Origin of the sequence: Pseudomonas tensinigenes, from assembly GCF_014268445.2 — a bacterium.
Taxonomy (GTDB): Bacteria; Pseudomonadota; Gammaproteobacteria; order Pseudomonadales; family Pseudomonadaceae; genus Aquipseudomonas; species Aquipseudomonas tensinigenes.
On record NZ_CP077089.1, the window covers coordinates 3,338,698 to 3,454,040 of the forward strand.

Genomic DNA, 115,343 nt, shown 5'->3' on the forward strand with positions numbered 1-115,343 from the left:
CACACTGGAGCCCGTCAGCGTGGCGCAACAAACCCCCGATCTTCCTCCCGAACTTCGCCCCTTGGCCGAGATGCCATGGTTCAAACGCCTGGCTGCACGCTTCTTTGGTCACGGTTTGACTCGGCTGCGGGCTCAACACCGAGCATCGTGGTTGCACGGTCAGGCCGACGGCTTCCGTAGCGGCCATACCGCTGGTGTCGAATATGGCTTTAACGAGGGCAAACTTGAGGGGCTGGAAGAGGGCCGTCAGGTGCTGCTGATCCGTGACAGTCGCAACACCGAGCATCGCCCGCCCAGTGTCGATAATCACCTGTTTGACGATTGGCGCCTGCCGCTGACGGGCGAGCTGAAAAAGCGCATGAAGGCCGATGTCGCCCGTTTGTTGCCTGAGCACGCTCAGCCAAGCGCCGCGCAGTGGAAGATGATTTTCAGCGAAACCCCGTCAACCTCAGTGGTTGCTGGCGCAGGCGCGGGCAAATCCACCACGCTGGTACTGCGCATTCTATTGCTCCACCACTATCTGGGCTTTGAACTGGATTCGATGACCGTGGTGACGTTTACCCGCGAGTCGCGCAAGGATTTCATAAACAAGCTGATCGAACTGTTCGCACTCTGGGGCCAGACGCTGAATCTGCGCCAGGCGCGCGAACTGGTGCGTACCTTCCACTCGCGCATTCTGCCGATGGTGCGCAGCTTGCCGGGTTTCGAACGCTTGCAGGCTTTTGAAAACCTCAGCCATCGAGCACAAGGTGCTGAGGAGGAGGTCGACAGTAACCCGTTCGACCTGCGCATCAACGACGTGCAACGTCAGCAACTCAACGCCTGTTATCACCGCTTGTTCAATGACGACGAGCGTTTCCGTCAATTGATTCAGCCACTGTCGCGCGCCGGTTTACAGCTCAAGGAGCTGGAGCGTGATCACCCGGACGTGCAAAAGCGCGTCGCGGTAACGGAGCTGGCTTCGCGGCGCGACGAAGAACTGTGCGATGCCATCGAAGACTTGTGGTTCCGTGCTGGCGCCTGGCCAATCAAGGGCATTGAGCCGAACCGGCAGAGTTTCGATATCAACGGCGCAAAATTTCATTGCCATGGCTATATTCCGAGCCTTAATGCCTGGGTGGTGCTCGGCTTCGATCCGCGGGAAAATCCGCAGTTGAGCCGGCCAAACGCCAAGCTCAGCGTGCGCGCTGAGTGGGCTGTGAAGCGCACCCTGTTTCAAGCTTTCTGTCGTAAGCCTTTGATTTGGCTGGACAGTTACGAGTCATCGAAGCGCGTTCTGGCAACATTAGCGGGTGATGCCAGCGCAGGGCCGGGCTTTGATTACAAGGTCAAAGGTGAACTGGCTTCCGCGCCGTTGCTCGACTGTTTCGTGGCGGCAGCGGGCTTCATCGAGAACCTTGGCCTGGACGTGCCTGATGCGGTCGGTCGCATGAGTTTTGCCAAAGACGATCCTGACCGTTTCTTCTTTGAGGCCCTGAGTCTGTTCTGGCGGGCATTTGAAGATCATCTGCTCGATCAGAAACCGCCAATCATGACCTACAACCGAATGTTCGCGCTGTTCAGCGAACACTCGCCGGAGAACCTCAAGCTGTTGAGCGATGAGTTAATCAGGCCGTTGTCGCACTTGATGATTGACGAGTTTCAGGACGTATCGCCGCAGATCGTTTCGTGGATTCGCGCCAGCCTCACGGAAATCCGCAGCCGTGGCCCAGCCATGCATGTCGGGCGGGGCGCGCAGCGTTCATCGTTGCTGTGTGTCGGCGATGACTGGCAGTCGATTTACGGTTGGCGTGGCAGTTCGCCGAGTTACTTCATGGCGTTCGACAAGGAGTTCCCGTCGCCGAGCACCACGCGGGTGATGCTCAGTGACAATTACCGCAGTCATCAACACATCATTGATGCCGCTGAGCACATCGTCCGCGCGGCGCCGGCGATCCCCGGCAAAAAAGCCAAGGCCAGCGGCGCGCCCAAGCCGCTGCAGCCAGTCAATGTGCTGGAGCGCGACGATCAGGCCTTGGGGCAACGCCTCGCCGAGCACTACCGCCAAGGCCATTCAATCTTGATGCTTTATCGAAAAAGCAGCGATAAGTCATTGATTGAACAGCATATTCAGTCTGTAGTTAATGTGGATTCGAGCTTGCCATACGAAGCGCGGCGCCTGAAACAACTGACCTACCACAGCGCCAAAGGCTTGCAGGCGGATGCGGTGTTTCTGCTCGGTGACTGTCAGCACCTGACCAGTTCGCCCTACAAGAACCAGGTCTACCGCATGGCAGGATTGGGTAAGTCGGGCGACAGTGAGCCGTACGACAGTGCGCAAAAGGACGAAATCCTGCGCCTGGCCTATGTCGGTATCACGCGGGCTGTCAGCCATTGCTACTGGTATGTCGAACCGCAGGAAGCGCAAGCGGTGAACATGCCCCGGGCGTCTGATCGGGTGGCCAAGGGCAAGCCATTCTTCGTTGATCACCGCACCGCCAAGCAAACCGCGTGAGCACAAAAAAGCCCGCATCGATGCGGGCTTTTCGTTTTAAATCATAAGTTTATGCGTAACTCTTGAGAGACTCTGGGGGAATGAACGCTTCCAGCTCATCCTCCACAGCCTCGATGATTCGCTCGACATCCGCTGCATTCATCACCGTCGCGCACGGGATCCCGGCGATGGCGATCATGGTTTCGCCGCTGGCACGATCGAACAGCCGGGCGATCATACTGCCCGGCGCGTCCATCGTTGCTTCAAACCCCATCGGATGAAAATGCCAGCGCATCAGCTGGCATGCATTGGGGAACGTGACTTTGCTTGACCCTTTATTCATATGTTGCCCGCCTTCTTCATCGAGCGCTTCCGTTTGCTCATGTTAGGTGGGAAGAGCCTTCATTGGCTCAACCGGTAACTGACATTAAAAGTAGCATCTGCATGTGAAATTCCTGTGAGATTTTTCAGTTCATTTTGCGATTGCTTCGCATTTTTTGATGTAAGTCACGGCCTACGCAATCATCGCCAAAGGGCCACTACGGATTAGCCATTGAAGCCCGCGCCGAACTTCGGCAAGCTCGGTTCTTTTGCGCCGAGCCCTTTATGCACGCCGACGAAGACGGCCCAGAACAGACCCAAGCCACGGCGGCCACGGTCATGCGTTATCACCTGAGCTGGAAGCACCGCGACCTCGACAGCGTCATGGCGCTGTACCACCCGGACATCCAGTACAACGATTTCTTCCAGAACCGCGTGCTCGGTCTCGATGAGTTGCGTGAATACGTGCGCGTGAGCATGCCGCGCGAATCCGACGAAGCGCTCGAGCATTGCGACCGCATTCGCGTCGATGGCAACACCGCGTTCATCCAATATGAAGTGACGCTGCGCGGTGGTGAAGGGTTGGTGTCGTTTCGTTCCAGCGAAGCGATCACGGTCAGGGACGGCCTGATCTGGCGCGTCAATGAGTACGCTTCATTGGTACGCGCGCAGTCCGCCAGCACAAAGGTACTCAGTCAGCGTCCAGCGGCCAGTCGCCTGGGCCTGTCGCCGCGCCAGTTGAGCTTCATGGCCGAAGACCTGCAGCAGTATTTCGAAAAACAGCAGCCGTACCTCGATCCAGAACTCGACTTGCAGCGGGTGGCGAAGGAGTGCGGGTACAGCCGCAATCAGATTTCCTATCTGCTCAATCAGGTGCTCGGGCAAAGCTTCTATCGCTATGTCAATCAGGCGCGCCTGCAACATCTGCTGCGCTCGCTGGATAACGCCACGCCACCGCTGCGCATTGATGAGCTGGCCTTCGCTGCCGGTTTCAATTCGTTGTCGGCGTTCTACAGCTGTTTTCGCCAGCACACCGGCCAGTCGCCCAAGGCCTACGCGAAACAAATTTCTTTGCGGGCACGCGCGCAAGACTTCGACTGAACACAGCCACTAGGATCGACGCCATCGAAGGTTTTCAGTGGCGGAGTCTTGCATGCCGGCGTGGCGCACTATCAGTTTGTGGATGGATCAACTCGATGAGCCGCTGACCGCGCGGCCCGAGCTTGAGCGAGATCTGGACGTCGACGTGGCGATCATCGGCGCCGGTTACACCGGATTGTGGACGGCGTACTACCTGAAGAAACTCGCGCCGGGTCTCGACATTGCGATTGTCGAAGCGCAGACCGCCGGATTTGGCGCCTCTGGGCGTAATGGCGGCTGGCTGATGGGCAACCTGCTCGGCGAGGATCGTCTGCTGGCCGGGTTGTCGCCAGAGCAACGCCGCGCCTCATTCGATCTGCTGCACAGCATTCCTGATGAAGTCGAAATCGTCCTCGAACGCGAAGGTATCAACTGCGATTATCGCAAGGGCGGTGTGCTGTATTGCGCGGCGCGTTACCCGGAGCAGGAAGCCTCGCTGCGTGAATATCTGGACAAACTGCACGCCCAGGGCCTCACCGACGACGACTACCGCTGGCTCAGCCCTGAACAACTGGCGCAGCAGATCCGTGTGGCCAAGCCATATGGCGGGATTTACGCGCCACACGTGGCGACCATCCATCCGGCGAAACTGGTGCGCGGTCTGGCGCGCACCGTGCAGAACATGGGCGTGAAAATCTACGAAAACAGCCCGGTCACGCAATGGCAGTCGGGCAGCTTGCGCACCGCCAAGGCCAGCGTGCGCAGTCGCTGGATCGTGCCGGCCGTCGAGGGTTATTCGGTGACTTTGCCGCCGCTGGGCCGCTATCAATTGCCGGTGCAGAGCCTGATTGTCGCCACCGAACCCTTGTCTGCCGCGACCTGGGACGAAATCGGCCTCAGCCGGGGTCAGGCATTCAGCGAGTTCAGTCGTCAGGTCACCTACGGCCAGCGCAGCGCCGACAACCGCCTGATCTTCGGCGCTCGGGGCGGGTATCAGTTCGCCGGCAAGCTACGCCACAACTTTGATCTGACCCGCGATGAAGTCGAGCTGCGCCGCTATCTGTTCAGCGAATTGTTCCCGCAGCTGAAAAACGTGCAGATCACTCACGCCTGGGGCGGCAATCTCGGCATGTCCCGGCACTTCAAACCGCACATGCTCTGTGATCGCGCCAATGGCATCGCGCTGTCCGGCGGTTATGGCGGGGAGGGCGTCGGCGCGAGCAATCTCGGCGGCCGCACCTTGGCGGATCTGATTCTCGAGCGCGATACGGAACTGGTTCGCCAGCCATGGGTGCTGCCGGACGGTGGCATTCATGCGCTGCGTGCGTGGGAACCGGAGCCGTGCCGTTGGCTCGGCTACAACGCGATCATCAAAAGCTTCGTCCACGAAGACCAGACCTTGGCCAATCCGGCGACTGCGCCATGGCGGCGCAAGCTCGCCAGCCAGGTTGCGGGGTTCATGGAAGGTTTCATGCACTAAAAGCCGTTAATTTAAAAGACAGGTCAGACCATGAGCATTACCCAGTTCAAAAACACCGCAACCCTGCTACTCGATGAATCCAGTCCGGTAGCCGTACCCCTCGGCGAGCCGGTGGCGATCGCTTCAACCACCAGCGTCGAGCGCGACGACGGCGTCGAAACCGGCGTCTGGGAATGCACTCCGGGCCGCTGGCGCCGGCAGATCAACGCGCAGGAGTTCTGTCACTTCATTTCCGGGCGCTGCACGTTCACCCCCGACGGTGGCGGCGAAACCCTGCACATACAAGGTGGCGACGCACTGATGTTGCCGGCCAACACGCTCGGTATCTGGGATATCCAGGAAACCGTGCGCAAGAGCTACGTGCTGATTTTCTGATTGTTTTGATCCTTTGATTGCCTGCCAACAAAAAAGAAAACCCACACAGGAATCGATCCATGATCCGCAAGACCCTCGCTCTGGCACCGCTGATGCTCGCTGTTTCCCTTGCTCAGGCAGCGGAAACGGTCAAGGTTTACAACTGGTCCGACTACATCGCGCCGGACACCACCAAGAACTTCGAGAAAGAGACGGGCGTCGGTGTCACCTATGACGTCTACGACAGCAACGAAACCCTCGACGGCAAGTTGATGACCGGTAAATCCGGGTACGACGTGGTGTTCCCGTCCAACCACTTCATGGCCCGGCAGATTCAGGGCGGGGCACTGAAGAAACTCGACAAGAGCCAGTTACCGAACTGGAAAAACCTCAATCCGGTGCTGCTCAAAGCCCTGCAGACCAACGACCCGAACAACGAGCACGGCTTCCCGTACCTGTGGGGCAGCACCGGCATCGGCTACAACATCGCCAAAGTCAAAGCCGTGCTTGGCGACAATGCGCCGGTGGACTCCTGGGACCTGATCTTCAAGCCCGAGTACATGGAAAAGCTGCAGAAGTGCGGCGTGGCGATCCTCGACAACGGTCCGGAATTGCTCCCGGCGGCGCTCAATTACTTGGGCTTGCCGCACCACAGCAAAAATCCCGAGGACTATAAAAAAGCCGAAGCGCTGTTGCTGAAGGTGCGGCCGTACGTCAGCTACTTCCACTCGTCGAAATACACCAGTGACCTGGCCAACGGCGACATCTGCGTGGCGGTCGGCTTCTCTGGCGACATCCTGCAGGCCGAGAACCGTGCCAAAGAGGCGAAGAATGGCGTCGACATCGGCTACGCGATTCCCAAGGAAGGCGCGGCGATCTGGTTCGACATGGTCGCCATGCCGGCCGATGCGCCGGACGAGAAGGCCGGTTACGCGTTCATGAACTACCTGCTGCGCCCGGACGTGATGGCCGGCATCAGCAACTACGTGCACTACGCCAATGGTAACGAGCAGGCCGACAGCCTGATCGACCCGGCGATCAAGAACGACACCAAGGTTTATCCGAGCCCGGAGATGATGGGCAAGCTGTTTGCGCTGGAGGCGATGCCGTTGAACATTGACCGGATCCGCACGCGGGTGTGGAACAAGATTCGGACTGGTAGTTAATCACCCAGGCATACATAAATCCCTGTGGGAGCGAGCTTGCTCGCGAAAGCGGTCGGTCATTCAACATCAATGTTGTCTGGCCCGACGCCTTCGCGAGCAGGCTCGCTCCCACAATGTCTTTCAGCGTTTAACTGGTTGATATCAATGCACTGGCATCGCACTAATAATGTGCGGAAAAGTGAGACGCGCCTAACAAAAAACAACTTACTCATATTTAATATTTAAATAGAAAATCGTCAGACAATTAGGCGAAAGCCGCGCAACTAAAACATTCTTTCATCCCCGCGCGCTTTGTTTACGGCAGTTTTGCGAAACAGCCCGATTTGATTTCAAAAAAATCCTTTACGGCAGATTTCAAATTGTGTCAGGTTTCTTACGCCTTCATTGGGCGAGTGATAGGACGATCTCGCCAGAGAGAGTCCTATCGGACAAAAACTGTTCCATTGCTAAACAAGGAAGTGTGTTTATGTCGAAAGTAAAAGCGAATGCTATTGATACCGCCGAACAGGCTTTTCAGCTGTCTGCCTTCAGCTCGGCGTATAACCAGATCAATAGCTTCAGCCATCAGTACGATCGTGGCGGCAACCTCACGGTCAATGGCAAACCCTCCTACTCCGTCGACCAGGCCGCAACCCAGTTGCTGCGCGACGGTGCTGCCTACCAGGACAAGGATGGCAGCGGCAAGATCGAACTCACCTATACGTTCCTGACTTCGGCATCGTCCAGCACGATGTACAAGCACGGGATCACTGGGTTCAGTCAGTTCAGTGCGCAGCAACAAGCCCAGGCCAAGCTCGCCATGCAATCCTGGGCTGACGTGGCCAACGTGACCTTCACCGAGAAAGTCTCGGGCGGTGACGGCCACATGACCTTCGGTAACTACAGCGGTGGCCAGGATGGCGCTGCAGCGTTTGCTTATCTGCCAGGCACCGGCGCCGGTTATGACGGCACCTCGTGGTACCTGATCAACAGTGGCTACACGCAGAACAAGAATCCGGATCTGAACAACTACGGTCGTCAGACCCTGACGCACGAAATCGGCCACAGCCTGGGCCTGGCTCACCCTGGCGACTACAACGCCGGTAATGGCAACCCGACCTACAACGACGCTTCCTACGGGCAAGACACCCGCGGCTACAGCGTCATGAGCTACTGGAGCGAAAGCAACACCAATCAGAACTTCAGCAAGGGCGGTGTCGAAGCGTATTCGTCCGGCCCGTTGATGGACGATATCGCTGCTATCCAGAAGCTCTACGGTGCCAACACCACCACCCGTACCGGTGACACCACCTACGGCTTCAACTCCAACACCGGTCGCGATTTCCTCAGCGCTTCGTCGTCGAGTGACAAAGTGGTGTTCTCGGTATGGGACGCGGGCGGCAAGGACACCCTGGACTTCTCGGGCTTCACTCAGAACCAGAAGATCAACCTCAATGACGCCTCGTTCTCCGACGTTGGCGGCCTGGTGGGCAACGTGTCCATCGCCAAGGGCGCGATCATCGAGAACGCCATTGGCGGTTCCGGCAGCGATCTGCTGATCGGCAACAGCGTCGCCAACGAACTCAAGGGCGGTGCCGGCAACGACATCCTCTGGGGTGGCGGTGGTGCTGACAAGCTGTGGGGCGGTGCCGGTTCGGACACGTTTGTGTTCGCTGCCAGCTCCGACTCCAAGCCAGGTGCGATCGATCAGATCCTCGATTTCGTCAGCGGTCTGGACAAAATCGATCTGACCGGCATCACCAACGGCGCCGGCCTGCACTTTGTCAGCAGCTTCACCGGTTCCGCCGGTGACGCGATTCTGACGTCGTCGGGCGGCAACAGCCTGCTGTCGGTGGACTTCTCCGGGCACGGCGTGGCTGATTTCCAGGTCAGCACCGTTGGCCAGGCAGCCACCAGCGACATCGTGGCGTGATGTAGCAGTGGAAAGCGGCGTGTGATGCGCCGCTTTCTTTGCTTGCATCGGGTTGGATGGTAAGCAACGCTACACGCCGGAGCGAATATTCCCATGATCAGTAAAGCTTTTACCTACAAGGCAATGGCGTGGCTTTCGGCGGCGCTCATGATGATTTCAGGAGAAACCAGTATGGCAAGCAGCCTCAGACTCGAAGAGCCCTCGGTATTTGCGGGGCAATGGCAAGCGACATTATCTACCCGGGATGATGATCGAGAAGCGCAAAAGCAGCAGGACAAGCCTTCGAATACTTGCCTGATCGACCTTGAATCCAATCAGACCTTGGGCAAAGGGGCCGACTGTCTCGGTGCCTGGCTTGAGCAAGCCCCGATCGGTTGGTTTCCCGATCCGGACGGCCTGTCGATTACCGGCAAGGAAGGCTCAAGAATCCAGTTCTTCAGCCGACAACGTGATGGGCTTTATCTGACCACTTTGAAGTCAGGTCTGGTGATTACGCTTGAGCGCGCAGCGCAATAGCCTTGACTATCCAGACGGCGACAAAGTTTTAATATAAAGCGCCACGCTATGGTTATAAGTAACGCTGAGTGGCAACTGCGCCGCATTTAATTGCTTGAGTTGTTGTGAAAGTGTAAGCGGTAGACAAAAAATCAAGTTCCGACGTTGTGCGGTTAATTAATTCGAGTCTCGCCAACGAATGGCGGGAGATATTTTCCAGGAATAATCAATGAAGATGGCGAAGGCCCCAGCCACCGCGCCCTTATTCAAGGCATTGGGTGACTATAAAAGTATCCTGATCAGCGTCGGTTGCTTTACTGCGCTGATTAACGTGCTGATGCTGGTGCCCTCCATCTATATGCTTCAGGTATATGACCGGGTGCTGTCCTCGCAGAACGAGACCACCCTGGCAATGCTGTCGCTGATGGTCGTCGGTTTCTTCGCCTTTATCGGCCTGCTGGAAGTGGTGCGCAGCTTTATCGTGATCCGCATCGGCAGCCAGTTGGAGCGCCGCTTCAACCTGCGCGTTTACCAAGCCGCGTTTGAGCGCAACCTGTTCCAGGGCGAGGGCAACGCCGGGCAGTCGCTGGGCGATCTGACGCACATTCGCCAATTTGTCACCGGTCCTGCGCTGTTCGCGTTTTTCGATGCGCCGTGGTTCCCGGTCTATCTGTTCGTGATTTACCTGTTCAACGTCTGGCTCGGCGTGCTCGCCACGGCGGGGGCGTTGTTGCTGATCGGCCTGGCCTGCCTCAACGAATACATGACCAAAAAGCCGCTGGGCGAAGCTGCCGGTTATTCGCAAAAGTCCAGCCAGTTGGCCACCAGCCATTTGCATAACGCCGAAACCATTCAGGCGATGGGCATGCTCGGTTCCCTGCGCAAGCGCTGGTTCCAGGTGCACTCGCGGTTCCTCGGTCTGCAGAATCAGGCCAGCGACACCGGTGCGGTGATCAGTTCGCTGAGCAAAACCCTGCGCCTGTGCCTGCAATCGTTGGTGCTGGGCCTGGGCGCTTTGCTGGTGATCAAGGGCGACATGACCGCCGGGATGATGATCGCCGGTTCCATTCTGATGGGCCGCGTGCTCAGCCCGATCGACCAGTTGATCGCCGTGTGGAAGCAGTGGAGCGGGGCGAAGCTGGCCTACCGCCGTCTCGATGCGCTGCTGCAAGCGTTCCCGCCGAGTGACGACGCCATGGCGCTGCCGGCGCCGAAAGGCCAGATTACTTTCGAACAGGTCAGCGCCGGCCCACCGGGGCAACGCACGGCGACCCTGCAAATGGTCAATTTCAATCTGAATGCCGGTGAAGTACTGGGCGTGCTCGGTGCATCCGGTTCCGGCAAATCGACGCTGGCCCGTGTACTGGTCGGTGTCTGGCCAACCCTGGGCGGCACCGTGCGCCTCGATGGCGCGGATATTCATCGTTGGAACCGCGATGACCTTGGCCCGTACATCGGCTATCTGCCGCAAGACATCGAACTGTTCAGCGGCAGCATCGCTGAGAACATCGCCCGTTTCAGCGAGGCCGATCCGCAGAAAGTCGTCGCCGCCGCGCAACAGGCCGGCGTGCACGAAATGATCCTGCGTCTACCGCAAGGCTACGACACCCAACTGGGCGAGGACGGCAGTGGTTTGTCCGGCGGCCAGAAGCAGCGCGTGGCCCTGGCGCGTTCCATGTATGGCACGCCGAGTCTGGTGGTGCTGGATGAACCGAACTCCAACCTCGACACCGTCGGTGAAGCGGCACTGGCCAGCGCCATCGCTGCGCTGAAAGCCCAGGGCACCACGGTGGTGCTGGTGACGCACCGTTCTTCGGTGTTGGCCCAGGCTGACAAACTGCTGGTGCTCAATGACGGTCGTTTGCAGGCATTTGGCCCAAGTCAGGATGTGCTCAAGGCACTCTCAGGCCAGCAAGAACAACAACGGGAAAAAGCTGCGCAGGCACCGGGCGGGCTCAGCATGAGCCGACAGTATCAGCCCTCGACAAGGAATACGGGTGTATGAGCAGCGCCAGCATGAACACTGAAAACGAAGCGAGCATGGAACACGCCTACATCACCGAACGCCCGGAGCGCGATGCGAAGTTCTTCGCACGTATGGGCTGGATTCTGGCGATCGTTGGCGCCGGCAGTTTCTTCACTTGGGCGGCGTTGGCGCCGCTCGATCAAGGCATTCCGGTGCAGGGCACGGTTGTCGTGTCGGGCAAACGCAAAGCCGTGCAGTCGATGAGCAGTGGCGTGGTCAGCCGGATCCTGGTGCGCGAAGGCGAAATCGTGAAGCAGGGCCAGCCGCTGTTCCGCCTCGATCAGACGCAAGTCGCCGCTGACGTGCAGTCGCTGCAAGCGCAATACCGCATGGCCTGGGCCAGCCTCGCGCGTTGGCAGGCCGAGCGCGACAATCTCAAGCAAGTGACCTTTCCGGCTGAGCTGAGCAATGACCCGGATCCGCGTCTGGCACTGGTGCTGGAAGGCCAGCGCCAACTGTTCAGCAGCCGCCGCGAGGCGTACTACCGCGAGCAGGCCGGACTGCGTGCGAGTATTGAAGGCGCCACCGCGCAACTGGCCGGCATGCGCCGCGCCCGCACCGATCTCAATGCTCAGGCCGACTCGCTGCAACAGCAGTTGAGCAATCTGCAGCCGCTCGCCGACAACGGCTACATCCCGCGCAACCGCTTGATGGAGTACCAGCGGCAACTGTCGCAAGTGCAGCAGCAACTGGCGGAAAACACCGGTGAAAGCGGTCGCGTGGAGCAGGGCATCCTCGAGTCGCGCCTGAAGCTGCAACAGCATGCCGAGGAATACCAGAAGGAAGTCCGCACGCAACTGGCCGAAGCGCAACTGAAAAGCGTGACCCTGTCGGAGCAACTGACTTCGGCCGGTTTCGACCTGCAACACAGCGAAATCATCGCCACCGCCGACGGCGTCGCGGTCAACCTCGGCGTGCACACCGAGGGTGCCGTGGTGCGTCAGGGTGAAACGTTGCTGGAGATCGTTCCGCAAGGCACCACGCTGGAAGTGGAAGGGCACTTGCCGATCAACCTGATCGACAAGGTTGGCGCGCACTTGCCGGTGGACATCCTGTTTACCGCGTTCAATCAGAGCAAAACTCCGCGTGTACCGGGTGAGGTCAGCCTGATTTCCGCCGACCAGATGGTCGATGAGAAAACCGGCGTGCCTTATTACGTGTTGCGCAGCAGCGTCAGTGACCAGGCCATGGAAAAACTCAACGGCCTGGTGATCAAGCCGGGCATGCCGGCAGAAATGTTCGTGCGTACGGGCGAGCGTTCACTGCTCAACTATCTGTTCAAACCGCTGCTTGACCGGGCCGGCTCTGCGCTGACCGAAGAATAAGGATGTTCGGCTGTATGAATAAGCTTTCCACGCTCGCAGCAGCATTCTTGCTGCTCGCGAGTCACTCGGCAGTGGCGGCCATGGGGCCGTTCGAGATCTACGAACAGGCGTTGCGCAATGACCCGGTGTTCCTCGGGGCGATCAAGGAGCGTGATGCCGGCCTGGAAAACCGCGCCATTGGCCGTGCCGGCCTGCTGCCGCGCATCGGTTACACCTACAACAAGGGGCGTAACTCGTCGAAAGCCACCTCCCTCGACGAGCGCGCGCGCAACCGTACTGACGACCGCAATTACAGCAGTTACGGCTCGGCGCTGACGTTGCAGCAACCGCTGCTCGACTACGAGGCCTATGCCGCCTATCGCAAAGGCGTCGCGCAGTCTCTGTTTGCCGATGAGAACTTTCGCGGCAAGAGTCAGGAGTTGTTGGTTCGCGTGCTGGATAACTACACCAAGGCACTGTTCGCGCAGGATCAGATCGACATCGCTCAGGCGAAGAAGAAGGCGTACGAGCAGCAGTTCCAGCAGAACGAACACATGTTCAAGCAGGGCGAGGGCACGCGTACCGACATTCTCGAGGCTGAGTCGCGCTATGAACTGGCGACCGCCGAGGAGATCGAGGCGCGCAATGAACAAGACGCGGCGCTGCGGGAACTGGGTGCGCTGGTGGGCACGCCAGCGGTGGACATTGGTGATCTGGCGCCGCTGGATCAGAACTTCCAGACCTTCGCGCTGATGCCGGCCAATTACGACACCTGGCACGAAATGGCGGTGAGCAATAACCCCAATCTGGCCTCGCAGCGTCAGGCCGTGGAAGTTGCGCGTTATGAGGTGGAGCGCAATCGTGCCGGGCATCTGCCGAAAATCAATGCCTACGCCTCGATGCGCCAGAACGAATCGGAAAGCGGCAACACTTACAACCAGCGCTACGAGACCAACACCATCGGTTTTGAAGTCAGCGTGCCGTTGTATGCCGGTGGCGGGGTGTCGGCCTCGACGCGTCAGGCCAGTCGCACCATGGAACAGGCCGAGTATGAACTTGACGGTAAAACGCGCGAGACGCTGATTGAGCTGCGTCGGCAGTTCAGTGCTTGCCTGTCTGGGGTGAGCAAACTGCGCGCTTATCAGAAAGCGCTGAGCTCGGCGGAAGCGCTGGTGGTTTCGACCAAGCAGAGCATTCTCGGTGGTGAGCGGACCAATCTCGACGCGTTGAACGCCGAGCAGCAACTGTTTACCACCCGCCGCGATCTGGCGCAGGCGCGGTACGACTATCTGATGGCCTGGACCAAGTTGCATTACTACGCCGGGACCTTGAACGAGCAGGATCTGGCACGGGTGGATGAGGCTTTTGTGGTCGCTCAACAGCCCTCACCCTAACCCTCTCCCAGAGGGAGAGGGGACTGATCGGAGGACATTTTAGAAGTACACCGACCTGATCGAGCGGCACCGAATCCATAATCGACCAGGTTTTTCAGGTCGATGCATGACGCAAGACACCTCGGTCAGCTTCCTGTTCTTTGGGAAGGATCTGCTTCACCGAATCCATAATCGACCCGTTTTTTCAGGTCGATGAATGACGCAAGACCCCGCGGTCAGCTCCCTCTCCTCGGGGAGAGGGCTGGGGTGAGGGGGAACAGGCAACACCGCAAAACAACCTGCATAAAACAATAAAAGTGAGTGGTGAACATGGACGTACGCATCAAGCCGATTTCGGTCGGCACCCTGCTGCTTGTGATTTCTGCGACCCAGGCTCAGGCCCAGTACCTCGAAACCGGCAAACCCGGCGATCCCACCAGTTGGCGCAGCGCCGAATTCCTCCGCGACTGGGGCCTGAGCCGCATGCAAGCCGAGCAAGCCTACGCCGCCGGGATCACCGGCCAAGGCGTGAAAATCGGCGCCCTCGATTCCGGTTTCGATGCCGCCCACCCGGAATTCGCTTCAGCCCGCTATCACCCGGTACTGGCCAGCGGCAGCTACATCGACGGCTCACTGTTCAACGTCGATGGCACCCTCAATCCCAACAACGACTCCCACGGTACTCACGTCGTCGGCACCATGGGCGCCTCACGCGATGGCAGCGGCATGCACGGCGTGGCGTACAACGCGCAGATCTACGTCGGTAACACCAACAAGAACGACAGCTTCCTGTTTGGCCCCAATCCCGATCCGCGCTATTTCAAAGCGGTATACGACGCCTTGGCCGATGCCGGCGTGCGCGCGATCAACAACAGCTGGGGCAGCCAGCCGCCGGATGTCAGCTATCGCACCCTGGCCGATCTGCACGCCGCTTACGCCCAGCACTGGAACAAGGGCACATGGCTCGACGCGGCAGCGGATGTCTCCCGGCGCGGTGTGATCAACGTGTTCAGCGCCGGCAACAGCGGCTATCCGAATGCCAGTGTGCGTTCAGCGCTGCCGTATTTTCAGCCGGATCTGGAAGGCCACTGGCTGGCCGTATCGGGCCTCGATCAGAGCAATCAGCAGAAGTACAACCAGTGTGGCCTCGCCAAATATTGGTGCATCACCACGCCGGGGGCGAAGATCGACAGCACCATTCCCGGTGGCGGTTACGCGATCAAATCCGGCACCTCAATGTCGGCGCCGCATGCGACCGGCGCGCTGGCGCTGGTGATGGAACGCTACCCGTACATGAACAATCAGCAGGCCCTCGAAGTGCTGCTGACCACCGCGACGCAACTGGATGGCTCGGTCACCGATGCGCCGACTGAGCGAGTCGGTTGGGGCGTGGCCAATCTGAACCGGGCGATGCGCGGGCCCGGGCAATTGCTCGGTGCGTTTGATGCCAGCCTGGGGGCAGGGCAGCGCGATGTCTGGAGCAATGACATCTCCGACAAGGCGCTGATTCAACGCCAAAGCGAAGATCTCGCTGAGCACACAACCTGGCAGCAAACCCTGCAGGACAAGGGCTGGCAGAACGGCGTTCCCGCAGGCGCCAGCCAACAGGATCAGACCGATTACGCCGTTGGCACTGCCCGTGATGCAGCGGCGGCGAGTCGGGTGTATCAAGGCAGCCTGATCAAGTCCGGCGGCGGGCAGCTGATTCTCACCGGCGCCAACACCTATCGCGGTGCAACTACGGTCAATGGCGGCTTGCTCACGGTCAACGGTTCGCTGACTTCCGCTGTGACGGTGAATGACAGCGGCACCCTCGGCGGTTCCGGGCGAATCGGCGCGCTGCTTGCCAACAGCGGCGCTCGCGTGGCACCGGGCAACTCCATCGGTACGCTGAATGTGGACGGTGACGTGACCTTCGCGCCGGGCTCGACATACGCCGTTGAACTGTCGCCGACCAGCAGCGACCGCATCGTTGCCGGCGGCACCGCCAACATCAGCGGCGCCACCGTCGGCCTGTCGCTGGAAAACAGCCCGACGCTGCTCAGCACCACCGAAGCGCAGAGCCTGCTCGGTCGCCAGTACGACATCCTGCAAGCGGCCGGCGGCATTCAGGGCCGGTTCGGCGCGGTGCTGCCGAATTATGTGTTTATTGGCGGTAGCCTCGACTACGCCGCCACCGGCATTCAGCTCGATATCGTACGTAATGCGACTACCTTCAGCAGCGTCGGGCAAACGCCAAACCAGCGTTCGGTGGCCGTTGCCGTCGAAGGCCTGGGCGCCGGCAATTCGGTCTACGAAAGCCTGTTGCGTTCATCCGACGCCTTTTCGGCGCAACAAGCGTTCCAGCAGTTGAGCGGCGAGATCTACCCGGCGTTGAGTTCGATGCTGATCAACGACAGCCGCCAGTTGCGCGACGCGGTGGGCGAGCGTCTGCACGATACCAACGCAGCGCAAAGCAACGGCTGGATCAAAGCCCTCGGGGCGTGGGGCTCGACCGATTCGAGCCATGACACGGCGGGCTACAACACTTCGATTGGCGGATTGCTGGCCGGTGTCGATGGCGCGCTGGACGAGCAGACGCGCATCGGTCTGGTCACCGGTTACAGCGATAGCTCATTGAGCATGGGCTCGGGCACGCATTCCTCGGCCAAGGTCGACAGCTATCATCTGGGCGCGTACGCCGGCCGTGAAGTTGGCGCCTGGCGCTTGAGCACCGGCGCGGCTTACAGCTGGCATCGCGCCGATGTGAAACGCGATCTGCAATACGCCGACGTCAGTGGCAAACAGAAGGCCAAGGTCGATGCGGCAACCACGCAAGTGTTCGGCGAAGCGGCTTATCGCTTGCACCTGCAACCATTGGTGCTGGAGCCGTTCGCCAACCTCGCCTACGTGCATCTGGACACGGAAGGTCTGACCGAGAAGGGCGACGCAGCCGCGCTGAAAAGTTCGGGCGATCAACGTGACGCCGTGCTGAGCACCCTCGGCGTGCGGGCGATCAAGACCTTCAATCTTTCGCCCCGGCAATCGCTGGACGTGAGCGGCCACCTCGGCTGGCAGCACAGCCTCAGCGACATCGATTCCGAACAGCATCTGCGCTTCGCCAGTGGCGGCACGCCGTACGCGGTGGAAAGCTCGGCGTTGGTGCGTGACGCGGCGCTGGTCGGCGTACAGGCCAGCCTCGCGCTGAGCCACGATGTACGGGTCAACCTGGATTACAACGGACAACTGGCCAATCGCGAAAAGCTGCATGGCGTTGGCTTGAGCCTGAACTGGCAGTTCTAACCCCACGCTCTGCGTCCGATCGTTCCCACGCTCTGCGTGGGAATGCCTCTAGGGACGCTCTGCGTCCAGTGACGCGGAGCGTCACGGGCTGCATTCCCACGCGGAGCGTGGGAACGATCAGTTGCTCTGTGTGGGAACGATCAGGATTTTTCGCAACATCACTAAGGAAGGTCGCTGGATGAATAACAACAATACCCCCGCGCAAACGGGTGGCCGCTTTGCCCTGAAAACCCTCACGCTCGCCGTGCTTTGTGCCATTGGCACAGCCCATGCCGCACCCTACGTGGAGAGCGGTCGCACGGGCGATCCGTCGAGTTGGCGCAGTGCCGAGTTTCAGGCCGATTGGGGCCTGGGCGCGATCGGTGCCGATCACGCCTACGCCGCCGGCTATACCGGCAAAGGCGTGAAACTGGGGATCTTCGACCAGCCGGTGTACGCCGCGCACCCGGAGTTTTCCGGCAGCAATAAAGTCGTCACCCTGGTCACCAGCGGGATCCGCGAATACACCGACCCGTATATCCCGGTCAAAGCCGGCGATGCATTCCGCTATGACGGTTCGCCCTCTGTCGGCTCCGATGGCAAACTCGGCGCCCACGGCACCCACGTCGGCGGTATCGCCGCCGGCAGTCGCGATGGCGGACCGATGCACGGTGTGGCGTTCGGTGCGCAGATCATCAGCGCCGACAACGGTGACCCGGGCCCGGAAGACGGCATCGTTCGCGGTAACGACGGCGCGGTGTACAAGGCCGGTTGGGACGCACTGATTGCCAGTGGCGCGCGGATCATCAACAACAGTTGGGGCATCGGCATCACCGACCGTTTCGACCTCGGTGGCCGCGATCCGGCGTACCCGCATTTCACCGTCAATGACGCGCAGTTGCAGTTCAACGAAATCCGCACACTGCTCGGCACCAAACCGGGCGGCGCCTATGACGGCGCAATTGCCGCCGCGCGCAGCGGCATCGTCACGATCTTCGCCGCCGGTAACGACTACAACCTCAACAACCCGGACGCCATCGCCGGCCTCGGCTATTTCGTTCCGGACATCGCGCCGAACTGGATCACCGTTGCCGCGTTGCAGAAGAACCCGGACCTGGCCAGCGCCAACCCGTACATCATGAGTACGTTCTCTTCGCGCTGCGGCTACACCGCGAGTTTCTGCGTCTCGGCGCCGGGCACGAAAATCTTCAGCTCGATCATCGAAGGTACCAACGCCGACAACCTGACCACCGGCTACAAAAACTACAACGGCACCTCGATGGCCGCACCACACGTGGCCGGCTCCATGGCGGTGCTGATGGAACGCTTCCCGTACATGACCGGCGATCAAGTCGCCACGGTCTTGCGCACCACCGCCACCGACCTCGGCGCGCCGGGCATCGACGCCTTGTACGGCTGGGGCATGATCAACCTGCGCAAGGGCATCGACGGCCCGTCGATGTTCGTCACCGAACAGGACATTCCGGCGGAATTCCGCATCGACGGCGCTTACGGTTCAGGCCAGTTTGTCGCGGATCTGCCGGGTATCGGCGCGATCATCGATCAGGGCAAACCGACCGAACGCGTGTGCACCGACATCACCTGCGGCCTCGACACCTGGCGCAACGACATCTCCGGCCACGGCGGTTTGACCAAGCAAGGTATCGGCACGCTGGTGCTGACCGGCAACAACACTTACAGCGGCCCGACCCTGGTCAATCAGGGCCGCTTGGCCATTAACGGTTCGCTGCAATCGGCGGTGACGGTGAATGACGGCGGTATCCTCGGCGGCAATGGCCACATCGGCGCGCTGTCGGTGAACAGCGGCGGTACGGTCGCACCGGGTAACTCCATCGGCACCCTGAACGTGGCCGGTGACGTGACCTTTGCACCGGGTTCGACCTACGCTGTAGAGCTGTCGCCGACCAGCAGCGATCAGATTATCGCTACCGGCAAAGCCGTGATTGAAGGCGCCACGGTGAGCATGTCGCTGGAAAACAGCCCGAGCCTGTTGACCACCAACGAAGTGCAAAGCCTGCTCGGCACTCAGTACAACATCCTGCAAGCGGCGGGCGGCATCGAAGGACGCTTCGGTCAGGTGTTGCCGGATTACGCCTTCCTCGGCGGCACGCTGGCGTACTCGGCCACTGGCATTCAGTTGGCAGTCGGGCGTAACGATGCCTCGTTTGCCAGTGTCGGCCTGACGCCGAACCAGCGTGCGGTCGGTGCGGCAGCTGAACGGCTGGGCGCTGGCAATGCGCTGTTCGAAACCCTGTTGCTGTCGCCGAATGCGGCGTCGGCGCAGCAAGCCTTCCAGCAACTGTCCGGGGAGATCCATCCGGCAATCGGCACCATGCTGATCAACGACAGCCGTTACCTGCGTGAAGCGGTGGGCGAGCGTCTGCGTGAGCGTGATCTGTTCAACGCCGGTGCACCGACTGACGATCGCAGCAACGCCTGGGTCAAGGTCTTGGGTTCGTGGGGCAAGAGCGATGGTGGGCATGACAATGCCGACTCCAACAGCTCTATCGGTGGCCTGCTCGCCGGTGTCGACGGCTTGATCGCTGAAGATACCCGTCTCGGTTTCGTTACCGGTTATAGCGACAGCTCGTTGAGCATGGGCAGCGGCACGCATTCGTCGGCGTCGGTCGACAGCTACCACTTGGGTGCGTACCTGGGGCATCAGATCGATGCGCTGCGTCTGACCGTCGGCGGCGCCTATAGCTGGCACCGTGTCGACGTCAAACGTGACCTGCAGTTCGGGGACGTCAGCAGTAAACAAAAGACCAAGCACGATGCCGCAACCACGCAAGTGTTCACCGAGGCCGCTTATGATCTGGGCCTGCAACCGATGAACCTGGAGCCGTTCGCCAATCTGGCTTACGTGCACCTCAATACCGAAAGCTTCACCGAAAAGGGTGACGCGGCAGCGTTGAAGGGTGGTGAGGACAACCGCGATGTGGTGCTGTCGACCCTCGGCGTGCGCGCCAAGCGTTCGTTTGCCTTGTCGGACCAGCATCAGCTGGAACTGGGCGCGAGCCTGGGCTGGCAGCACAATCTGAACAACGTCGATGCTGACAGCCATCTGGCCTTTGCCAACGGCAACAGCGCGTTCACCGTGCAGGGCGTGTCGATGGATCGCGATGCGGCGGTGGTCGGCGTGCGCGCAGGTCTGGCGCTCAACCGCGATGTGCGGGTGAACCTCGATTACAACGGGCTGATCGGCTCGAACGAGAAGGACCACGGCGTGGGTCTGACCCTCGACTGGCAGTTCTAAGGCGTGCTGGCAGCTCTGCAAAGAGCTGCCAGACATTTGATGGAAGAGAGAGCACAACATGGGACTGTTCGATTATAAAAATGCCGATGGCAAAGCCTTGTACAGCGATGCCATCGCACTGACGCTGTATGCCTACACGCCGACTGGCAAACCGTTGCCGGCCACTGCTTGGGCGCCGGTCACAGCGACGGCGCTGGGCTATCAGGGCAAGGTCGGGCCGCAAGGCACGTTCTTCGGCGAGAAGGATGGCTTTACCAGCGCCGAAGCCGAAGTGCTCGGCAAATACGACGCTGCCGGGAAACTGATCGGCATCGGCGTGGCCTTTCGTGGCACCGGTGGGCTGGGTTACAGCGACACCTTCGGCGACTTGAAAAACAATCTGCTGGCGGCTATTGGTCCATCGGACTATGCGAGCAACTACGCGAAAAACGCCTTCGACAATTTGCTCAAGGCTGTCGCCGCGTTCGCGATTGCCAATGGCATCGGTGCCAAGGACGTGCTGCTCAGCGGCCACAGCCTCGGCGGGCTCGGGGTCAACAGCGTGGCCGAGTTGAGCGCGAGCAACTGGGGCGGCTTCTTCAAGGACGCCAACTACATCACCTTCGCCTCGCCAACCCAGAGCAGCACCGGCAATAACGTGCTGAACATCGGGTTCGAGAACGACCCGGTGTTTCGCGTACTCGATGGCACCACGTTCAGCACTGCTTCGATGGGCAAGCACGACAAGCCCCACGATTCGACCACCGACAACATCGTCAACTTCAATGACAACTACGCGTCCACCGCGCAGAACCTCGTGCCGTTCAGCATCGTCAATCCGCTGAACTGGTCGGCCCACAGCTCGTTGGGCTATGCCGATGGCTTGAATCGGGTGATCGATTCGACGTTCTACAACCTGACGCATAAAGACTCGACGATCATCGTCTCCAACCTGGAAGAAGCGTCCCGGGGCAAGACCTGGGTTGAAGATCTCGGCCGCAGCGGCGAGCCGCACACCGGCAGCACCTTCATCATCGGCACCCAGAGCAACGACTGGCTCAAGGGCGGCGCGGGCAATGACTTTCTCGAAGGCCTCGGCGGCGATGACCGTTTCCGTGATGACGGCGGCTACAACATCCTGCTCGGTGGCCAGGGCCACAACACCTTCGAACTGCAGAAACCGTTGCAGAATTTCAGCTTCGCCAACGACGGTGACGGCACGCTGTACGTGCGCGACGCCTACGGCGGGATCAGCATGACCCGCGACATTGGCGCGCTGGTGAGCAAGGAGTCGGGTTCGTGGTGGGGCAGCAAGGAAATCACCTGGGGCGTCACGGCCAAAGGTTTGACCAATGGCAACGAGCTGACCCAGTACAACCACTCGCTCAGCGGCGACGGCTACGGCAATGCGCTGCACGCCACGGCCGACGGTGACTGGCTGTTCGGCCTCGGTGGCGATGACAAGTTGATCAGCGACAAGGGCCATGTGACCTTCGTCGGTGGCGCCGGTAACGACGTGATGAGCGCCGTGGGTGGCAACAACACCTTCCTGTTCAGCGGTGCGTTCGGTTTTGATGCCATCAACGGTTATCAGGGCAGCGACAAACTGGTGTTCATGGGCGTCGAAGGCGCGGGGCAGGGCTACGACTACAAGCAACACACGTCGCAGGCCGGCAACGATACCGTGCTGAAGATTGGCGACTTTGCCGTGACCCTGATCGGGGTCGGAGTGGCTAACCTGTCGGACTCCAGTTTCATGTTCGCGTAGATCCAATGTGGGAGCGAGCCTGCTCGCGAATGCGTAGTGTCAGTTGAAGTACTCGTACCTGACGCACCGCTTTCGCGAGCAGGCTCGCTCCCACAGTAAAAACAGCAGTAAGTAGTACTGAAATGCTCCGGGGCGTCCCCGTGGGGCGCCCCGGCTGTGAGCTATCTCTAACAATTCCAACAAGAGAGAGGCAATAGCAATGGGTGTGTATGACTACAAGAACTTCGGCACAGCCGATTCCAAGGCGTTGTTCAGCGATGCCATGGCGATCACGCTGTATTCCTATCACAACCTCGATAACGGCTTTGCCACCGGTTATCAGCACAACGGTTTCGGCCTCGGCCTGCCCGCCACGCTGGTCACGGCGCTGCTCGGCGGCACCGATTCGCAAGGGGTGATTCCCGGCATTCCGTGGAACCCCGACTCGGAAAAACTCGCCCTCGAAGCGGTGAAAAAGGCTGGCTGGACGCCGATCACGGCCTCGCAACTGGGCTACGACGGCAAGACCGATGCGCGGGGAACCTTCTTCGGCGAGAAGGCCGGTTACACCACTGCCCAAGTGGAAATCCTCGGCAAGTACGACGCCCAGGGCCATCTCACCGAACTCGGCATTGCCTTTCGCGGCACCAGCGGCCCGCGGGAAAACCTGATCCTCGACTCCATTGGCGACGTGATCAACGACCTGCTCGCCGCCTTCGGCCCCAAGGACTACGCCAAAAACTACGTCGGCGAAGCCTTCGGCAATCTGCTCAATGATGTGGTGGCATTCGCCAAGGCCAACGGCCTCAGCGGCAAGGACGTGCTGGTCAGCGGCCACAGCCTCGGTGGCCTGGCGGTCAACAGCATGGCCGATTTGAGCGGCGGCAAGTGGGGCGGTTTCTTTGCGGACTCCAACTACATCGCCTACGCCTCGCCAACCCAGAGCAGCACCGACAAAGTGCTCAACGTCGGCTACGAAAACGACCCGGTGTTCCGCGCCCTCGACGGCTCGACTTTCACCGCCGCGTCGGTCGGCGTGCACGATGCGCCGAAAGAGTCGGCCACCGACAACATCGTCAGTTTCAACGATCACTACGCCTCGACCGCGTGGAATCTGCTGCCGTACTCGATCCTCAATATTCCCACCTGGATCTCGCACTTGCCGACCGCGTATGGCGACGGCATGAACCGCGTGATCGACTCAAAATTCTACGACCTGACCAGCCGCGACTCGACGATCATCGTCGCCAACCTCTCGGACCCGGCGCGGGCCAACACCTGGGTGCAGGACCTCAACCGCAACGCTGAAACCCACAAGGGCAGCACGTTCATCATCGGCAGCGACGCCAACGATCTGATCCAGGGCGGCAGCGGCAACGATTATCTGGAAGGTCGCGCCGGCAACGACACCTTCCGCGACGGCGGCGGCTACAACGTCATCCTTGGCGGGCAGGGCAACAACACCCTCGATCTGCAAAGCGCGGTTAAGAACTTTGACTTCGCCAATGACGGCGCCGGCAATCTCTACGTGCGCGATGCCAACGGCGGGATCAGCATCACCCGCGATATCGGCAGCATTGTCACCAAGGAACCGGGCTTTCTCTGGGGCCTGTTCAAGGACGATGTGACCCACAGCGTCACGGCCAGCGGCTTGAAGGTCGGCAACAATGTCACTGCGTACGAATCCAGCGTCAAAGGCACCGCTGGCGCCGACACGCTGAAGGCGCATTCGGGTGGCGATTGGTTGTTCGGGCTGGACGGTAACGATCACCTGATCGGTGGCACAGGCGATGACGTGTTTGTTGGCGGTGCTGGTAATGACCTGATGGAGTCGGGGGGCGGGGCGGATACGTTCTTGTTCAACGGTGCGTTTGGGCAGGATCGAGTAGTCGGTTACACGTCCAACGACAAACTGGTGTTTCTCGGCGTGCAGGGTGTTTTGCCGGCGGAGGACTTCCGTGCTCATGCCTCTTCAGTAGGACAGGATACGGTGCTGACGTTTGGCAACGATTCGGTGACGCTGGTCGGGGTGTCGCTCAATAGCCTGAGTGCTGACGGTGTTGTGATCGCCTGAGGTTGATGGGGCGCCGGTAAGGGCCTCTTCGCCAGCAGGCTGGCTCCCACACTGGATCTGTGTCGTTTATAAATCCCCTGTGGGAGCGAGCCTGCTCGCGAAGAACGATAACTCGGTTTCAAAAGTGACTCGATGGCCACGACCTGACTCAAAGCCCTGCGAAAACAGGAAATGCGGCCTAAAGCCAGCACGTGCACACACGTTCTATAGCTAGCCGCCATTGAGTACAGGAGATTCAAACGTGAAAGGTTTCAAGGGGTATGTCGGGTTCGTTGCACTGGCGCTGTGTTCGGCCAATGTCTGGGCCGACCTGCCTCAAAGTTCGATTCTGAGCCGTTACGGCATCACCACCGACCAACTGCCGAGTCCGCCGAAAACCGAGGCGGTCGAGCCGGTTGAAGAGAAGAGCCGCTTTCAGATTCAGCCCGAACAACCGTTCGTGACCCTGCGCCTGGGTGACGGCAAGCAGCCGCAGACCACCGGCAATCTGAGCATCGATCGCATGGCGCAGCAGGATCTGGAACGCTGCCGGCGCTTGCAGGGCGAAGTGGTCAAGCGCGGTGGCACGTACATGCCTTGTGACGGCAGCATTCCGGGCATGCCGACCTTCGAATAACACGTAATGATCGTTCCCACGCTCTGCGTGGGAATGCCTCAACGGACGCTCCGCGTTCGGCTTTGAAGGGACGCGGAGCGTCCCGGGCTGCATTCCCACGCAGAGCGTGGGAACGAGCGAAACCTAGTCTTCTTCGCGCACCGTGGCTACTTCATCGGCGCGAACCTTCACCTTGGACCCGGAAATATCTTCGAACTCATAGAAGCCATCCTTGGTTTTGGTTTTCGGCATGTCCTTGGTCAGATACTGGGTGCCGTTCTGCAGAGTGACCACCGTCGGGGTCGAGCAACCGGCCAGTGCCAGCGCGGCAACGACGGCGAAAGGGATGCCCAGTGACTTGATTTTCATACCCACCTCTAAATCCTCATTCGATGTGATGCCGAGCATTGTCGGCCTTCTAACGCGGTTGGTGCTATCTCCGTGAGAAAAGTTCGATAGCCCGGCGAAAAAATGCCATTGATCATTTTCCGTTTGCACCGGGCAGGGCACAGCTGTTATCTGTACGCATAACCAGTACTCGCTCGCCATGGCCCCAGAATTCCCGTGACTGCCAATCCCCTCGACGACCCGTTCTATTACCTTAACAACTTCCGGCAAGTGCTTGATTGGCTTGAGCTTCGCTATGCCGATGTGATGGGTGAAACGGAGCACGCGTTCATCCGCGACTTCAAGGCCTTGCCACGCGCGACTCAGGGTTTGCTGGTGCGGATGGTCATGCGCAAGGGCGTGCATTTTCGCGCCGGCAAACTCAATTACGCTGAAATCGGTGACATCGCTGCGGCCGCGCAACCCTTGCTGGAGCGTGGCTGGATCGATGAACACGCGCCGCTGGCCCTCGCCGAGTTGTTCGACGTGTTGCTCAAAGCCGAGCTTGTGCAGGCCTTCGGCGCCGCCATCGAACAGCCCAAGGGGCGCAAGGATGACTGGCTGCCGCTGCTGGCCGAGCAGTTCAGCGAATTGCGCTGCCTGCGCGACTGGGCGCCACTGCTCGATGACCGGCTGTTCAGCCTGACCATCATGGACCTGTGCGACCGCTTGCGGCTGATGTTCTTCGGCAACCTGTATCAGGACTGGTCGGAATTCGTCCTCGCCGACCTGGGCATCTTCACCTATGAAAAAGTCGAGTTCTGCGCCGACTCGCGGGGCCTGCGCAGCCGCGAAGACGTCGACGCCTGTCTGTTCCTGCACCACTGCCAAATGCGTTTCGAGGCCGGCGAGCCGCTTGAAACCATCGTCGAGCAAGTCAGTGCCTTGCACTTCGACAACCCGTGGCTGCAACGCCGGCGTGGCAAGGTGTTGTTCCAGATCGGCCAGTATTGCGAGCGCATCAGCGAGTTTGCCCTGGCCCTGAGCATTTACCGCGACTGCGCCTATCCCGGCGCGCGTTTGCGCATGATCCGTGTGCTGGAGCGCAGCGGCGAATACCCGTTGGCGCTGGAACTCGCGACGCTGGCAGAACAGGCGCCGGAAAGCGCCGCCGAGCAGCAAGGCCTGCAACGGATATTGCCAAGGGTGCGGCGCAAACTCGGCGGCCCGCCGCTCAAACGTGCAGCCGCCAGACCGGTCGAGCGACTGGACCTGCAGTTGCCGCGCAGCGATCCTGCGTTGTCCGTGGAGTTTTACGTGCAGGCGCATCTGCACGATGACGAGGGCCCGGTGCATTACGTAGAGAACAGCCTGATCAACTCGCTGTTCGGCCTGTTGTGCTGGCCGGCGATTTTCGCGCCGTTGCCCGGGGCGTTCTTTCACCCGTTCCAGCGGGGCCCGGTGGACCTGCTCAACGAAGATTTCCAGCAACGCCGCGCCGAGCTGTTTCAGGCGTGCCTGCGCGAACTCGATGACGGTCGCTATACGGCGACCATTCGCCAGCGCTTCATCGACAAGTGGGGCATTCAGTCGCCATTCGTGTTCTGGGGCGCATTGAATGAAACGTTGCTAGAGCAAGCACTGGCCTGTCTGCCCGCCGAACACCTCAAACACTGGTTCAACCGTTTGCTGCTCGACATCAAGGCCAACCGCGCCGGCATGCCCGACCTGATCCAGTTCTGGCCGCAACACAAAACCTACCGAATGATTGAAGTGAAAGGCCCCGGCGATCGCCTGCAGGACAATCAACTGCGCTGGCTGGAGTTCTGCCACCAGCACCAGATGCCAGTGGCCGTGTGTTACGTGCAATGGGCGGAGCAGAGCGCTTGAGCTACAGCATTGCCGTGCGCGCACTGTGCGAGTTCACCGCCAAGACCGGCGACCTGGACCTGCGCTTCACCCCGTCACCCACGGCGCTGGAAGGCATCGCCGGGCACCGCACCGTGGCCTCGCGGCGCAGCGAAAAGTATCAAAGCGAAGTGGCGCTCGAAGGCGAGTTTCTGCAATTGAAGGTCAAGGGCAGGGCGGACGGCTACGACCCGGCGCAAAACTGCCTGGAAGAAGTCAAAACCTACCGTGGCGACCTGAGCAAGCAACCGGCCAATCACCGCCAGTTGCACTGGGCACAGGCAAAGATCTACGGCTGGTTGATGTGCCGAAAGCTCGAACTTGAGCAGATCAATCTGGCGCTGGTGTATTTCGATATCGTCAGCGAGAAAGAGACCTGTCTGGTCGAGGCGTTCAGCGCTGATGCGTTGAAAACCTTTTTCGAGCAGCAATGCACGCTGTTCCTGCAATGGGCGGAACAGGAAATGGCCCATCGCGAAGCGCGCAATCTGGCCGCGCAACAACTGGCGTTTCCCCATGCCGATTTTCGTCCCGGTCAGCGGCATCTGGCCGAGTCAGTGTTCAAAGCCGTCAGCACTGGCCGTTGTCTGATGGCCCAGGCGCCGACCGGTATCGGCAAAACCCTTGGTACGCTGTTCCCGATGCTCAAGGCGCTGGCACCGCAGCAACTGGACAAGGTGTTCTTCCTTACCGCCAAGACGCCGGGACGCAAACTGGCGCTGGATGCCAGTCAGGTGTTGTTCGATCAGTCGCCAACCTTGCCCCTGCGGGTGCTGGAAATGGTTGCCCGCGACAAGGCCTGCGAACACCCGGACAAAGCCTGTCACGGCGAGTCCTGCCCGTTGGCTCAGGGTTTTTATGATCGCCTGCCAGCCGCGCGGGAAGCGGCCAGTCGAATCCGCCTGCTCGATCAAGCGGCCATGCGCGAGGTCGCCGCACAACACGCGGTGTGCCCGTATTATCTGAGTCAGGAGATGGCCCGTTGGGTGGACGTGGTGATCGCCGACTACAACTATTATTTCGACTTCAGCGCCCTGTTGTTTGGGCTTGCCCAGCTCAACCAATGGAAAGTCGCGGTGCTGGCGGACGAGGCGCACAACCTCGTCGAGCGGGGCCGGCAGATGTACAGCGCCACTCTTGATCAGTTCACGCTGGGCAGCGTGCGCAAAACCGCACCCGCCGCGCTGAAAAACTCCCTGCAACGCATCAACCGTGAATGGAACGCCCTGCATGCGCCGCAACTGGCGGCGTATCAGGCGTACGACAAAGCCCCGGAAAAACTCCTGCAAGCGATTTCGCTGTGTTGCGCCGCGATTGGCGATTACCTCAATGACCATCCGCAGGGTCTCGACAGTGCCTTGCAGAATTTCTACTTCGACCTGCTGCAATTCGCCCGGGCCGCGGAGCTGTACGACGAGCATTACCTGTTCGACATCAGCAAGCGCGACCTCGAGCGTAAAAAGCCGCTGTCGCAGTTGTGCCTGCGCAATGTGGTGCCCGCCGCTTTCATCGGCCCACGCCTGAAAGCGGCGCGCAGTAGCGTGCTGTTTTCCGCGACCCTCAGCCCGCGTCACTATTACGCCGATTTGCTCGGTACGCCCGCCGACACCGTGTGGATCGACGTCGAATCGCCATTTTGCGCCGAGCAGTTGCAGGTGCAGATCGTCAGCCGCATCTCGACGCGCTTCAATCATCGGCAGGCCTCGTTGGAACCGATTGTCGAGCTGATCGCGCGGCAGTTCAGCGAGCGCCCCGGCAACTATCTGGCGTTTTTCAGCAGCTTCGATTACCTGCAACAAGTGGCGTCGTTACTCGCCGAGCGTCATCCGCACATCACCCTCTGGCAGCAATCGCGGGGGATGCTCGAAGGCGCACGGCAGGCTTTCCTCGATCAGTTCACCGCCCACAGCCAAGGCATCGGCTTTGCCGTGTTGGGCGGTGCGTTCGGCGAAGGCATCGATTTGCCCGGTGCGCGCTTGATCGGCGCGTTCATTGCGACGCTGGGGCTGGCGCAGTTCAATCCAGTCAACGAACAACTGAAATACCGCATGGCGGCTATCTTCGGTGCCGGTTACGACTACACCTATCTGTACCCCGGCGTGCAGAAAGTGGTGCAAGCCGCCGGGCGGGTCATCCGTACCCGCGAGGATCGCGGCGTGGTGCTGCTGATTGACGACCGCTTTGCCGAGAGCCGGATCAAACAGCTGCTGCCGCGCTGGTGGGCAATCAATCATGAGTCGGCCGCTTCCCAATTCGCTGGATTGCCGCATACTTCCGATCATGACAATGGCTGGTGAGTGTGATGAGCGAGAAAAACAAGACCGTGGCGATCGAAGAGATGCGTTTTCGTCTGCTGATCGATGCGGTGGTCGACTATGCGATCTACATGATCGATCCCGACGGCATCATCACCAGTTGGAACTCCGGCGCCAAACGCTTCAAGGGCTACGAAGAGGCGGAAATCCTCGGCGAACATTTCTCCCGCTTTTATACCGCTGAGGATCGCGCCGCCGGTCTGCCGCAACGGGCGCTCGATACGGCGATCCGTGAAGGGCGCTTCGAAGGCGAGGGCTGGCGGGTGCGCAAGGACGGCACCAATTTCTGGTCGCACGTGGTGATCGATCCGATCATTGATCCCAGCGGCAAGTTGCTCGGTTTCGCCAAGATCACCCGCGACCTGACCGACCGCAAAATGGCCGAAGAAACCCTCAAGCAAAGCGAGCAGCAGTTCCGCTTGCTGGTGCAAGGCGTCACTGACTACGCCATCTACATGCTCAGCCCCGAAGGCCGGGTCAGCAACTGGAACCAGGGCGCCCAGCGCATCAAGGGTTATCTGCCGGAAGAAATCATCGGTCAGCATTTTTCGATCTTCTATACCCCCGAAGACCGCGAACTCGGCGAACCGCAACGGGCGCTGGAAATCGCCACCCGCGAGGGTCGCTTCGAGAACAAGAGCTGGCGCATGCGCAAGGACGGCACGCGGTTTCTCGCCCATGTGGTGGTTGATGCGATTCGTGGCGATACCGGCACTTTGCTCGGTTTTGCCAAGATCACCCGCGATATCACCGAAGCCCACCAGGCGCAGCAAGCGCTGGAGAAAACCCGGGAAGCGTTGTTCCAGGCGCAGAAGATGCAGGCCATCGGTCAGCTCAGCGGCGGCATCGCTCATGACTTCAATAACCTTTTGACGGTGATTCTCGGCAATCTGGAGATCGTGCAAAAACGCATGGGCGACGATGCGAAAATCAGCCGCCTGCTGGAAAACGCCACCCAAGGCGCATTGCGTGGTGTGTCACTGACCCAGCGTATGCTGGCATTTGCCCGCCGTCAGGAATTGAAAACCGAGTCGGTGGATATTGCGCAACTGGTTCAGGGCATCACCGGGTTGCTGCGCAGTTCGCTGGGGCCGGGCATTCGCATCGATACGCTGTTTCCTGCAGATCTGGAGCCGGTGCTGGCGGACACCAATCAGCTGGAACTGGCCTTGCTCAACCTGGCAACCAACGCCCGCGACGCCATGCCCGACGGTGGCGCAGTGAGCATCAGCGCTGAACCGCAAGTGGTGCTCGAGCTGGGGCATTCTGATCTGCCGGCGGGGCGTTACGTCTGCCTCAGTGTGATCGATACCGGGGAGGGCATGGATGAGCACACGCTGGCGTCGGCCAGAGATCCGTTTTTCACCACCAAAGGTTTGGGCAAGGGCACAGGGCTGGGCTTGTCGATGGTCCACGGCTTCATGGAGCAGCTCGGCGGTCGTTTTGTCCTCAAGAGCGAAAAGGCCCAGGGCACAACGGCTGAACTGTGGATTCCGGTGGCCGTCGAGGGCACGACCAGCAAGCCGCTGCATCCGCCCGCCGAGCCAGTGACGGTGCCACGACTCAGCGTGCTGGTGGTGGATGACGACTCGCTGGTGTTGACCAGCACCAGTCTGTTGCTCGAAGACCTTGGCCACCGGGTGGTCAGTGCGACGTCCGGTGCGCAGGCGCTGGCGTTGTTTGATCAGGGCGAGGTCATCGACCTGATGATTACCGACATGGCCATGCCGCAGATGAGTGGCGCGCAACTGGCCCATGCGGTGCGTGTGCTTAAACCGGATCTGCCGATCATCCTGGCCACCGGTTACGCCGAGCGTCTGGAAGGTTTTGCCGCGCAACTGCCACGGCTGCCCAAGCCGTTCACGCAGATGAATCTGGTGGCAATCATTGCTCAATCGATGAAATGAGGCGCCGGTCAATCCGGCTGAACTTGCGCGCCAACGGGGACTTCTAAACGTTTCCCCCACTCCTGGAGCGTGCATCTTTTGTCTCGCATACTGACTGAGCCCACCGCTGAAGAAACTCTGACCGAACATGACGCCAAGATGTTCGGCTCACCCAAGGAACGGCTGGATTTCTATCGGCGGGAGATCCAGTACGAAACCAGCATCCTCGCCAATCGCACCGATGCCTATCTGGCGGCGCAGTCGTTTCTGGTGATTGCCTTTGCCTCGTGCATGGCCAATCTCAATCCAGAATGGGGCAAGTTATTTACGTTGGTGGTGCCGCCGTTTCTGGCGCTGCTCGGGTTGCTCAGCTCGCTGAATGCCTGGCCGGGGATTCGCGCGGCGTACGACATCATCGATCACTGGCATTTCAAGCAGAGCCACTTGCTGCACAGCGAGCCGCTGATGGGCTTGGCGTATGACGAATCGCCGTTGTTCAGTGAAATGGAGTCGAGCCACAAGGGGTATAGAAAGTCGCTGCTGTTTTCGGTACGCACGCCGTGGATCTTTGCGACGTTCTGGGTGTTGTTGGGGAGTTATGCGGTGTTTATTCAGGTGACCAATCCGGGGGGGTGATTGGTCTTCACGCAAAAGCCCGGCTTATATCGCCGGGCTTTTTCATTCGCTCGGATTTTGTGTTGCCATTCAGATCGATCCCCCTCACCCCAGCCCTCTCCCCCAAAGGGGGCGAGGGGGAAGGGAGCAGATCTTCGTGCAGTTCAAAATCTGCGTTCGACTCGGTATCTCAGGTCAATGTCTGAGTTCAACCCGGTATCTCAGGTCGGCGTACCTCATCTATTCAACTCGGTCAGTTCCCTCTCCCTCTGGGAGAGGGCTAGGGTGAGGGGCTGTCAGGGTTCACTCGAAAAGGAGCCGATCTCCGTTGTGTTCAGAATCTGCGTTCAACCCGCTATCTCAGGTCGGCGTACCTCATCTATTCAACTCGGTCAGTTCCCTCTCCCTCTGGGAGAGGGCTAGGGTGAGGGGGCTGTACTGGCTCACTCCACGGTCTCAAGCTCTCGACGCAACGCCGCCGAGTTCTGCGACGACATCGGGATCGGCGGGAAGTCTTCGTTCAACACACACAAATGATCGATAGCATCTTCAAACATCGAGTCGGCTTTCTTGCGCAGCGCCCGGTAGTGCTCAAACTGTTCAATGTCCATATCAGCCACGTCAAGCAGCGCATTGGCCGCTCGATTAAGCGTATGGGCGTTATCGAACAATTGACGATTGCGTTCCAGAGCCAGTGCTCTGCAAGCCTTGATTTGCGCCGGAGTCGAGCATTCTTTCATGACCGTAACCTTATTCTTCAAGGATTCCTTTAACAGGCTTAAACGCCGCAGTGGAACCGAACCTGCCGGGCCCCGCTGGACACATCCGGCGAGGGGTTATGCTTGTGACTGTCGGCGTTTGCCGAGGGATCCATTTTTTTAAAGAAAAAAATTCGATCAATCCTCTGAATAAATCCAAGAAACAAAAATCAGTTTTTTTGTTTTTTACGCTGTTCATAGCGAGCCAGGATCGGTTGCGTGCTGATGCCGTGAAGCAAAATGCTCAGCGCCACCACCGACAAGGTCAGGTCAGTGCACACGCTGGCCACGCTATCGGTCAGCCCATGATTCAAGGCATAAAACAGATAGAACAGGCTGCCGATCCCACGAATGCCGAACCAGCCGATCAACAGCCGTTGCCGTCCCTCCATCAGTGCACCCCACGGCATCAGTGCGACGCAGATCGGGCGGATCAGGCAGAACAGCACGCCGCCCACCAGCAACGCCCGCCAATCCCAGTGCGCCACCAGCACCACGCCGAGCAGGGTCACCAGAAACACTTCCATGGCGCGCTCGACCAGACTGCCGAACGACAACATATCGCCCATCATTATTCCTGCAGCCACCTGACTGCTTTCCAGCCGCTCGGTATCGCCGTGCACCGCGTGCTGCGGTTCGACGTTCTGATGGCCGACCACCGGTTGCACCAGATGCTCGGCAGGCGGTTGGCCGGCGCCGGTGGATTTGACTTCGACTTGCCGCAGACCCAACCCGGCGGCGAATACCGACAGGAAGCCGTAACCGCCGATGGCTTCGGCAACGACATAGGCGAGGGCAATCAACGACAACGCCAGATAATCATTGGGGCTGAGCGTGCTGTCGTCATTGTGGATTCGCAACGAAAGGGTCACGCGACCGATACCTCGGCCCATCCAGTAACCGGTAAGCAATCCGGCAGGCACTGCCCACAATACGTTGCGCAACACCCAGCCTTGCCATTCGGCAGCACTGCCGTCGCCGTGCATCAACAACAGACCGAGAATCACAAACGGAAAGGCAATCCCATCGTTCAACCCTGCCTCACCAGAGAGCCCGAAACGCACGCTGTCGACATCCCGCGCATCGTTGACCTGCACCAACGCCGCCAGCACCGGGTCGGTCGGTGCCAGAATTGCGCCGATCAACAACGACGGTCCCCACGGCAAGCGCAAGGCAAAATGCAGCAGCAAACAAACGCCAACGATGGTCAGCACCATCACTGGCCCGGCCAGACCAAAGGCGATCCGCCAACGCTTGTCGCGCAGGGGTAAACGCAATTTCAAACCGCAGACGAACAGGGAAAACAGCACCGCGACTTCCGTCAGGTGCTCCATCCACAGCGAGGCGTTTTCCAGTGACAGTTTCAGCAGATCAAGGCCGCTGGGGCCGATGCCGATCCCCAGCAACAAACACACGGCCGACGTCGTCACCGGCATCCAGCGCAGGTACGACGAGGTCAGTGCCAGGGTCAACAGCACGGTGCCGAGCACCGCCACCCACACGATAAAACTCATGATCTGCCGCCCTCAAGTGGTGGATATGACGGCAATCGCACCGTGTTCAATGGGCCTTCAGTTTTACTGTAGGCGTTGGCGAAGGGGGCATCACAGCATCGGCTTACCACCGGTCACGCCATAACGCTGGCCGGTGATGTAACTGGCTTCGTCCGAGGCCAGCAGCACGTAGATCGGCGCCACTTCCACCGGTTGCCCGGGGCGGCCGAGCGGGGTGTTGCCACCGAAGTTCTGCACTTCTTCATCGGGCATGGTCGAGACGATCAGCGGCGTCCAGATCGGCCCAGGCGCCACGCAGTTCACGCGGATTTCCTTGGGCCCGAGCATCTGCGCCAGACCGCCGGTGAAGTTGGCGATCGCGCCTTTGGTGGTGGCGTAGGCGAGCAGGGTGGGTTTGGGCATGTCCGAGTTGACCGAGCTGGTGTTGATGATCGACGAGCCGGCGCGCATGTGTTTGATCGCCGCCTGACACAGGCGGAAGATTGCGGTGATGTTGACGTCGAAGGTCATCACCCATTCTTCGTCGGGGATTTCCTCGAAGTTTTCGTGAGTCATCTGGAATGCGGCGTTGTTGACCAGCACGTCGATGCGGCCGAAGCGCTCGACGGTCTTGTCGACCAAGGCCTGGCAGTGGGCCTTTTGCGCGATATCGCCCGGCAACAACAGACACTGACGCCCGGCCTGTTCAACCCAGCGGGCGGTTTCCTTGGCGTCCTCGTGTTCATTCAGATAGGCGACCGCAACGTCGGCGCCTTCACGGGCGAAAGCAATGGCCACGGCGCGGCCGATACCACTGTCAGCGCCGGTGATCAGGGCGATCTTGCCAGCCAGTCGCCCGGAACCGACATAACTTTGCTCGCCGCAATCGGGATAGGGCTCCATTTTGCGCTGCGAACCGGGAACGGTCTGGGCTTGTGCGGGGAAGGGCGGTTTTGGATAGTCGGTCATCGCGGGTCTCCGAGGTCTCATGGCTGGTATGGGCGGTTGACCCGGTGTGTTTGCCGTGAGTTCGATCGGATTTACGCTGCATTTCTGACTTGGAAATGCAAAACCAATGTGGGAGCGAGCCTGCTCGCGAATGCGGTGTATCAGTCGCCATCATTCATTGAATGACAGACCGCTTTCGCGAGCAGGCTCGCTCCCACAGGGTTTAGGGGGGGGGCTCAGGTATTGCGTTGTGCCAGGGCGCGCTCCATACGGGCGATGCCTTCTTCGAGCAACAAGCGCGGGCAGCCGAAGTTCAAACGTACGAACTGCTGGTGTTGATCGCCGAAGTCCAGACCGGCGCTCAGCCCCACTTTGGCCTGCTCAAGAAAGAACTGCTGCGGATCGTCCAGGTCCAGCGCCGAGCAATCCAGCCACGCCAGATAAGTGCCCTGCGGCACATTGATGGTCACGCCCGGCAAGCGGCTGCGCACCGCGTCAACCAGCCAGTCGCGGTTGGCCTGCAGGTAGGTTTTCAACTCGGTCAGCCATGGCCCGCCTTCGCTGTAGGCCACGCGGGTGGCTTCCATGCCCAGCGGGTTGACGCTGTCGACCATGCCGCACCGGGCGTGGTTGACACGTTCGCGCAGGGCCGCATCTTGAATGATCATGAACGAGGTCTTCAGGCCGGCGATGTTGTAGGCCTTGCTCGCCGACATCAGGGTGATCGTGCGCTTGGCAATTTCCGGGCTAAGGGAGGCGGTCGGAATATGCACGCGACCGTCGAAGCACAGCTCGGCGTGGATTTCATCGGAGATGATCCATGCGTCCTGCGCCGCACAGATGTCGGCCACGGCTTGCAGTTCGTCACGGCCGAACACTTTGCCGATCGGATTGTGCGGGTTGCTCAGCAACAGTGCGCCGCCACCGTTCAGCGATTCACGCAGTACGTCCAGCGGGGTGGCGTAGGTGCCGTCGGCTTGTGCGACGAACTCCAGCTCGACCTTGTTCAGCCCCCAATGGCCCGGCGCATGGCGCAGTGGCGGGTAGTTCGGGACTTGCACAACGACGTTCTGCTGTGGCTGCACCAGCGCTTTCAAAGCCATGTTGAAGCCTGATTCGACGCCCGGCAGGAAGATCAGCTCTTGCGGTTTGACCTTCCAGGAAAACTTGTTCCAGAGGTCGGCGACGATGGCTTCGCGCAGGTTCTCCTGAGGCACGCTGTAGCCCACCAACGGGTGCAGCAAACGTTGCTGTAAAGCCTCGATTACCACCGGTGGCGCGGCGAAATCCATATCAGCGACCCACATCGGCAACACATCGGCCGAATAGCGGCTCCACTTGGTGCTGCCGGTGTTGTGGCGGTCGAATAGCTGATCAAAATCGAAAGTCATGCGCGGTCTCGTGAAGGCGGAATGGTCCTGCGGGGCATGATAAGCCCATGGCCGTGCAGGAGCACACAAAACCTGTGGGAGCGAGCCTGCTCGCGAAGGCGGTGTGTCAGTCAATATTTGTCTTAACTGAAAGGGCCTCTTCGCGAGCAGGCTCGCTCCCACAGGTTTTCCAGTGCATGACCGATTGTCGCCGACGGTCGGTTTTCACACAGATCGTGTGGTCATTGTCTACAGTGAAAAGGTCGGCAGATGTTTGCCGCAACCGTGATTGTCCAGATAAAACCCGGCACAAGTACCGGGTTCCACCTGATCAGGAGTGCACGATGGATCTCAGCCGTCGTCAGTTCTTCAAGGTCGCCGGTATCGGCCTTGCAGGCTCGAGCCTGGGCGCGTTGGGCATGGCCCCGACGCAAGCCTTCGCCGAGCAGGTGCGCCACTTCAAGCTTGCCCACACCCATGAAACCCGCAACACCTGCCCGTATTGCTCGGTCGGTTGCGGTTTGATCATGTACAGCCAGGGCGATACCGCGAAGAACGTAGCGCAAAGCATCATTCACATCGAGGGCGACGCCGACCACCCGGTCAACCGTGGCACCCTCTGCCCGAAAGGCGCAGGCCTGCTCGACTTCATTCACAGCCCCGGCCGTTTGCTCTACCCGCAAACCCGCAAACCGGGCAGCAGCGAATGGACGCGGATCAGTTGGGACGAAGCGCTCGACCGCATCGTCGACCTGATGAAAACCGACCGCGATGCCAACTTCATCGAGAAAAATGCCAACGGGCAAACGGTGAATCGCTGGCTGAGCACCGGTTTTCTCGCGGCATCGGCGGCGTCCAACGAAGCCGGTTACATCACCCAGAAGGTGATTCGCAGTCTCGGCATGCTGGGGTTCGATAACCAGGCGCGTGTCTGACACGGCCCGACGGTGGCAAGTCTTGCCCCGACGTACGGCCGTGGTGCCATGACCAATACCTGGACCGATATCGCCAACGCGAATCTGATCCTGGTGATGGGCGGCAACGCAGCAGAAGCGCATCCGTGCGGCTTCAAATGGGTGACCGAGGCCAAAGCGCACAACGCTGCGCGGCTGATCGTGGTTGATCCGCGTTTTACCCGGACCGCTTCGGTGGCCGACTACTACGCGCCGATCCGCACCGGCACCGACATCGCCTTCATGGGCGGCCTGATCAATTACCTGCTGACCGAGGACAAGATCCAGCACGAATACGTGCGCAACTACACCGACGTGTCGTTCATCGTCAAAGCCGGCTATGGCTTTGAAGACGGGATTTTCAGCGGCTACGACGTGGCCAAGCGCAGCTACACCGACAAGTCCGGCTGGGGTTACGAACTGGGCGACGACGGCTTTGCCAAAGTCGACCCGACCCTGCAAGACCCGCGCTGTGTCTATCAATTGATGAAGGTGCATTACAGCCGCTACAACATCGACCTCGCCAGCCAGATTTGCGGCATGCCGGTCGACGCCATGCAGAAAATCTGGGAAGAAATCGCCACCTGCTCGACACCGGGCAAGACCATGACGATTCTCTACGCCCTCGGCTGGACCCAGCACTCGATCGGCGCGCAGATCATTCGCAGCGCGGCGATGGTGCAACTGCTGCTGGGCAACGTCGGCATGCCCGGTGGCGGCGTCAACGCCTTGCGCGGTCACTCGAATATTCAGGGCCTGACTGATCTCGGCCTGCTTTCGAATGCGCTGCCGGGCTATCTGACCTTGGGTCAGGACAGCGAGCAGGACTACAACGCCTTCATCCATAAACGCACGCAAGTACCGCTGCGCCCGGGGCAACTGTCGTACTGGCAGAACTACAGCAAATTCCACGTCAGCCTGATGAAGTCGTGGTACGGCGCCAACGCCACCGTCGAGAACAATTGGTGCTACGACCATTTGCCGAAACTCGACATCCCCAACTACGACGTCCTGAAGATGTTCGACCTGATGAGCCAGGGCAAGGTCAACGGCTATTTCTGCCAGGGCTTCAACCCGATCGCCGCGCTGCCGGACAAGAACCGCGTGATGGGCGCACTGGCCAAGCTGAAATGGCTGGTGGTGATGGACCCGCTGGCCACCGAAACCTCGGAGTTCTGGCACAACGTCGGGCCGTACAACGATGTGAAAACCGACGAAATCCAGACCGAAGTCATTCGCCTGCCGACCACTTGTTTTGCCGAAGAGGACGGCTCGCTGGTCAACAGCAGTCGCTGGCTGCAATGGCACTGGAAGGGTGCCGACGGCCCCGGCGAAGCGCAGACCGACATTCGCATCATGAGCGAATTGTTCCTGCGCCTGCGCAAGCGCTATCAGGCCGAGGGCGGCAAATTCCCCGATCCGCTGCTGAAACTGACATGGCCGTACAAGATCCCTGACGAGCCTTCGCCAGAGGAATTGGCCAAGGAAATCAACGGCAGCGCCGTGGCGGATTTCACCGATGCCGCAGGCGTTGCGGTGAAGGCCGGCTCGCAACTGGCCGGATTCGGCTTGCTCAAGGATGACGGCAGCACCGCGTCCGGCTGCTGGATCTTTGCCGGCAGCTGGACCGAGGCCGGTAACCAGATGGCCCGCCGCGACAACAGCGATCCGTTCGGCATGCACCAGCATCTGGGCTGGGCGTGGGCCTGGCCGGCCAATCGGCGGATTCTCTACAACCGCGCTTCGGCAGATGTCGCCGGCAAACCGTGGGATCCGAAAAAACGTCTGGTCTGGTGGAACGGCAAGGCCTGGGGCGGCACCGATGTGCCGGACTACAAGGCTGACGTGCCACCGGAAGCCGGGATGAACCCGTTCATCATGAACCCCGAAGGCGTGGCGCGGTTCTTCGCCGTCGACAAGATGAACGAGGGGCCATTCCCCGAGCACTACGAGCCGTTCGAAACGCCGATCGGCATCAACCCGCTGCACCCGCAAAACAAGAAAGCCACCAGCAACCCGGCGGCGCGGATCTTCGATTCGGTCTGGGAAACCCTCGGCGAGGCCAAGGACTTCCCGTACGCCGGCACCAGTTACCGGCTCACCGAGCATTTCCACTTCTGGAGCAAGCACTGCAAGTTGAACGCGATTGCCCAGCCTGAGCAGTTCGTGGAAATCGGCGAAGTGTTGGCGAAAGAGAAGGGCATTGCTGCCGGAGATCGAGTGCGGGTCAGTTGCAAACGCGGCTTTATCGAAGCGGTGGCGGTGGTGACAAAAAGGATCCGGCCGCTGCAGGTCAACGGCCAGGTCGTGCATCAGATCGGCATCCCGCTGCACTGGGGCTTCACCGGCCTGACGCGTCACGGTTACCTGACCAACACCCTGGTGCCGTTCCTCGGCGATGGCAATACACAGACCCCGGAATCCAAGTCATTCCTGGTCAACGTGGAGAAGCTCTGATGGAGAATCTTTAAATGGCCAGCCAAGACATCATTGCCCGCTCGGCCACCACCACCGTGCCGCCGTCGGTGAGGAATCAGGAGGCGGTGGCCAAGCTGATCGACACCACCAAATGCATCGGCTGCAAGGCCTGTCAGGTCGCCTGCTCGGAATGGAACGAGCTGCGCGACGAGGTCGGCCACAACCACGGCACCTACGACAACCCGCAAGACTTGAGCGCAGAAACCTGGACGTTGATGCGCTTTACTGAGCACGAAACCGATGCTGGCAACCTCGAATGGCTGATCCGCAAGGACGGCTGCATGCACTGCGCCGAGCCCGGTTGTCTGGCGGCGTGCCCGAGTCCCGGCGCGATTATCAAGCACGCCAACGGCATCGTCGATTTCGATCAGGATCACTGCATCGGCTGCGGCTACTGCATCACCGGTTGCCCGTTCAACATCCCGCGTATTTCGCAGAAAGACCACAAGGCCTACAAATGCACCTTGTGTTCGGATCGGGTCGCGGTAGGGCTGGAACCGGCCTGCGTGAAAACCTGCCCGACCGGCGCCATTGTTTTCGGCACCAAGGAAGACATGAAGGAACACGCCGCCGAACGCATTGTTGACCTGAAAAGCCGTGGCTTTGAAAACGCCGGTCTGTATGACCCCGCCGGTGTTGGCGGCACGCATGTGATGTACGTGTTGCACCACGCAGACACGCCGACCATTTACGCCAACCTGCCGCAGGATCCGGCGATCAGTCCGTTGGTGGGCTTGTGGAAAGGCATCAGCAAACCGCTGGGTCTGTTGGCCATGGGCGCGGCGGTGCTGGCCGGGTTCTTCCATTACGTGCGCATCGGCCCGAACCGGGTTGAAGAGGATGAGCATCCGGCGCCACCCGACACCTCGGTGCACGTCGTCGATCCGGCGGTGCACACCTTCGATCCACGCGGGGAGGACCGGCCATGAGCAACAAGACGATCCTGCGTTACACCGCCAACCAGCGCACCAATCACTGGCTGGTGGCGATCCTGTTTTTCATGGCCGGGCTGTCCGGGTTGGCGTTGTTTCATCCGTCGCTGTTCTGGCTGAGCAACCTGTTCGGCGGCGGGCCGTGGACACGGATTCTGCATCCGTACATGGGCATCGCCATGTTCGTGTTGTTCCTTGGCTTGGTGTTCAGCTTCTGGCGCAGCAATTTCTTCATCGCCAATGACCGGCGGTGGCTGCGGCGGATCAATCGGGTGATGGTCAACGATGAAGAAAGCGTGCCGCCGGTAGGCAAATACAACGCCGGGCAGAAGCTGCTGTTCTGGACTTTACTCCTGTGCATGCTCGGTTTGCTGTTCACCGGGCTGGTGATCTGGCGCGCCTGGTTCAGTGCGTATTTCGGCATCACCGTGATCCGCTGGGCGATGCTGCTGCATGCGCTGGCCGGCTTCATTCTGGTGCTGAGCATCATCATTCACATCTACGCCGGGCTGTGGATCAAGGGTTCGGTGGACGCGATGATGCACGGCTGGGTCAGCCGCGCCTGGGCGAAGAAACACCATGAACTCTGGTATCGCGACGTCACCCGCGATGAACGCCAACCGGACGTGCCGGAGCGACCGATCACTAAAAAGGGCTGACTTTTGCCAACCATTCTGGAACCTGGGGAAATCGAAGCGGCGGCCAGTTCGCCGCCGTTTCTGCATCTGCCGCCGCATAACCTGTTTACCCTACGGGCCGCTCGACTGGAGCAATTGGCCGAGGGGCATGCGCTGGCTGAGTACCTGCGGCTGATTGCCGGGTTGTGCCGGGTGCAGCAGCAGGTGTTTGACGATCCACCGCTGACAGCGCCGTTCGATCAGCAGCGGATTGAAGCTTGTCAGCAGCATGGTTTGCCGCCGTTCGCGGCGGACACGTTGGTGCGTGAGGAGGGCTGGCAGGCTTACCTTGAAGCTTTGCTGCAACGTTATGAACCTGCTGAGCAACCTGCCGTCATTGATGCGGTGACGACGTTGCGGGTCGCCAGTTCCGGCCAGTTACGCGCGTGGGCGGTGGCGCTGGTCAGTGGCCAATACTCAATGGTGCCCGCGCAACTGGTGCCGTTTCTCGGTGCGGCGCTGCAAGTGGCGTGGAGTCACTGGCTACTCAGCGCACCGAATCTGCAACTCAAACCGGGTGACAGCCTCAGCCAATGCCCGGCGTGCGGTTCTCCGGCGATGGCCGGGGTCATCCGCCATCGCGGCAAGCACAACGGTTTGCGTTATCTGGTGTGTTCGCTGTGTGCCTGCGAATGGCATGTGGTGCGGGTCAAATGCGTGTATTGCGAGTCGAGTAAGGGTCTGGATTATTTCAGCCTTGAGGACGATCGCCATGCGGCCAATCAGGCGCCGATAAGGGCGGAAGTCTGTCCGGGCTGCAACAGTTATCTGAAACTGGTGTATCTGGAAAACGATGCCGACGCCGAGGCGTTGTCGGCAGATTTGAGCAGTATGCTGCTGGACATGCGTCTGGCCCAGGACGGTTATCAGCGTCTGGCGCCGAATCTGTTGCTGGCTCCGGGAGACGAATGACGAGAGCAAAACTGTGGGAGGGAGCCTGCTCCCGAAGGGGCCATTTCAGCCACATCAGCTTTGACTGACTTACCGCCTTCGCGAGCAGGGATTGGTTGCATGCACTCATTTTGCAGGCCGCCCCAAAACAATGTGGGAGCGAGCCTGCTCGCGAAGGCTTGAGGTCAGTCACATCCACACTAACTGGCACAGCGCTTTCGCGAGCAGGCTCGCTCCCACAGTGCGTCTACACTTCTGAAACCCTTGTGGGAGGGAGCTTGTTCCCGAAGGGGCTGTTTCAGTGGAATCAGGAGTGGCTGATGTCTTCCAGCGTTGCCCTGCGGTTGCCGTCTATTGACGGGTTGTTGCGTCACCCGGCGTGTGCGCCGTTGGCCGAGCGTTACGGCCGGGATTCGTTACTGACGGGGCTGCGTCAGCTGCTCGATGAGCTGCGGCCCGGCGTGTTGAGCGGGCAGTTGGCCGCCGTTGAAATCGGCGCCGAAGTCCTTGCCGGCCGCGTCGGTGAACGCCTGGCCCAGCAACAACGCAGCCATGTGCGCCGAGTGTTCAACCTCACCGGCACGGTGCTGCACACCAACCTCGGTCGCGCCCTGTTGCCCGAAGAAGCCATCGACGCGGTGCAAATGGCCGCGCGTTATCCGCTCAATCTGGAATTCGATCTGGCCAGCGGCAAACGCGGTGATCGCGATGACCTCATCGAAGGCCTGATCCGCGAGCTGACCGGCGCCGAAGCCGTCACCGTGGTCAACAACAATGCCGCTGCCGTACTGCTGACGCTCAACAGCCTGGGCGCGCGCAAGGAAGGCATCATTTCCCGTGGCGAGCTGATCGAAATCGGCGGCGCCTTCCGCATCCCCGACATCATGGCCCGCGCCGGTGTGCGCCTGCACGAAGTCGGCACGACCAATCGCACCCATGCCCGCGACTACGAAGCGGCGATCAGCCCACGCAGCGGTTTGATCATGCGCGTGCATGCGAGCAACTACTGCATCGAGGGTTTTACCGCGCGGGTGCCGACTGCGGAACTGGCCGAGTTGGCCCACCGAAATGGTTTGCCGCTGCTGGAGGATCTGGGCAGCGGCAGTCTTTTGGACTTGACCCGTTGGGGTTTGCCGGCAGAGCCGACGGTGCGGCAAGCGCTGCTGGATGGCGCGGACATCGTCACGTTCAGCGGCGACAAACTGCTCGGCGGCCCGCAGGCCGGGTTGATCGTCGGGCGCAAAGAGCTGATCGCGAAGATCAAGAAAAACCCGCTGAAACGCGCGCTGCGGGTGGACAAGTTGACCTTGGCCGCGCTGGAGGCGGTGCTGGGTTTGTATCGCGATCCGGATCGACTGGCTGAACGTTTGCCGAGTTTGCGTTTGTTGACTCGCCCGCAGGCTGACATCTTCGCCCAGGCTTCACGGCTGCAACCGGCGTTGGCTGAAGTCTTGGGTTCGCTGTGGCAGGTCAGCGCAGTTGAGGCATTGGGCATGATCGGCAGTGGCAGCCAACCGGTCGCGCGTTTGCCGAGTGCGGCATTGTGTATGCGCCCGCAAGTCTCCAAGCGTTTGCGCGGGCGTTGCCTGCTGAATCTGGAAGCGGCGTTGCGGGCCTTACCGATCCCGGTGCTCGGGCGCATCGACGACGATGCGCTGTGGCTGGATTTGCGTCAGCTCGACGATGAGCCGGCGTGGCTCGGGCAATTGCCGCACCTGCAGGTCGAGCCGTGATCGTCGGCACGGCGGGGCACATCGACCACGGCAAGACGTCGCTGCTGCAGGCCCTGACCGGACAAACCGGCGACCGCCGCCCGCAGGAACGCGAACGCGGCATGACCATCGACCTTGGCTATCTCTATGCCGAACTGCAACCGGGCGCGGGGCTGACCGGGTTTATCGACGTCCCCGGCCACGAGAAATTCACCCACAACATGCTCGCCGGCGCGCAAGGCATTGATCTGGTGTTGCTGGTGGTCGCGGCGGACGACGGCGTGATGCCGCAGACCCGTGAACATCTGGCGATTGTTGAATTGCTCGGCATTCCCCGCGCCTTGGTGGCGATCACCAAATGCGACCGGGTTCAGGCGGGCAGGTTGGAAGAGGTACAGCGCCAGATTCTCGATCTGCTGGAACCGGGGCCGTTTGCCGGAGCGCCGCTGTTCACGGCGTCGAGCGTGAGCGGGCAGGGTATCGATGAGTTGCGCCTGGCGTTGCTGCAAACGCAACGAGAAGTGCAGCAACGTAGTCGCGAAGGCGGATTTCGCCTGGCCATCGACCGCGCGTTCAGTGTTGCCGGCGCGGGAATCGTGGTCACCGGGACGGCGTTGTCGGGTGCGGTTGCTGTCGGCGACAAACTCACCCTCGGGCCTTGCGGGAAAACCGTGCGAGTGCGCGGCTTGCACGCGCAGAATCAACCCGCCGAACACGCCTTCGCCGGGCAACGGGTGGCATTGAACCTGAGCGGCGAACGCCTTGAACTGGCGCAGATCCATCGCGGCCATTGGTTGCTGAGCGAGTGGCTGCATGCCCCGACGCAGCGGGTCGATATCGAGTTTCAACTGCTGCCCGGCGAACGTACCTTTGAACACTTTCACCCGGTGCATGTGCATCTGGGTACACAGGATGTCATTGCGCGGGTGGCTTTGCTCGAAGGCCCGCGCCTGAGTCCCGGCGAGCACATGTTCGCGCAGTTGCTGATCAACGCGCCGGTGCACGCGGTGAAGGGCGATCGACTGATCCTGCGCGACCAGAGCGCGCAACGCACCTTGGGCGGTGGCCAGGTACTCGATCCGTTCGCCCCGGCACGACAACGCCGCAGCCCCGAACGTCTGGCGCAACTGCGCACCTTGGCTTCTGGCAACGAGTTCGAACAACTCTTGCCCGTGCTACTCGACTACAGCGCCGGCGGCCTCGATCCGCAACGGCTGGAACGCCAATTCAATCGCCCGCGCTCAACCTGGTCGTTAGCGGAAAACGTCCGCCTGATCGACACCCGCCAAGGCTCGGTGCTGTTCAACGTGCAACGCTGGTCGCAACTGAAGTTCACCCTGCTGGAGCAACTCGCGCAGTTTCATGAGCATGAGCCTGATCAGATGGGCCCCGACCGTGATCGCCTGCGCCGCTTCAGTGGTCTGGCGCTGGAGCGTGCGACGTTTGTGAGTTTGCTGGATGAATTGCTGACGGCCGGATCGATCCAGGCGAGCGGCCCATGGCTGCATTTGCCGCATCATCAGGTGCGTCTGAATGCCGAGGACGAAAGCCTCTGGCGGCAGCTGCAACCGTTGTTCGAAAACGCCGGATTCGACCCGCCGTGGGTGCGCGACGTCGCGAAAATGCTTGGCCAGGACGACGCCGTCGTACGCCTGCTACTGCGCAAACTGGCGCGACTCGGTTTGATGCATCAAGTCGTGCGCGATCTGTTCCTGAGTGACGTACAACTGCGCCAAATGGCGAACGTGCTACTCAAACTCGCCAAGGAAAATCCGCAGATCCAGGTGACAACCTTCCGCGATGCGCTAGGCTTGGGACGCAAACGCTGTATTCAGTATCTGGAATATTTTGATCGCGTCGGCCTGACCCGACGCATCGGCGAATCCCGCCAGATCCGCCCCGACAACGCGCTGGCCAACGCCGACGCCCAATGAGTTAAAGGAAGGCAATCGCGCCCGGTGGCGCGGCCGGGCTTCAAACCCGGATGGGGACGGCATCCGTTCCCGGGCAGGTTCGACTCCGGCTGCCTTCCGCCAGTTTTGCTCAAGACATCCGCAGTCCAGAGTGGGAGCGAGCCTGCTCGCGAAGGCGTCGGCACTGCCGGCGCCTTACTCAGAGTCTGCCGCGAGGCCCGCTACTGCGGCAACTCCAGATTATCCATCACCCGATTCACCGCCAACTCGCCGAGCATGATCAGCTGTGCAATCCCCAACAAAGTACGACGCTGCGACGCGGGAATGAGGTGGGCGAAGTCATGGGCGATGGTTCTGGCTGAAGCGAGCGTTTCGCTGGCATCGGCCAGCAGTTCCTCGTTTTTGAAGTCCGCGGTAACGGCGTACATCCGGCGGGTTTTACGGGGCGGTGGGGTGGAGCCCGGTGGGCAGAGGTAGTGGTCGAGGGCGCGATCGGCGGCTTCGTGGAGTTTTTTTGAATCGAGGGATTCGTAGGGGGAGGTGGGGTCGGTTTCGGGTGGGTTGGGTGTTGGTTTGATCATGGTGAAGCTCCTGAATTTATGGAGCCACTCTTTCTCTGTCGCTAAACAGGTGAAGGTGGCAGCTGTACGCAGGTTAGCGAACCGGTCTCAGGCACACCGGTAGACCCAAAGGTCTCCCGCATACAGCCGCCATAACGTAATTGCGGGCGAAGAGTCCCACAACGAAGCCACGAACGCTGATGCACTGAGTTGGTCCGGGTCGCTAAACCCGATCGCTGATTCGTCAGCGACCGATCCACAATAGAACCCGACCCCAAAGCGCACAAGCCGGCGGATTCTGGCGTAGCTGTAGGCAATGGCGCAAGGATGTGTAGCCTGTAAGACGTGTCTGGAGGTGTCTTTTAAACACTCCAGTGTAAAAGACAAAAAGTCGGGCGATTATCTGGCTGCAAGCGTGGTCCGTCCCTGAGAGATTCGCAGATCCAGGTGACAACCTTCCACGATGCGCTAGGCTTGGGACGCAAACGCTGTATTCAGTACCTCGAATATTTCGAACGCGTCGGCCTGACCCGACGCCTCGGCGAATCCCGCCAGATCCGCCCCGACAACGCGCTGGTCAACGCCGATGCCCAATGAGATAAAGGGAGGCAATCGCGCCCGGTGGCGCGGCCGGGCTTCAAACCCGGTTGGGGACGGCATCCGTTCCCGGGCAGGTTCGACTCCGGCTGTCTTCCGCCATCACTCAAAAATCAAAAGATCGCAACCTCTCGGCAGCTCCTGTTCCGATCCCTGTAGGAGCTGCCATAGGCTGCGATCTTTTGATTGTGAATGCCAGAGAAACGTAGTCTGGCCCGGTTTAGTTGCTTCGTTACACGTCGTTTGTGCAGAATATCCAGTTAATCAGGATACTTGAGAAGTGTAGGTTTTTTGCAGGGAAAAGCCTTATTTCCACGCTGTCGAATGATAATCCGCCCAGCAGTTTAATAGTAATCTCTCGCCACAAACCTCCATCGCCATTGATATTGTATTGATGAACAAGCTCTGTGCCATTGAAAAAGTCAATGCGTACCAGTACTCCTGTTATAACTGGCGGGCCTTGATTTAATCTTGGTGACCAGCACAGGCAATGAAATTTGAGAAGTTTGAAGGTTCTTCCTTTAAACCCGATCACCATTTTTACCTCACCAACATTTGGAGAGGAGTTCAATAAGTCTCTCGCCCACATGTTTGATGTTCCGCTAATATTCACTCTTGTAACATTGATTTTTTCAAAATGGCGTGTTTCACCATCTCTATATTCTGTATTGGGGCCGAAGTTATCAACATAAAGATCTTTAGGAACAACGTTCAGGGTGCGTATGTTTGAATGAACTGTGCCGATGTGATATCGAGATTGAGCATACAAACGCCGTGCTCCCAGCGGCACGATGATCGGGTGCTCCCAGCTACCCGCCGCATCGGCGGTCGCCGTTCCTTTGAATTCCGCACTCGGCTCACTGCCCTCGAAAATATCCACTTGCTGGCCTTTGCTGGCGGTGCCTTGAAGTTTGAGCGTGGTACTTTCGGTCGTGTAGTCGTTAGGAATGTCTGCGCCTGTATCGTCCAGCACTTTGTCGAGCGTTGGAACAATGACTGCAGTGACGGTCAACGTCCTGACCGCCGACACCGGCTCCGTGCCATACAATGCCTTGGCCGTGAAGTTGTGGACTGTCAGGCTCAGGCCTTTCACTTCCAGTTCCCACTTGCCAGTGAAGCCACTCACCTGCGCTGTGCCTTTCGACGTCGCCCCATCAAAAATCTCGACATGCAGCCGTGACGTCGCGGTGCCGGTAAGCTTGATGTTGGGGTCGAGGGTAATGGTGTTATTGGGTATTTCCGCTCCTTTGGAGTCCTGCACCGAGGTAATAACAGGGGTCAGTACACTCGAATACGTGAATGTTCTGCCGACTGATTCCTGGCCGGAGCCATAATCTGCTTTGACCTTGAACGTACGAGTCCCAATGGCGGTCAGCGTGGCGGTGTATGTCCAGATGCCGGTGCCATCGACCGGACGCTTGCCCTTTGGGGTGGCACCCTCGAATATCTCGACCTCCTGGTCTGGCGCGGCGGTACCGGTCAAGGTTACAACGGGATCGACCGTACCACCGTCGTGCACAATTTCTGCGCCTTTGGAGTCCTTCACCGAGGTGATTTCCGGTTTCACATCCTTCACAGCCTTCACGGTATAAACGCGTGATGGGAAAACTACCGCTTTGCTTTCATCCGTACTGCCATCGAAACCAACCTTGAACTCGATCCGCAATTTGGCCCCATCTGCCAATTTGTTGAGTTCGGCCATCGGTGTATATGGTTGCATACCCCCGGGCACACCATCAGGTGGGATGAGGGCGCCGTTGTAGGTGGTGCTGATTGGTGTTGGATTGCCTTCCACAAAATAGCGCAGCCACAGCGTTTGCTTGAGTGCGAGAAGCAGCCACGCGGCAATTCGTGTGCGCGGTTGGCCGGGCAGCGTGGTGACATCCAGCTCTGCACTGGTGATGCCATTGATGACCGGATCGGGCAGCCGATTGTCCTCGTTTTTTATCGGCAGCACCGCCAGGGTGCGGGTTTTCGAGTCTTTCGGATCATCGCTGCCGCGAGCCACGGTGTAGCTCACTGTCACCGATTGGCCGAGGTTAAAAGCAATCACAGTGTTATCAAGCGGAATGTCCTGCGCGCCTAACGTACGTACCGTCCACGGGGCTGTGATATGCGAGCCGCCTTCGGGTGTTCCCGGGGCGCCGCTGAAAGTGACGATGATCTCGTCATCCAACAGCATGCCGACATAGTCGACCACGGCGGTGAGGGTGTCTTTGCCGGCAAACGGGTCGAGGCTGGTACCGTTAGGCGCTTCCTTGATGTCGGGCGCTGTGAGATCCAGCGCCACCCCGACATCGAACTTCAACGGCTCGGCATAACTCGTCCCGCCGGCGGCGCGTTTGATCTCGTACCGGGCGATCACCGATCCGCCTTCATTGCCCTTGATCAGCTCGGCCCCGATGGGGAAGGGTACCGGTTGTCCGGCGGTGAACTCGCTCAGCTTGATCGAGTCGGTATATTCGCCGGTGATCGAACCGTGCCAGAACATGAAGACTTCATCGCCTTTGACCGTCTCGGTATACACCACCGTCAGGGTGGTGCCGGCGGTGTCGGCGGGCAGGACGCCGTTCACCACGCCGGCCACTTCCGGTTGCGGCAGTTCCAGGCGGGCCTCGCCGACTTGCAGGATCTCAGTGTGGATCGACTCGCGAATGGCGCGGGTGGCCTCGTATGTGTCCAGCGTGGCGAGCACCGTCTCGGCGATCAATTGCTGGTAGTAGAACTCGGCCTTGCCGCCGTTGACCGGGGCCAGGTGTTTGCCGTCGATGTTGTACAGCAGCGGTTGGGCCGCGACGATGTCGTTACGGGTGATAAGGCGCGTCGGCAGGTCAGGCAGGTAGGGCTTGAGGCCTGGCGTGGTGCCGAGCATGAATATCTTGAGGACCTGGCCTTCGGCAAAGGATTTGTCGAAGGGGATTTCGACACGCACCTGGGGCAGTGCGGGATCCAGTGCTCCGGAGTTCTCGTCCAGCATTTTCGGCGCGGCCAGCCGTTGGACTTCGCCGATGGCGCGGATGAATTGGCCTTTGGAACGTAGATCAGGGGATGCGTCGGCCTTTTCCAAGCGGTACGACAAGGTGATCTGCGACTTGGCCAACTGGCGCAGCACGGCGTTGGGAACCTTGTCGTCAGTAACGCTCGGCACGCTTGTCAACGCCGCGCCTTCTACTTCCAGATCAATCGGTGGCCCTTCGACCGGTGTGCCCTTGATCCTGATGTAGGGAATGTCACCGACCGTGAACTTGCTGGTATCCGTGGCGATGATTTGCACGGTGCCGTCGGCGTCGCCCAGCTTGTCGACGTCCAGCACGTTGTTCAGTGTTTCCTTGAGCAACGGCGCCCCCAGCCGTGTTGCATCCACCGCCACCACGATGCGTTGCTCGGCACTCCAGTCCTCGGAGCGGTTAAAGACGCAGTCGTACACCTCGAAAACCACGGCCACGCCGGACGTTTCCGCATCACCGGCCTCTCGGATGATCGCTTCCGTGATGCTGATGATGATCGGCGCCTTGCCTTCGGCCTGTTCCTGAGTCAGCGCAGCACTGAACACGTAGATGCCGCCCCAGCTGAGACGACAGACATCGCCCGCCGCCGCGAAGGGGTAGGGCGGTGTGCCGTCAGCCTTGCCAATGCTGATCGGCACGCCAGCGGCGACGTTGTCCTTGTCGATGCCGCCGTCAACGATCTCCTTGGGAATCGTCATGATCAGCTTGGAGTGCCCGCCATCATCGTTGTCGTCATCGCCGCCGGGGCGCGTGAGTTTGACCAGCACCTGCATGACTTCGGACGCTTGATCCATGCCGCCCAGGGGCTTGACCACATAGGACACCGCAAAACGGCCATCGACCATGTGCCGGGACGGCACGAACATGCGCAACTGCGTATTGACCTCGGTCGCGTCGACAGTTTCCACCCAGACGTTCTGCCCGGTGCCCCAAAAGATCGTCAACCTGTCGCCTTCCGCCATGTTGCCCCACGGCCCTGCCTGGCACAGCAGACCATTAAGGGGAAAATTGCCCAGGGCGGCCGCGATGTTGATGCCCCAGATGTCGGGATCCTGCGATACCGGGTCTTTGCTGCGCCCGGGGATGTTGAGTTCTGTGAGGGCGAGAGGCTGATCAGGCGTCGACATGGCATCGGCTCCGTGCGGGAAGGGGACGGAGTGATTGAACGGCTAAACGGCAAATTGCGCACCTGTCAGATCTGACAGGTGCGCGGGGGTATCCGACGAGCGGTTGTTTGCTTTTTCTTGCTTGAGCGATGTGGGGGGCTTTGAAGACGCCTTCGCGAGCAGGCTCGCTCCCACAGATTCGGTGGTGTGAACACAGCCTGGTGATCGACACCGATCCCTGTGGGAGCGAGCCTGCTCGCGAAGGCGTCAGCCGCCCCGACTCAGCACTCAAGGCGTGTCACAGAGGCGCGCTACTGCGGCAACTCCAGATTATCCATCACCCGATTTAACGCCAGTTCGCCGAGCATGATCAATTGCGCGATCCCCAGCAGTGTCCTGCGCAGCGACGCGGGTATGAGTTTCGGGTGGGTTTGGCGTTGGTTTGATCATGATGAAGCTCTCAGAGTCTATGAAGCTGCCACATTTCGCTGCGATACGAAAAAGGAGGTGGCAGCTATACGCGGGTCGCAGACCGGGACTCTAGAACCGGCAGACCCGAAGGTCTCCCACGTACAGCCGCCATAAACAAGCGGGTGTTGTGCGTCCAGAGATCGACGGGCTGCGAGACCCGATCGCTGATTTGTCAGCGACCGATCCACGATAGAGACCCGGCCCAAGGCGCACAAGCCGGCGGATTCTGGCGTAGCTGTAGGCAATGGTGCAAGGATGTGTAGCCTTGAAGGCGTGTCTGGAGGTGTCTTTTAAATACCTGAGTTTAAAAAGCAAAAGATCGGGCGACTGGCTGGGTGCAAACGTGGTCTGTCCCTGTTACGAACCCTGAGTTTAAAAGGCGATTTGCGCTGATTTCACTGGCCCCTTCGCGAGCAGGCTCGCTCCCACAGGTTCGGCGGTGTAAACACAGCCTGATGATCGACGCAGAAACCTGTAGGGGGGAGCCTGCTCGCGATAACGGTGTGTCAGTCAGCATGAATGTTGCTGAAAAGACGCTATCGCGAGCAGGCTCACGCCTACACGGGATAGCGTTTCAAATCGGGATGGGCGGTGGGTTAGAAACCAAGTGGGTACTGGATTACCACGTAAATCCGGTCAATGTCATCGCCAGCCTGCGCTTCATCGGCTCGGTGCGATACATGTGAGACCTGCACCGACAAATCCTTGGCCGTGCCCGACTGCACGACGTATTTCAAATCGATATCCCGTTCCCAGTGCTTGCCGCCGTCACCTTGCTGCGGCTGGTAACTGCCGCTGTCCGCATCAAACGGGTTGTAGGCGCCGCCCTTGGGTGCGTGGATGCCGTCGATGTGGCTGCCGCTGACGTAGCGGGTCATGAAGCTCAGGCCGGGGATGCCCAAGGCGCCGAGGTCGAGGTCGTAGCGCGCCTGCCAGGAGCGTTCGTTGGCGCCGTTGAAGTCGGCGTATTTGATCGAGTTGGCGAGGTAGATCGAGTCGCCGCCAACAAAGTCGAACGGCGTGTCGCCATTGATTCGTTGCCAGCCGAGCATCACCGCATGGGGGCCGAAGGCGTATTTGCCGGACAGGCTGAACGCGGTGTTGTCGATGGCGCCGGCCAGCGCTCGGCCGGTGTCGCGGGTGTGGTAGAGGTTGGCGTCGAGCAGCACGCCGGACTGCTTGAAGTGCAGGTTGCCGTAATACTGATGCCAGGTATCGCTGAGGTCTGAGGCGTACAGCGCGCCGCCGACGGGGCTATCGCTGAACAGATCAGCACCGAGAAAACTGATCCCGCCGGCCTCGGTATTGGCGCCATAGCCGTAGAAATCGCCTTTGCCGGATGAGCTGTCCTGATTTTTGAACGCGGTGAAATGCCCGGCTACCAGATTGATATGGTCAAACTCGGCGCTGTTAAGCAGAAAACCTGTGGCGTACTCCGGTTGCAGGCGTTTGTCGGAGGTGTCGAACACCGGGGTTTCCACGGTCATTTCACCGAAGGCGAGGGTGGTGCGCGAGGCCTTCAACTTGAGCGCACCGCCGGCGTTGGAGTAGTCGTTTTCACTGCGGCCATCGCTGTCGACCGGCAGCAGCCCCGTCCCGGAATGCCCCTTGCCGCCGTCCAGTTTCAGTCCGGCAAAGGCGTGGGCATCAATGCCGAAACCGACTGTGCCGGGGGTGAAACCGGATGAGAAGGTGCCGATAAAGCCTTGAGCCTATTCCTGTTTGTAGTTTTTGCCGGACGCTGAGGGCGAGCGATAGTCGTTGCTCAGGTAGAAGTTGCGGCTGAGAATTTCGCTTTTGGCATCGTCGAAAAAACCGCTGGCGTGGGCGGTGGTGGTCAGACCGCAGAGCAGCGCGAGCAGGGTGAAGCGCGAGGGGGCGCGGTCGATCATGGTCAGTGGCCAGCGGCAATTAAGATGGCTGGGATGATCGCGGGAATGCAGGGCAGGGGATTGAGTGGATGTGCTGAATTTACGGGGTTACACAAAACCTGTGGGAGCGAGCCTGCTCGCGAAGGAGGTGCATCAGGCTATATTTCTGTCGGCAGACACACCGCTTTCGCGAGCAGGCTCGCTCCCACAGGGGATTTGGGTTGATTGTAGATTTTGTGACTGAAACTGAAACCTGTGGGAGCTGGCTTGCCAGCGATGGCGGCGTGTCAGTCAAGTTTATTCAGGCTGACACACCGCCATCGCGAGCAGGCTCACTCCTACAGTTTTAAAAGCGTTACGCCAACGGCGGCGTACGCGGCGGGATCTGGCGTTTGCTGCCGGTCGATTCAAACGCGGCGGCGAAACGCAGCAGGTTCGAGTCGTCGTAGGCGCGGCCAGCGAAGGTCAAACCGACCGGCATGCCGATGTCGGCCATCACGCCCATCGGCACAGTGACGGTCGGTACGCCGAGGTGACGGATCGCGAGGTTGCCGTTGGCCACCCAGATGCCGTTGCTCCAGGCGATGTCAGCCGACTCCGGGTTGACGTCCGCGTCCGCCGGGCCGACGTCAGCGACCGTCGGGAACAGCACGGCGTCGAGGCCCAGCTTATCCATCCAGTCTTCGAGGTCGATGCGCCGGGTCTGTTCGAGGCCGCGCAGGCCGTCGGGCACTGTGGAAATTTCATTCCACGGCGTGATGCCGCGCTCGGCCATGCGCACGTATTCATCCATGCCCGCGACCAGATCACCCTCACGGTTAGGCAGGGTGCCCGGTTCGTGCGGGAAGATTTTCGGCCCGTCGACGTCGACCAGACGATTGAGTTTCGGGTCGCCATTGGCTTGCAGGAAATCGTCGAACGCCCATGCGGTCAGGTCCCACAGCTCATGGTGAAGGAACTCTTTGGAGACCAGGCCCCGGGTGAACACGGTCGGCGCGCCGGGACGATCGCCTTCGCAGTTGGAGACCAACGGGAAGTCGGTTTCGATGACTTCGGCACCGGCCGCTTCAAGGGCCTGACGCGCCTGCTTCCACAGATCGATCACCGATTCGCGGGTGTTGATGCGTTGGCCGGTCGGGCCACCGATGCCCGGGGCTTCGCTGGTGCCGGCTTCAGGGTCGGCATTGATGAACATGCGCGGCACGGCGAAACGCTTGCCGGCCAGCGCTTTGGCGTCGGCGGCCAGATCAGCGTAAGCGGCAGGGCGCACCTCGTTGACGCTCGGGATCGGCACCCACGGTTGCAGGCGCCAGAGGTCGCCACGGGTGTCCGGGTCTTCGGCGACGACGATGTCGAGGACTTCGAGCAGGTCGGCCATGGTGCGTGCGTAAGGCACGACGACGTCCATGGTCGGCGTCAACGGCCAGTTGCCACGCACCGAAATCACGCCGCGCGACGGCGTGTAGGCGCACAAACCATTGTTCGACGCCGGGCCACGCCCGCTTGACCAGGTTTCTTCTGCCAGACCGAACGCGGCGAAACTCGCGGCAGTGGCGGTGCCGGCACCGTTCGACGAGCCGGAAGCAAACGGCGCGGTCAGGTAACCGGCGTTGTAAGGACTTTCGGCGCGACCGTAGACGCCACGTTGCATGCCGCCATTGGCCATCGGTGGCATGTTGGTCTTGCCCAGACAAATTGCCCCGGCTGCGCGCAGGCGCTCGATGGTGAAGGCATCGCGATAGGCGACCAGATCGACAAAGGCCGGGCTACCGGACGCAGCGGTCAGGCCTTTGACCAGATAGCTGTCCTTGGCGGTGTAAGGAATGCCGTCGAGCGGGCCGAGGGTTTCGCCTTTGGCACGACGGGCATCGGACGCCTGCGCTTCGTTCAACGCTTCTGGATTGCGCACGACCACGGCATTCAACGCTGTAGCGGTGTCGGCTCCGTCGTAGGCATCGATACGCGCCAGATAAGCTTGCACCAGTTCGACTGCGGTGGTCTGGCCGGACTCGAGCGCGGCACGCAGTTGGGCAATGGAAACTTCGGTGACTTCGATCATGCGCTCACCGCTGCTTGAATTCGGGTGCTTTTCTTGGAATGGGTGTTCATATCGGTTCTCGTTGCACAGCTATAAGCGACAAGGTTAAGACTGGCGCCTATTTAACACCAAGCGGCGCATGGAGTAATCGGCGGGATTGATCTCCAACCGATTTTCTACCCGACTGGCCCCTTCGCGAGCAGGCTCGCTCCCACAGGGATCGCATTTCAAACAGGCATCCAGGCTGCCAAAGTGGAATGCATTCCAAATGTGGGAGCGAGCCTGCTCGCGAAAGCGGAGCTTCTGCCAACCCATCACTTCAGCCGATCACAAAACGCCGTACTCCCGCGCCGTCCGATCCACCGCAATCCGCGTTTTGTCGATCAGCTCATCCAGCTCCGGGCGCGTAGCAATCAACGCCGGCGCCATGATCATCCGCCCCAATGTCGACCGAATGATCAACCCCTCCTCAAAGCCGATCGTACGGCAACGCCAGGCAATGTCGTTTTCATTGACAAGGCGCTTGCGGCTGGCCTTGTCTTCAGCGAACTGCAACGCAGCCACCAAACCCACGCCCTGAATCTCACCCACCAACGGGTGATTGCCGAACACTTCGCGCAAGCAATTCTGCAGATACGGCCCGGTGTCGGTTTTCACCTGAGTCACCACGCCTTCATCGCGCAAGGCCTTGAGGTTGGCAATCGCCACAGCGGCCGCAACCGGGTGCCCGGAATAGGTCAGGCCATGTGCAAACACGCCACCTTTTTCTACCAACGCCTCGGCCATGCGCCGCGACAGAATCAAACCGCCCATGGGGATGTAACCCGAGGTCAGGCCCTTGGCGATCGACAGGGTGTCCGGTTCAAAACCGAACGCCTGATGGGCGAACCATTCGCCGGTACGGCCGAAACCGCCAATCACTTCGTCAGCACACAGCAGCACATCGTATTTACGACAGATGCGCTGGATTTCCGGCCAGTAAGTCGCCGGCGGAATGATCATCCCACCCGCGCCCTGGAACGGTTCGGCGACGAACGCGGCAACCTTGTCGGCGCCCAACTCGAGAATCTTCTCTTCCAGTTGCCGCGCGGCTTGCAGGCCAAATTCTTCCGGGCTGAGATTACCTTCGTGGGCGAACCAGTACGGCTCATCGATGTGCGCGACATCAGGAATGGTGCCGCCCATTTCGTGCATGAATTTCATCCCGCCCAATGCTGTCGCGGCGAGGGTCGAGCCGTGGTAGCCGTTCCAGCGGCCGATCATGATTTTCTTCTCGGGCTTGCCCATCACCTGCCAGAACTTGCGCACGGTGCGGATCAGCACCTCGTTGGCTTCGGAGCCGGAGTTGGTGTAGATCGCGTGGCTGTAGTGCTTGGGCAGCAGGCTGAAGAGCAATTCGGACAGTTCAATCACCGCGGGGTGAGTGGTGTGGAAGAACATGTTGTAGTAGGGCAGTTGTTCCAGCTGCGCGGTCGCGGCGGCGGCCAGATCCTTGCGCCCGTAGCCGAGGTTGGTGCACCAGAGGCCGGACATGCCGTCCAGGTAACGCTTGCCGTCGTTGTCCCACAACGCCAGCCGATCGCCGCTGACCATCACCCGCGGGCCTTCCTCGTTGAGGGCCTTCTGATCGACGAACGCATGGATGTGGTGAGCGGCGTCAGAGGCTTGGTAATCGCGGGTACTGCGGGTCGAATCGAATTCGGCGGACATGGCGGATCTCCAGAGCAAAGGGCAAGTGAGTGCGTTCGTTGCAGCGCTGCATGGATAAAGTTTTGTCACCTAAAAATATTTTTGTAAAGAAAATATTTGTCGGTGAAAAAAGATCTCAGTACGCTGAGGGCCATTGGCAAGGATCATCAGGGGCAACATGAGCGGACTCAGAGAGCGGCAGAAGGAACAGCGCAGGGAAGTGATCGCTGCGGCGGCGCTGGAGCTGTTCAAAACCAATGGTTTCGCTGCGACAACGCTGGACCAGATCGCCGTGCAGGCCGGCGTTTCCGCACCGACCGTGGTGAATTATTTCGGCGGCAAGCAGGAGATTCTCCTGGCGCTGCTCAAGCAACCGGACGAGCAGGCCATGCGCGAGGCGCGGGCCAATCTGGATGACGACAGCGATCCACTGGAAGCCTTGTGCGAGTTCGAAGGCCTGATGACCCATTACCAGTTGCAAGCGATGCCGGCATCGCTGTGGCGTGAACTGGCGCCGTTTCTGTTCACCGGTGAACTGGCTCGGGCGCTGGATCCGTGGAACACCGCGGTGATCGAGGAAACCAAGGCCTTGCTGGAACATTTTCAGCGCGTCGGCAAGATCCGCGAATCAATCGATATCGATGTCGCGGCGACGTTGTTCAACCAGTATGCGAATGTGGCGTTCATTCGCCTGGCCACCGAAGCGACGCCGGACAGGGAAGCGCATGCGCTGCACATGCGCAGTGTGTTGAGTCTGCTGTGTCACGGCATGTTGGTGAGTTGAGAAAGGGGCAGAGGTGCTATCAATAAGCCATTGCCGTAGAATGACCGCTGATTTTTTTCTGCTTCAATTTGGATGAGTCAATGCAAGGCAATCAGCAAGACAAGGATGTACTTCGCGGTTGGTGTGCTTTTGTCGAGGCGACCGGGCTCGCTAAAAGCCGGATTCAGGATGTGGAGCATGAGCAGGAGATCAGACTCCAAGGCAAAGACATCGAGGAAGATGCCAGCGGGTTCTTCATCTCGCTGTCCAGTGTGCAATCGGAGGCCTTGAGGGTTCGGTTTGCAAAAAGGGACGAAGAGGGACGGTTGCAGACTGAACCGCTGCAGATCGGCTTTCCGCTGTTGCGAGTAATCGAAGGTTCCAAATCATTCTTCGTGCCGCTGTTTCGCTACTCAGTCCCGGACCATTGCCTGTCGACACCGGCGTTGCATCTGTGCGTACCGGTGAAGAAAGGCGCTGAAGTCGTTCCCAATATTGCAGCGTTCCGCCAGTACCTCGACATCGACATCGAGGAACTGGGAGCCGAGCGCCACATGATGAGCCTCGCCGCCGCCTGTTCCGGTAAACAGGGCGAGGACTTTGTCAGTGTGTTTCGAACCTTTCTGGCTTGGGTCAATCATCGACTTGCCGGTTTGAAACCTGATCGCGCCGATCTTTCCGACATTTTTCTGGAAAAGCACATTACTGCGCTGGTCTGTCCTGAGGTGAATACCGACTTCAACTCCAGGGAGCAACTCAAGGACTACAAGATCCTGCTTGAGCGGCCGGACGTCCGAACACCCTCGCTGCTCCAGCAATATATTCTGCAGCGCACGCTCACCACTGCTGCGACGCTTGAATTCACGCGTTTCCCCTACGGCCTGTTCGAACGCAAATATCCGTTGGGGCGAGGCCAGATGGCCACGCTGACACAGGTCTCCAGCGGTGCGCCGCTGGTGGCGGTGCAAGGCGCACCGGGCACTGGCAAAACCACCCTGTTCAAATCGCTGATCGCCAGCCAGCTTGTCGAGCGGGCGCTGGCCTGTATCGGTGGCGCAGACTGCAACCTGGGATTGGTGGTGACCTCCACTGCCAAGAAAGCCGTCGAGAATGTCATCGATGATTTTCGCGATGACCCGTCTCTCAAAGACCTCAAATGGTTGTATTTCCTCGGCGGTGACAAAAATCAAATCACTGACGAAGTCGAGCGCGTCAATGCACTGCTGGTGCAATTGAATGAGCAGACGTACGACAAAACCCGGCAGGGTTCGCTTGCCAACCGGATAACAGCAATCCGACAGCTGATCGACGGGGTTTTCGCTCGCTTCCTCGTTCTGACTCGAACCCTTGATCAGGCGACAGCGGCATTGGCCGCCCCTTCACCCGAAGTGTTCCAGGCGCGCCTGGAAACACTCAAGCGTGAAGTGGCCGAGAAGGGCATCGCGCTGAAAATGCCCGCCGCGCGCGAGCAACCTGCGGAGTTAAGCGTCCTCTCGGCGCAGTGCAAACATGCCCTCGTCGAGGTCGCGGCACACAAAAACCGGCATGCTCAGGCGATGGAATGCTTGTCTCGACACTACAGCAGGCTGATTGATGCTCCGTTCGCCGAAACTGCCTATGAGGAATGGCTCGCCAGTACGCTCAGCGAGACGCTTGAACATCACTACGCCGACTATCCGACAGGATTGTTTGCGCCCTTGCTGGCCTGGATACAACGAAGCAAATACACGCGTGCGCGCAGTCATCTGCAAAAGTCATTTTCGGATGAGTTCTCTCGCTACCAGTTAGCGAGCCTGAGCGATGTCCAGTTCGCCGAGTTGGCGCGCAATCGCAGGGCGCTGTATCAACTCAGTACGACGCAAGAAACCCTGGATATTTTGCGGTTGGGGCTGCCCGATACCGCGCACGAAGAGCAAATCAAAGCGCTGGTCATGGCCATCGAGCAACTTGTTCAGCGAACCCGCGATTGGGCCAGCTACAACAAGGCTCATCATGATTTGCACAGTGAGTTCCCTGAAGGGGATTGGGTGGAAGTGCTGCGCAAACGCTTTATTGCGCAACAGCGGGAAATATTCGAATCCGCCGTCGACTACCTATGGCAAGAACTGCTTCGGCAAAAAGCCGCTCTCGCCCAGGTATTGCCCTTGTGGTGCAACCTGTTGAACGGGCAACTCGACAGCGGTTTCTACAAATGGAAGGACAAACTCGACGAGTTCTATCGACTGGTCAGTCTTGCCTATCCGGTCATGGCCTCGACATTGGCCTCGGTGCAGAAACTGGCCGGATACAAACTGGGCGATCTGAACGGTTTTGCTCCGTATGCGCTCAGTCTGGTAGATGAGGCCGGGATGATTTCGGCGGAATCGCTGGTGCCGCTATTGGCCCGCAGCCAACGGGCGATCGTGGTCGGTGACCCGATGCAAATCGAGCCGATTCGCGGATTGGGTAAAGCCACGGCGGACAAACTCAAGGCGCACTATTTTGCCGATAACACCCTGTACGAGGCGGTCTCACCGATGCTGGTCACCGCTTATCATCGCGCCGCTGGCACATTGAGTGGCGCTGTAACCGATATGGGCAACGGTATCGTTCTGGATGAACACAGACGGTGTCAGCCCGCCATTGCCGAGCTGTTCATGCAGATCGCCGGCTATCGGGGTGTACAGGTTTGCACCAGCGCCCCTGAAGCGCGTATTGGCGCCGCTTGTGACAGCATGGGCGGCTTCAACCTCATGTTTTATGGTGTACAGGGCCGCAGAGGCGCGATGCCCAACACCAATCAGGATGAAGTCGAGGCCATCGGGCTGTTATTGGACAAACTGGAAGCGGCCGGCTACGACCTGACCAAAGATGTCGGGATCATCACGCCGTATTCCAACCAGAAAAACCTGCTGATCAAAGCCTACGGTCAGCGAATGAAACAAAGTCAGGCGCTCAAGATCGGATCTGTCCATCAGTTCCAGGGCGTAGGTTTTGAAGTCATCATTTACTCGCCGGTTATTTTTCAGCGCACTGACCGGAACAACTTTCAAAACGGCAAACCCAATCTGCTGAATGTCGCCGTATCGAGGGCAAAACAGCAATTTATCGTGGTCGGTAACCAGCAGCGTCTGCTGGCTGCCGGGAAGTCGCTGAAGAAAATGGCAGAAGTGTGCTCGGCCTCCTTCTTTGTCAGCATGGAACACCAGAGCCCAACCTATGCGAGCGTTAATGCCAACGGCGTGAAGCATTATTTCGACTGTGATCACATCAGCGCATTCGACACATTGCTATCGGCGTCTCAGCGCTCCTTCACGGTGGTAGTGCCCTGGATTCGCCAGGGCATCAACCGCAATCACCCGCCGCTCAAACTGCTGCGCACCGCCCAGGAGCGCGGGATCAAGGTCACTGTTTATTACGGCTATGACGGGCTGGGACAGAAAAATGCCGATGATGGCGACGCCGGTCTGATCATTGCGTATCAGCGTGAACTGGGCGCCGAATCTGTCGTGCGTTTACCGGAGGGAACCCACGAGAAAATCCTCCTGGTGGATGATCAGGTGGCAACGGTGGGGAGCTGGAACTGGCTGTCGCACAGCTACTATCAATACTGCGCGACGACCACCCACCGATCATTGGCGTTGCGTCGTGAAACCAGCGTCGAGTTGCGTGATCCAGCGCTGATAAGTGCTTTGAAACAAAGACTGGGTCAGGCCTGAAATACAGGCTTGCCCCAGCATTGCCGTCGTTGTCCGGCAGGAGCTCCAGTGGTGACTGTTGCGCCTGCCAAGACCGCAGCCGAACCTTGCGTGTGGGCGCAGGCATGACCGCTGTTCAGGCGGACAACGTCACTCTTTGATCCGCGGATGCTGCTGCACCAGCAACTTGCGCTTCTCCTCCAGTTCGGCAATTTCAGCATCGATGTCTTCGATCTTCTGCTCGATGTTGTCGTGATGCTCTTGCAGCAATTCCTTCGCCTCTTCCAGGTCAGACGCCGCCGGCGCGGCGCCACGCAATGGCTTGTTGGCGGTTTCCTTCATGGTCACACCGGTGACCAGACCGACCACGGCAATCACCATCAGGTAATACGCCGGCATGTACAGATTGTTGGTGCTCTCGACCAGCCAGGCGACCACGGTCGGGGTCAGGCCGGCAATCAATACCGAAACGTTGAAAGCTGCCGCCAGCGCGCTGTAGCGAATGTGCGTGGGGAACATCGCCGGCAGGGTCGAGGCCATGACGCCGATAAAGAAGTTCAGCAGCACGGCCAGCATCAGCAGGCCGGCGAAGATCAAACCGATCTTGCCGCTGTTGATCAGCATGAACGCCGGAATCGCCAGAATGAACAAACCGATGCTGCCGACGACGATGAAGGGTTTGCGGCCAATCTTGTCGCTGATAAAACCAATCGCCGGCTGCACGAAGAGCATGCCGACCATGATCGCGATGATGATCAGCACGCCACGGTTTTCGCTGTAGTGCAGGTTGTGCGACAGGTAGCTCGGCATGTAGGTGAGCAGCATGTAGTAGGTAACGTTCGTCACCGCCACCACGCCGATGCAGGTCATCAGGCTGCGCCAGTGTTTGGTCGCGACCTCTTTGAACGAGACTTTCGGGCCGCCGGCGAGGCCTTCGCGATCGCCTTGCTCAAGCTTTTCGACGTGCTGCTGGAACGCCGGGGTTTCTTCCAGCGCGTGACGCAAGTAGAGGCCGATCATGCCCAGTGGCAAGGCGAGGAAGAACGGCAGGCGCCAGCCCCATTCCTCAAACTTCGCCTCGCCCAGCGTCGTCGAGATCAGCACCACCACGCCGGCACCGAGGACGAAACCGGCAATCGAGCCGAAGTCGAGCCAACTGCCGAGGAACCCGCGCTTGCGGTCCGGCGCATATTCAGCGACGAAGATTGACGCACCAGTGTATTCGCCACCGACAGAGAAACCCTGGGCCATTTTCGCCAGCAACAGCAGGATCGGCGCCCAGATGCCGATCGAGGCATAGGACGGAATCAGGCCGATGGCGAAGGTGCTCAGCGACATGATCACGATGGTCGCGGCGAGGACTTTCTGTCGTCCGTACTTGTCACCCAATGCGCCGAAGAACAAGCCGCCCAGCGGCCGGATCAGGAAGGGCACCGAGAACGTCGCCAGCGCGGCGATCATCTGCGTGCCGGGGTCGGCGCCGGGGAAGAACACTTTGCCGAGTACATAGGCGACGAAGCCGTACACACCAAAGTCGAACCATTCCATGGCATTGCCCAGTGCGGCGGCGGTGATCGCCTTGCGCATCTTGGCGTCGTCGACAATGGTGATGTCGTTCAGGCCGATCGGCTTGACGGTTTTCTTGCGTGATTTCATCCGGGTCTTCTCTTTGCTGATCCATCGTACCGCGTAGATGCCATCTTTTTGATGGCGCGTACTCTTTGGCTCAGATACATGAGGACACGAAATAATTCACTGCCTGGCGCTTTTTTTCCTTGCGCACCTGTGTAGGAGCTGCCGAAGGCTGCGATTGATCGTTCCCACGCTCTGCGTGGTAATGCAGCCGGAGGACGCTCCGCGTCCCAACAAGATCGCAGCCTTCGACAGCTCCTACAGGGGATATGTGTTTACCGGCGGATGGCCGTATACGATTGCCGCAGGTCGCTGGCCCAGCCATCCAGCACGACTTTGACGTCATCGGCGGTCAGCACCTGCCTGTCGTTCTCCAGCGGCACCCCGGTGCCTTTGCGCACCACTTCGGCAATCACTTCGCCGGTCGAACCGTCCTCGAACGACACTTCGGTGGCAACCTCGCTGTCCTGATCACGGATGCCGGTCGCCGTACTGACACCGGCAGCGACGAGGGTGACCGGCAGCCATTCATAAAAGCGCAAACCCTGAGTACTGGTCGCCACTTGAGTGATAGCGGGGCGCACTATCAGGGTGTTCGGCCCGGGTTGATTGACCAGATGCATCACTTTGCTCAATTCCAGCCGCAGCGCCGCATCGTAGTAGTCAGTAACGCCGGACAGGGTGCTCAGCGGAATCCGTTGTGTCGGCTCGGCACTCGGGTAGAACTGACTCGGCGCCAGATAAACCTGCGTGTATCGACCACGGGCGAGGGCCGGGCTGACCCACGCCAACACGGGCTGCCCGGACGGCGACCGGCGCTCGGCCAACACGCTGTAGTCACGCAGAAACCCGGCGTGTTCCGGCGTTTTGCTGCTGCACGCCGCCAGGCTCAACGTGGTGACAATGGACAGCGACAGTGAACGAATACGCGACATCAAACGGCTTCCTTGTTTTGCGCCAGGTTGTCCGAGCATTCGATGTGCAATCGACCATGGGCCATGATCCAGTTCATGAGGTCAGCGGTGTTGACGCTGTGCACGTATTCCACCCAGTGCGCGTTGGTCGGGCTGAAATGCTCGAAGTAACGGCGCAGCACTACTGTGCTTTGATCAGGGGAAACCCCCATGCACGATTCCTGAAACACCACCGGTGTGTCCGGGCCGAGCGCTGCGGTGCGCTGGCTTAGAATCAACGGCCGATTACCGTTGTGCTGCGTGATGCCCGGTTTGCTGTTCAATACCTTCATGCCAATCCCCCCGTTGGAAATAGCCGCAGAATGCCCGCGAGGTTTTGCCAGAGAATGTCCGCTTGATGTCTGCTGCGTAGAAATGTTGCTCGATTGAAATAAATGACCCGGGCGGCAAAATGGCTTTAGATTGGCTTTTTTTGGTGCATGGATCCTGTGACTGTGAGCAGACTGCTGTTCGTCGACGACGACGTGGAAATCCTCGCGCTGCTGAAGAAGTTCTTCGTGCAGCACGCCTATGAAGTCGACGTGGCGCCGCACGGCGAGGCCATGTGGGCGGCGATCGCGCAGAACCGTCCGGACACGATCATTCTTGATCTGATGATGCCCGGCGAAAGCGGCCTGAGCCTGTGCCAGAAAGTGCGCGCGCAGCTGGGCATTCCGATCATCATGCTCACCGCCATGGCCGAGTTGAGTGATCGCATTGTCGGCCTGGAGTTGGGCGCGGACGATTACCTGACCAAACCGTTCGCCCCGCAGGAATTGCTCGCCCGGGTGCGCGCCTTGCAGCGTCGCGCCAGCGAACAGCGTCAAGCAGTTGAGCCTTCACGCCCGGTGATTGGCTTCGCCGGTTGGCATCTGGACATCACCTGCCGCGAATTGCGCTCGCCGGAAAACGTGATGATTCCGCTGTCCGGCGGCGAGTTCGATTTGCTGGTGGTGTTCCTCGATCACCCGCAGCGCATCCTCACCCGCGAGCAACTGATCGACCTGACCCACGGCCACGGCCATGACGCTTTCGACCGCAGCATCGATGTGCAAGTCAGTCGCCTGCGGCGCAAGATCGAACCGGACAGCAAGCGCCCGGACCTGATTCGTACGGTGCGCAACGGCGGCTATTTGTTCACCGCCAAGGTCACACGCTCATGATCCGTCGACTGTGGCGTGGCGACACGCTGCGCCGGCACATCGCCCTGACCATCGTGGCAGCGATGGTCGCGTCGCTGGCGTTGAATGCACTGTTCGTACAAGTCGCCGGCATCTGGGCGCGACCACCGATTGAACGCACCGGCCTGCTGGAGCAGATTGCCGCGACCTCGCGGGTGATCGAAGCGGCCCCGGCCAACCTGCGCCCGCAACTGGCCGCGGCGGCGAGCAGCGCCATGCTGCAAGTGTCGTGGCAAGCGCAGCGCGCGGATTTCGATCTGCCCAATGACGGGCTTCGCCTGCCAGCGAGCAGGGTGCCGGTGCTCCAGCAACTGCTGGGCATTGATCGAAAAATCGAGGTGTTCAGCCCAGGCGACTGGCCGAACGGCAGTCCCCAGGCGCATTACGCCGCCGTCGTGCAATTGGTCGATGGCAGTTGGTTGTCATTTATCCCGCCGGAGCGCAGTTGGGGTCTGGAGTTTGGCGTGCGTATCGCGATCGTCATTGCCTTGGGACTGATTGCCACGTTGCTGGTCGCCTGGGTCGCCACCCGGCAACTGGCCAACCCGTTGCAGCGTTTCACGCGTGCCGCCAGACGCTTCGGCACCGACCTGCGCGCACCGCCGATCAAGCTCGAAGGCCCTGACGAAATTCGTCAGGCGATCATCGCCTTCAACACCATGCAGGCGCAGATCCAGCACTTCATCGCCGAGCGCACGCACATGCTCGCGTCAATTTCCCACGACCTGCGCGCACCGCTGACACGCATGCGCTTGCGCAGCGAATTCATGGAAGACCTCGATCATCAGGGCAAACTGATTCGCGATGTGGAAGAGATGCAATCGATGATCAACGCCGCGTTGGCGTTCTTCCGCGAAGACACGCACCGCGAGCAGAACACCGCGTTCGATCTGTCGGAACTGCTGCAGACCATCGTCGATGACTACCGCGATCAACACCTTCATGTCGATTTCGATGGCCCGGCGCATCTGGTGTACGAAGGCCGGCCGCTGGGGATCAAGCGGGTGATCGTCAATCTGCTGGAAAATGCGCTGAAGTATGCGCAGCGTCCGGTCATTGCGTTGAGGCGTGACGAGTATTCGATCTGCATCGAGGTCAGCGACGACGGTCCTGGTATTCCCGAGGCGGCGCTTGAGCAGGTTTTCGATCCGTTCTTTCGCCTCGAAGCTTCACGCAATCGCGACACTGGTGGTGTTGGCCTGGGGCTTTCAGCGGCGCGGGCGATTGTGCGAGAGCAGGGCGGAGAACTGACGTTGAGCAACCGTAGTGGCCACGGATTGCTGGCGCGGGTCGAATTGCCGCGTAACGGATAGTTGCTGGCGTGAAATTTATTCTGTAGATTTTCATGAAATTATAAAAAGATAATTTCATGAGGCCGCGAATGTTCCTGCAATCCAGCCAGCACGTCGACAGCTATTACGCCCACAGTTGCGCCGATATTCTGAGCCATCGGCCGGTGCTTGAAGGCGAACATGATGCCGACGTGGTGATCATCGGCGCCGGATTCAGTGGTCTGCACACGGCGTTGCGTCTGGCCTTGGCGGGTAAACGCGTGATCGTGCTGGAGGCCAGTCGCGTGGCGTGGGCCGCGTCGGGCCGCAACGGCGGGCAAGCCATTCTCGGCTGGTCGTGCGATATGCCGCCGCTGGAAGCTGCACTCGGTCATGAACGGGCGAAACGATTGTGGGACGGTATGCGTTGGGCCGCTCGGGAACTGCGTGAATTGCCGGGTCGTCACGGCTTCGATATCGATTATCGCCCCGGGCACCTATGGACATCGGTGATGTCGCGCCGGGTCAGTCTGCTCAGCGAATGGCAACACGAGGCCAGCCACAAGTGGGGCCACGATGTGTTGCAGTTCATTCCGCGTGAACAACTGCCGGATTGGGTGGCCACCGACCGCTATCAGGCCGGGCTTTACGACCCTGAGGGCGCGCACCTCAATCCACTGAAACTGGCGCTGGGCCTGGCGGATGCCATCGAGCGAGCCGGCGGGCGTATCCACGAGCAAAGCAAAGCGTTGAGTTATCAGGAGCAGGGCGACGGTTTCCGGGTCAACACCGAGCGCGGTTCAGTGCGCGCCGATGTGCTGGTGCTGGCGTGCAACGCTTACCTCGATGAACTCGACACGCAACTGTCCAGCTGCATTCTGCCGGTGGGCACTTACCAGGTCGCCACTGCACCGCTGGCGTCAGAGCAGGTCACGGCTCTGTTGCCGCGCAACGTGTGCGTGACCGACAACCAGTTCGTCCTCGATTACTTCAGACGCACGCCGGACAACCGTTTGTTGTTCGGTGGCGGCTGTACCTATCTGGGCGGTATGCCCAAGGACATCGCGGCAGCGACGCGGCCGTTTCTCGAGCGGGTGTTCCCGCAGCTCAAGGGCGTCGGCATCGAGTTTGCCTGGGGCGGGCACATCGATCTGACGATCAAGCGCACGCCGGACGTTGGCGGCGAGGGCAACCGTTATTGGCTGCAAGGCTACTCGGGCCACGGCGTTCTGCCGACATTGGCCGCCGCGCGTGCGGTGTCCGATGCGATTCTTGGCGACGCGGATGAACTAGCGTTGTATCAGGGCTTGAGCAATGGCCGTTTCCCCGGCGGCAAACATTTCGCTGCACCGCTGGAGGCCATCGGCAAGGCCTGGTATCGACTGCGCGACAGCATTTGATGAGACTTTTTCGGAATCGGCGACCATGAACAAGCAAGAAGAAATCGCCGCGCTGGCGATCCTTATCCACGACCTGCGCAAGCACAAGAAGTGGACCCTCAAGGAACTGGCCGACAAGATCGGCCGCTCGGTGGGTTTTCTCTCGCAGGTCGAGCGCGGACTGTCGCGGCCCACCGTGGCGGACCTGACCGCAATCAGCGAAACCTTCGGCGTGCCAACCACCTATTTCTACAGCCTGCCCAAGCCCAAGGAGTTGCCGTGGGTGACGCGCCCGGACGAGCGTCGCACGTTGTATTACGCCAATGGCATCACCGACATTCTGGTGTCGCCGCAGATCCGCGCCTCGTTCTCGATGCTCGAAAGTCATCTCGAAGCAGGCGCGAGCAGCGGCGATCGCCATCTGACCGACAGCTCGGAGCAGGGCGGTTACGTCCTCGAAGGCGAGCTGACCTTATGGCTGGGCGACGACGAAGAACCGACCACGTTGAAAGCCGGCGACAGCTTTCAATTCGACAGCCACACCCGCTGTCGCTACGGCAACCTCACCGAGCAGCTGACCCGCGTGCTCTGGGTCTACACCTGATCACAACAAAGGATGAACGATGGACGCTGTCTGCGCTGACCTGCTCGCCGAAGTGCGTGCCTTTCGCCAACGCTACCCCGAGGTGCGTTATGTCGACCTGATTTGCCTGGACATTCCCGGGCACTTCTATGGCAAGCGTTATCCAATCGACATGCTCGAAAAAGTCGCCGCCGGCAGCGTCCTGAAGCTGCCGCAGAATTGCGTACTGCTGGGCGTGCAGGGTGGTTTGTTTCCGATCGGCGATTACTGCTTCAACGATGGTGACCCGGATGCCGTGCGCCGCTTGGTGCCTGGCACACTGAAACCGGTGACGTGGGAAGCGCAGCCGCTGGGGCAAATGCTGATCACCTCGGACGGCACCGAAAAACCTATCGAGTTCGAGCCCCGTGAAGTCCTCGCGCAGGTGCTCAAGCGTCTGGCGCGCAAAGGCATTCATCCGGTGGTGGCGTTCGAGCTGGAGTTTTATCTGTTCGACAAAAAGCTGCGCGACGGTCTCCCGCAATTCCCCCGCGACGACCTGACCGACGATGCCGATGATCAACCGAACCTGCACATCGAACGCCTTTCACGCTTCGCGCCGGTGCTGGATGAAATGGTCGAAGCCACGCGGGCGCAGGGCATCGACGCCACGGTGATTACCGCCGAGCTCGGCCCCGGTCAGTTTGAAATCAACTTCGGCCATCTCGACGACGGTTTGCGCGCGGCGGATTGGGCCGCGTTGTTCTGTCGCAGCACGCGTGGCGTTGCGCTTAAACACGGCTATCGCGCCAGTTTCATGGCCAAGCCGTACTTGCAGCATCCGGGCAGTGGCATGCATGTGCATGTCAGCCTCTACGATTCGGCGGGCAATAATCTGCTGGCCGCGAATGAGCAGCAGCCGCTACGCCATGCAGTCGCCGGGTGCCTGGAATTGCTGCCGCACAGCATGCCGATCTTCGCGCCGAACCAGAACTCGATGCGCCGCTTGGGCGGTACGGTGAACACCGCGACCAAGGCCAGTTGGGGTTTTGAGGATCGTGATGCGTGTTTGCGGATTCCGGAGTCGGACGTGAAGAATCTTCGGGTTGAATATCGCTTGGCCGGGGCGGATGCCAATCCGTATCTGGTGTTGGCGGCGATTCTGGTGGGGCTGGAGCAGGGGCTGGAATCGGGCAAGGAGCCCATTGCGCCGCTCAATGAAGACCGCAGCAGCGGAATTGATTTCCCCAAGGAGATGTTCGAAGCCGTACGCGCGATGCAGCATCAGCCGCAGTTGCGCGAGGGGCTGGGCGCGGAGTTTGTCGATGTGTATTGCGAGAATAAACGTCAGGATCATTTGGCGTTTATGCAGGAGATTGGGGCTCGGGAGTATCGGTGGTATATGTGAGGCGGTGCTTATCCAGAGCGCGCCTTAAATGGCCGCTTTTGAGCGCATTGCACGCCTGTTCATGTGGAAATCGAAGATCACTTGATAATGCGCGATCGTAAACTGGGCGTATCTCCACAGTCGTTGCGCAGAGTAGCAAGGGAAGTGATGGTCAAATGACAAGTCGGCCCATTGAAAGGAATCACGTTTGACCACCCCATCACCTGCTCACACCCTGAGTGCATTGCCCGACCTTGATTACTATCACAGCAGATCGGTGCTGCTGCCTGTTGAAATCACCACTCTTGATGCCTGGAACTTCATGCGGGCCGAGCCGGGACTGTTCATGCGGCTGGCGTTTCGAACGAGGGATGCGATTTCTTCGTTATTTGGAGTCAAGCGCATCGGCGGTTTCTCTGGCGTCCGTCGAGAGGTACTACTGCCTGGCGAAAAACTGGATTTTTTTCTGGTGGAGCATAGCGCCCCCGACCTGCTCATTCTGAGCGTGAGAGACCGGCACCTGGATGTCATGATTTGTCTTTCGATAACAGATCGTGTGTTCACAATCACATCGTCTGTCGTAACGCATAACGTCTTTGGGCGCCTCTATATGTTGCCGGTTGGGTTGGTCCATAAGCTGCTGGTCAATAGGGACCTCGAGCGTCTGAAACGCGAGACAGGCGCCGCCGAAACGTGATTGTCGACGCCAGCGTCAGGAGGGGCCGCTATCGACCAGTCTCCACCTAGCGATTGCAGCTTTTCTAGCTACGCTTGCCAGCAAGAGATTGGTGCAAGTACGCCGACTCCTTAATTGCCTGGCAAGGGAGCCAACAACCATGGATAGCACTCACGGCGTTTATCCATCAGCGACCGTTCTGGTGGTCGACGATACCCCTGATAACCTGATGCTCATCGCCGAGTTGCTCAAGGACAAATATCGGGTCAAGGCCGCCAACAGCGGCGAAAAAGCCCTGCGCCTTCTTCAGGCCGACCCGCTTCCCGATCTGATCCTGCTGGACATCATGATGCCCGGCCTGTCCGGTTATGACGTTGCCGAACAGCTCAAGCTTGACGCTCGCATTCGCCATATTCCGATCATTTTCCTGACCTCGATGACCGCTACGGAGGACGAGATTCGCGGCTTGAGCCTCGGTGCTGCGGATTACATCACCAAGCCAATCATCCCTCCGGTGCTCATGGCCAGGGTCGAGACCCAGATCAAGCTCAAGGCGGTTGCTGATTTTCTGCGCAATCAGAACGATTTTCTGGAGCAGGAAGTGCAACGGCGTACCCGCGAGGTGATCGCCATCCAGGATGTCACGATCCACGCCATGGCCTCGCTGGCCGAAACCCGTGACAACGAAACCGGCAACCACATTCGCCGCACCCAGCATTACATCAAACGTCTCGCTGAGCTGTTGCGCAATCACCCGCGCTTCCGCGACTTCCTCGACGAGGACACGATCAAGCTGCTCTTCAAATCGGCACCGCTGCACGATATCGGCAAGATTGGCATTCCCGATCGCATCCTGCTCAAACCGGGACGACTCACCGCCGAAGAGTTCGAAATCATGAAGACCCACACCACCTTGGGGCGCGACGCCATCCAGCACGCCGAGGATCAGTTGGGCATAAATGTCGACTTCCTTCATCTGGCCAAGGAAATTGCCTACGGCCATCAAGAAAAATGGGATGGCAGTGGCTATCCGCAAGGCGTGGCCACCGATGACATACCGATCAGCGCCCGATTGATGGCTGTGGCGGATGTCTACGATGCGCTGATCAGTCGCCGCGTGTACAAGCCCGGCATGCCCCACGAGCAAGCGGTGAAAATCATCCGCGAAGGCCGGGGTTCGCATTTTGATCCGGACATCTGTGACGCGTTTCTGGCCAATGCCGAGCAGTTTCGCGAAATTGCCGAGCGCTTCGCCGACAGTGACCAAGACATGGCCAGGCAGGTAGCTCTGCTTGAGCAGATTGCCGACCGTCCCTGAACCTCGCGAATCCGTTTGCACATCCAGTTGAAAGAGGCCGTTTATGAACAGACTGTTCGAGATGCTCGAGCGCCTGTCCCTGCGCAGCAAATTGATCATCGGCTTCGCCGCGCTGCTGATATTGATCCTGATACTGGGCGTGCAAAGCCTGCGCACCCAGTATTCGCTCAGAAATGAAATGCAGCAGTTGTACCAACAGGATCTGGTGGGTATCCAGCATGTGCAGGAGGTTCGGGTGCAGTTGCCGCATCTGTTGCTCGCCATGCAACGTGCAATCGCTACCAACAACGCGGACATTCGTATCAGCGCCAGAGCCCAGATGAATGTCGCCCAAACACGACTCCATGAAGCGCTGGAGCAGGTTCGTCCAACACTGCGCAGACAGAGCAGCATCAGCAGCCTGCTGGAATTCGAACGGGTATTGCAGCGTCTGCAAAAAGATGGCGATGAAGCGTTGGAGTTCGCCGGCAAGGGTTCCTTGGGGCAAGCCTTGATGTTGCTCAACAGCAAGGATTTTCTTGCGCTGGAGCAGGGCGGCGACGGGCTGCTCAACCAGATCGAGAAAAACAAGGAAACCGACATCCACGATACAGCGAAGAACCTGGCTGAATACGCAGAGCGTAGTACTGCGATCACGTACATCTTGCTGTTGGGTGGTTCGACGCTGGCCTTGTTGTTGACCTGGCTGGTCAGTTATTCCATTCGCGTGCCGTTGAATCGCGTACGCGTGGCCGTGGATGAATTGGCGTCGGGCAAGCTGGACGGCCAGATCCCGCACACCGACCTGCGCAACGAGACCGGCGACCTGGCGCGTGCCATCGCGACGCTGCAGGTGGAGGCTTGTCAACTTGAACGCCAGCGTTGGGTAAAAGCTCACGCCTCGCTCCTGCAAGTCGATCTGCAACAGGCCGAGACACCGCAACAATTGGCTCAGGCTTTTTTCAGCCGCATCGCGCCCCGTTTGGGCATGTGCCAGGGGGCGCTTTACGTGCTCTATGAGGGCGCGTCGCGCCTGCAATTAGTCGGCGGTTACGCGGTGGACAGTGAGCACCCGTTGCCCGCCGAGCTTGAACTCGGTGAGGGGTTGCTTGGCCAGTGCGCACTGGATCGCCAACCCCGTCAGCTTGAGGATCTGCCCGAATCGTTCTGGCATGTGCGCGCGCAGTTGGGCGCAGTTGCCGCCAGCCATCTGCTGGTGCAGCCGGTGCTGCGTGGCGAGCGCCTGCTCGGGGTTGTGGAAATGGCAGGCTTTCGCTCGCTGGAGGAGCAAGAGGCGTTGCTCCTGCAAGAAGTCCTGCCCAGGCTGGCCGGTGCGATGGCCATTATGGAACGCAGCGAGGCAGCCCAGGCGCTGCTGCAGGAAACTCGACGTCAGGCTGACGAAATGGGCGCGCAAACCTTGCAACTGGAACACCAGGCCAGAGAGCTGGAGGCCCAGCAGGCAGCACTGCGCGCCACCGAGGCCTGGTATCGCGGCATCATCGAGGCAGCACCGGACGGCATGCTGGTGCTGGGGGCTGACGGCCGCATCCTGATGACCAACCCGCAAATGGACACCTTGTTTGGCTACGCCCCCGGCGAGCTGATTGGCGCCAGCATCGAGCGTCTGGTACCGCAGGCTGCCCGCGAGCGCCATGTCAAGTTACGCGACGGCTTCATTGCCAGCGGCGGAACCCGGCAGATGGGCGGCGATCTCGACGATCTGAGCGGGGTACGCAAAGACGGCAGCCTGTTCTCCGTGGAAATCGGCCTTTCTCATCTACCGCGTCTGGAGGGTCGTGGTGTCTGCGTGTGTGCCTCGGTGCGTGACGTGAGTGATCGCCGCGCGATGGAAGCCCGGCTGCGAACCGCCAGCGATCGCCTGAACCTGGCACAAGAGGCCGGTGACATCGGGCTGTTCGACGTCGATCTGGTCAGCGGCACAAATTATTGGACGCCCCAGCTCGAAACCCTGTTCGGACTTGAGCCTGGCGGATTCGGTGGCACGTTGGCGCACTGGCAGGCGCTGATGCACCCCGAAGATGTGGCACGGGTCAGCAGCGCGTTCGAGAGCGCCATCCAGAGTGGCAATGACCGCGTCGAGTTCGACTTCCGGATCGTCCGCAAAAACGATGGACGGGTGCGCACGCTCCGGTCGCTGAACCGCTTCTCACGCACGCCTGACGGTAAGCCATTGCGCGCCACCGGTATCAACATCGACGTCACCGCACTGGCAGAGGCAAGGGCTGCGGCCGAAGAAGCCACGCAGGCCAAGAGCGAGTTCCTCGCCAACATGAGTCATGAAATCCGTACGCCGATGAACGCCATCATCGGTATGAGCCACTTGGCGTTGCGTACCGAACTGGACAAACGCCAGCGCAACTACATTGAAAAGGTCCACCGCTCGGCGGAGAACCTGTTGGGGATCATCAACGACATCCTCGACTTCTCCAAGATCGAGGCCGGCCGGATGAACCTCGAACAGGTGCCGTTCCGCCTCGAAGACGTACTCGACAGCTTCGCTGCCATGATTGGCCTGAAGACCGAGGACAAGGGCCTCGAGTTGTTGTTCCAGATCCCGCCCGACTTGCCCACGGCGCTGCTGGGCGATCCTCTGCGGTTGGGGCAAGTGCTGATCAACCTCGGCAACAACGCGGCCAAATTCACCGAGCACGGCGAGATCGTGGTCGGTCTGGAAGAAGTGGGTGTGCACTCGGACAGCGTGGAGCTGCATTTCTGGGTGCGCGACACCGGCATCGGCATGACCGTCGAGCAGTGTTCACGCCTGTTTCAGTCATTCAGTCAGGCGGACACTTCGATCACCCGCAAATATGGCGGCACCGGATTGGGATTATCTATTTCCAAGAAACTGGTGGAGCTGATGGCCGGCCGAATCTGGGTCGAGAGCGAGCCGGGAGTCGGCTCCACGTTTCACTTCCAGGTTCAACTCGGCGTACAGCAAAATGTTCTGCCGCGTCGCATGTTCAAGGCTGGCGAGCTGTTGGGCATGCGCGTGCTTGTCGTGGATGACAACACCAGTGCCCGTGAAATTCTCTCGGGCATGGCACGCAGCTTTGGCCTGGAAGTGGACGTCGCGCAGAGCGGTAGTCTGGCGCTGCGCATGTTGGCCGACGCCGAGCGCAAGGCACTGCCTTACGATCTGGTCTTGATGGACTGGCGCATGCCCGGCATGGATGGCATGGAAACCGTGAGCAGAATGCATTCCGCCAGTCTGCTGCGCACGCCATCGGTCATCATGGTGACGGCTTTTGGCCGCGAAGAAGCCCGCGAAGAAGCCGAACGCCAAGGCATCCAGTTGCCGGTGGTACTGACCAAACCCGTCACGCCGTCATCGTTGCTCGAAGCCATCGGTGTCGTGCTGGGCAGAGACACGCACAGCGATACTCGGGCTGGCGAACGCTCCCAACACAATGCCAGTACCGTCGCCAGTCTCAATGGCGCGCGGCTGCTTCTGGTCGAAGATAACGAGCTGAATCAGGAACTGGCCAGCGAGTTGCTGGAGAGCGTCGGAATACGCTTGCGACTCGCCACGCACGGCCAGGAGGCCTTGGATATTCTCGGCGAAGATGGCGACTTCGATGGCGTGCTGATGGATTGCCAGATGCCTGTGATGGATGGCTACACGGCCACCCGGCAAATTCGCCAGCAACCGCGCTTCAGCACGCTTCCGGTGATCGCCATGACCGCCAATGCCATGGACGGTGACCGCGAGCGCGCGCTCGAATGCGGCATGAACGACCATATTTCCAAACCACTGAATGTCGAAACCATGTTCGCCACGATGGCAAAGTGGATCAAACCAAGAACCACTCAAGCACCGCTGATCTCAGGTTTCGCCGATGGCTTGCCAGAGCGTCTTGAGGGCATTGACCTGGCGGCGGGTCTCGCCACCTGCATGGGCCGGCGGGATCTCTACTTACGTCTGCTCTGCAAGTTTCGCGATTCGCAGACGGACTTTGCCGAGCAATTCCAGTCCGCACGGATCGATCCGGATCCTGCTGCCCCCGGGCGGCTGGCGCACAGTTTGCGCGGCACCGCCGGCAACCTCGGCGCCAAAGCCTTGGCGCAGGCTTGCGCTTTGTTGGAACAGGCCTGCCAGGACGGCGAGCCGGCTACAGTAGTGCAAGCGCTAGCGATGCAGGTCGAGCAGTGCTTGCGCCCGACCCTGGCGGCTCTGGCCAACCTTAAGGCGGACACAACGGCCTCCACGGATGACGAGCGGCTGGACGAATCGGCAATCAGCGAGCAGATGAACAGGCTTATTGTTCTTTTGGACGAAGGTGATACGGCGGCTTTGGACGTGCTGGCGGCACTGCGCAACAGTTCACTCGATCGAGCGTTGGCAGAACGTCTGACACTCGTCGCGGCGCAGGTGGAACTGTTCGACTTTGATCGCGCCTTGCAGCTTCTTCAGGATAAATGAGCTGGGCGAGCAGGTAGGCCGCTCACCTTTAACGGCAGTTGGTTGGGGGCGGCATGCTGTTCTTTCTCGCATGGCGAAAAAAGCTGAAGCGTAAGCGAAATAAAACTCTGCTTCAGTCTATTGCTGCCAGCCAGTAGCGGACATTCGTGATGGGCAATTTCCGGTCGGAAGCAGATTCTTCAACCTAAGACCAACTTGCCTATCCCCTGCACGGTCACGTAGTAATATCGGCACTTCACTCGTGACATTGGTACGGAAATGCCAGCAGAAATAATGCAACAGGATGGGCTGAAGCTGACCATCACGCCGTGTAGCAGCCGGATTGGCTGTATCGTCGTTCGACTCGCGGGCACTGATCTACACGCAGAAATTACAACGGAATGGACCTCCTCTGCCGATCACCTGCCTCGACTCGACGGATTCTTCGCGTCGGTTGGGCAGCTTGAGGAAGGGGTTTCTAAAGAGTGGCTTTCTGAGAGCCAGGATTTTGCGCTTTCGGCCTGTTTAGATCCTCATTTCCCGGGTTTGGTGTTCTTGCGCGTCTACTTGGGTTCAACGTCAGATGACGACTGCGACTGGCAAATAAATGGGTCTTTGTTGGTCCTCCCCAGCCAGGTTGAGCGCTTTGCAAAAGACTTGTCCGCAATTTAACGGCGCAGTCGGAGTCAAGTCTTTGAACCGCAAATCTGCAACCTGGCGTGTTGGTCGCTAGCTTTTTTTAGCGGAAGCTTTCGCCCAGAAGTAGACCCTCACCTTGAAACGAGTAGAAGCAAGAAGATTCGGAGTAGGAAAATGCAATGTACCTGCAACGCTAAGGGCGAACTTGTAGAGATTGGTCAGAGGTACACGGCGTTTGTCGCAGGAATGCGCTGCCTTGCAACGGCGGACTGGGTCAAACTATTGCAATGCCCCGGGTGTGGGCAGCTTTGGCGAACCGATGAGTGGGATAAATATCAACCGCTGTACGCGCGCAAACTGGACTCGCCCGAGGGCTGGGAATCAGCTGATATGGAGTCCTTGATCAAGCTACGCATCGTCGAGAATCATGGCGGTCTGGATACGTCTGCTTGTCTGGCGAAGGACTGCAAGCAACATGTACTCAAGGGACGAGCCTATTGCGTTGACCATTTTTATGAAACCGGAGCGAGAGGTTGAACCGTTGAAACTGGTCAGAAGAGCGGGATTAAAGGACAGATCACTTTTTTCTGAATGTGGTCTGTCCCTGAAATCTCCGCCAGCCACTCACCCCTTCAACGACATCGGTTTTTCCCCACCCGGAGGCAAGCCAAACAGCCTCCGCACCCCATTAAGAAACGCCCCATAAGGTCGACCGAGCACCAGCATCATCACCGCCGCACCCAGTGTACCACGCACCAGACCTTCTCCCGATGCACCACTGAAGGCAATGATCGCCGCATAGATCGGCACCTGAAAACTGACCAGGGCGATGCTGTCCCAGAGCAACCTCGACAGCCGACCCTGACCGGCGCGCGTCATCAGCCAATCGCGCCAGACACCGTAAGGTCGCGCGACCGGAATCATCAGCGCCGCGCCCAGCAGGCGCGCCTGCAGAACCTGATCCCAGGTCATGCCGGCAATGAAACGTTCATTTATGATGCCGGTGGTGGTGAAAAACAGGATCAGCGCCGTGGTGTCTGCGATAAATGCAGTCCGACGCGCTGGCTGTTGCAGGTGTTGCGGCACATTATTTCTCCTGACAGTTATAGGCCAGTGCTTCATCGTGCTGTGACAGCCACAGCACCGCGAGGTGCAGAGATTCGCCACAGTTTCGCCGTCTGAAAATAATCTGAACCGCTGTCGGACCTGCTCGCCTAATGATTAGCTTGTGGTCAATCGCACAGGCCCCGTGTCAATAACGGCACACTCCGAGAGGTGGTCAACGTGGCTAAAGACGAAAAGAAAAGCAAAGACAAAAAAGGTGACGCTTCGAAAGCCAGCAAGGACTTGAAAGACAAAAAGTCATCACCCGAGAAGAAATCAGCGGCGGCTTCGGCGCTTTCAAAGTCCTCCGACAAGGACAAGAAAGACAAGAAAAAAGACGCCGAGCCGAAGAAGTCTGCCAAAAAAGCGGATAGCAAGCCTGAGAAGGCCAAGGATTCGAAGAAGGCTGATAAGCCGGCTAAAAAGAAAAAGTGATCCTGAAAACAATAAAAAACCCGGCATTCAAACCGGGTTTTTTATTGCCTGCTATTTGGAGATCAGAGCGCCGCTTTCACCTGCAAACCAAACACCAGCGCATTGTCGATGTCCTGCCCGGAAAACGCGCCCGGTTCGATGATGTACTGCATATTCGGGCGCAGGGTCAGCCAAGGCGTGGCCTGATATCCGTAGCCGAGTTCGATCAATTGCTCGGCGCTGTCCAGGTTCGGGAACGCCGTGCCGTTGTTCAAAGCGGCGTCTTGCAGCACGTCACGGCTGCGCGGGTTAGGCACGGCGCGACCATAACCCAGCGCAACGGTGTCACGTGGGCGACCTTCGAACGGTTTGTACAGAACCACGCCGGTGCCGTACCACTTGCTGAACGGCGAAGCCCCTTCGCTGGCCGCCGAGTATTGGCCGAAGGCATGCAGGCTGCGGCCTTCGGACGTCGGCGAATTCCAGACGGCCTGATCGATCAGCAGGTAATGACCGCCACGGCCGGAGACTTCGTCGTCGCTGCCGATACGCTTTACGTCGGAGCTGTCGTAGTAGTAGCCGAGCTTGTATTCGCCAGGCAGATCACCCGCGTGCTTGTACACAAGCTCGATCGGCACCACGGTGCCGGTGGTGTGTTTCGGGCCAAGATGCCAGGCGCGACTGGAGTTGCCGTTGCTTTCCGGATCGACGTTGAACGCGGCCACGCGCAGTTGCCACGAGGACGACAGGTCGTATTTTACCCGCACGCCCAAATGCGCATTGGGATAGTTGGTCCAGCCACTGCCGCCGGACATGTTCAGCGGGTGACCGCAGAAACCGGCGTTCATGAAGTTGCACAGAATGCCGCTGTCGAGGCCGCCGAGGTCATTACCCATGGCCATGTAACCGAGCTTCACGTTGAGCGCCGGGGTGAACAGGCTGCGCTCGTAACTCAGTTCGGTCAGGCGCGTGTACAGGCCACCGTAGTTTTCCTGAATCGGCAGACGGTTGCCGACCAGATCTTCCGAAGCGCTGTTGCCGCGACGGTCGTTGATGGTCAGCTGGACCTTGCCGGCATTGTCGACGCCGTACAGTTTGCTCAGGTCGAACTGCACGCCGAGTTTGATGTTCTGCGAGTAACGCGCCGAGCGATGCAGGCCGCCGTCGGCGTTGTATGCCATTTCACCGCTGTAATCGCCGGTGAACTTGATGCCTTGTTCATCCATCTGGTGACGCAAGCCACCCCAGTCACCGGTAAGGGTGCTGCGGGTCAACAGATCGGAATCGTTGTCGGCCAGCGCGGGGAGGGTAGTGGTGCATGCGACGCCCAGCAACAGGCCTTTGAACAGGTCGGAACGGGAAAAACCAACAGCCGATAGCATGTAAATCTTCCTGCAGAAAACTTGAGCAATAGGGGGAAAGCAGCGCGGCACCCGAAGGTGCCGCGCTCAAAGCAAGCGTCCGCGTTTAACGTGGACGCTGGGGGTTACGGCAAGGCGTAAGCCATCACGTAGTCGCCGCGATCGGTCGACTGACGCGCACCACCGGCGGTGATAACGATGTACTGCTTGCCGGTTTTCGGCGAAACATAGGTCATCGGGCCGCCCTGGCTGCCGACAGGCAGACGTGCTTTCCAGACTTCTTCACCGTTGCCGCTGTTGAACGCGCGCAGGTAGAAGTCCTGGGTGCCAGCGATGAAGATCAAACCACCTTGGGTCGACAGGGTGCCGCCGAGGGTTGGCAGACCGATCTTGATCGGCAGGTGCATGCGGATGCCCAGTGGACCGGTGTCTTCAACGGTGCCGACCGGAACCTGCCAGGCGATTTTCTGGGTCTTCATGTCGATCGCCGTCAGCGTACCGAACGGTGGCGCCTGGCAAGGAATGCCGGCGACCGACAGGAAGCGGTTTTTGTTAACGGCGTATGGCGTGCCTTTCAGCGGTACGGCGCCCATGCCAGTGTTCAGCGCTTCGCCACCGCCAGCGGCCTGGCCTTTGTTCTGTGACGGAATCATCTGAATCCACAGACCCAGACGCATGTCGTTGACGAAGATGAAACCGTGCACCGGGTCAGTGGAGATGCTGCCCCAGTTCATGCCACCCAGCGAACCCGGGAAGCTCAGCGATTTGTCCATGCCCGGCGCGGTGTACAGGCCGTCGTAGCGCATGCCTTTGAAGTCGATGCGGCAGAGCAACTGGTCGTACGGAGTGGCGCCCCACATGTCCGATTCAGTCAGGTGCTGAGCACCGATTTCTGGCATGCCCACCGATTTCGGCTGGGTAGGGGAGTACGGTTCGTTCGGGATGTTCGCCGCTTTCACCGGTACTTCTTTAACGTCAGTCAGCGGTTTGCCGGTGGCGCGGTCGAGCACGTAGATCTGCCCGGCCTTGGTGCCGATGACCAGCGCCGGAATGCTTTTGCCGTCCTTGGTGAAGTCGATCAGGCTCGGCTGCATCGGCAGGTCGAAGTCCCAGAGATCGTTGTGCACGGTCTGGAACACCCAGCGCTCGTCACCGCTGGTGGCGTCCAGCGCGAGAATCGAAGCGCCGTAGGTGTGATCGAGTTTGCTGCGCTCGACACCATAGATGTCGGTGGACGAGCTGCCCATTGGCAGGAACACGGTGTTGGTTGCCGGGTCGTAGGACATCGGCGCCCAGCTGTTCGGCGTGCTGCGCACGTAGGTGCTGCCGTCGGCCGGTGCCTTTTTATCCTGCGGGTTGCCCGGGTCGAACGCCCAACGCATGGCGCCGGTGATCACGTCGAAACCACGGATCACGCCGCCGGGCATGTCGGTCTGCACGTTGTCAGCTACGCGACCGCCAACCACCACGGTGGTGCCGGCCATCAGCGGAGCGGAGGACAACTGGTAGTAGCTGTCCGGGACATTACCCAAACCGGCCTTCAGATCTACCTGACCGTTGTTGCCGAAACCCTGGCAGAACTCGCCGGTGTCCGCATCGACTGCGATCAGACGGGCATCAATGGTGTTGGTCAGCAGACGACGCTGGCAATTGGCGGCCGGCGCAGGCTTGGCTTCGATGATCGACGAGTTGCTCGGCTGAGCAATCGCTTTGGTGGCGTCGAAATAGGCCATGCCACGGCAGCGCTGCCAGACTTTCGACTGGGCGTTGATCGCGTTCTTCCACAGCTCTTTACCGGTGTCGGCATCGAGGGCGATCAAATTGTTGTGCGGGGTGCAGATAAACACCTTGTTGCCAATCTGCAGCGGGGTGAGCTGGTCTTCAGCACCGTTGCCATCGCTCTCGGCGACGTCGCCGGTGTGGTAGGTCCACGCGACTTTCAGCTTGTCGACGTTGTTGCGGTTGATCTGGTCCAGCGCAGCGAAGCGGCTGCCACCTTCGGTATTACCGTAGTGCGCCCAGTCCTTTTGCGCCTTGTCCGGCTCGACCGGGGTCAGGCCTGGGCCAGTGCCGGTTGCCGCCACGGTTGGATGGGCGACAAACATATTGCCGGCCGCTACAACCACGCCGACTGCCAGCACCGCCGCCACAGCGTAAGCGCCGCGACCGGCAACGCCACCGTTGGCACGCTTGAGCAGCGGATAAACCAGCGCCACGACCAAGCCGATCACACTGAACATGAACAGGCGCGAGAACACCGGCCAGAACACCAGCCCGGCATCGCTCACCGCCCAGATCGCGGTGCCCACCAGGAACGCGGCGAACAGCCACGCACCGGCCAGCTTGAAGCGCGCGATCAGCAGACCGGAAACGGCCATGACCAAGCCACCCACCAGGAAGTACCACGAGCCTCCCAGGCTGACCAACTTCACGCCGCCCGCAGCCAGCGCCAAGCCGAGCAGGGCGATGACGACGCCCAGCCCGATCAGAATGAATTTTGATATGCCCGAGAGGCGTTGACTCTGCTTCACGTTGAGTGTCCCGTTGAAATGAGGCGCGCATTATATAGTTAGGTAACTACCTAGTTAAATCACAAATTTCAACGTGAAGCGTAGTTCGCGGTTTTGACTCGCGCCTGCTGGGGGCTCAGATGTGGAAATGTCTGTCGAAATGCGCACAAAAATAGCTGTTATGTCAGATTCATTGTGATTTGTGACAGATATAAGATGCCGTGCCCTCAGGCGTAATGGATTTTTTCCGGGTTGTAAATGCGACGAATAACCGCCAGACAGCCCGACCCAGAGCAGTCGATGGGCGCATCGAGCTATATGGATATGCTTTTTTAATCTTGGAATTCGCCACGGTTTACCGCTCAACTGGCGCCTTTTTGATAGGTGGCTAGTTATGTCCGAGCGATGCGAGGTAGTGGTTCTGGGCTTGGGCGCCATGGGCGCGGCGACGGTTTATCAGCTGGCGAAAGCGGGAGTGAACGTTGTCGGTATTGATCGTCATCACCCACCACACAACCTCGGTTCCAGCCACGGTGATACGCGCATTACTCGGCTTTCAGTAGGAGAGGGCGCGCAATATGTGCCCATCGTGCGCAATTCTCATCGCATCTGGCGCGAGCTTGAGGCACTGACCGGGGAATCGCTGTTCGAACAATCGGGTCTGCTGGTGCTGACGTCGAGCGCCGAGTTCGATCCTGAAGACCCGACCGACTTCACCTTGCGTACCATCGGCTTGGCGCAAACCTACGGCATTGAGCACGAAGTCTTGCCCGCCGAACAGATTCGCCAACGCTTCCCGCAATTCGCCAACGTGCACGACTCGGCCGTCGGCTATTTCGAGCCGGGTGGCGGCTTCGTGCGCCCCGAGCGCTGCATCGATGTACAGCTCAAGCTGGCCGAGCAACAGGGTGCGACGCTTTATAAAGGCGAGACCGTCACTGGGATCAGCTCGAACGAGGAGGGTGTCACGGTCACCACGGACCGGCGCACGCTGTTTGCCAATAAGCTGGTGATCAGCGCGGGCAACTGGAACGGCGAGTGGCTCGGTGAGCCGTATGAGAATCTGCTGACTGTTTACCGGCAAAAACTGTTCTGGTTCGAAGTGGATGAGAACGCCGGACTGGTTGGCCACTCACCGACGTTCATCTTCACCCACGGTCGCGGCGACGACAAAATCAACTACGGCTTTCCCGCGCTACCCGGCGAAAGCAGCATGAAAATCGCCACCGCGCAGTACCACACCGCAACGTCAGCGCAGGCCATTGATCGCACGGTTTCAGCGGCCGAAGCGCGAGATATGTTCGAGCATCAGGTGCAAGACCGCATCGCCGGCGTGACCTCGAAAGTCCTCAAGTCGGCGGTCTGCGCCTACACCGTGACGCCAGACCGCCATTTCATCATCGATGAACATCCTTCGCTGCAACACACGCTGTTCGTGTCGGCCTGCTCCGGGCACGGTTTCAAGCATTCCGCCGCGCTCGGCGAAGCATTTGCGCAGTGGTGCATGCGCGGCTCGACGGACCTGGATCTGTCCTCTTTCTCCCTGAAACGCTTCGAAGGAAAACTATCGTGAAACGCGTCGCGCTCTCTGTGGGATGTGGTGCCGGCCTTCTGATTCAGTCGGGAGCTGCCGTAGATGCTCACGGCTCCCGACATCTTCAAGCGTTCTCTTCAAGCCGGCGCACATCGCCCAAGGAATCACGCTGCATCGACTGCAGGTTTTTCTCGATGGTTTCGCACAGCGCTTCCATCTGAATCTGGTGTTCGCTTTGGCGAAACGGGCTTTGCAGATCGGTGCCGATGCGTTCGATGGCCAGCAGCATAAAACCGACCACGGTCGAAGCCAACGGCGTGAACCAGCCCAAAGACTCCACCAGCCCGACGGGCACGATCAGGCAGAACAGTGAAATAAACAGCCGTGGGAAATACACATAAGGGTAGGGCAGCGGCGTATTCGCGATCCGCTCCATGCCGCCCTGACTGTTGGACAGATCCACCAATGTCGACTCCAGCCGCGCCAGGCGAATGCTGTCCAGGCGCCCGGCCTTGTATTCCCGCGCGAGCAAAGTCGCCGAGCCGGTGAGGATATCGTTGGCAAAATTATTGGTCGTGCCACTGCGGGCGAATTCATCGGCGGGAATAAACGCGCGGACTTCCTCAGGGCAGGGCTGGCCTTGCAGATGCGCCGCGAGGCAATTCACATAGGCGACGTGGCGGCGCAACAGGGTCGACTTGACCGGATTGACCTCGCCGTCGGGATCATCCAGCAACGTCAGCACCTGCCGGGCGAAGCTGCGCGAATTATTGATCATCGAACCCCACAACGTGCGTGCTTCCCACCAGCGGTTGTAAGCGCTGCTGTTGCGGAAACTGATCAGCACGATCAATGCCGAACCCAATAACGTCAGGGGCATCAATGGCAGATTCAGCTTGGCGTTGAGGAACAGCATGAAATCGACGGTGACGGCGATGTCCCAGAGCAGCAGCCAGAACAACGCCCAGCCGACATAGCCCAGAGTCTTGATGATCAAACGGTATTTTCTGACGATGACTGCTTTCAAACGGAAACCTCGTGGCGAGCGGTAAGCGTTAACGCTTTAGCTCGGACGCTGTTTTCGCGGGAAAGGTTCGGTCAATAGTCTGGCAATCGGCGTCTGGACTTTTCCGGGGTGATCATCGCCAAAGGTTTATACCCTACGTTCTCGCTACGCCCGGCACATCCATGTTGATCTTGCGCCAGAAAGCTTCCGCCAGACTGTAGACCGAGAAGGCAATCAGCCCCAAGGCCATCACCATCAAAATCAGCCAGCCAGCGGGTAGATTCTGCAGCGCATCGAGCGCTTCCTTCATTCCAGGTGGATCCATGGCTTGGTAGGTAGAACCACTGACGGCCAGCAGCAATGCAATCTCGATAAACACCACTCCGCGCGCTATCAGACCAAACCGCGAGACCGGGCGGACGTAGCGCATGACATCCTCTTCGGCCTCGAAATACTTCTCGAACGACGCTTTCCAGCCCTTGAAGATGTGAGCAATGCCCACCCCAAGCGGAATGAGGGCGATCAGGTACACCAGCCAGTTCGAATGTTCCCAGGACAGCAAATGCGCCAGCCAGTCTTTGGTTTGTCCTGCGGAATCGCCCGAGCTTTTAATCCCGCTGATGAGTAGACCCAATGCAAAAAACGCCAGAGCAGCGTTGACCAAACCTCCGACAAACAGCCCTGTGCGAATCACCAGACCTTTGAGTTGTTTGCCGTGATGATCGACATCACGCGTTGCCTGCAGGACGCGCCAGGCGGCAAATGCGAGCAGTCCCGCCACGACAAGTCCAACCAGAAAATAGCCGAATGGCTGGCCCAGCAAGGCTTCCAGACTCTTGTGACTGTCCTTCGGCTTGGTTGAATCCTGGGCTGCCAGTAACGCAAAGATACCTATGATCAGATACAGCATTCCTCGGGCGGCGTAGCCTCCCCGAGCGAGGATGACAAGGTTGCTTTGCGCGGACATGGGACGTATTCCTGAGAGGTCATAGGAGAGCAGACCCTTCTGGTCGGGAGGGGTTCTATGACCTGTCGAGGAATGCAGTGTCTTCTCCAGGACATCGGTGCCGAGGCTGTTCACACCACGTCGTTTCGTTGCCGGCCAATAAAGCCGACGCAGAGTAGCCGCGCGGCTCATTCTGCGAGCGCTTTGGCCCTGGCAATTGAAAACGCTTTCGGCAGATTGGCACCATTCTTCACCGCAAGAATCTCCGCCATCACGCTAACGGCGATTTCCGCAGGGGTCTTGCTGCCGATATACAGACCGATCGGCCCGTGCAGGCGCTCAAGCGACGCTTCGGTTTCACCAAAATGTTCGATCAGGCGTTCGCGGCGCAGTTGGCTGTTGCGTCGCGAGCCGATGGCGCCGATGTAGAACGCCGGGCCGTGCAGCGCTTCGAGCAGGGCCAGATCGTCGAGTTTGGGGTCATGACTCAAGGCGACGATGCAGGTGCGCAGATCGACCGCGAAGTCGCGAACCACGTCGTCCGGCATGCCGACGATGCGCTCCACGCCATCCACCGCCCAGGTCTCGATGTACTCGGGGCGCGGATCGCACACCGCCACCTTGAAACCGTTGAACAAGGCCATGGTCGCCAGATACTCGGCCAGCGCGCCGGCCCCGATCATCAGCATCCGATAGCCCGGTCCCAAGGTGTTGAGCATCTGCGCGCCATCGAAGCTGAATTGTTCTGGCGTCGCGGTCGGTTCGAGCATGACCTGACCGGACTCCAACGCCAGACGACGGCGAACCAGTTGCCCGGCGTCCAGTTGCGCCAGCAGCTCATCAAGCGACTGCCACGCCGGGTTGAACTCAAGGATCAGTTCCAGCGTGCCACCGCAGGGCAGGCCGAAGCGATGCGCTTCATCGGCACTGACGCCATAGCGCACCACTTGCGGTGCGCTGTCGCTAAAAGCGCTGCCGCCATGGGCGGTGGTATAGCGATGAATCAGATCGTCTTCAATGCAGCCACCGGACACGCTGCCCATTACGCGCCCATCGTCACGCAAGGCCATCATCGACCCCGTCGGACGCGGCGAAGAACCCCAGGTGCGCGCCACCGTGGCGAGCAACACGCGCTCGCCAGCGGCAAGCCAGTCCCGCGCCGTGCGCAGGACCAGCAAGTCGATGCTTTCCATCAGTCTCTCCTCTTAGCGCATCTGCAGGATGATCGGGCTGCTGCTGGCCGGATCAGTGTGTTCACGCAGTTTGCCCACCGCCTGCGCATCGACAGCACTGGCCTGATTGCCCCAGGTGCTGCGCATGAAGGTCAGCACTTCGGCGATCTGCTGATCCGACAACTGCTCACGGAAGGCCGGCATGCGATAGGCATCCGGCACGCCAGCCGCGACGACACGCTGCGAACCATTGAGGGTGATGTTGATCGCCGAGGCGCTTTCCTTGGCCAGTGCCGAGGTGGCGCCGGCCAGCGGCGGCATCCATTCAGGTTGCCCCTTGCCGTCGAGGCCGTGGCAGGAAGCACAGCGCGCCACGTAGGTATGCGCACCGGGTGAGTCCAGACGTTGCGCTGCTGAAACCGCTTGATACTGCCACGGCGCGCCATCCCGTTCGCGATCCCCGGGAAGCGACTTCAGGTAGTGGGCAATCGCGCTCAGATCGTCATCGCTCATGAACTGCGTGGAGTTGTTGAACGCTTCGGTCATCGAGCCGTAGACCACCGCATGTTGGTTGCGACCGCTCTTGAGGAACTGCACGATCTCAGGCTCGCTCCAGCGGCCCAGGCCGGTGTTGTGATCATCGCGCAGGCTCGGCGCGTACCAGCCATCGAGCAAGGCGCCGGCGAGGTACGGTTTACCGGATTCATCCAGTGCCTTCTCGTTGAACGCCAGACCGCGCGGGGTGTGGCAACTGCCGCAGTGTCCGGCGCCCTGAACGAGGTAAGCGCCACGGTTCCAGCGTTCATCCTGCGACGGTTTGGGCGCATACGGTTCGGCATCGACAAACACACCGTTCCACAGTGCAATTGGCCAGCGCAGGTTCAGCGGAAAGGGAATGGCGCTGGGGATATTCGCCTGTTTCACCGGCGCCACGCCTTTCATGAAGAACGCATACAACGCACGCACATCATCGTCACTGAGTTTGGCGTAGGACGGGTAGGGCATCGCCGGGTACAACCGGCGACTGTCGGGTGCCACGCCGTGGCGCACCGCCCGGTCAAAATCCGCCAGGCTGTAGTGGCCGATGCCGGTTTCGGTGTCCGGGGTGATATTGGTCGCGTGGATTGAGCCCAGCGGTGTGGCCATTTCCAGACCGCCGGCGAACGGCGCACCGCCCGGCACGCTGTGACAGGCCACGCAATCGCTGAGCCGGGCGACGTATTCGCCTCGCGCGACCAGTGCCGGGTCGATATCGGCCACGGCGATCTGATGGGTTTCAAGGCGCGAGACAGGCTCGCGAGTGACATACCAGGCCAGCAGGCCTGCCGCGACCAGGCACGGCACTGCCAGCCAGCCAGCGGTTCTTGCGAATCGGCTGTTATTCATGGACGCTCCGGCGCTGATCAAGTGAAGGTGTGTCGGCTCATGGGCAGGCTGCGCACCCGCTGACCGGTTAGCCTTGCCACCGCGTTGGCGACGGCGGGCGCGACCGCTGGCAACGGCGGTTCACCGATGCCACCCATTTTTTCGCCACTCTCGACCACACGCACATGGACCCGAGCCATCCGCGCAGGCGGCAGGATCGGATACAAGTCGTAGTTGCGCGCCCGGGGTTTGCCATCAATCCACACGGCTTCTTCCACCAGGGTTTGCGACAGCCCCAGCGCCACGGCGCCATTGACCTGAGCCTCGACAATCGCTGGGTTGACGATGCTGCCCGGGTCAATCGCCTGCCAGATGTCGTGCACCTTGACCTGGCCGTTCTCGATGGACACCTCGGCGATCACCGCCGTCTCCGTACCGAACGGCGAAGCCATGGCCACGCCGCGCGCACGTCGGCTGCCATCCTCGGCGGTAAACGGCCCACGCTTCCAGCCGCCCGACAGTTCAGCCACCGCTTGCAGCAGCGTGGTCAGGCGTTTGTTGTCACGCAGCAGATGCAGGCGCAGGTCAAACGGGTCCTTGCCGCCCTTGTCAGCCAATTCATCGAGGAACGATTCATAGAAGAAGTCGTTGAGCGAATTGCCCACCGAACGCCAGTAACCGAGCATCGCCGGGCCTTTGACGTAGATCTGCGCGATGCGTTTGTTGGGGATCGCATAGGTTTTGCCTGACAACCCTTCAAGCGCTGTGGGGTCGAGTTTTTCACCCTGTTTACCGGCGAGGGCTTCGGTCGGGCCTTCGGTGGCACTGATCGCTTCGATTGCCAGCGGCCAGCCGTCGTTGTCCAGCGCGGCGCGGAAATTCACTGCAGCAACGGGACGGAGCACGTCACGCAGGAACTCTTCTTCGCGGCTCCAGATCAGTTTGACCGGACGTCCAACCGCTTTCGCCAGCGCGATCGCTTGCGGATAGGGACTGGCCGAGTCGTAGAGAAAATGCCGACCAAAGAACCCGCCCAGCAGCGGCGAATGCAAGGTGATGCGCGAAATATCGAGGCCCGTACGCTTGGCGATATCCGCGCGGAACATGTCCGGCGCCTGATTCGGCAGCCAGACTTCCAGCGAACCGTCCGGATTGAATCGGGCCAGTGCCGAAGGCGGTTCCAGTTGACCGTGGTTCAGGTATTGGTTGTGGTAAGTGGCGTCGATGCGGGTCTTGGTTTCCTTGAGAATCGCCGCCACGTCGCCTTCGTTTTCATCATCCTTGGCCGGGCCTTTGTCTTCAGCGAGGCGCTTGAACCAGGCATCGCTGGAAAAGTCGGCGGGCATCGGCCGCACTTTGCTCTCGGCCGTTGGCTCTTGCCAGTCGACCTGGATCGCCTCGACCGCACGTTTGGCGTGCCACCAGCGCTCGGCGACCACCGCCACTGCACCCGGCAGACGGTGCACGGAATGCACGCCTTTCATGGCCTTGACCTGCTCTTCGTTGCGCAGGTTGCCCACGGTCATTCCCAGGCGCGGGGCGTGTTGCACGGCAGCGTGGAGCATGTTGTCGACCTTCAGGTCGATGCTGTACAGCGCCTTGCCGGTGGACTTGTCGTAGGCATCGAGGCGCTTCACCGGTTTGCCGATCCAGCGGAACTGGCTCGGATCACGCAGTTGCACCGAAGCCGGATCGGGAACCGGCAGATCCATCGCCCGCTCAGCCAGTTCACCGTAGGCCAGCGAGCGGCCCGACTTGGCATGCACGACTTTGCCGGGCTCGGTGCTCAACTCGCTCACCGGCACGCCAAGTTGCTGCGCGCCCGCCTGCAACAGCATGGCGCGGGCGAGGGCGCCGAGGCGACGCATGACCGGGTAGCTCATGCGCACCGACATGCTGCCGCCGGTGATGCGCATGCCGTTTTCCAACACTACATAGGCTTCGCCGGGCGGCGCGGCTTCGACTAGGAAGGTCGCCGGGTCGGCATCCAGTTCTTCACCGACAATCTGCGCCATCGCCGTGAACGTGCCTTGTCCGCCTTCCATAAACGGGCAGAGCAGACGCACGCGGTTGTCCGGACGGATCTCGAGAAACGCCGGCACCTGCGTGCCGCGTTCGGCCGTCGCCGCTGCAACGGCAGCTTGCACGCGCGTTGTACCGAGCGGCAGACCGAAACCGAGGACCAGCGCGCCGACGGCCGTACCGGTGAGAAAACGTCTGCGCGATACATTGATCGGTTCGCGCAGGTCCAGTGCTGAGGCTTGCAGTGAAGGGTCGATTCGAACGTTCATCACGCGTCTCCCTTGCCGGCCAGCTCATGCATGGCGGCATGAATCGCGTTGTAAGTGCCGCAGCGGCACAGATTGACCATCGCCGCCTCGATCTGCGCATCACTCGGCTTGGGGTTTTGCTTGAGCAACGCGGTGGCGGCCATCACTTGCCCGGACTGGCAGTAACCGCACTGCGCGACTTGCAGATCGACCCAAGTCGACACCACCCGTTTGCCCACGTCATCGCTTTCGATGGCTTCAATGGTGGTGACCTCGCGGCCGACCACACCCGCCACCGGCGTGACGCACGAGCGCACCACATTGCCGTCCACCAGCACGGAGCAGGCGCCGCATTGCGCCAGCCCGCAGCCGTACTTGGTCCCGGTCATGCCCAGGTCATCGCGGATCACCCACAGCAAGGGCGTATCGGCGTCGGCATCGACCTGATAGGTCTTCTGGTTGATTCGTAGTTCCATGATTCACCCGCTGATCATCGGTTGACGTGCATTGTTATGAGCGGTGACACGCGGCGAGGCGCATCACCGTTTTTCGTTCAATTCGCTACTGTGCCCAGGGCTTCTGCTTCAAATGGCTGCCCGCGCAGAAGGGCGATGTCACGACTCGGCGCGGTGCCGAACAGGCGGCCATATTCGCGGCTGAACTGCGAAGGACTTTCATAGCCGACCGCAAACGCCGCCCGCGAAACGTCGAGGCGCTCGACCAGCATCAGCCGCCGCGCTTCGTTGAGCCGCAGCCATTTCTGGTACTGCAGCGGACTCATGCCAGTGAGCTGACGGAAATGATGGTGAAAGGTTGGCGCGCTCATCTGCACTCTCGCAGCCAGATCGTCGATGCGCAGGGCATCGGTGTAGTTGACCTTGAGCCAGTCAATCGCTTTGGCGATGCGATAACCCTGACCATCGACGGCCGTGATCTGCCGCAGCCGCGCGCCTTGGTCGGTGTGCAGCAGCCGATAGTGGATTTCGCGCAGAATCAGCGGCGCCAGCACCGGGATCGCCTCGGGTTCATCGAGCAATGCCAGCAGGCGATCAAGCGCGCCCTCCAGCGCAGACGACAGGCTGCCAATCGCGGCGCCCGTGCCCGTTGCTGGCTGCCGCTTGGCCGGCAAGCCGCTCTTGGTGATGACTTCGGCGAGCATGCTCACATCCAGTTTCAGCACCAGACCGACACAGGGCTGTTCGGGACTGGCAAGCGTCACTTCGGAGTTGGCGGGCAGGTCCAGCGACGTCACCAGAAACCGTGACGGGTCATAGCTGTAACCCTCACCACCGACCCACAAGCGCTTTTCACCGCGACCGACGAGAATCAGGCTGGGTTCGATCATGCACACCACGGGCGGTGCTGGTTGGTCGCGACGAAACAGCGACAAGCCGGGTATGGCCGTGGCGAAGTCACCCGGCGCGCTCACGCGCGGGTCGATGTTCACCGCCAAAGGCGATTCCTCGGGCAGAGGGGTTGGGATCATGTCGGGTCACTCCTGTTGAGCGAACTCTAATGCGCGCGCGAGACGTTTCCTATCCATCACCCTGCATCGCCAGAGGATCAGGCAAGCATTCAAGAGGAATGCACTAGGGAAGGGCCGGATTGACCGGGAGAATGTGTCTATCTGTTTCAGGGGCGGTGCCAGGATGGGCGACACACTGCTTGCCCCTGCGCATCACATCCACCCGTTTTTTCGCATCACAGGTCGTTCCAATGACATTTCCTTCTACAGATCCTTCCAAAAAAACAGGCGGCTGGAGCGCCGTGCTGGCCATGTCGCTGGCCGCATTCGCTTTGGTCGCTTCAGAATTCATGCCGGTCAGCCTGCTGACGCCGATTGCGGCAGACCTGCACATCACCGAAGGCCAGGCCGGGCAGGGCATTTCCGTGTCCGGTGCCTTTGCCTTGATCACCAGTCTGTTGATCGCCTCGGTCGCCGCGCGCGTCGAACGCAAGAAATTGCTGCTGGGCCTGACCTTGCTGATGATCGTCTCCGGTACGGTCGTCGCGGTCGCGCCGGGTTATCCGTCATTCATGGTTGGGCGCGCCTTGATCGGGATCGCGATTGGCGGTTTCTGGTCACTCTCGGCAGCGACTGCAATACGTCTGGTGAAGCCTGAACAGGTTTCGCGAGCGCTGGCCATCGTCAATGGCGGTAACGCGCTGGCCACGGTTATCGCCGCTCCGGCGGGCAGTTTTCTTGGTTCGCTGATCGGCTGGCGTGGCGCATTCTTCTGTGTGGTTCCGGTCGCCGTGCTGGCCGCTGTCTGGCTGCTGATCAGCCTTCCGTCGTTCAAGGCCGAGCGCCAGGCCGGTAGCGGCAACGTTCTGCGGCTGATGAAGCAATTGCCCGTCGCCTTGGGTATGGTCGCCGTCAGCGTCTTTTTCATGGGCCAGTTCATGCTGTTCACCTACCTGCGGCCCTTTCTTGAAGGCGTGACGGGCGTCAGTGTTTCAACGTTGTCCTTGATGCTGCTGGGGCTGGGACTGGCCGGTTTTATCGGCACCTTTCTGATCGAACGGTTTATGGGGCGCGGCCTCTACCGCACGTTGACCGTCATCCCGCTGATCATGGCGGCCATCGCGCTGGCGTTGGTCAGCTTCGGCAAATCACCGGTGCTCACCGCCATGTTGCTCGGACTCTGGGGACTGGTTGCCACGGCCGCGCCGGTCGGCTGGTGGACATGGCTGGCGCAGACGCTGCCGGATGATGCGGAAGCCGGAGGCGGCTTGCTGGTGGCGATTGTTCAACTGGCGATCGCGGGAGGCGCAATCATTGGTGGTCTGGCTTTTGATTTGAGTGGTTATAAAGCTACGTTCGAGCTTAGCGCCGCGGTGTTGGTTGTCGCGTCTGTGCTGGCCTGGCTGGCGGGGCGCAATGCCACGGAGGTTCATCTTGTCGAGGCGAATACGCCGGCGGGAGCTTGATGCCCATCTGAAATTGGGCGAGTGTAGAACGTCAGTTTTCAGCATCTGTACTGGCGCAGCTCGTTGACCCAATAAAGCCAGACTTGACCGAGTCTTCGATCGCGAGAATTGACGGTGCCCGCGGTTAAGCGGGCACTGCTTTCTATATGGGAAAAAGGCCTACACGCCTGCTTACCACTTGTAACTCACTTTCGCGGTAACCTCGCGACCCGGGTTGTAGAAGTTCGCTGTGCCGGAACCGACCACGTGCTGCTCATCCAGCAGGTTGCTGACGTTCACCGCAAGGTCGGTGCCCTTGGCGATCTTGTAGTTGAACGCGGCGTCGAACAGCGTGGTGCCATCGCTTTTGCCGGAGTTGGCGGCATCGAAGTAATAAGAACCGACGTAGCGCGCCCCCAAGCCAACGCTGACATCAGTGCTTGGCACGTCGTAGTAACTCCAGAGCGAAGCGGAATGCTTGGGTGCCGTGGCGAACTCATTACCCTTCAGGGAGCTGCCGTCGTACAACGAACCGCGCTGTACCTCGGACTCCATATAGGAATAACCACCGATCAGGCTGAGGTTCTGCGTCACCTGCGCTTTCGCCTCCAGGTCGAGGCCACGCGCCCGCGACTCGCCCACGGTCTGTTGCTCAATGATGCCGCTCGGCAGCACCACAGCGATGGTGACGTTTTCCTGAGTCAGGTCATAAACGGCTGCGGAGAACAGTGCGTCCATCCCCATCGGCGCATACTTCACGCCCACTTCGTACTGCCGGCCCGTCTGCGGTGTGACGCCAACCTGCGGCGGCGAGACCGATTCCACCATGCTGATATAAGTGGACACCTCGTCGTTGACGATATAGGTCAACGCACCTCGGTAGGAGGTTTCGGAGAAAGTGTCTTTCTCTGTGGATTGCAAACCTTTGCTGGTCAGGTCCATCGAGTCGTTGCGCACACCGCCGGTGACGATGAAACGCTCGTAGAACGACAGGTTCTGCTGAAGGAATACGGCCTTGGTGGTCGCGTCTCGCTTGTTGACGGCATACGGCGCGATTGAGCGTGAAACGCCTGTAAACACGGGGTTTGCAATGTCAATCGAGGTCGTCGGGGCGTAGACCGAGCTTTCCTTGGTGGTCGAATCGAGGTACTCCACGCCCACCAGGCTGCTGCTGTCGATGTTCTCGAAGCGGGCATCGTATTGCAGCATCAGATTGCCGTTGAACTGGTCGGCTTCGGTATCTGTTCCAAACTGATAGCGGTCAACGGTAGTACCGACACGTGCGGCGCTGTCGCTGAGGTAAACGTAGCCAAAATCATCGGTCAGCTTGCTGTAACGCAGATTGCTGCGCAGCACGAAGCCGTTGTCGAAATCATGGGTGACGTTACCGCTGAGGCTGGTGCGCTCGGCATCGTGAAAGTTGTAGCTGGGCTCGCCATAAAACTTGCTGCGGTCGTATTCCTTGTCCAGCGGATAACCGCCACTGTTGGGCGAACTTTCGGTTTTCAGGTAGTCCAGAATCATCGTCGCCGACGTGTAATCCGTCGGTGCCCAGGTCAGGCCACCCATAAACAACTGGTTATCGTCCTGCGAGTGATCGTACTCGCGGTCGCTGTTTTGGCCTTTGGCAGTAAAGCGCCCAGCGAGGGTTTTCTCGTCGTTCAGCGCATCCCCGACATCGATGCCTGTCTCGACATGGTCAAACGAACCGTAGGTCACATAGCCCTGGCCAAACTGCTCGAAGCGCGGCTGTTTGCTCACGAAGTTTACCGAGCCGCCAGGGTCCGCCGGGCCAAACAGAGTGGAGTTGGCACCACGCAGAATCTCGATGCGCTCATAAGCGAATGGATCTTCGCGTACGCCGCGCATCGAACTCAGGGTCAAGCCGTCACGGTAGGTGGTGGCCTGGAAGCCGCGGATCTGGAAATAGTCGTTGCGGTCATCCGTACCATAGAAGTCAGTGATCACGCCGGGCGTGTATTGCAGCGCCTCTTCCGTGGTGCTGACGCTGCGTTGCTCCATTTCCTTGTTGGTAACAACTGATACCGATGCCGGTGTATTGAGAATGCTGGTTGCCACTTTTCCGCCAACCCAGAGTTCCTTGGCGACCACCGAGTTGGCGTCGTCGTCGGCACTGACCCTGACCTTGGCATTGATGATGAGGGGGGCAAGGCGGTAGTCCTCGACATCCGTTGCGTCGAGCTCGAGCGGGCCGGCGGTCTTTGCTTGAGGGACCAGCAGGTAAGCATCCGGGCCTTGCTGTTCGATCTGCAATTGGCTCCCCTGCAGCAACGATGACAGTGCTGCCGACGTATCGAGCGAGCCATTCACGCCAGCGGTGGTGCGGTTCACTACACTCGACGCGTCGAAGGAAAGACTGATGCCGGCCTCGCGCGCAAAGCGATCAAGCGCCGGCGCCAGTGGGCCCGCCGCGATATTCCACTGCTTGACTTGATTGCTGTGGTCAGCGCTCGACGTTTGCGCCAGCGATGGCAATGCGTAGCTGCTGACGATCAAACCCAACATCGCGCCCTGCAAGGCACGATTCAAGGGATGGCGCTGTGAAACCGGGGACGAACTCATTTTCTCGCTCCAAGAAAGGACATCGACAGACTGGCCTGTATTCCGGCCTTCCTTAGAGGTCGAACGATAATGAGAAACCACCTCATTATTTTTTAGGTGGTTTTGATGGGCTCAGGTCGCAGCGGTCACGGTTACCCAGTAACGGGTTCGGTAATCAATGTGCAAGCGCAGTGACTGCGCGATCAGTGCCAGAACCTGATCGTTGTCGGCGAGCTGGAAGGTGCCGGAAACTCGGCGATCCGCGACTTCTTCGGCGCAGCGCAATACCCCGGGGCGATAACGCGACAACTCCACGATGAAATCCTTGAGGCGCATATTGCGCGCACTGATCACGCCGTCACCCCAGCTCCACAAATCGAGGCCTTTGTCGCTGAACGTTCGGGCGCCACCTGATGTAAACAGCAGCTGATTGCCTGCCTGGACGCTGCGGCTTGCAGCAGTTTGACTGGAGCCTGGGAACACCGTGACTGATCCTTCCTGAGCCGCGACAAGCGTGCCTTCGTCCAGCTCGCGTGCCAGAAAGCGCGAACTGTGAGCGCGCATGATCCCGTCACGTGATTGCACCCAGAACGGTCGCGCTTGCGGCGAGTGTTGGTCCGGGCCGACATTCACGATGATTTCACCCCGTCGCAGGATGATCAGGCGTCGCTGGGCGTCGAAATCGCTGTCGACGGCGCTATCGCTATTGAGCTGGATAAGGCTGCCATCATCGAGTTGGAAGCGTCGTTGCTCGCCGGTGCTGCTGCGCTGCTGCGCAAGCATGGCGGGTACGGGTGTGTAGTCCCGGCCGAGCCAGGCTGCCGTGCCAACGGTGGCCAATATGCCCAGTAGCTTCAGGCTGTCCCGCCGCCGCATTCCCTGATGGCTGCCATCAAGGGTTTGTCGCGCCAGTTGAGCGGGTACGTCGGTAAATTCATCCCCAAGCGTTCCCACACGCTGCCACGCCAACACATGCTCTGGGCGCTGCTGCAGCCAGTGCTCAAAAGAGTGCTGTGTTTGTTCATCGGCTTGATTGAAGCGCAGGCGCACCAGCCATTGGATCGCCTGTTCAACAATGGCCGGATCCAGCGCCTGCGGCTCAGGCCTCGACATAACGCAAGTGATAGCAGTGTTGCAGGGCCGTGGCCAGGTCGCGCTCAATCGTCGCCCGGGAAACACCGAGCTTTTCGGCTATTTGCGCGCATGTCAGACCGTCGAGTCGGGCGAATAAAAACGCTTGGCGAACCCTTGGTTTAAGCAAACTGAGCATGCGGTCTATGCGCTCCAGCGCATCAAGAATCAGCAGCCGGCTTTCTTCCGAGGGAACCTCGTGTTGAGGCAGCAACGTGACGCTTTCCAGGTAGGCACGCTCGAGTTCGCGACGACGATACTGATCAATCATCAGTCCGCGGGCGATACTGCTCAAATAGGCACGTGGTTCGCGCAAGGGGCTGGTCTGACGGGATTTGAGCAGACGTACGAAGGTGTCCTGCGCCAAATCTGCTGCGTTATCGCGACATCCAATGCGTCGGATCAGCCAGCCGTGTAACCACGAGTGGTGGGTGCGATAGAGCAGCCCTAGATCTGCAGTACCTAGCGTTTCATCGCTGCGCATCGAATCCCCGGAAAGTACATGATTGATAATTAATCGCATTCTACTCAGGCTACAGGCCTTAGGCAAATACGAGGCGTTCAGCGTTCGCATTGGCGCGAATGGCATCACTCTGTAGGGGCTGCGAGTAAAAGAATGCATCTAGCGTCTGGACGATTTGAACGCTAACCACCGGGCACTTTTTCGTACAGACCCTGGCCAGCGGAAGGCTGCTCAGTGCACCAATGACGGCTGGGTCGCGACCGAGACAGTGAAGACCACGACAAACAGCACGACGACTCCCCAGAAAATCACCATGATTGTCAGCATGACGGCCTTAAGGCCTTGATAAAGCCTGCGCAGCCAATGACCTTCGGGTTTTGCTTCAGAGCGGGTTCTTAGTACGCCTTTCAAATAGAAGCCGAGGAGCGCCAATAGCGCGCCATCGATTGCCAGTGCAGGCAGACCGGCTACGGGGAAAATGCTTTCCCACCGATAGAAAGAAGACCGGCTCAGAAAGACCACATAACAAGTCAGACTGCCGTAGGGCAGTGCTCTCCACCATTTGCCGGCCAGCGCGCCGACAATCAGGCACATGATCACCATGAACGGGCTGAGGAGAATATGGAGCATCCAGTCCAGTACGTTGGGCAAGTAGTCCGGGGAGTGGATGCTGCGCCAGAGGTATTCCAACATTGTTCGGGCTCCTGCCGTCCATGAAGTAAGTGCTGCTGCGGTGCTTCCGTGCTGCAGCACGGTATCGGCGTGTTTTCGGGTTACATAAGGGGGTTATGTGAATTGGGCAGGAACGGACGTTTGCAAAGGACCGGTTCCGCCCTGTAAGCACCGTTTACACAGCTCGATCGCTAGAGTTCCAGCCAGTCAGAATGAAGGTACGGAAAGCGCTCTTGCAGCCACTCAATAAAAGCTTGAACCTGGGGCGCCAGATGAGTCCGGCTCGGGTATAGCAACGACACCGGGCGAGGGGCTGGCCGATAGGGTTTTAGAATCTCCACCAAACCGCGACTTTCCAAATGCTCGGCCACGGCGATCCCGGGCGCCTGAATTATTCCGAAGCCAGACACGCCACACTGAACGTACGCATTCGACTCGGTGACGGTGATGCCGGCGTCAGGCACAAAGGATCGATCCCGACCTTTTACCGAAAAATGCCAGGGCAATGTTCTGTTGCTCTGACCGGACAAGAAGTTGACGCCTCGATGGGAGGCCAGATCGTCAAGTGTCTTGGGTTCGCCATGTTCGTTCAAATACCCGGGCGCGGCACACGTCACCATCGTCGCCATCGCGACAGGGCGAGCGATCAACGTCGAATCAGGTAGATCGCCGATACGCAACGCACAGTCGACGCCTTCGCCGATCAAGTCGACGGCCCGATCAGTCACGCCCAGAACCATGTTGATACTGGGGTAGCAGACGGTGAATTCTTTAAGGCTATTGATGAATTTCATCTGCGCGAAGGCGCTCGGGATATCGACGCGCAGCCTGCCTGTGAGCGTTGCTCCTGATCGATCGAACATTGAGGTCGCAGCAGCAATACCCGCCAGAATTTCCTGTACCCGTTCATAGAATCTCTCGCCCTCGGCGGTGAGTGCGACCTTTCTCGTGGTGCGCTGGAACAAGCGCACGCCCAATGACGTTTCCAGCTCCTGGATATATCGAGTGACCTGAGGTCGCCCGATGTCTAGCGATTCGGCAGCTTTGGTAAAGCTGCCAAGTTCGGCAAGCCTGGCGAACAGGCGCATCGATTGAAGCAATTCCATGACGCTTTCCTATGAACCCGAATGAATCAAAGGTTGAACATGATTGTTATCCAAGAATAGAACAATCATGTCTTTTTCCACGCATTTATTGCGCGCCTTCAGCAGCGAAAAATGCACCCGAGGCGGAACCGGCTCTGGTTCGTGGCCATTGATGTGTAATTGGAGACTGGCAATGAAAGCTTGGTTATTGAAAGATTTCGGACTCGACAACCTGCAATTGGGAGAGGTTGCGACCCCGCAACCCAAGGCTAGCGAGTTACTGGTGAAGGTCGGCGCTGTCTCGCTCAACTTTCGCGACAAGGCTATCGTCGACGGCATTTATGAACCGCACATGGTGCCCAAGCCGCTGATTCCAGTGAGCGATGCTGCCGGCACGGTAGTTGCGATTGGTGACAACGTCACGCGCTTTAAAGTCGGTGATCGCGTCAACTCCCACCTTTACTCCCGTTGGCTGGATGGCGAGCCAGGGCCGAACGAACCCGATTACTGCTTCGGTTCACCGTTGCCCGGCGGTCTGGCCGAGTACATGATCATCCATGAAGACAGCGCCGTCGGTGCACCCGACAACATGAGCGACGAAGAGGCGGCAACACTGCCCATCGCTGCGCTCACAGCCTGGTATTCGCTGGTGGACTTTGGACAAATTCAGCCGGGCCAAACCGTATTGGTTCAAGGCACTGGAGGTGTATCGATATTTGCCGTGCAGATTGCTACTGCGCTTGGCGCGAAGGTCATCGCAACATCGAGCAGCGACCAGAATTTGCAAACCGTGAAGGGGCTGGGGGCTGTGGCGAGCATCAACTACAGAACGACGCCGAATTGGGCGGACGAAGTGCTGAAGCTGACCGAAGGCAAGGGCGTGGATCTGCTACTCGATGTGGCCGGTGGCAGTGGCATCAATCAATCGGTCGCAGCAACCAAGGCATCGGGGCGTATTGCGCAGATCGGCTTTCTGACAGGACAAACCGTTGAACTCAATCTGATGCCACTCATTTTCCGCCAGACAACCATTCGCGGAATCGCCGTGGCGCCGCGTTCGTCATTCGACCGGATGAATACTTTCCTCAACGAGCACGAAATCCGTCCCGTGATCGATCAGGTATATCCGTTCGAAAAAGCACGAGAAGCTTACGAACATCTCGCGAGGGGAGCGTTTGGGAAGGTTGTTATCAAAGTCGCTTGATAACGTGAAGGCGCCAATCTGGCGCCTTTTTTCTCGCTCATCGCAGCTTATTCGCCACCAGAGTCTGAGCCGGGCCAGGCTCAGATTCCGATGTCAACGCATAAGCAGGGGCCGTCGGACGACCCATTCCATCAAGGCGCTACATGAGTTTGAAAAATCTTGCTAATCACAGTCCACTTGCCATCAACTTTCAGCAGATGAAAAAAGTCGGTGAAAGAGATGCCTGACATGTCGTTGGCGTCGATGCGAGCGCTAGCCGCCGTACCGACGACTTCGACGCGAACGATAGCCGCCGGTGCATCAGGAGAAGGGCGGAAACCCTTGTCGATCCCGTCGAACAGGATTGAAATTGCGCCGCCCGCCAGCTTACCGTCGCCATCGACGCTGAACATGGTCGCTTGCTCACTGAAAGCGGGCTTCATGATGCTGCTTTTGGCCTGCTTGCAGCCCTCAATGTACTGGTTAAGCACCTCGGTGATGGCTTGGTATTCTTCCACGTAAGTCGGTTTGCTCATGTGCTTGCTCCTGCTTCATAGGATTAGTGCAAAAAAGGCATCAGGCTCTGGTGTCAAGCCAGACAGATCCATAACGTGTGTAGGCGGCAGGAATCTCAATGATTTCTTTAAGATCATCTGCAGCGCTGCGAACCCAGAATGGATCTCGGAGCATTTGCCGCCCGACAAACACCAGATCAGCTCGGCCGTTCTGCAAGATTTCTTCAGCCTGACGTCCACTCTGAATCACACCCACAGCGCCTGTTGCTATATGCAACTCCTTACGGAGTAATTCAGCGGCCGGTACTTGGTAACCCGGGTAGGTCTCGACCTTGACCATTTTGATCCCACCGGAGCTGCAGTCGATCAAGTCAACCCCCTGTTCTTTCATCCAGCGACCATATTCGAGAAACGACTCGGGCGTGTTTCCGCCTTCGGCGTAATCAGAACTGGAGATGCGCACGAACAGAGGGCGATCTCCCCAATGAGTTTTGACCTCTTCCAGCACCTCGCGCAGGAAGCGATAGCGACGCTTGGCATCACCGCCATATTCATCGTCACGGTTGTTGGCCAGCGGCGAAAGGAACTCACTCAATAAGTAGCCGTGCGCGGCATGGATTTCCAGCACATCGAACCCAGCGTCGCTGGCACGCCGTGCGGCATCGCCAAAAAGTTTAACCAGACCCGGAATCTCATCAGCCGCAAGTTCGCGAGGAACAGGGCTGGTTTGCGTAAATGGAATCGCCGATGGCGCGATGTGAATCAGACCGGGCAGGTCAGCATTGCGCCCGGCATGGCCGATTTGAGCGCCCGCTTTTGCGCCAAAACCGTGAAGCAATTCTGTTAGCGCCTTCAAGCCGACAACGTGCTCATCGCTCCAGATGCCAAGGTCACCGGCTCCAATACGACCGTCAGCCTGAATGGCCAGCGTTTCGGGAAAAATCAGCGCCACCTGACCCAGAGCACGAGCGCCGTAATGAACGCGGTGCCAGTCAGTGACGAAACCATCATCCGCCGCCATGTGCATGCACATAGGGGACATGACGACCCGGTTTTTCAGGGTGAGGCCCTTAATTTCATAGGGTGATAACAACAAACTCATCTGTCCGATTCCATAGTGGTGAATATGGAATCCATGCTAACTTTTGCAGCACATTGTCGTAAGTACGCACAATTTTGTGCGGTAGGCACACTTTTTATACCTAGGTGATAACAGTGAAAAAATGTAACCCTCAGGATGAAATCGAGGCTTTCGCTTGTCCCGTCGCCTTCACTGTCGATGTCATCGGTGGAAAATGGAAATCGCTCATACTTTTTCACCTGATGTCAGGCACGAAGCGCTTCAACGAGCTGCGTCGGCTGATTCCAGATATCACGCAGAGGATGCTCACACTCCAACTGAGAGAACTGGAGACTGACGGGGTGATTCATCGCGAAATCTATCGCGAGGTGCCACCCAAAGTGGAGTATTCGCTTACAGCGTTAGGTCACTCACTCGCGCCATTGGTGAGTGCGATGCGAGAGTGGGGAGCAGTGCATGAACGCACGATCCTGGAACTCAGGCGCTCTGCCGTCTGTGACGACAAGTTGGAATCTCTGGCTTGAATCACGCCGATGGTGAGAGGTGGAGGGGGGGGATCAATGCGAAGTTTGGTGCCCACATCAGTAATGTCTCAAGCGCATTCCGAGATAAAACCATATCAAACTGGTTGCGCCGGATCCGGACATGATGGCGCCCGTCATCATGAATGCAACCGAGCTTCCTGGCTGACTGATCACTAATGTGGATGTCCCCTCATGGTTCGTCGTCCCAATAATCAAGCGTAGTCCCGAGCCGCTGCACAGCGGTGAACGCGCGAGCTCCATTGATTGTGACCATCGCCTGATATTTGCCGGAGTCCGGGTATTGGCAGACTTCGGGGGTTTCTCGGGTGCTAATGGACAGGTACTTCAGCGGCGCATCCGAGGTGTTGATGATTTGATGCGGATACTCGGGGCCGGCCGGAATGAAGATGACGTCGCCGCTTCGGATGGGCAACATTTCACCCGCCACGCGCAGGGTGCCAAACCCTTCCAGGATGACGAACATCTCTTCCTGAGCATAATGAAAGTGGTAGGGACAAGAACGCTTGCCTGGCGCGACGATGTCCATCGACGCACCGAGTTTCTGCGCGACGGTGTCAGTGCCGAGGCGCGCGCCATGGCTCTCGTAAAGAGGGTCGCGGCGCTCGTATTGCAGCGGCACATCATTGAAGTTGCGAATCATGCGCGCAGCTAAAGCACAGGGGTCATTGCTCATTACTCACTCCCGAAAGTATTTGTACGGGCATCCCGCCTCGCGTAGCTAATCGAGTTGCCATTTATGCGGCAGCAGCTCTTCAATTTCACATGCCCGATGCGTAAGCGTTCACCGAAGTCATGATGCATGACTCAGGCCGATGTCTGAAAGAAGGTCTGACGCGTCTGCCGACGCGCCGGGCGAGTGATATTTCCGACCTGTTGCCGCACAGGTGGATGCCCATCTCACTGTGCAACCCTATTTCAACCATTTGCCCGCGACCAGCACGTTCTGTCTCAGCCATACATGTACAAAAGGTTGTCGATCAGTTCTAGGTCCTGCTGCGTGTACTGGACCTTGTTGTACCGTCTAATGTCCTCAAGCACACCCCTGATCGGAACTTGCCGCGAAGGATCCTGAACAATTTCGATCAGACGGTCGTAATCGGGATCTCTTCCCTTGAGGTATTTTTCAATCAGTTCTTTGAGTGCTACGCGCGCCTCTGGATCGGATAGCACTGTCACATCTCCCGCAAAATCGTGAATTCATCGGCTTTGATAATGGATAACGCTGGATTATATCCAGACGTCGTTCAAAGCCGTTCTTTCGCCATCTTCATGCCCGGTGTTCACAATGCCTCGTGGCTCGATCATCATCAGTTTTGCTTCACCTTCAGCAGCTGTCCGATGTTCGACGCCACGGGGTACTACATAGAGTTCACCCGGATTCACATAGACGCAGCCATCCCGCAGGTCGATGCGCAAGGTGCCTTCCAGGACAAGAAATGCTTCGTCGGTCTCAGGATGTGAGTGCCAGATGAATTCGCCTTCGATTCGCACAACCTTGAACTGGTAGTCATTCATTTCTGCAACAACCCTGGGGCTCCATTGCTGTTCGATGAGCGAAGCTTTATGTGCCAGGTTTACAGGAACTGATGATTGTTGATGACAGAGCTTTGACATGACGGATCCTCGGTGTTCGAAGTCGCCATCCTAAGAGCATGGAGCAGGGCGCTCTTGTACGATCCTGCAAGTCAGCGTGCGGCCCGCAATCGTTCCAGCCAGCGCATGGGCGGAACTCCGTAGCAGCGGGTGAAGTGTCGCGTCATATGACTTTGATCGTGGAAACCCGCGACGAGGGCCGCATCCACCAGGGTGAAACCTTCAAGCACCAATGCGCGGAACCGATCCAGACGGCGCAGGGTGACAAATCGGTAAGGGCTCGTACCGTAAAGTGTTCTGAAGTCGCGTGACAGGCTCCAGCGCTCGCGCCCACAGGCGTGCTCCAGCATTTCCAGCGTAATGCACGTGTGCAGATGTTCGAGGATGAATGCTCTGGCGCGCTCGGCAGCGCGGTAATCCAGTCGCTTGCGCCCGCGCGGCTTGCCCGCGACGGCACGCAACGCCATCGCCAAGTCATACAGCGCGTCCTGTTCCTCCAGTGTTTCCAGTGGATGATCCACCGCTTGCACGAATGCTTCACTGGCATAAAACAGACGCGGATCGCTCGACAGTCCCCCAGCGATAAAGGGCAAGGGTTCCCCGCCCAGGACGTTCTGGATTAATGCCGGATCGACGTAGGCCATTCGATAACGAAAGCCTGCATCGGTGCCGGCCATACCATCGTGGAGTTCGTCTGGGTGAAGCACGAGCGTATTGCCGGGGAGACCGTGGCGCATCGAGCCTGCGTAGTGAAAGCTCTGGACGCCCGCCAACGTACGGCCGATCGAGTAGGTGTCGTGTCGATGAGGATCGTAGCCGTGGCTGCCGAACCACGCTTCGATACGCTCGATACCTCCAGGTTGAACACTGCGGATGACCCAGTCGGCATTGCCAGCCTGGCCATTTTTCTGATCCATGAATGTGTACCTTCCCGATTCTGCGCGTTGGTGGTGAAAATTTGTCTGGCGCAAATCATCTTCCCCACAGCAACCTTTCAACCTCATCAAATTTGCCGGCGATCTTCAGATAAGTCTCAGCCCAGATCAAGCCACAGTGGGCCGCAACTCCTGCGCCAGTTCAATCAGTGCGCGCAATCGCGCCGGCACGAAGCGATGGCCCGAGTAGTAGAGCCTCAACCCGCCAAACGACGGGCACCACGGCATCAACACCGGCACCAGGACGCCACTCGCCAGTTCTTCCTGGATGAACCACTCGGAAATGAACCCAATGCCGAGGCCCGACACCGCGGCCTGTTTGATGGCCAGCAACTCGTTGGACGCGAAGCACACCGGCAGATCCATCTGCAGTTTTTGGCCATCGCACGCCAATTCCCATTGGTAGAGGCCACCATGGGCCATGCGCATGCCGATGCTCCGGTGGGTGAGCAGATCTCGCGGATGCTCGGGCACGCCGTGGCGTTCGAGGTACTCGGGCGTCGCCACCATGAGCATGCGGATGTCACCTGAGAGTGCCACGGCAATCATGTCTTGCGGCACAGACTCTGCCAGGCGAATCCCGGCATCGAAACCACCGGCGATGATGTCGACCATGCTTGATTCGCTGACGATGTCGATGCGCACTTCGGGATAGCGCTGAGCGTACATTTTCAATAACGGATCCAACAGCAGGTAGGCCGCGCCATGCGGTGCATTGATGCGCAATGTGCCGCTGGGTTCATCGGGGCCGACGCTGGCTTCTTCGCCGGCACTTTTGATCTGTGCCAACGCAGGGGCGATGCGCGCCACATAGCGTTGGCCGATGTCGGTGAGGGCAACGCTGCGCGTGGAGCGATTGAACAAGCGCACTTTCAGGCGTGCTTCCAGGCCGGCCACCGCGCTGCTCACGGCGGTAGTGGACATGCCCAACTCCTGTGCTGCACCGCGAAAACTGCTGCGGCGCGCCACGGCCAGCACCACTTCCAGCTCTGTCATTGCTGTTCTGTGCATGGATTGTCCTGAATATAAGGATGCTTCATCAGCCAAAGGATGGCTTATCGGAATAATGAACCCTTCTTAGACTCCATCACAGAGGCTCGATTCAGGCGAGTCGTTTTTGAGCGAGGAGTCGCCATGCAACGCATTGAACATATCTACATCAACGGCGAGTTCGTCCTTCCTCACGGTCAGGAATGGTTTGATCTTCATAACCCGAGTACCGAGGAAGTCATCGGCCAGGTTCGGCTGGGCGATGCACTGGACGCACAGCGCGCGATCGCAGCCGCCAAGGTTGCGTTCCCGGCGTGGGCCCGTACCAGCCGGGAGGAGCGCATTGCGGCACTGCACCGCATGCACCGGGCCATGGCGGCAAGGGAGGAGGAGTTGCTGGAAGCCATCCTGGTGGAATACGGCGCGCCTGCGGTTCGCGGGCGCTGGATGGCGACTTATCCGGCCGAGGTGATTGCGCAGGCGATCGATGCACTGGAGGCATTCGATTTCGAGGAACAGGTCGGCATGGCCAGGGTCATTCTTACGCCCGTGGGCGTGACCGGTCTGATCACGCCCTGGAACAGTAATGCGGGTTTCATCTGCAACAAACTGGCCACGGCGCTGGCGACCGGCTGCACCGCCGTCATCAAGCCTAGCGAGATGAGCGCGTTGCAGACGCAGGTCGTGGTCAGGGCATTGCATGAAGCGGGGCTGCCACCGGGCGTATTCAACGTCATCAACGGACGGGGCGATGTGGTTGGCGAGGAGATCGCCCGCCATCCCGACGTGGCCAAGATCTCGTTCACGGGTTCGTCTGCTATCGGCCAACATCTGGTCAAAACCGGTGCGGACACCATGAAGCGCGTAACGCTAGAACTCGGCGGCAAGTCGCCCACCGTGGTGCTTGACGATGCGGATTTCCAGGCCGTCATGCCGATGGTGCTGCAAGCCGGATTTCTCAACAGCGGCCAGGCTTGCATCGCAGGCACTCGCATCCTCGTGCCGCGCCGCCGGCTGGCAGAGTTCGAGCGGATTGCGAAGGAGGGCGTCTCACAGGTCCGATCGGGCGATCCGCGTAACACCGACACCGACATCGGTCCGATGGTGAGCCAGAAACAATGGGAACGAGTGCAACGCTACATCCGTGCCGGCCAGGAAGAAGGCGCGAGGTTGCTGGCGGGTGGCGAAGGTCGCCCGCAAGGCTTGCATGCCGGATGGTTCGTGAAGCCTACGATCTTCACTGATGCCAACAACCGGATGCGCATCGCGCGTGAGGAAATCTTCGGCCCCGTGCTGACGATCATTCCCTACGAGGATGATGCCGATGCGATCAGCATTGCCAACGATACGGACTATGGGCTGAGCGCCCTGGTGTTGGGAAAAAGCGCTGAACGTTGTATGAACGTCGCCCGGCAGATCGATGCGGGGCGCGTGCTCATCAACACCCTGGCCCACGAACCACGTGCCCCTTTCGGTGGATTCAAACATTCAGGCCTTGGGCGCGAAATGGGCAGGTGGGGGATGAGCGCGTATCTGGAGCCGAAGACGTTGATCAGCGATGACCCGGTGAAATGACGGGGTCAGGTTCCTGAGCGCTGGCAATGTACCTGTGGGGCAAGTGGTACAAGGCTACGTAACCTTTGTTGGGCGTGAGGGGACGTGGATTGGAGCGCAATTCATGAGCTTCAGTTATAGCGCCAATGGGAAGCGGTTTCACAAGTCGCTCAACGAAACCATTGACGCTTGGTCAACCGCAACTATGCGTAAAGCCTCATACGGGCTGAAGGTAGGCGATCCGGTGTCGGTTTGGTGCTCTGTTGATCCACGCTCTCCAGACCGACATGTGTTGAATTCAGCTTCACGAATATCTGCAAATATCAGCTTACGTCTCGGCTGACATCCGGTGATGTTCCACCAGGAAGTCCACGAACAATCGCACCCGCGCCGGCATCGTCGCGCCGCCGACGAACACCGCATGAATCGGTTCCTGGTCCCCCGGGTTCCACGCTTGCAACAGCGCAATCAGGTCGCCGCGCTGCAGATCCTCGCTCACGCTGAACTCCCCGATACGGGCAATGCCGGCGCCCATTTGCGCGAATTGTGCCAGCGCTTCACCACTGCTGCATTCGATGTTGCCGCTGACCTTCAGGGCAAACGATTTGCCATCGCGGATGAATGGCCAGTTGGGTTCGGCACGGCGGAAATTGAAGCGCAGGCAGTTGTGTTGGAGCAGGTCTTCCGGTTCCTGCGGGATGCCGTGACGCTGAAGATACTCGGGCGATGCCACCACGACCTGGCCGGTGGTGCCGATCCTGCGTGCGGTCAGCGGGCTGTCGGGCAGATGGCCAAAGCGCACCGCGACGTCGGCTTGCCCGCCGAGAATATCGACCACTTCGTCGCCGAGGTTGAGGTCTACGACGATGTTCGGGTAACGGGCGCTGAAGGCCGCGACCAAGGGAACAATGGCCAGGCGTCCATGGCCAAGGGCGGCGCTGACGCGCAATCGCCCTCTGGGCACGCCTTGGTCGGCGATGGCTTCTTCGACCTCGTCCATGTCGGCGAGGATACGCCGGGCGCCGCGCAAGAACGCTTCGCCCTCGGCCGTGAAGGTGATCGCCCGGGTGGTGCGCAGCAGCAGGCGAGTGCCAAGCCGTTGCTCGGTGCGCGCAATGATCCTGCTGACTGCCGAAGGTGTCAGGCCCAGCGCACGCGCGGCGGCCGACAGGCTGCCTTCCTGGGCCACGGTGGTGAACACGCTCATTTCACCTGACCTGCCGTTGAAATCCACTTGTGCCTCCTACGCAAAGGTGATTGCCAAAAATGCTATCTACCGCCTGAAAAGACGGGATCGTAGCATTGGCGGCATAGATAAGGAGCTTTCCATGCGTATCAATCCACCACTTGTTGCACTCGCCATCGGTGCCTTCGGCATCGGCGTCACAGAATTCGCCCCCATGGGCATGTTGCCGGGTATCGCTGCGGATCTGGGTGTTTCCATTCCCGCTGCCGGTTTGCTGGTCAGTGCTTATGCGCTGGGCGTATTGCTCGGCGCACCACTGATGACCCTGACCACCGGCAAGATTCCCCGGCGCTATCTGCTGATCGGGCTCATGGCGATTTTCACCCTCGGTAATCTGATGTCGGCCCTGGCCACCGATTACTACAGCCTCATGGTTGCCAGGGTCGTGACCTCGCTGAACCACGGTGCCTTCTTTGGCGTTGGCTCCGTCGTCGCCGCCACCCTGGTTGCCCCGGAAAAACGCGCCGGGGCAGTGGCGGCGATGTTCATGGGTCTGACCCTGGCGACCATCGGCGGTGTGCCGCTGGCTGCCTGGTTTGGCGAACTGTTCGGTTGGCGCACGGCTTTCTGGGGGATTACCGGCCTGGGCGTGGTGACCATGGCCGCGTTGTGGTTCGCCTTGCCCAACGTACGGGCGCCGCAAAGTGTCGGTGTCATGGCGGAAATTCGAGTATTGGGGCGCGGCCCGGTGCTGGCCGCGCTGGCCCTGACCGTGGTTGGCTCGAGTGCCATGTTCACCGTCTTCACCTACATCGCGCCGATCCTCAGCAGCGAGACCCATGCGTCCACCGCCTTCATCACCGCCATGCTGATGCTTTACGGTGTCGGGTTGACGCTGGGGAACATGTGGGGCGGCAAGGCCGCTGACCGCTCGATCGATCGCACCCTGATCGTCTCGCTGAGTGTACTGATTGTCGTCTTGTTGGCGTTCACCGTACTGATGCGCTGGCCGCTGCCAGCCGCTGTGGCCATCCTGATCTGGGGTATTGCCAGCTTCGCCCTGGTGCCGCCGCTGCAGATGCGTGTCATGGAAGCGGCCAAGGACGCGCCCAATCTGGCCTCGGCGGTGAACATCGGCGCCTTCAACTTCGGCAATGCGATTGGCGCAGCGCTTGGCGGCGCGGTGATCAGCAGCGGGCTGGGTTATCCGGCGATCTCCCTGGCTGGCGCGGCAATGGCGGGCCTGGGGTTGCTGATGGTGTTGGGGTTTGCGTGGCGTTCCAGGACGCTTGAAGCGGCGGTGGCGTGACGAAGGTGGGGGAGAAGTGATTGGTCACCCTCTATGGGTGGCGGGCGCAAATGATCCTGCTTTGATTCGGTCGCAGGCTAGTGCGGCGTGAGGCGACTCCCGTGCCTCATGCCGCCGGCCGCAATCACCGACCCATCAGTCGAACTTGACCAGATCCTTGAAAATCAATGGTCCCCAGTTATTTCCCCGCGCCTGCACCAGCAGTCCACCTTCCGCCAGCCCACCAAGTCTGATCGGTGAGAAACCGAGATTTTCCGCAAGCGTGGCGACTTCCCCGGCAGCGGCTTCATCGTCGCTCGCCAGAAACACGACTCGCTTGCCTCCCTGAATCGCCGGATCCTGGTCAAGCACGCCGGCGACCAGATGGTTGAACCCCTTGACCAGTCTTGCACCCGTGAAAGCCTGTGCGATGACTGTGGAAGAAGGCTGGCCTCCCAGATCCTCGGGAGGCACACCGTAGGCATTGGTCACATCGATGAGGATTTTGCCTTCCCAGTTCGCCAGCGCCTTCGCGACATCCCGGTGAGACTCAAAACGCACAGCCAAAAAAATGATGTCTGCCTTGATCGCTTGCGTAAGGGTTGCGGGAGCGATCCCGGGGCCGATCGCCGCTGCTACGGCGGCAAAGTCCTGCGGGTCGCGGGTGGTTGCAACGGACACTTCAATGCCGCTTCGGGCGAATGCCCTGGCCAGTGCCTGGCCAAGTTTGCCAAAGCCGATAATTGCGTACTTCATGGGAGTTCCTCAGGTTAGCCACCCCAACGGGCGCCGAACACCGAAGGTGCGCGGCTGGGCGTAGCGTGTCAGATTTGCGCAAGACCGCCGTCGACAGCGACTTCACTGGCGGTCATGAAGCTGCTGTCCTGCGACGCGAGAAACACAGCTGCCGCTGCGATTTCCGCCGGGTCGGCCATCCGCTCGAGCGGATTCATCGAAGCGAATACCTTCATGCCTTCTTCGCCTAGCGCTGCCTTGGCAAGTTCGGTCGCCGTCGGCCCGGGGGAAAGTACGTTGACGCGAATGCCGGTGCCTTTGAGGTCCTGCGCCCAGGTCCGGGCGAGGTTGCGCACGGCAGCCTTGCTCGCGCTGTAGACGCTGAATGCCGGAGCGCCCGTGGTGCCGGCGCTCGACCCGGTCAGAATGATCGAAGCACCAGGGCCCATCAGCGGCAGTGCCTTTTGAACCGTGAAGATCAAGCCCTTCACGTTGGTGTCGAAAATCTCGTCGATGTGTTCAGCAGTGATCTTGCCAAGCGGCAGCTGGTTGCCGGCGCCTGCATTGGCGAAGACGATGTCGAGGGTTCCGCGCTCAGCCTTTACCGCCGCGTACAGCCGGTCCAGATCGGACTGCTCGGAGACCGACCCCTTTACCGCACGGGCATTGGGCCCAAGCTCGGCGACAGCAGCATCGAGTGCGTCCTGCCGGCGGCCGAAAATGAAAACAAAGGCACCTTCCTCGATGAAGCGCTTTGCCGCAGCGAGGCCGATGCCGGTAGCGCCGCCGGTGATTACGGCAGTCTTGCCATTCAGTCTGGTCATGTCATGCATCCTTCGTTGGCGTTATCTTCAAGCAGGGACTGCTTGCTTGAGGTCAAGGATGCGGGCCTGATAACCTAAGGACAAGTATGCACCTTTTGGTAAGTATCAAAAAATGACGAAGAACTCTGAAATCTGTGGCACCGGTTGCGGGCTCAACGCCACGCTGCGCATCATCTCCGGCAAGTGGAAACCACTTGTCCTGTTTTTTCTGCGCGACGGCCCGAAGCGTTACGGCGAACTAAAGCGTTTGATCCCGGGCGTCAGCGACAAAGTGCTGATCCAGCAATTGAAGTATCTGGAGGCCGATCAAGTGCTGGCGCGCAACGACTACAAGGAGGTGCCGCCGCGTGTGGACTACGCGCTGACCCCGCTCGGTCGCAGCCTGGCGGAAGCAATCATGCCGCTGTGCGCCTGGGGAACCGAGAACGCGGGGCAGGTGGCTGGTATCTTCGCCGAGCGCGACGCTTTGGCTTAGCGGGTGCATGGCGACGTGCACCTGACTGCATGTTTTGTGACAACGCTTCATCTAGCGTCACACGTTGTCAGTCACCGACAGGATGAGTAAGCTGCCCCCATGAATCAGCCATCCCTCTCTACCTCCTCGCCGAGCACTCGCGGCCCCGCCGAACACGACATTCGTGACCAGATTGTCGCCGCGGCCAACGCGCATTTCAGCCAATACGGCTACGGTAAAACCACGGTTTCCGACCTGGCCAAGGCCATCGGTTTTTCCAAGGCGTACATCTATAAATTTTTTGATTCCAAGCAGGCAATTGGCGATGCCATTTGCGCCAACTGCCTGGGCCAGATCGCTGCAGCAGTCGAGCACGCGGTCAACGCAGAAGCGCTTTCAGCGACCGAGCGTTTGCGCAGGTTGGTGAAAACCGTGATCGCTACGGGTGTGGACCTGTTCTTCAACGACCGCAAGCTCTACGACATCGCGGCGTTTTCCGCATCGGAACGCTGGAACAGCGCCCAGGTGTATGAAACGCAGATCCAGGGCTTTATCCTCGACATCGTGCGTCAAGGTCGAGAAGCGGGGGAGTTCGAGCGCAAGACACCGCTGGACGAGACCGTCGAGGCGATCAATCTGGCGTTGCGACCTTTCGTCAATCCGCTGCTGCTGCAACACAATCTGGATCTCATCGAGCAAGCGCCCACGCTGACTACCAACCTCATCCTGCGCAGCCTCATGCCTTGACCCATCGCTGAGCAAGGTTTTCAGGCGATTCGAGTCAAGGCGACATCCCCCTTATGAAGTTTCCAGTTCCCGGTACTTGAGTGCCGGGGAGGGCGTTGAATTTAGCTCTGCGTGACTATTGACTGAATTGGTCACATGGATAATATGGCTTCGCTGTAGTGCTCGATGTTCTATTCCAGTGATCTCCATAGAGTCCAATAATGAAAAAAACAATGCTCAAGAGCCCCGTGTGCCTGGCCTTCGTGCTTGCGTCTTCCAATGTGTTTGCCGGTGGCTTTGCACTCAACGAACAAAGCATCAGCGGGATGGGCTCCGGTTTTGCCGGGCGCTCTTCATCAGCCGAAGACGCCAGTACGATCTACGGCAACCCGGCGGGCATGGCGCGGCTTAAACGAGAGCAGGTCAGCGTGGGCGCGGCGACACTGTTCGCCAAGTCTGATATCAGCCGGACGCGCAGTACGTTCGGTGGCAAGGAAGACGGCGACATGGTGCCCACGACCACCGTGCCGATGGGGTATTACGTCAAACCGATTGATGACCACTGGGCATTCGGCGTCGGATTTTATGTACCGTTCGGGTTGATCACCGACTACGGCAGTGGTTTTGCCGGACGCTATTACGCCAACAAGAGTGAAGTCACCACGCTGACGTTCCAGCCGACCATCAGCTACGCCTTTAACGAAAAAGTTTCGATCGGCTTCGGTCCGACCATTAACCGTATCAGCGGCGAGATATCGGGCATGGTTCCCAATCCACTGAGCCCGGGGCGTAATGACGGCAAGCTCAAAAGCACCGGCGATGACACCGCGCTGGGCTTCAACGCCGGTGTGCTGGTGCAGGCGACAGATCAGACCCGCGTGGGGCTGACCTACCACTCCAAGGTCAGTTACCACTTGGATGCGAAAACCAAGGTCACCGATGGCATCTTCAACGTGCTCGGCGTCAGCGGCCGCAGCTATGACGCCTCGCTGGACGTGGACACGCCGGAGTCGGTGGACGTTTCGGTCACGCATCAATTCAATAACGACTGGACGCTTTATGTCGGCAGTACCTGGACGCGCTGGAGCCGCTTCAAGGAGCTGACGATCGAGAACAGTGGCTTGCCGCCGTTGCTGAATGGCCAGTTGGGGACGATCAGCGAAGAGCAGAACTGGCACGACACCTGGGCTCACGCGATCGGTGCAGCCTACCAATTGAATAACCAATGGGTGCTGCGCGCCGGTTTCTCGGTTGATCAGTCACCGGCTAACAACACCAATCGAGGCCCGCGCATTCCGACGGGCGACCGCAAGGTGATCAGCTTCGGTGCCGGCTGGACGCCCGTGGAAAATGTCACGGTCGACCTGGCCTATTCCTACCTTTGGGAGGAGAGCGTCGAGGTCAACGACACCTCGGCATCGAGAGGTGCCTACAGTGCCAGATACAAGAATAGTGCGAGCGGGCTCGGGACTTCGGTGAGCTACCGTTTTTAGTCGGGCCTGTCGGTCGATTCGTGGTTCGATCTTGCAGGTGGTCAGGATGGGGATTGTGACTATTGACGATATTGGTCACAAGCCTGAGAATATGATGATCATCCTATTCCTCAGTAAGGGAACCTATGCGCCGGCTCCGACCTTTCCCCATTGCCGCATGCTTGTTGCCTCTTGCCCTGACCGCCTGTGGCGATTCTTCCTCCGTTGCAGATCCCCGTACGCAGGCGCCGCTGGTCAGAGCCGCTGCGGTCCAAGTGTCACCCGATGTCGCTCGCTCTTTCACGGGCGTGGTCGCGGCGCGCGTTCAGGGCGACCTGGGGTTTCGCGTAGCGGGCAAGGTGCTCGAGCGCCTGGTTGATACAGGACAGGCCGTGAAGCAAGGGCAGCCGTTGATACGTCTCGACCCGATCGACCTCGGACTGCAAGCGCGGGCGCAGCAGGCGGCGGTCATTGCTGCTCGCGC

85 protein-coding genes, 2 tRNA genes and 3 pseudogenes (1 of these 90 running past the window's edge) are annotated in these 115,343 nt (G+C 59.6%); 50 read left to right on the top strand and 40 right to left on the bottom strand.

Features of this window, described 5'->3' with window-relative positions:
* Positions 1–19: 19 nt before the first annotated feature.
* On the top strand, positions 20–2,494 hold the full coding sequence (locus tag HU718_RS14740) for a UvrD-helicase domain-containing protein (RefSeq protein WP_186615986.1): 2,475 nt from the start codon (positions 20–22) through the stop codon (positions 2,492–2,494).
* A gap of 49 nt (positions 2,495–2,543) precedes the next feature.
* On the opposite strand, the gene HU718_RS14745 is transcribed toward HU718_RS14740, so the two are convergent.
* A complete protein-coding gene (locus HU718_RS14745; RefSeq protein ID WP_025109621.1) occupies positions 2,544–2,816 on the bottom strand; it encodes a DUF1652 domain-containing protein in 273 nt (90 codons plus the stop codon).
* A 263-nt stretch (positions 2,817–3,079) separates the two neighbouring features.
* Between HU718_RS14745 and HU718_RS14750 the strand changes: the two genes are divergently transcribed.
* The 14 genes from HU718_RS14750 to HU718_RS14815 all read left to right on the top strand — a co-directional run bounded on the left by HU718_RS14750 (position 3,080) and on the right by HU718_RS14815 (position 24,938).
* Positions 3,080–3,895, top strand: a complete 816-nt coding sequence (locus HU718_RS14750) for a helix-turn-helix domain-containing protein (RefSeq protein WP_186615987.1) — start codon at positions 3,080–3,082, stop codon at positions 3,893–3,895.
* Between the two features lie 52 nt (positions 3,896–3,947).
* Positions 3,948–5,354, top strand: coding sequence for an NAD(P)/FAD-dependent oxidoreductase (locus HU718_RS14755; protein WP_150729850.1), 1,407 nt, complete (start codon positions 3,948–3,950; stop codon positions 5,352–5,354).
* Positions 5,355–5,384: 30 nt separating this feature from the next.
* Positions 5,385–5,729: a cupin domain-containing protein gene (locus HU718_RS14760; RefSeq protein WP_150706618.1), complete on the top strand. Its 345-nt coding sequence runs from the start codon at positions 5,385–5,387 to the stop codon at positions 5,727–5,729.
* Positions 5,730–5,788: 59 nt separating this feature from the next.
* Positions 5,789–6,874 carry a polyamine ABC transporter substrate-binding protein gene (locus HU718_RS14765; RefSeq protein ID WP_095120851.1) on the top strand — a complete coding sequence of 362 codons (1,086 nt, stop codon included), beginning with the start codon at positions 5,789–5,791 and terminating at the stop codon, positions 6,872–6,874.
* 466 nt (positions 6,875–7,340) lie between these two features.
* Positions 7,341–8,786, top strand: coding sequence for a serralysin family metalloprotease (locus HU718_RS14770; protein WP_186615988.1), 1,446 nt, complete (start codon positions 7,341–7,343; stop codon positions 8,784–8,786).
* 93 nt (positions 8,787–8,879) lie between these two features.
* Positions 8,880–9,302, top strand: a complete 423-nt coding sequence (locus HU718_RS14775; RefSeq protein ID WP_186615989.1) for an AprI/Inh family metalloprotease inhibitor — start codon at positions 8,880–8,882, stop codon at positions 9,300–9,302.
* A gap of 208 nt (positions 9,303–9,510) precedes the next feature.
* Complete coding sequence (locus HU718_RS14780) at positions 9,511–11,286, top strand: type I secretion system permease/ATPase (protein ID WP_110719259.1); 1,776 nt, start codon at positions 9,511–9,513, stop codon at positions 11,284–11,286.
* Positions 11,283–12,632, top strand: a complete 1,350-nt coding sequence (locus HU718_RS14785; protein WP_016986760.1) for an HlyD family type I secretion periplasmic adaptor subunit — start codon at positions 11,283–11,285, stop codon at positions 12,630–12,632. Before HU718_RS14780 ends, HU718_RS14785 begins: the two co-directional genes overlap by 4 nt.
* Positions 12,633–12,634: 2 nt before the next feature.
* Positions 12,635–14,005, top strand: coding sequence for a TolC family outer membrane protein (locus HU718_RS14790; protein WP_095126057.1), 1,371 nt, complete (start codon positions 12,635–12,637; stop codon positions 14,003–14,005).
* Positions 14,006–14,314: 309 nt separating this feature from the next.
* Positions 14,315–17,266 (top strand): autotransporter serine peptidase EprS, encoded by a 2,952-nt coding sequence (gene eprS, locus HU718_RS14795; RefSeq protein ID WP_186615990.1) that lies wholly within the window; start codon positions 14,315–14,317, stop codon positions 17,264–17,266.
* 178 nt (positions 17,267–17,444) lie between these two features.
* Complete coding sequence (locus HU718_RS14800; protein WP_186615991.1) at positions 17,445–20,522, top strand: autotransporter serine protease; 3,078 nt, start codon at positions 17,445–17,447, stop codon at positions 20,520–20,522.
* A 58-nt stretch (positions 20,523–20,580) separates the two neighbouring features.
* A complete protein-coding gene (locus HU718_RS14805; protein ID WP_186615992.1) occupies positions 20,581–22,269 on the top strand; it encodes a polyurethane esterase in 1,689 nt (562 codons plus the stop codon).
* Between the two features lie 199 nt (positions 22,270–22,468).
* The gene (locus HU718_RS14810; protein ID WP_186615993.1) at positions 22,469–24,322 is read left to right on the top strand and encodes a polyurethane esterase; all 1,854 of its coding nucleotides are present in this window, start codon (positions 22,469–22,471) and stop codon (positions 24,320–24,322) included.
* Positions 24,323–24,563: 241 nt separating this feature from the next.
* A complete protein-coding gene (locus HU718_RS14815) occupies positions 24,564–24,938 on the top strand; it encodes a hypothetical protein (protein WP_127927391.1) in 375 nt (124 codons plus the stop codon).
* A 123-nt stretch (positions 24,939–25,061) separates the two neighbouring features.
* On the opposite strand, the gene HU718_RS14820 is transcribed toward HU718_RS14815, so the two are convergent.
* On the bottom strand, positions 25,062–25,286 hold the full coding sequence (locus HU718_RS14820) for a YgdI/YgdR family lipoprotein (RefSeq protein ID WP_095120841.1): 225 nt from the start codon (positions 25,284–25,286) through the stop codon (positions 25,062–25,064).
* 195 nt (positions 25,287–25,481) lie between these two features.
* Between HU718_RS14820 and HU718_RS14825 the strand changes: the two genes are divergently transcribed.
* From HU718_RS14825 to HU718_RS14840, 4 genes are all read left to right on the top strand, one after another.
* Positions 25,482–27,134, top strand: coding sequence for a VRR-NUC domain-containing protein (locus HU718_RS14825; RefSeq protein ID WP_186615994.1), 1,653 nt, complete (start codon positions 25,482–25,484; stop codon positions 27,132–27,134).
* Positions 27,131–29,449 (top strand): ATP-dependent DNA helicase, encoded by a 2,319-nt coding sequence (locus tag HU718_RS14830; protein ID WP_186615995.1) that lies wholly within the window; start codon positions 27,131–27,133, stop codon positions 29,447–29,449. Before HU718_RS14825 ends, HU718_RS14830 begins: the two co-directional genes overlap by 4 nt.
* A 5-nt stretch (positions 29,450–29,454) precedes the next feature.
* The gene (locus tag HU718_RS14835) at positions 29,455–31,374 is read left to right on the top strand and encodes a hybrid sensor histidine kinase/response regulator (RefSeq protein WP_186615996.1); all 1,920 of its coding nucleotides are present in this window, start codon (positions 29,455–29,457) and stop codon (positions 31,372–31,374) included.
* Between the two features lie 78 nt (positions 31,375–31,452).
* Positions 31,453–31,989, top strand: coding sequence for a hypothetical protein (locus tag HU718_RS14840; protein WP_016983364.1), 537 nt, complete (start codon positions 31,453–31,455; stop codon positions 31,987–31,989).
* 422 nt (positions 31,990–32,411) lie between these two features.
* Here HU718_RS14840 and HU718_RS14845 read toward each other — a convergent pair whose 3' ends face one another.
* The 4 genes from HU718_RS14845 to HU718_RS14860 all read right to left on the bottom strand — a co-directional run bounded on the left by HU718_RS14845 (position 32,412) and on the right by HU718_RS14860 (position 36,558).
* Positions 32,412–32,708 carry a hypothetical protein gene (locus HU718_RS14845; protein WP_186616716.1) on the bottom strand — a complete coding sequence of 99 codons (297 nt, stop codon included), beginning with the start codon at positions 32,706–32,708 and terminating at the stop codon, positions 32,412–32,414.
* Positions 32,709–32,896: 188 nt separating this feature from the next.
* On the bottom strand, positions 32,897–34,240 hold the full coding sequence (locus HU718_RS14850) for a cation:proton antiporter (RefSeq protein ID WP_186616715.1): 1,344 nt from the start codon (positions 34,238–34,240) through the stop codon (positions 32,897–32,899).
* A gap of 90 nt (positions 34,241–34,330) precedes the next feature.
* Positions 34,331–35,188, bottom strand: coding sequence for a glucose 1-dehydrogenase (locus HU718_RS14855; protein WP_186616714.1), 858 nt, complete (start codon positions 35,186–35,188; stop codon positions 34,331–34,333).
* Between the two features lie 215 nt (positions 35,189–35,403).
* Positions 35,404–36,558, bottom strand: a complete 1,155-nt coding sequence (locus tag HU718_RS14860; RefSeq protein WP_186616713.1) for a MalY/PatB family protein — start codon at positions 36,556–36,558, stop codon at positions 35,404–35,406.
* A 323-nt stretch (positions 36,559–36,881) separates the two neighbouring features.
* Here HU718_RS14860 and fdnG point away from each other — a divergent pair, with 323 nt between their 5' ends.
* From fdnG to HU718_RS14895, 7 genes are all read left to right on the top strand, one after another.
* Complete coding sequence (gene fdnG / locus HU718_RS14865) at positions 36,882–39,947, top strand: formate dehydrogenase-N subunit alpha (RefSeq protein WP_186616712.1); 3,066 nt, start codon at positions 36,882–36,884, stop codon at positions 39,945–39,947.
* Between the two features lie 14 nt (positions 39,948–39,961).
* Positions 39,962–40,897, top strand: a complete 936-nt coding sequence (fdxH, locus tag HU718_RS14870; RefSeq protein WP_110719271.1) for a formate dehydrogenase subunit beta — start codon at positions 39,962–39,964, stop codon at positions 40,895–40,897.
* Positions 40,894–41,559: a formate dehydrogenase subunit gamma gene (locus HU718_RS14875; RefSeq protein ID WP_186616711.1), complete on the top strand. Its 666-nt coding sequence runs from the start codon at positions 40,894–40,896 to the stop codon at positions 41,557–41,559. Before fdxH ends, HU718_RS14875 begins: the two co-directional genes overlap by 4 nt.
* Before the next feature lie 3 nt (positions 41,560–41,562).
* Complete coding sequence (gene fdhE / locus HU718_RS14880) at positions 41,563–42,489, top strand: formate dehydrogenase accessory protein FdhE (protein ID WP_186616710.1); 927 nt, start codon at positions 41,563–41,565, stop codon at positions 42,487–42,489.
* 299 nt (positions 42,490–42,788) lie between these two features.
* A complete protein-coding gene (gene selA / locus HU718_RS14885; protein WP_186616709.1) occupies positions 42,789–44,201 on the top strand; it encodes an L-seryl-tRNA(Sec) selenium transferase in 1,413 nt (470 codons plus the stop codon).
* Positions 44,198–46,114, top strand: a complete 1,917-nt coding sequence (selB, locus tag HU718_RS14890) for a selenocysteine-specific translation elongation factor (protein WP_186616717.1) — start codon at positions 44,198–44,200, stop codon at positions 46,112–46,114. Before selA ends, selB begins: the two co-directional genes overlap by 4 nt.
* A 6-nt stretch (positions 46,115–46,120) precedes the next feature.
* Positions 46,121–46,216: transfer RNA gene (locus HU718_RS14895), tRNA-Sec, on the top strand.
* 98 nt (positions 46,217–46,314) lie between these two features.
* On the opposite strand, the gene HU718_RS14900 is transcribed toward HU718_RS14895, so the two are convergent.
* On the bottom strand, positions 46,315–46,674 hold the full coding sequence (locus tag HU718_RS14900) for a DUF6124 family protein (protein ID WP_102900463.1): 360 nt from the start codon (positions 46,672–46,674) through the stop codon (positions 46,315–46,317).
* A gap of 417 nt (positions 46,675–47,091) precedes the next feature.
* Between HU718_RS14900 and HU718_RS14905 the strand changes: the two are divergent.
* Both HU718_RS14905 and HU718_RS14910 read left to right on the top strand, forming a co-directional pair.
* A pseudogene (locus HU718_RS14905) lies at positions 47,092–47,250 on the top strand (SelB domain-containing protein); the annotation flags it as partial.
* Positions 47,251–47,256: 6 nt separating this feature from the next.
* A tRNA-Sec gene (locus HU718_RS14910) sits at positions 47,257–47,352 on the top strand.
* A 130-nt stretch (positions 47,353–47,482) separates the two neighbouring features.
* Here the strand turns inward: HU718_RS14910 and HU718_RS14915 are convergent.
* The 5 genes and pseudogenes from HU718_RS14915 to HU718_RS14930 all read right to left on the bottom strand — a co-directional run bounded on the left by HU718_RS14915 (position 47,483) and on the right by HU718_RS14930 (position 57,454).
* Complete coding sequence (locus HU718_RS14915) at positions 47,483–51,385, bottom strand: hypothetical protein (protein ID WP_217868226.1); 3,903 nt, start codon at positions 51,383–51,385, stop codon at positions 47,483–47,485.
* Positions 51,386–51,675: 290 nt separating this feature from the next.
* Positions 51,676–51,783 (bottom strand): annotated as a pseudogene (locus tag HU718_RS29995) (DUF6124 family protein); the annotation flags it as partial.
* Between the two features lie 648 nt (positions 51,784–52,431).
* A pseudogene (locus HU718_RS14920) lies at positions 52,432–53,727 on the bottom strand (OprD family porin).
* A 334-nt stretch (positions 53,728–54,061) separates the two neighbouring features.
* Complete coding sequence (locus tag HU718_RS14925) at positions 54,062–55,765, bottom strand: amidase (RefSeq protein WP_186615253.1); 1,704 nt, start codon at positions 55,763–55,765, stop codon at positions 54,062–54,064.
* A 306-nt stretch (positions 55,766–56,071) separates the two neighbouring features.
* A complete protein-coding gene (locus tag HU718_RS14930) occupies positions 56,072–57,454 on the bottom strand; it encodes an aspartate aminotransferase family protein (RefSeq protein WP_186615251.1) in 1,383 nt (460 codons plus the stop codon).
* A gap of 157 nt (positions 57,455–57,611) precedes the next feature.
* On the opposite strand from HU718_RS14930, the gene HU718_RS14935 reads away from it, so the two are divergent.
* Together HU718_RS14935 and HU718_RS14940 are read left to right on the top strand one after the other, a co-directional pair.
* Positions 57,612–58,217, top strand: coding sequence for a TetR/AcrR family transcriptional regulator (locus HU718_RS14935; protein ID WP_186615249.1), 606 nt, complete (start codon positions 57,612–57,614; stop codon positions 58,215–58,217).
* Between the two features lie 80 nt (positions 58,218–58,297).
* Complete coding sequence (locus HU718_RS14940) at positions 58,298–61,894, top strand: AAA domain-containing protein (RefSeq protein ID WP_186615247.1); 3,597 nt, start codon at positions 58,298–58,300, stop codon at positions 61,892–61,894.
* Positions 61,895–62,023: 129 nt separating this feature from the next.
* Here HU718_RS14940 and proP read toward each other — a convergent pair whose 3' ends face one another.
* The 3 genes from proP to HU718_RS14955 form a co-directional block, all read right to left on the bottom strand.
* Positions 62,024–63,529 carry a glycine betaine/L-proline transporter ProP gene (proP, locus tag HU718_RS14945; protein ID WP_095118994.1) on the bottom strand — a complete coding sequence of 502 codons (1,506 nt, stop codon included), beginning with the start codon at positions 63,527–63,529 and terminating at the stop codon, positions 62,024–62,026.
* A gap of 251 nt (positions 63,530–63,780) precedes the next feature.
* On the bottom strand, positions 63,781–64,440 hold the full coding sequence (locus HU718_RS14950; protein ID WP_186615245.1) for a DUF3313 domain-containing protein: 660 nt from the start codon (positions 64,438–64,440) through the stop codon (positions 63,781–63,783).
* On the bottom strand, positions 64,440–64,751 hold the full coding sequence (locus HU718_RS14955; protein WP_095118992.1) for a hypothetical protein: 312 nt from the start codon (positions 64,749–64,751) through the stop codon (positions 64,440–64,442). Before HU718_RS14955 ends, HU718_RS14950 begins: the two co-directional genes overlap by 1 nt.
* A gap of 147 nt (positions 64,752–64,898) precedes the next feature.
* On the opposite strand from HU718_RS14955, the gene HU718_RS14960 reads away from it, so the two are divergent.
* The 9 genes from HU718_RS14960 to HU718_RS15000 all read left to right on the top strand — a co-directional run bounded on the left by HU718_RS14960 (position 64,899) and on the right by HU718_RS15000 (position 77,306).
* Entirely contained in the window at positions 64,899–65,621 is a 723-nt protein-coding gene (locus HU718_RS14960) for a response regulator (protein WP_186615243.1), read from the top strand.
* Positions 65,618–66,952, top strand: coding sequence for an ATP-binding protein (locus tag HU718_RS14965; RefSeq protein WP_186615241.1), 1,335 nt, complete (start codon positions 65,618–65,620; stop codon positions 66,950–66,952). Before HU718_RS14960 ends, HU718_RS14965 begins: the two co-directional genes overlap by 4 nt.
* A gap of 68 nt (positions 66,953–67,020) precedes the next feature.
* Positions 67,021–68,310, top strand: a complete 1,290-nt coding sequence (locus tag HU718_RS14970) for an NAD(P)/FAD-dependent oxidoreductase (RefSeq protein ID WP_186615239.1) — start codon at positions 67,021–67,023, stop codon at positions 68,308–68,310.
* 25 nt (positions 68,311–68,335) lie between these two features.
* Positions 68,336–68,893, top strand: coding sequence for a helix-turn-helix domain-containing protein (locus HU718_RS14975; RefSeq protein ID WP_007913292.1), 558 nt, complete (start codon positions 68,336–68,338; stop codon positions 68,891–68,893).
* A gap of 19 nt (positions 68,894–68,912) precedes the next feature.
* Positions 68,913–70,259 carry a glutamine synthetase family protein gene (locus tag HU718_RS14980; RefSeq protein ID WP_186615237.1) on the top strand — a complete coding sequence of 449 codons (1,347 nt, stop codon included), beginning with the start codon at positions 68,913–68,915 and terminating at the stop codon, positions 70,257–70,259.
* A 187-nt stretch (positions 70,260–70,446) separates the two neighbouring features.
* Positions 70,447–70,935 carry a DUF2867 domain-containing protein gene (locus HU718_RS14985; protein WP_186615235.1) on the top strand — a complete coding sequence of 163 codons (489 nt, stop codon included), beginning with the start codon at positions 70,447–70,449 and terminating at the stop codon, positions 70,933–70,935.
* A 139-nt stretch (positions 70,936–71,074) separates the two neighbouring features.
* Positions 71,075–72,232 carry a response regulator gene (locus tag HU718_RS14990; protein WP_095118978.1) on the top strand — a complete coding sequence of 386 codons (1,158 nt, stop codon included), beginning with the start codon at positions 71,075–71,077 and terminating at the stop codon, positions 72,230–72,232.
* A gap of 43 nt (positions 72,233–72,275) precedes the next feature.
* On the top strand, positions 72,276–76,655 hold the full coding sequence (locus tag HU718_RS14995; protein ID WP_186615233.1) for a response regulator: 4,380 nt from the start codon (positions 72,276–72,278) through the stop codon (positions 76,653–76,655).
* A gap of 258 nt (positions 76,656–76,913) precedes the next feature.
* Positions 76,914–77,306 (top strand): hypothetical protein, encoded by a 393-nt coding sequence (locus HU718_RS15000; protein WP_224796889.1) that lies wholly within the window; start codon positions 76,914–76,916, stop codon positions 77,304–77,306.
* A gap of 591 nt (positions 77,307–77,897) precedes the next feature.
* Here HU718_RS15000 and alaE read toward each other — a convergent pair.
* Complete coding sequence (gene alaE / locus HU718_RS15005; RefSeq protein WP_186615232.1) at positions 77,898–78,359, bottom strand: L-alanine exporter AlaE; 462 nt, start codon at positions 78,357–78,359, stop codon at positions 77,898–77,900.
* 189 nt (positions 78,360–78,548) lie between these two features.
* Here alaE and HU718_RS15010 point away from each other — a divergent pair, with 189 nt between their 5' ends.
* Positions 78,549–78,812 (top strand): hypothetical protein, encoded by a 264-nt coding sequence (locus HU718_RS15010; protein WP_180988086.1) that lies wholly within the window; start codon positions 78,549–78,551, stop codon positions 78,810–78,812.
* Positions 78,813–78,874: 62 nt separating this feature from the next.
* Here HU718_RS15010 and HU718_RS15015 read toward each other — a convergent pair whose 3' ends face one another.
* A complete protein-coding gene (locus HU718_RS15015) occupies positions 78,875–80,173 on the bottom strand; it encodes a carbohydrate porin (RefSeq protein WP_186615231.1) in 1,299 nt (432 codons plus the stop codon).
* Between the two features lie 104 nt (positions 80,174–80,277).
* On the bottom strand, positions 80,278–82,683 hold the full coding sequence (locus HU718_RS15020) for a glucose/quinate/shikimate family membrane-bound PQQ-dependent dehydrogenase (RefSeq protein ID WP_186615230.1): 2,406 nt from the start codon (positions 82,681–82,683) through the stop codon (positions 80,278–80,280).
* 373 nt (positions 82,684–83,056) lie between these two features.
* Here HU718_RS15020 and solA point away from each other — a divergent pair, with 373 nt between their 5' ends.
* A complete protein-coding gene (gene solA, locus HU718_RS15025) occupies positions 83,057–84,235 on the top strand; it encodes an N-methyl-L-tryptophan oxidase (protein WP_186615229.1) in 1,179 nt (392 codons plus the stop codon).
* A gap of 85 nt (positions 84,236–84,320) precedes the next feature.
* Here the strand turns inward: solA and HU718_RS15030 are convergent, their stop codons facing one another.
* The 7 genes from HU718_RS15030 to HU718_RS15060 form a co-directional block, all read right to left on the bottom strand.
* Complete coding sequence (locus HU718_RS15030; RefSeq protein ID WP_186615228.1) at positions 84,321–85,223, bottom strand: bestrophin family protein; 903 nt, start codon at positions 85,221–85,223, stop codon at positions 84,321–84,323.
* A 133-nt stretch (positions 85,224–85,356) separates the two neighbouring features.
* Positions 85,357–86,169, bottom strand: coding sequence for a DUF1206 domain-containing protein (locus HU718_RS15035; protein WP_186615226.1), 813 nt, complete (start codon positions 86,167–86,169; stop codon positions 85,357–85,359).
* Between the two features lie 167 nt (positions 86,170–86,336).
* Entirely contained in the window at positions 86,337–87,341 is a 1,005-nt protein-coding gene (locus HU718_RS15040) for an XdhC family protein (protein WP_186615224.1), read from the bottom strand.
* Positions 87,342–87,353: 12 nt separating this feature from the next.
* Positions 87,354–88,706 (bottom strand): c-type cytochrome, encoded by a 1,353-nt coding sequence (locus HU718_RS15045; protein WP_186615222.1) that lies wholly within the window; start codon positions 88,704–88,706, stop codon positions 87,354–87,356.
* Between the two features lie 17 nt (positions 88,707–88,723).
* Entirely contained in the window at positions 88,724–90,976 is a 2,253-nt protein-coding gene (locus HU718_RS15050; RefSeq protein WP_186615220.1) for a xanthine dehydrogenase family protein molybdopterin-binding subunit, read from the bottom strand.
* Positions 90,976–91,431: a (2Fe-2S)-binding protein gene (locus HU718_RS15055; RefSeq protein WP_038361490.1), complete on the bottom strand. Its 456-nt coding sequence runs from the start codon at positions 91,429–91,431 to the stop codon at positions 90,976–90,978. Before HU718_RS15055 ends, HU718_RS15050 begins: the two co-directional genes overlap by 1 nt.
* 77 nt (positions 91,432–91,508) lie before the next feature.
* The gene (locus HU718_RS15060) at positions 91,509–92,441 is read right to left on the bottom strand and encodes an AraC family transcriptional regulator (protein ID WP_150706662.1); all 933 of its coding nucleotides are present in this window, start codon (positions 92,439–92,441) and stop codon (positions 91,509–91,511) included.
* Positions 92,442–92,671: 230 nt separating this feature from the next.
* Between HU718_RS15060 and HU718_RS15065 the strand changes: the two genes are divergently transcribed.
* Positions 92,672–93,886 (top strand): MFS transporter, encoded by a 1,215-nt coding sequence (locus tag HU718_RS15065; RefSeq protein ID WP_186615261.1) that lies wholly within the window; start codon positions 92,672–92,674, stop codon positions 93,884–93,886.
* Between the two features lie 171 nt (positions 93,887–94,057).
* On the opposite strand, the gene HU718_RS15070 is transcribed toward HU718_RS15065, so the two are convergent.
* The 5 genes from HU718_RS15070 to HU718_RS15090 all read right to left on the bottom strand — a co-directional run bounded on the left by HU718_RS15070 (position 94,058) and on the right by HU718_RS15090 (position 99,799).
* Positions 94,058–96,448 (bottom strand): TonB-dependent siderophore receptor, encoded by a 2,391-nt coding sequence (locus HU718_RS15070; RefSeq protein WP_186615218.1) that lies wholly within the window; start codon positions 96,446–96,448, stop codon positions 94,058–94,060.
* Positions 96,449–96,559: 111 nt separating this feature from the next.
* Positions 96,560–97,540, bottom strand: a complete 981-nt coding sequence (locus HU718_RS15075; RefSeq protein WP_186615216.1) for a FecR domain-containing protein — start codon at positions 97,538–97,540, stop codon at positions 96,560–96,562.
* The gene (locus HU718_RS15080; RefSeq protein WP_186615214.1) at positions 97,527–98,042 is read right to left on the bottom strand and encodes a sigma-70 family RNA polymerase sigma factor; all 516 of its coding nucleotides are present in this window, start codon (positions 98,040–98,042) and stop codon (positions 97,527–97,529) included. Before HU718_RS15080 ends, HU718_RS15075 begins: the two co-directional genes overlap by 14 nt.
* 210 nt (positions 98,043–98,252) lie before the next feature.
* Entirely contained in the window at positions 98,253–98,714 is a 462-nt protein-coding gene (locus HU718_RS15085; protein WP_186615212.1) for a hypothetical protein, read from the bottom strand.
* 170 nt (positions 98,715–98,884) lie between these two features.
* The gene (locus HU718_RS15090; RefSeq protein WP_095126008.1) at positions 98,885–99,799 is read right to left on the bottom strand and encodes a LysR family transcriptional regulator; all 915 of its coding nucleotides are present in this window, start codon (positions 99,797–99,799) and stop codon (positions 98,885–98,887) included.
* A 172-nt stretch (positions 99,800–99,971) separates the two neighbouring features.
* Here HU718_RS15090 and HU718_RS15095 point away from each other — a divergent pair, with 172 nt between their 5' ends.
* Complete coding sequence (locus HU718_RS15095; protein ID WP_186615211.1) at positions 99,972–100,982, top strand: zinc-dependent alcohol dehydrogenase family protein; 1,011 nt, start codon at positions 99,972–99,974, stop codon at positions 100,980–100,982.
* Between the two features lie 131 nt (positions 100,983–101,113).
* On the opposite strand, the gene HU718_RS15100 is transcribed toward HU718_RS15095, so the two are convergent.
* Together HU718_RS15100 and namA are read right to left on the bottom strand one after the other, a co-directional pair.
* The gene (locus HU718_RS15100) at positions 101,114–101,497 is read right to left on the bottom strand and encodes a nuclear transport factor 2 family protein (protein WP_127927545.1); all 384 of its coding nucleotides are present in this window, start codon (positions 101,495–101,497) and stop codon (positions 101,114–101,116) included.
* A gap of 40 nt (positions 101,498–101,537) precedes the next feature.
* Positions 101,538–102,578 (bottom strand): NADPH dehydrogenase NamA, encoded by a 1,041-nt coding sequence (gene namA / locus HU718_RS15105; RefSeq protein ID WP_186615209.1) that lies wholly within the window; start codon positions 102,576–102,578, stop codon positions 101,538–101,540.
* A 113-nt stretch (positions 102,579–102,691) separates the two neighbouring features.
* Here namA and HU718_RS15110 point away from each other — a divergent pair, with 113 nt between their 5' ends.
* Entirely contained in the window at positions 102,692–103,081 is a 390-nt protein-coding gene (locus HU718_RS15110) for a winged helix-turn-helix transcriptional regulator (RefSeq protein WP_123594701.1), read from the top strand.
* 190 nt (positions 103,082–103,271) lie between these two features.
* Here the strand turns inward: HU718_RS15110 and HU718_RS15115 are convergent, their stop codons facing one another.
* The 5 genes from HU718_RS15115 to HU718_RS15135 form a co-directional block, all read right to left on the bottom strand.
* Entirely contained in the window at positions 103,272–103,775 is a 504-nt protein-coding gene (locus HU718_RS15115; RefSeq protein ID WP_186615207.1) for a cupin domain-containing protein, read from the bottom strand.
* A 275-nt stretch (positions 103,776–104,050) separates the two neighbouring features.
* Positions 104,051–104,272: a hypothetical protein gene (locus HU718_RS15120; protein ID WP_077572920.1), complete on the bottom strand. Its 222-nt coding sequence runs from the start codon at positions 104,270–104,272 to the stop codon at positions 104,051–104,053.
* A 57-nt stretch (positions 104,273–104,329) separates the two neighbouring features.
* The gene (locus tag HU718_RS15125) at positions 104,330–104,716 is read right to left on the bottom strand and encodes a cupin domain-containing protein (protein WP_186615205.1); all 387 of its coding nucleotides are present in this window, start codon (positions 104,714–104,716) and stop codon (positions 104,330–104,332) included.
* 71 nt (positions 104,717–104,787) lie between these two features.
* Positions 104,788–105,612, bottom strand: coding sequence for an AraC family transcriptional regulator (locus HU718_RS15130; RefSeq protein ID WP_186615203.1), 825 nt, complete (start codon positions 105,610–105,612; stop codon positions 104,788–104,790).
* 126 nt (positions 105,613–105,738) lie between these two features.
* Positions 105,739–106,641, bottom strand: coding sequence for a LysR family transcriptional regulator (locus tag HU718_RS15135; RefSeq protein ID WP_186615201.1), 903 nt, complete (start codon positions 106,639–106,641; stop codon positions 105,739–105,741).
* Between the two features lie 123 nt (positions 106,642–106,764).
* Between HU718_RS15135 and HU718_RS15140 the strand changes: the two genes are divergently transcribed.
* Positions 106,765–108,195 carry an aldehyde dehydrogenase family protein gene (locus HU718_RS15140; RefSeq protein WP_186615198.1) on the top strand — a complete coding sequence of 477 codons (1,431 nt, stop codon included), beginning with the start codon at positions 106,765–106,767 and terminating at the stop codon, positions 108,193–108,195.
* Positions 108,196–108,502: 307 nt separating this feature from the next.
* Here HU718_RS15140 and HU718_RS15145 read toward each other — a convergent pair whose 3' ends face one another.
* Positions 108,503–109,408: a LysR family transcriptional regulator gene (locus HU718_RS15145; RefSeq protein WP_186615196.1), complete on the bottom strand. Its 906-nt coding sequence runs from the start codon at positions 109,406–109,408 to the stop codon at positions 108,503–108,505.
* Positions 109,409–109,502: 94 nt separating this feature from the next.
* Between HU718_RS15145 and HU718_RS15150 the strand changes: the two genes are divergently transcribed.
* Positions 109,503–110,669, top strand: coding sequence for an MFS transporter (locus HU718_RS15150; RefSeq protein ID WP_186615194.1), 1,167 nt, complete (start codon positions 109,503–109,505; stop codon positions 110,667–110,669).
* A gap of 135 nt (positions 110,670–110,804) precedes the next feature.
* On the opposite strand, the gene HU718_RS15155 is transcribed toward HU718_RS15150, so the two are convergent.
* Together HU718_RS15155 and HU718_RS15160 are read right to left on the bottom strand one after the other, a co-directional pair.
* The gene (locus HU718_RS15155) at positions 110,805–111,404 is read right to left on the bottom strand and encodes an NADPH-dependent F420 reductase (protein WP_186615192.1); all 600 of its coding nucleotides are present in this window, start codon (positions 111,402–111,404) and stop codon (positions 110,805–110,807) included.
* Positions 111,405–111,472: 68 nt separating this feature from the next.
* Positions 111,473–112,207, bottom strand: a complete 735-nt coding sequence (locus HU718_RS15160; protein ID WP_186615190.1) for an SDR family NAD(P)-dependent oxidoreductase — start codon at positions 112,205–112,207, stop codon at positions 111,473–111,475.
* 112 nt (positions 112,208–112,319) lie between these two features.
* Between HU718_RS15160 and HU718_RS15165 the strand changes: the two genes are divergently transcribed.
* The 4 genes from HU718_RS15165 to HU718_RS15180 form a co-directional block, all read left to right on the top strand.
* Complete coding sequence (locus HU718_RS15165) at positions 112,320–112,682, top strand: winged helix-turn-helix transcriptional regulator (RefSeq protein WP_186615188.1); 363 nt, start codon at positions 112,320–112,322, stop codon at positions 112,680–112,682.
* A 99-nt stretch (positions 112,683–112,781) separates the two neighbouring features.
* Entirely contained in the window at positions 112,782–113,408 is a 627-nt protein-coding gene (locus HU718_RS15170; RefSeq protein WP_186615186.1) for a TetR/AcrR family transcriptional regulator, read from the top strand.
* A gap of 200 nt (positions 113,409–113,608) precedes the next feature.
* Positions 113,609–114,880: an OmpP1/FadL family transporter gene (locus tag HU718_RS15175; protein ID WP_186615184.1), complete on the top strand. Its 1,272-nt coding sequence runs from the start codon at positions 113,609–113,611 to the stop codon at positions 114,878–114,880.
* A gap of 125 nt (positions 114,881–115,005) precedes the next feature.
* Positions 115,006–115,343: the start of an efflux RND transporter periplasmic adaptor subunit gene (locus HU718_RS15180; RefSeq protein WP_186615183.1), read on the top strand. The gene runs 772 nt beyond the window's last position; the window shows 338 of its 1,110 coding nt (coding positions 1–338); its start codon is at positions 115,006–115,008; its stop codon lies beyond the right edge, outside the window.

Excerpts from the sequence above, each read along its gene's own strand:
- HU718_RS15100 (WP_127927545.1), bottom strand. The coding sequence starts at position 101,497 with ATGAGCAAACCGACTTACGTGGAAGAATACCAAGCCATCACCGAGGTG.
- HU718_RS14770 (WP_186615988.1), top strand. The coding sequence starts at position 7,341 with ATGTCGAAAGTAAAAGCGAATGCTATTGATACCGCCGAACAGGCTTTT.
- HU718_RS14975 (WP_007913292.1), top strand. The coding sequence starts at position 68,336 with ATGAACAAGCAAGAAGAAATCGCCGCGCTGGCGATCCTTATCCACGAC.
- HU718_RS15045 (WP_186615222.1), bottom strand. The coding sequence starts at position 88,706 with ATGAATAACAGCCGATTCGCAAGAACCGCTGGCTGGCTGGCAGTGCCG.
- HU718_RS15015 (WP_186615231.1), bottom strand. The coding sequence starts at position 80,173 with ATGCTATCGGCTGTTGGTTTTTCCCGTTCCGACCTGTTCAAAGGCCTG.
- HU718_RS14750 (WP_186615987.1), top strand. The coding sequence starts at position 3,080 with ATGCACGCCGACGAAGACGGCCCAGAACAGACCCAAGCCACGGCGGCC.
- HU718_RS15035 (WP_186615226.1), bottom strand. The coding sequence starts at position 86,169 with ATGTCCGCGCAAAGCAACCTTGTCATCCTCGCTCGGGGAGGCTACGCC.
- HU718_RS14995 (WP_186615233.1), top strand. The coding sequence starts at position 72,276 with ATGAACAGACTGTTCGAGATGCTCGAGCGCCTGTCCCTGCGCAGCAAA.
- HU718_RS14755 (WP_150729850.1), top strand. The coding sequence starts at position 3,948 with ATGCCGGCGTGGCGCACTATCAGTTTGTGGATGGATCAACTCGATGAG.
- HU718_RS14745 (WP_025109621.1), bottom strand. The coding sequence starts at position 2,816 with ATGAATAAAGGGTCAAGCAAAGTCACGTTCCCCAATGCATGCCAGCTG.
- HU718_RS15055 (WP_038361490.1), bottom strand. The coding sequence starts at position 91,431 with ATGGAACTACGAATCAACCAGAAGACCTATCAGGTCGATGCCGACGCC.
- HU718_RS14835 (WP_186615996.1), top strand. The coding sequence starts at position 29,455 with ATGAGCGAGAAAAACAAGACCGTGGCGATCGAAGAGATGCGTTTTCGT.
- eprS (WP_186615990.1), top strand. The coding sequence starts at position 14,315 with ATGGACGTACGCATCAAGCCGATTTCGGTCGGCACCCTGCTGCTTGTG.
- HU718_RS14875 (WP_186616711.1), top strand. The coding sequence starts at position 40,894 with ATGAGCAACAAGACGATCCTGCGTTACACCGCCAACCAGCGCACCAAT.
- HU718_RS15070 (WP_186615218.1), bottom strand. The coding sequence starts at position 96,448 with ATGAGTTCGTCCCCGGTTTCACAGCGCCATCCCTTGAATCGTGCCTTG.
- HU718_RS14810 (WP_186615993.1), top strand. The coding sequence starts at position 22,469 with ATGGGTGTGTATGACTACAAGAACTTCGGCACAGCCGATTCCAAGGCG.
- HU718_RS14960 (WP_186615243.1), top strand. The coding sequence starts at position 64,899 with ATGGATCCTGTGACTGTGAGCAGACTGCTGTTCGTCGACGACGACGTG.
- HU718_RS14900 (WP_102900463.1), bottom strand. The coding sequence starts at position 46,674 with ATGATCAAACCAACACCCAACCCACCCGAAACCGACCCCACCTCCCCC.
- HU718_RS15050 (WP_186615220.1), bottom strand. The coding sequence starts at position 90,976 with ATGAACGTTCGAATCGACCCTTCACTGCAAGCCTCAGCACTGGACCTG.
- HU718_RS14955 (WP_095118992.1), bottom strand. The coding sequence starts at position 64,751 with ATGAAGGTATTGAACAGCAAACCGGGCATCACGCAGCACAACGGTAAT.
- HU718_RS14970 (WP_186615239.1), top strand. The coding sequence starts at position 67,021 with ATGTTCCTGCAATCCAGCCAGCACGTCGACAGCTATTACGCCCACAGT.
- HU718_RS14820 (WP_095120841.1), bottom strand. The coding sequence starts at position 25,286 with ATGAAAATCAAGTCACTGGGCATCCCTTTCGCCGTCGTTGCCGCGCTG.
- proP (WP_095118994.1), bottom strand. The coding sequence starts at position 63,529 with ATGAAATCACGCAAGAAAACCGTCAAGCCGATCGGCCTGAACGACATC.
- HU718_RS14775 (WP_186615989.1), top strand. The coding sequence starts at position 8,880 with ATGATCAGTAAAGCTTTTACCTACAAGGCAATGGCGTGGCTTTCGGCG.
- HU718_RS14785 (WP_016986760.1), top strand. The coding sequence starts at position 11,283 with ATGAGCAGCGCCAGCATGAACACTGAAAACGAAGCGAGCATGGAACAC.
- HU718_RS15085 (WP_186615212.1), bottom strand. The coding sequence starts at position 98,714 with ATGTTGGAATACCTCTGGCGCAGCATCCACTCCCCGGACTACTTGCCC.
- HU718_RS15170 (WP_186615186.1), top strand. The coding sequence starts at position 112,782 with ATGAATCAGCCATCCCTCTCTACCTCCTCGCCGAGCACTCGCGGCCCC.
- HU718_RS14850 (WP_186616715.1), bottom strand. The coding sequence starts at position 34,240 with ATGAGTTTTATCGTGTGGGTGGCGGTGCTCGGCACCGTGCTGTTGACC.
- HU718_RS15095 (WP_186615211.1), top strand. The coding sequence starts at position 99,972 with ATGAAAGCTTGGTTATTGAAAGATTTCGGACTCGACAACCTGCAATTG.
- HU718_RS15140 (WP_186615198.1), top strand. The coding sequence starts at position 106,765 with ATGCAACGCATTGAACATATCTACATCAACGGCGAGTTCGTCCTTCCT.
- HU718_RS14860 (WP_186616713.1), bottom strand. The coding sequence starts at position 36,558 with ATGACTTTCGATTTTGATCAGCTATTCGACCGCCACAACACCGGCAGC.
- HU718_RS15060 (WP_150706662.1), bottom strand. The coding sequence starts at position 92,441 with ATGATCCCAACCCCTCTGCCCGAGGAATCGCCTTTGGCGGTGAACATC.
- HU718_RS14790 (WP_095126057.1), top strand. The coding sequence starts at position 12,635 with ATGTTCGGCTGTATGAATAAGCTTTCCACGCTCGCAGCAGCATTCTTG.
- HU718_RS14980 (WP_186615237.1), top strand. The coding sequence starts at position 68,913 with ATGGACGCTGTCTGCGCTGACCTGCTCGCCGAAGTGCGTGCCTTTCGC.
- HU718_RS15090 (WP_095126008.1), bottom strand. The coding sequence starts at position 99,799 with ATGGAATTGCTTCAATCGATGCGCCTGTTCGCCAGGCTTGCCGAACTT.
- namA (WP_186615209.1), bottom strand. The coding sequence starts at position 102,578 with ATGAGTTTGTTGTTATCACCCTATGAAATTAAGGGCCTCACCCTGAAA.
- HU718_RS15125 (WP_186615205.1), bottom strand. The coding sequence starts at position 104,716 with ATGTCAAAGCTCTGTCATCAACAATCATCAGTTCCTGTAAACCTGGCA.
- HU718_RS14845 (WP_186616716.1), bottom strand. The coding sequence starts at position 32,708 with ATGAAAGAATGCTCGACTCCGGCGCAAATCAAGGCTTGCAGAGCACTG.
- HU718_RS14925 (WP_186615253.1), bottom strand. The coding sequence starts at position 55,765 with ATGATCGAAGTCACCGAAGTTTCCATTGCCCAACTGCGTGCCGCGCTC.
- HU718_RS14990 (WP_095118978.1), top strand. The coding sequence starts at position 71,075 with ATGGATAGCACTCACGGCGTTTATCCATCAGCGACCGTTCTGGTGGTC.
- HU718_RS14965 (WP_186615241.1), top strand. The coding sequence starts at position 65,618 with ATGATCCGTCGACTGTGGCGTGGCGACACGCTGCGCCGGCACATCGCC.
- HU718_RS15130 (WP_186615203.1), bottom strand. The coding sequence starts at position 105,612 with ATGGATCAGAAAAATGGCCAGGCTGGCAATGCCGACTGGGTCATCCGC.
- HU718_RS15080 (WP_186615214.1), bottom strand. The coding sequence starts at position 98,042 with ATGCGCAGCGATGAAACGCTAGGTACTGCAGATCTAGGGCTGCTCTAT.
- HU718_RS15165 (WP_186615188.1), top strand. The coding sequence starts at position 112,320 with ATGACGAAGAACTCTGAAATCTGTGGCACCGGTTGCGGGCTCAACGCC.
- solA (WP_186615229.1), top strand. The coding sequence starts at position 83,057 with ATGTCCGAGCGATGCGAGGTAGTGGTTCTGGGCTTGGGCGCCATGGGC.
- HU718_RS14780 (WP_110719259.1), top strand. The coding sequence starts at position 9,511 with ATGAAGATGGCGAAGGCCCCAGCCACCGCGCCCTTATTCAAGGCATTG.
- HU718_RS14855 (WP_186616714.1), bottom strand. The coding sequence starts at position 35,188 with ATGACCGACTATCCAAAACCGCCCTTCCCCGCACAAGCCCAGACCGTT.
- fdxH (WP_110719271.1), top strand. The coding sequence starts at position 39,962 with ATGGCCAGCCAAGACATCATTGCCCGCTCGGCCACCACCACCGTGCCG.
- HU718_RS14940 (WP_186615247.1), top strand. The coding sequence starts at position 58,298 with ATGCAAGGCAATCAGCAAGACAAGGATGTACTTCGCGGTTGGTGTGCT.
- selA (WP_186616709.1), top strand. The coding sequence starts at position 42,789 with ATGTCTTCCAGCGTTGCCCTGCGGTTGCCGTCTATTGACGGGTTGTTG.
- HU718_RS15160 (WP_186615190.1), bottom strand. The coding sequence starts at position 112,207 with ATGACCAGACTGAATGGCAAGACTGCCGTAATCACCGGCGGCGCTACC.
- HU718_RS14765 (WP_095120851.1), top strand. The coding sequence starts at position 5,789 with ATGATCCGCAAGACCCTCGCTCTGGCACCGCTGATGCTCGCTGTTTCC.
- HU718_RS14915 (WP_217868226.1), bottom strand. The coding sequence starts at position 51,385 with ATGTCGACGCCTGATCAGCCTCTCGCCCTCACAGAACTCAACATCCCC.
- HU718_RS14760 (WP_150706618.1), top strand. The coding sequence starts at position 5,385 with ATGAGCATTACCCAGTTCAAAAACACCGCAACCCTGCTACTCGATGAA.
- HU718_RS15135 (WP_186615201.1), bottom strand. The coding sequence starts at position 106,641 with ATGCACAGAACAGCAATGACAGAGCTGGAAGTGGTGCTGGCCGTGGCG.
- HU718_RS14805 (WP_186615992.1), top strand. The coding sequence starts at position 20,581 with ATGGGACTGTTCGATTATAAAAATGCCGATGGCAAAGCCTTGTACAGC.
- HU718_RS15150 (WP_186615194.1), top strand. The coding sequence starts at position 109,503 with ATGCGTATCAATCCACCACTTGTTGCACTCGCCATCGGTGCCTTCGGC.
- HU718_RS14800 (WP_186615991.1), top strand. The coding sequence starts at position 17,445 with ATGAATAACAACAATACCCCCGCGCAAACGGGTGGCCGCTTTGCCCTG.
- HU718_RS15040 (WP_186615224.1), bottom strand. The coding sequence starts at position 87,341 with ATGGAAAGCATCGACTTGCTGGTCCTGCGCACGGCGCGGGACTGGCTT.
- HU718_RS15065 (WP_186615261.1), top strand. The coding sequence starts at position 92,672 with ATGACATTTCCTTCTACAGATCCTTCCAAAAAAACAGGCGGCTGGAGC.
- HU718_RS14935 (WP_186615249.1), top strand. The coding sequence starts at position 57,612 with ATGAGCGGACTCAGAGAGCGGCAGAAGGAACAGCGCAGGGAAGTGATC.
- HU718_RS15155 (WP_186615192.1), bottom strand. The coding sequence starts at position 111,404 with ATGAAGTACGCAATTATCGGCTTTGGCAAACTTGGCCAGGCACTGGCC.
- HU718_RS15000 (WP_224796889.1), top strand. The coding sequence starts at position 76,914 with ATGCCAGCAGAAATAATGCAACAGGATGGGCTGAAGCTGACCATCACG.
- HU718_RS14950 (WP_186615245.1), bottom strand. The coding sequence starts at position 64,440 with ATGTCGCGTATTCGTTCACTGTCGCTGTCCATTGTCACCACGTTGAGC.
- HU718_RS14930 (WP_186615251.1), bottom strand. The coding sequence starts at position 57,454 with ATGTCCGCCGAATTCGATTCGACCCGCAGTACCCGCGATTACCAAGCC.
- HU718_RS15175 (WP_186615184.1), top strand. The coding sequence starts at position 113,609 with ATGAAAAAAACAATGCTCAAGAGCCCCGTGTGCCTGGCCTTCGTGCTT.
- HU718_RS15075 (WP_186615216.1), bottom strand. The coding sequence starts at position 97,540 with ATGTCGAGGCCTGAGCCGCAGGCGCTGGATCCGGCCATTGTTGAACAG.
- HU718_RS15115 (WP_186615207.1), bottom strand. The coding sequence starts at position 103,775 with ATGAGCAATGACCCCTGTGCTTTAGCTGCGCGCATGATTCGCAACTTC.